Origin of the sequence: Romboutsia sp. MSSM.1001216sp_RTP31141st1_G3_RTP31141_220114, assembly GCF_039031195.1 — a bacterium.
Taxonomy (GTDB): domain Bacteria; phylum Bacillota; class Clostridia; order Peptostreptococcales; family Peptostreptococcaceae; genus Romboutsia_C; species Romboutsia_C hominis.
On sequence record NZ_JBCIUO010000003.1, the window covers coordinates 57,672 to 173,014 of the forward strand.

A 115,343-nucleotide genomic window follows, 5' to 3' on the forward strand; every position below is an offset into this window, starting at 1 on the left:
TTTTTTACAAAGATATACAGTCATATTATATTTCCTTAAGTGCTCTATCAAAGTCATTTATTAAGTCATCTATATTTTCTATTCCAACAGATACTCTAATCATCTCTAAACTAACTCCACACTTTATCTTATCTTCATCAGACAACTGGCTATGAGTAGTACTAGCAGGATGAAGTACTGATGTTTTATTAAATCCAAGATGTATTGCCAAATCTACTAATTTTAAAGATTTTATAAAAGTCTTAGCTTCATTTATTCCACCTTTTATACCAAATGTTAATATTCCACTTCCACCTTTTAAGTAAGTTTTTACTTTCTTATAATCTTCTCTACTTTCTAAGTATGGATAGTTTACCCAGCTTACTTTTTCATGATTTTCTAAATACTTTGCTAATACTAAAGTATTTTTACTATGTTTTTTCATTCTAAGATGAAGTGTTTCCACTCCTAGATTACTTAAAAATGCATTAAAAGGGCTCATTGTGCTACCTAAATCTCTAAGCAGTGATGCTCTTAACTTTGTTATATAAGCACTTTCCCTAAGTTCCTCAACATATTTAATATCATGACAACTAACACCTCCATCACTTAATAATGGATATTTCCCATTATCCCAATTAAAATTACCACAATCAACAACTATTCCTCCAAGTGCCACTGCATGACCATCTATATATTTTGATGTAGAATGTATAACTATATTTGCACCAAAATTTATAGGATTACATAAATACGGGCTTGCTACTGTATTGTCAACTATAAAAGGAATATCCCCCTTTTTAGCTATTTCACTTAATTTCTTAAAATCTAATATATCTAGTCCTGGATTTCCTATAGTTTCTCCATATATAGCTTTAGTATTTTCATCTACTAAGGATAGTATATATTCTTTATCATCATTATTGGATACAAATTTTGTTTCTATTCCAAAACTTCTAAGAGTTATATTAAATAAATTATAAGTTCCACCATATAGTGATGATACTGATATTATATTGTCTCCACTTTTGCATATATTTAAAATAGCTAAAAGCACCGCCGATTGTCCTGAACTAACTGCAACTGCTCCGACGCCACCTTCAAGATATGCTATTTTTTCTTCAAAATTTGCTACTGTTGGATTGCTTATTCTACTATACATATGGCCATCTGCTTTTAAATCAAATATATCTGCCACTAAGTCTGGATCTTCATATTTGAAGGTTGTACTTTGAACCAAAGGATACACCATAGGCTCCCCAACATTTGGTTTATATCCCCCTCTTACACATAAAGTTTACTTGTTATAATTTTTCATAAAAAAAGCCCCCTTTTATCTAGGAAGCCTTTTATTAACGCAACAAATCAATATGCCTTTTATCTCTCAGGAAAACTCCTGCAGGATTTAGCACAATTCTAACTAAGTTAGCTGTTGCCAGGCTTCATAGGGCCAGTCCCTCCACCATTCTTAATAAAAGACTTTCTATTTATTTTTATTATTTAATAAGTATTATATATTATAATTATCGAAATTATAATTTAATAAATTAATTTATATATATTTATATATATTTATATGTATATGTTCATAAAATATTTTATACTATAACTTACCATTTTTGCTTAATTATTGATTATTCCAAATTACTATATTCTATAAAATTTTGTCTAGTTTTGAGCTTTTACTACATATTTATTTCTAACCTCTTTAGGTAGAATATTCCATACATAAACTGCTAAAGAGAAATCTAACATACTATGTATTATAGTTCCAACTCCTATTAATCCTATAACAGATACTAAAAAACCTTGATTATAAAATCCTTCCGAAAGGTTTGATGAAAAATAAAAAGGTATAATTACTAAAACTTCTCCAATAGCATGAATTAATCCTATAACAAATGAATATCCTAAAGAACTTTTTATACTCTTTATAAGATCCCTATTTTTGTTTAAGTAAATACACCCAATACTAACAAATAATAAATGACTTAGTGCTCTAATTACAATTGGTAATGGGAAACCACCAAATAAAAAACCTATTGTAGTTCCAAGTGTTACAAATAGAGCAGTCTTTGATGATATAAACATAGCTATAAATATTGGTATATGACTAGCTAATGTAAAAGATGCCGGTTCTAATATTATTTTAATTGGTGAAAACATTGGTATAATAATTCCCATTGCACATAAAAGTGCTGATAATACAATATTTTTAGTTCTCATATCTCTCCTCCAAATATATTTTTTAATTTAGTATATTTAATTCATATTACATGTGTCTTTACATATATATTTACAGTTTAGTGACTAAATTTATAATTGTCAAATACTTTTTTATGTTTATTCATTTAAGCTTGCTTACATATATAAAATTAATTTATTCATATTTATAATTTTTTAATATTGATAATATCAACTAATATGCTATAATTTACATAAATTTTCAATGAGTGGTGATATTATGAATGAATATATTGGAATAATCATAAGAAATCAAAATGATAAGTTTTTACTTTGTGATGGAAGCTTTTATATAAAAACTAGATTAGATTCTAATAGGGATATTGAGGATATAATAAAAACTGAAATATATAACGTATTAGAAAAAGACATATTTAAGATAAGAAAAATTTTTGAAGAAAAAATCATTCATAGATATGAAGAAATAACACTTTACTTAGTTGATGTTGGAGTTTATACCAATGACTACGATTTTATATCAATAGACAAGATATTAAGTGAAATTATAAATTTTGATGATAAAAACTATTTTAATGAATATATATTAAAACCTGAAGAATACTCTAATATACTCTCAACTACATTTACTTTGCTTATGCTTGTTATCACAGTTAATATATTTCATTTACCACAATTTATACACAATATTTCTTCATATACTCTAAGTGGATTTTCACTTATTTTTATATATGCAATATTTAATAGATACTTAAAATCAAATTTAATAACATACTTATCTTACTTTAAATTTAATGTTAAAATTGCTAACTATATAACATCACTTTTACTAGTTATATATTGTATAATAACTTTATTTTAAATACTAGCTATATATATATGAATCTATAATCAAATTTTTAAGTAAAATATAGCACAAAAGCTACTTTAATTTTATATAATCTAAGGATTTTCTATTCTTTTACTACCAATTCATTCTTTACTTTATAAAGATTAAGCAGTATAATAATGCCAAATACATCAATTTATAATTTTTTATAAAATAAATATATAATAATAATTTTATAACCAATATAGACTTAACTAATAAAATTTATAGGTTACTTATCTTATTTCTTAAGCCATACAAATAAATTCATTTCAAAACACTTTACAAAAGACAACTTTAGGAGGATGACTTATGTGTTTAAAATTAAGAAAAATAGCAATAGTAGGTACGGGACTAGTTGGGTCTAGCTGTGGATTTGCACTAGTTAATCAATGTGTATGTGATGAACTTTTAATGATTGATATAAATGAAGAAAAAGCTAAAGGCGAAGCTTGGGATTTAACTCACGGAGTAGAATTTATGTCTCAAAGAACTAAAATAAGACAAGCAACATTTGCAGATTGTAGTGATGCTGATATTGTTATATTTACTGCAGGACCAGCACCTAAACAAGGTCAATCTAGACTTGATACTTTAGAAGTTAGTGCTTCTATATGTAACTCAGTAATTAAGGAAATAATGAAATCAGGATTTGATGGTTTCTTTGTAGTTGCTTCAAATCCAGTTGATATAATTTCATATCATATATGGAAGTTATCTGGACTTCCTAAAAACAGAATAATAGGAACAGGAACTACCATAGATTCATCAAGATTAAAAAACTTCTTATCTAAATATTTAGATGACGTAGACACAAGATCTATACATGCATATTCTATGGGTGAACATGGAGATTCTCAGATGGTTCCTTGGTCAAATGTTAGCATTGCAGGTAAACCTCTTCTAACCCTAATTGAAGAAAATGAAAAACTAAAAAAAGAAATAGATTTAGATTATTTAGTAGAAAAAACTGCTAAAGCTGGTTGGGAAGTATATAATAGAAAAGGTACTACTTACTATGGTATAGCTTCAGCAGTTGTTGGAATCATAAAATCAATATTTAGTAATGAAAGAAGAATTTTACCAGTTTCAGCTTTACTTGAAGGTGAATATGGAGAGACAGATGTGTATACAGGAGTCCCAACTATAATAGGTATAAATGGAGCTGAAAAAGTTATAGAAATTGATATGACTGAAGAAGAGAAGACTAAGTTTAAACATTCAAATAATATACTAAAACAATATTTAAAAAGCATTGGATATTAATTTATATATCTTAATAAAAAGTAAGGAGGAACGAATCGTTCCTCCTTACTTTTTATTAAAATTATATAGTTTTGTCTTATTTATAAAATACAATTTAGACTAATATAAATACCCTTTTTCAGTTAAAGAGGTTATAACTTGCTTATAAGTTTTTTCATCTTTGCACTTTATCGTATGAAGATGTACACCATCTGTTAAATGAGATAGAGGACTTGTTTCTTTTGAATTTAACTTTTCTATAAATTCTTTTACATCTCTTCTACATTCTAAGTGTAAATTGCCAATAATTTGACCATATATACTATGTTCTACTATTACATCTTCAACTATACCACCTTCATCAACTATAGTATTTAATTCATCTTCTATATCTTCTTTATCATGCTTGCAAGCTATAGTTTTTATTATATAATTGTCTTCTTTATTATCATTTAATATATATCCTCTTGGAGTAGATATAATATGGATGCCACTAGCTCTAAGAAGAGCAACATCTCCTACTATAACTTGTCTACTTACATTAAGTTCACTTGATAGTTTTGATCCACTCACAGCTTTATTTTTATTTTTTAGTAGATTTAATATCTTATCTCTTCTATCTGAACCTGTCATTTTAATACCTCTTTTCATATACATGTTATTTTTATTATATCTTAATAAAGGTTGCTTATCTATATGAAAATAGTATAAAATATCTATATTAAACTTGCATTTAGCCCATAATTATAAATATATATTTTCCTATTTAATATATAAATTTGATAATATTAATTACAACCACTGCATCCATGACAACCTTCACCTTTAGGCATATTATCGACATATATTATAAATCCGTTAGGTGTTTCCATAATTGTTACATCTTTATATTTTTCATAATCTAACCTATCCATGACAAAATGTAGATTATCTATAAAATACTCAACGTCAGATTCTTTTTTTTTATCTAATGCTAGATTAAATATTGCTCCACTGCATCCAAATCCTGCAAAATATATTCTTATTGTGCTCGGTTTATCTTTATTTTTTTCTATTATACTTTTTAATAAATCTATTGCAGATTTTGGTAAATTTACCTTCATATGTAGTCCCTCCATCTATTTATATATACTTATACTTATTCAATAAATAGATAATTGATGTTATTTAAAACTAAAAATTGATTGGTAATAATGAATTAATAACTAAGACTAAATATAAAAGTATAATAATGATATTTAACCATTTATATATGAACAATATAGCTATAAATTCTCGAATCAGAGCGCTTGGGAGAAAATAAAAAGCTGTAGGAGCTCCTACCCCATTTGCCTTTAATCCAGCCTTACGAGCAAATATTGATGCACGGAATACATGATAATTATTAGTTACAAAAATACATTTATAATTACCTGATTTATCCATAATTGCCTTAGAAAACTTCATGTTCTCATACGTTGTTGTGGATTTATCCTCAGCAATAATATCTTCATTATTTATACCTTGTGATATTAAGTATTTTTTCATAGCATATGCTTCTGAAACTAACTCATCTGGACCTTGACCTCCAGATACAATTATCTTAGGTAAATTCCCTCTGTCTTTTTGATCTTTATATATCAATTCCTTTATCTAATCTACTTTTTAAAAGAGGTGGTACTCTATCTCCAATCAATCCAGAACCAAGAACTATTATATAATTTATATTGTTTCTTACTGGTATCACTTGGTATATATATGAATAAATTAAATAGCTTATAAACATAAATCCTAAATATACTGACATTACGATTATTGATATAATAACCATATAAGTAAACATATTTAATTTATTACCATGATATATCAACACGTAACTAAGAAATATCATAATAAATATATATACCTATAATTAGCGAAAGAAGATTTGCTAACTTTTTCCCCTCTTTTTTTATCATACTTCTTCCATTTTTAATAAATAAAAATGCACATATTACTACTAATATAGGTATTAACCCATAGACTATTAAAAGTATTAAAGTGTTAGCAATATTACTTTTATCTGATAAAGTTGCTAATGTATAAAAAGTTATTCCTAAAAATCCAATTATTAATATAAGCCCTGTTAGAAAACTTCTTTTTTCTACTAGAAATAAAATTGTACCTGATAAAATTATGATTATACTGGTAAACAATAAGGTATTCATATTCATCCTTTCTTAATAAAGATAATTTTTTATCTTTTTCTAAATCTTACTATTTATTTAGAAAAAAGATAAAATATATCATTTTCATTATTATTTGAGAATAATTTATTCTCTTTTATCTGTAATATAGCTTTATCTGATTTTGAATTTTCTTTAAATTCATATCCTTTAACTGTAACTATTTTATTTTCACTGTCTTTTTCTAATTTGTTATACAAATTATCACTTATAATAATTTGACTTTTGAATAGACCTGTAATTAATATTTTTTTATCTACTACGCTTACTACTTTTAAATTGTTGTTTTCTACTTTATAATTAGTTAATTCTTTTAACTCATTCATATACTTAAAGTTTTTTATACCATCATATCTTGGTATTATTGCGGCCTCTTTATCATTTACCCTTACCTTCTCTAAATCTAATTTATTAGCTAATTTATTATATTCAGACTCTTTAATAACCATATTATTATTATCATCAACTTTAAGCATCTCAAAGTTTATTTCTTCAAATTTACACTTATTACTATTTAAGCTTTTCTCTATTGTATCAATTTGATCTTTTTCTCTTTTATTCCCTTCTATTGATATATAAGTTAATGGATAAGTTAAATCATCGTCTATAAAATTATCATATACAAATTTCCCTCCTATTAAAATTACTGCAGCTGAAAGTAATCCTACTATCGTTCTTTTACTAAGTTTCATAAATAATTCTCCTTTTATTTTTATATATGATTATATTATTATAAAACTTAAAATCTACATATTGATTTATCTTTCATAAAGATTACAAATTTGTAAGGTAAGATTATTAATAATATTTTAGCTAATTCAATATATTAGTAATAAAAAATTTACTTCGCCTAAGCGACGTGTCAGTGAAACACTTTGTGTCGCCCACAATTTTTGAAGTATCATAATTTTCTTAAGTTTAAAAAGAGGCTTTTATATAAAAGCCTCTCTCATTTTTATTAATTTTTTATGTTCCACAATAAGTTCTATAAGAGCAGTTCGATGGTTTAGGTAACTTTGAATACTCTTCTTGCTCTTTTGAATGCTCATATGGTTTTGAAATAGCATTGATAAGATTTATCATAAATTCAAAGTTGCCTTTATCAGCAGCTTCTAAAGCTTCTTCTACTCTATAATTTCTTGGAATTACTGCTGGATTAGATTTCTTCATTAATTTAAGTATTTCCTCTTCTGAACTAGACTGTCTCTTGAGTCTTTCCTTCCAAATATTATACCAATTTTTAAATTCTTCACTACTAAACATACCTTTTTTGCTATTTTTATTAAATGTTAGCTCTATAAAAGTATTAGTATAATCTTCATTATATTTTTCCATCATATTAAGTAAATCTTCAATTATAGATTTATCTTGTTCCTCTTTATTAAATATTCCAAGCTTTGATCTCATTATTGATAGCCAATTTATATAATATAAATTTGAAAATTCAGAAACAGCATCTTGAGCTATTTTTATAGCTTCTTTTTGATCTTCATGTAATAATGGTAATAATGCTTCTGCAAGTCTACATAAATTCCACTCGGCCATAATTGGTTGATTTTTATATGCATAACGACCCTGAGTATCTATAGAACTAAATACAGTATTAGGGTTATATGTGTCCATAAATGCACAAGGACCATAGTCAATAGTTTCTCCACTAATAGTCATATTATCAGTGTTCATAACACCATGTATAAATCCAACGCTTTGCCATTTACTAACTAAGCTTGCATGTACTTTTATAACTTCCTTTAGTAAATTAATGTATTTATCTTCATCATCAGCTATATGTGGAAAGTGTCTTTTTAATGAATAATCTGCTAAAGCCTTAATATCACTTGTACTTCCAAAATTTGCTGCATACTCAAATGTTCCAAATCTAATATGACTAGATGCAATACGAGTAAGTATTGCTCCTTGTTTTATATCTTCTCGAATTACAGATTCACCAGTTTTAATTACTGCCAAGCTGCGGGTAGTTGGAATACCTAAACCATACATAGCTTCACTTATTATATATTCACGAAGCATAGGGCCAAGTACTGCCATCCCATCTCCTCGGCGAGAGTATGGTGTTTTACCAGAGCCTTTAAGTTGAATATCATATCTTTCACCACTTGGTGTTATTTGTTCACCGATTAATAATGCTCTTCCATCTCCCAGCATTGTAAAATACCCAAATTGATGTCCTGCATAAGCCTGTGCAATAAAAGCGCCTTCTTCTATTTTTTTGTTACCTGCAAGTATTGATACTCCTTCATCACTTTTAAGAGCATCGCTATTAAGCCCCAAAGATTTTGATAATGGATAGTTTAGGATAACTAATTTTGGTGAACTTACTTTATTTAAATCAACTTTACTAAAAAATATTTTAGGCAAAGTCATATAGCTATTATCTAAGTTCCATCCTACTTTTATAGTTTCTTTATTATTAGTCATTTTTTCTCCTATCTATATAATATTTTAGTTTTTAATTTATATTATATTAAATTTTATATACTCTATTATTTATATATTATTTTCACTCTTTGTTTTTTTATTTATTATTTATAAATTAACCTTATATCTATGTGTTCAGATCTATAATATTTGCTTCTTGTATATACTTATCTATTATCTCTTTTGCTATATTAAAATAACTTATACATTTATCAATTATAGCTGCATCGCTACTAACTACTCTATCTAACTTATCTAGTATTATATCTGCATTGTTAACTAATACAACATCAGTATTAAATTTCCAATTTTTTGTATGATCTAATATTTTATATTTTAGATTACCAGAATTAGAAACTGGAGAATCTAAATAAAATATAACTTCGCTAGGATCATATTCATTAAAAAACATTCCAATTAAATTTAATGCTTCTTCTGTTTTATCTATGATTTTATAAGTTCCTCTAAGCCCTGCTAAATCCCTAATATTTTCATCAGTTCCTATGATTAATGTTCCTTTAGATAATGCGACTTCTAGTGTTATTATCAAGTTGAATCCATCTATATATATAGTTCCTTCACTTACCTTATCTATTGGAAGTTTTTTAGATTCTCTTATCATTTTCTTTTTATAAGAACATACAGATCTTTTTATAGCATCCCTTTGTCTTATTGAGAATTGATATTTATTTGAAACAAAATTTACTACCGGTTCTATTTTATAATCTCTATTTATCAACCATTCTACTTCTTCTTTAGCTTTTTTTAGTTTCATCAATTCTTTATCAGAAAACCATCTTTTATCATTTTCATCAAATCCACGCCTAGATATTTTAGCCATATTATATTTTACCCCTTATTATATAAAATTCGTTTCGTTCATGTCGCCAATGTCTTTGTACGTTGATCAAAATATTATTTATTACTTTTTATTTAATATATCTAAGTAATCAAATAAAGTAAATTTATCTTCACTAACAAAGCTACCTAGTCTATCCTTAGCCAAAGATATATACCAATCCTTATCAAGCTTATCTGGTATATCTTTATTTATAATATTACTATTATCTATAAATACTCTATCAGGAGTATAACTTATCTTCTCTAGCTTATTATCTGACTTCATTTTCATAACAGCAAAATCTAAATTCGACTTACTGGCAAATACCCTAAGGACTTTTAATTTTATCTCTTCGCTACCATATACAGCATGACTATATTTGCCAGTTATCTTAACACATTTTTGAAAATCTATAAGCTTATTAGAGTTATTTATAGTAGTTTCTATATCTACATCATTAATTAACTTTTCTTTCAAAGCTTTATTAACTATAGGTAAATCATTATCTATTAAACTTAATTTCTTTACATAAGTACCTTTACTTTTAATATTACCATCCTCTTTTATATAAATATAATTATTAACATCTTTTTGTATAATATTCTTTATAAAATCATGTTCTAAATCCATCCTAGTTCTTTTGCACCATTTGCTACAAATATCTAAGTATTTATCTACATCTTCCTTAGAACTAAACTTAAACATAACTCCATCAGTATTGCCTTGTATAAATTCTGCACTGCTTCCAAACTCCAATTCTACCTTTTCTATAAGGTCTAATAGTAAAAGTTGTCCATTTACGCATATAGATATTCCTTGTCTAGGGTCATAAAGTTCATTATTAATATCCATACAGGCACCATAAGTGCTATTTAATACTAGTTTAAGAGATTTTTCTATAGGATTATTTTCTTTTTTAAATTTAATTCTAGTATCCCTTATTTCTTTGTACTTAGAAGGTTTTTTTACATTTCTACTAAGTAAATCATATTCTATCATTATAGAAGGATAAAAAGAGCTTACATCTGAGTTTACTATAAAGTCTTCCCCTTCATATTTTTTTCTAGCAGAGTGAAGTCCTCCCCAACCAAAATCAGTTTCAATTCCATATACATTAGTTCTTAGATATTTTTTTAAATCTCTATTATTATAATTTTCATACCAATCTTTTATATGATTATATTTACTAAGCTTTAAAGTATTGACTATATCAAATTCATTAGTATCATTCCTATCGTAATTAGGCTTTTTTGCACCTAGTATATATGCACTTAGTTGAGCTTCTGTTTTATTAAACATATCTTTATCTAAATTAAAGTATTCTATAAGCCCTAACTGTGCTTCATATTTATAATAAATCTGTTCAAATACTTTATAAGTCATTCTTACATCATGTAAACAATAAGATGTTAACTCATCTATTTCTTTTTTTGTTGGATATCTATCTAAATCAAAAGATACACTACTTTCTCTTATATCTTCTCCCATAAATAATTCAAGCTCTTTTAAACTTCTATAACTGTCACTTATCTCAAATATATATAAAGGTATCTTGTGTAAGTTTCTATCTATTTTCCATCCTGACACTTTTCGTTCAACAAGCTTATACGATACATCACAAGGATCTATGCCTGCTATTATTGACTTTAATATCCACTGATCGTATCCTCTTATATTATATCCTACCCATACTGATTCTTTATTTTTGTTAAATACTCTTAAAAGTTCTTCTCTATTATTTATTATAATATGTTCTTTTTGCGTTTTATAATCTTTCATACAGCACATCCAAAACCCTGCTTTAGATAGTACTTCAAAGTCTATTATTATACGTCTTCTTTCTTTTGCCATTAGCTCACGCCCTAAATTATATTTTGTTATATATTATACCCAATTTTTATATACCTCTAAATGTTTACTATAAGTTTATCCTCATCTTATTTTTAAGCGTGAATAAATGCTTGTTCAAATAGTAATTAACCTTTTCTTATTTTACGATAAAAAAAACTAATTTATAACCTTTATATAATCTGTGTATACTTCTCCTTTTAAACCATTTGGTCTTACTATCTTTATTAAATAGTAATCATCATCTAATTCTTCATATTCTTTAACAAAATAATTTCCTATTAATTCATTAAATTCATTGTATTTTAAATTTTTCTTTTTAAGGTATTTTTCTAGTATTTCTAATTCTTCTTTCATTTTTCACCTCTAGTATTTACCCCTATGTATCAATTTAATATTCCTTAAAACAAATTATATATCTTATCATTATATTTTATATCCTTTATTTATCTCCAGAACTTATCACAACAATTCTTAACGTCTTCACTTTTTCTAACTCTAATATTATCTCTCCAATCAGATGAAAATAAACTTTGATACCTTCTTTGCTAATACCTATTGTCTAAGAGAAGTATTACTCCTTTATCTCTATTAGTTCTTATACATCTTCTAGCTCCTTGAAGTACCTTAGTCATATAATCCATAATTCTTTGCTTGCTCTAAATATAGTGGATTTGTATTTTCATCTATTCTACCTTCTACTATTATGTCTAAACCTTCATATATAAAAGCATGCTTTATAGGTACTTCTGGTGTATAGTTTTCGCCATATAATTTTTTAACCCTTTTGTTCCCTCTAATTCCTTCTATTGCTTTTTCTCAACCTAACTATCTATTATCTATACTTCCTCGCCTCATTATAAATCCAACTAAGTTTCTTAGTGATATCTTTATATTATTCATATTAGTTTTCTTTTTATTAAAAAAATACCCTACATTATAGACTTATTATCTATAACATAGAGTATTTATATTAACTATTTTTTTTCATGTATTCTATAGCCTTTAATGTACCCATCTTAGAATGGTCAAATGTAAGTCCACCTTGGAAATATACATTATATGGAGGCTTTATAGGAGCATCTGCACTTAATTCTATAGAAGAACCTTGTATAAATGCACCTGCTGCCATTATAACATCGCTATCATATCCTGGCATTGCCCAAGGTACTGGCTTAACATATGAATCAACTGGTGCCGCTGCTTGTATTCCTTGACAGAATGCTATAACCTCATCAGCATTTTTAAGTCTAACTATTTGTATTATATCACTTCTTGGATCATCATACTTTGGAAGAACTTCATATCCTAACTTTTCAAACATTCTAGCACAGTATATTGCACCCATAACAGCTTGGCTAACTACATATGGAGCCATAAAGAATCCTTGAAGTACAGTTCTACTAGTACCAAATGTTAATCCACATTCTTTACCTATACCAGGAGAAGTTAATCTATATGATATAAGTTCTACTAAGTCTTTTCTTCCTACTATATATCCACCTGTTAGAGCAAGTCCACCACCTGGATTTTTTATAAGTGATCCTGCCATTATATCAGCACCTACATCTGTTGGCTCTTTAGTTTCTATAAATTCCCCATAACAGTTATCAACCATAACTATTACTTCAGGCTTTACACTTCTTACAGTATCTATTATCTCTTTTATATCTTCTATTGTTAAAGATTTTCTCCAAGAATATCCTTTAGACCTTTGTATCATTACAAGTTTAGTTTTATCATTTACCTTTTCTTTAATTCCTTCTAAGTCAACATTTCCATCTTCTAAGAAATCTACTTGGTTATAAGTTACTCCAAACTCTTTTAAAGAACCTTTTTCTTCTCTTATACCTATTACACCTTCTAATGTATCATATGGTTTCCCAGTAACTGATAATATCTCATCACCTGGTCTAACTATACCTTGTAAGCAAAGAGTTAGTGCATGAGTTCCATTAACTATTATAGGTCTAACTATTGCATCTTCTGCATTAAATACACTTGCATATATTTCTTCTATTTTTTCACGTCCAATATCATTGTATCCATACCCAGTTGTCCAGTTAAAGTGATTATCACTTAAGTTGGCTTCCTGCATTGCTTTTAATACTTTATATTGATTATATTCTCTTATTTTTTTTATTTCTTCAAATCTTGGTTCTATCTCTTTTATAACTTCTTCAGATAAGTTGAATGTTTCATCATCTAATCCGTAGAAACTTTGTAATAATTCTTTTGTTTCCTTTAGCATATTTTCCACCTGTCTTATTTATTTTAACAATCAAATTTTATCATATTGAATTTTTTAATGCAAATTAAAAAGTAAATTCACTAATATCTTCAAAAATATTTTACATTTATAATTAAATAAAAAAGGCTAACACATGTTAGCCTTTTATCTATCTAAGTTTATTTTTGCATATTTGGATTTTGTAAATTAATAGGTCTTGCAGGTATTATAGTTGATACCGCATGCTTATATATCATATTTTGTTGCTTGTTCTCGCCTTCTAATAATATTATATAACTATCAAACCCCTTAACTAAACCTTTTACTTGAACTCCATTCATTAAAAATATAGTTACAGGTGTTTTATCTTTTCTAGCATTATTTAAAAACATATCCTGTAAATTTAATACGGCATTTTTCATTTGTATATATCCTCCCGAGATCTTAATTAAATTTTAAAGATTAATATATTTTAATTTATTTTATACTATTCCTCTATACTCTATTTTATACAAGTTGTAATCTTTTTTCAATATAGTTATTTACTTCTTTTTCCAATTCTTTTTTATCACTATATTCATCTAGATTAAACCATTTCGCATCTTTATACCTTCTAAACCATGTTAATTGACGTTTTGCATATCTTCTAGAATCTCTTTTTATAATTTCTACTGCTTCGTCAAGAGTGTACTCTCCATCTAAATACTTTATTATCTCTTTGTAACCAATTCCTTGCATAGATATCATATCCTTAGTATATCCCCTAGATAAAAGATTTTTAACCTCATCTATAAGTCCACAATCCATCATTATATCTACTCTTTTGTTTATTCTTTCATATAAATGTTCTCTTTCTCTATTTAAAACTATTATTATCGGTTCATATTTTTCATTAAATCTTAAGTCATTAGAAAAATCATTCATTTTTTCTCCGCTAAGACATACTTCTAATGCTCTTATAACTCTTTTTGTATTATTTTTGTGTATTCTATCCGCCGCATCACTATCTAGTTCTTTTAGTTTTTGATGCATATAATCTATTCCATTTTCTTTTAATTCTTGCTGTAATTTATCTCTTAATTCGTTGTTTGCATCAGATTTTGCAAAATCCATATTGTATATTAATGAGTTTAGATATAATCCCGTACCACCAGTTACTAAAACATTTTTACCTTCTTGATGTATTTTTTCTATATATTTGTTTGCTCGACTTTGAAATTCCGACACCGAAAAAGCATAGTTAGGTTTTACTTCATCTATCAAATAATGAGTTACACCGTTCATTTCCTCTTTAGTTACCTTCGCACTTCCTATATCCATATACTCATATATTTGCATAGAATCTGCTGAAATAATATCAGCATCTAAGGACTTTGCTAAATTTATTGATAATTCTGTTTTACCAACAGCTGTTGGTCCTGTAAGTATTATAAGTGGAATCTTTTTCATAATTACCTTCCTATCTACATAATTCTTTTGAACATTTTTTCTATTTCTTTTTTAGAAATCTCTACTAATACTGGTCTACCATGAGGACAAGTAAAAGGATTTTCACAAGCTTCCATCTGACTAAATAAGCTATTTATTTCTACATTTTTTATCTTATCATTAGCTTTTATAGCTGATCTACAAGCCATTGATGCAAACTTTTCTCCTTTTAGTTCATAGTTATTATTTATATCTTCTATATTGTCTATTATTTGTAGTATAAATTTCTCACTTTCAGGGACTCCAAATACAGTTGGTACACATCTTATCATTATATGATTATTACCAAAGATTTCAATTTCAAACCCAAATTTCATAAATAATTCCAAGTTTTTCTCTACCTGAAGCATATCTACATTTGATAACTCTAATATTATTGGATCTAGTAACATTTGCATACTTATATCACTTTTATAAAACTTGTCCATATACCTTTCGTATAAGACCTTTTCATGTGCTGCATGTTGATCTAGCAAATACATAGAATTTCCTTTGGACATTACTATATAAGTATCAAATATAGTTCCTAATACTTTGTATTCACTTAAAGAGAATTTACTTTTTTCCTCTTTAAAAAATCCTTCTTGAATACTTTCACTATCACTTGTTATAGATAAATCATTTATATTAGTAGTGTTTAATATATTGTTTTCTAAACTTTTTTGTAAGCTATCATTTTTATCTTCATCTAACTTACTTATTTCCTCTATAGAAAATGTTTTGTCTAAATTTATCTTTCCTTCTATTAAAAATTCATTATTTGAATCCTTAGTTAATTTAATATCGTCATCTATATAGATTTTAGGTGTATTTTCTTTTATAACATCCTCTTTAGTACTTTCTTCGTTGTATAAAATATTTTTGTTTTCATGTGAAACATTTATATTTTTGTCGTTTGATGTTTTACTTTTTAATACATCATCTAATCCTAAAAAATTATCTATAGGTTTTTGACTGTCTAATTCTACTACCTCTATCTTATCCATAGCTATATCATCTAAATTAACTTTGCCTTCTTTTTTATTTAGTATACTACTTTTATTATCTACTGCATTAATTTTATCTAAATTATTTATACTATCGCTAGCTTCATATTTTCCTATTAAATGATTGTTAAGTAATGTTCTTCTTATTAAATCTCTAAGTTCTATATATACTTCTTTTTCATTTTCAAACTTTACCTCAAGTTTTGTTGGATGTATATTAACATCTATACTACCTGGATTAATTTTTATATCTAAAAAGCATACAGCATGTTTATTTATAGGTATTATACCTTTATAAGCTTCATTTATAGCATCTAATATAATTTTACTTTTAACAAATCTATTGTTTATATATATATGCTGAAGGTTTTTATTTGAACGATACACATTATTATCTCCAACATAACCTTTTATTTCAAAGTTATCACTTTTATATTTAAGCTTAACTAAATTTTCACATACATCTTTTCCATATATACTTCTTATGGCGCTAATTAATCTATTATCTCCAGGTGTATTTAACATAGGTTTGTTGTTATTTATATATTTAAATTGAATATTAGGATTTCCTATAGCTAATTTGTTTATTAAATCACTTATATTTATAGTTTCAGCATGATTTGATTTTAAGAACTTTTGTCTAGCTGGAGTATTAAAGAATATATCTTTTATTATGATAGTAGTTCCATTAGAACATCCTACTGGTTCCTTAGATATAATCTTTCCACCCTCAACTATAACCTTGGTTCCTATTGATTCTTCCTTAGTTTTTGTTATCATTTCAAGCTTACTTACCGCACTTATAGATGCTAGTGCCTCTCCTCTAAAACCTAGGGAATATAAGTCATATAAATCATCAATTTTCTCAATTTTGCTTGTTGCATGTCTTAAAAATGACTTATCAACTTCACTAGAGGCTATACCACAACCATTATCAGTTATTCTTATTAACTTTTTACCACCGTCAATAATCTCAACTATTACTTTAGTACTTCCTGCATCTATACTATTTTCAACTAATTCCTTAACAACAGAAGATGGTCTTTCAACCACTTCTCCTGCTGCTATTTTATTTATAGTTAAATCGTCTAAGATGTTAATTCTATTCATATTTATTCCTCCCTTATCAAACCTTTAGTTTAGTAAGGTAATTATTTAAGTGAATCCTTAGCTTTTCTTTGGAGCATATATATAGTATTCATAGCATCTAGTGGAGTCATATTTAATATGTCTATATTTGCTATTTCATCTAGTAAAGATGTTTGCCCCAGATTATCAAATGATACCTGAGATATTGCAACTTCTTTTACCCTGTTATTACTATTTATTTTTCTATTTAATTCTTCATTTTCCTTATCTAGATTATTATAACTATTTTGTAAAGATATATGGTCTCTATCTAACTCTTCATATTTATACTTTAATATATTATATTCGTCTTCTAATTTATTTACCTCAGTTCTTAATGATTCAAGTTCTAACTCTTTTGAAGAATCTATATTAACCTCTGCTTTACTTAAAGCATCCTCTAATTCTTGAGATATTGCAGCTTCTTTTATCATGTTACTACTATTTATTTTTCTATTTAATTCTTCGTTTTCTTTATCTAGATTATTATAACTATTTTGTAAAGATATATAGTCCCTATTTAGCTCTTCATATTTATACTTTAATATATTGTATTCGTCTTCTAATCTACCTATATCAATACTATCACTTAAAACTAAATTCTTTTCATTGTTTATAGTTACACTTTCATACATATGATTTTTTTCTAAATCACTAAGTATTTCTTTAGCTCTAGCTATAACTAAATCTGGTAACTTTGCAAGTTCAGCAACATATATCCCATAACTCTTATCAGCGCCTTGTGGTACTATTTTTCTTAAAAATATTATATTGTCATTATCTTCTTTAACAGCTATAGAATAATTCTTGACATCACTAAACTCATTTTCTAAATCTGTTAATTCATGATAATGTGTTGCAAATAGTGTTTTACATTTTATATTATTTTGAATGTATTCAACTATTGACCAAGCTAAACTTATACCGTCATAAGTACTTGTTCCTCTTCCTATTTCATCAAGTATAACTAAACTTTTTTCTGTAGCATTTTTAAGTATATGAGATACTTCACTCATTTCTACCATAAATGTAGATTGCCCTTGACTTAAATCATCACTAGCACCAACTCTAGTAAATATTCTATCCATTATAGGAATTTCAGCAAACTCTGCTGGTACAAATGAACCAATATGTGCCATTAAAGCTATTATTGCAGTTTGTCTCATATATGTAGACTTACCTGCCATATTTGGCCCTGTTATTATATTTATTATATTTTCACCAGTATTTAAATAAGTATCATTTGGTACGAAGTTTTCTTCTCCTACTAAGTTTTCAACTACAGGGTGACGACCATTTTTTATATCTAGTTTATTGTTGTCACTTATAGTTGGCTTAACGTAGTTGTTAATATATGCCACAGTAGCAAGTGACACAAATACGTCTATATTTGCTATTGTTTTAGCAGTTTTTTGTATTCTATCTATATTTTCATATATGTTATTTCTTATATTTACAAATATCTCATACTCTAAAGACTTTATCTTTTCTTCAGCATTTAATATCTTATCTTCTATTTCTTTAAGTTCTGGAGTTATAAATCTTTCTGCATTACTTAAAGTTTGCTTTCTTATATAGCTCTCATCTATATTAGCAGTAGCTAAGCTAGCTTTAGTTATTTCTATAAAATATCCAAATACCTTGTTAAATCCAATTTTAAGTGATTTAACACCAAGCTTTTCTTTTTCTCTATTTTCAATTTCTTTTATTAAAAATGCTCCATTTTTAGATATATCACGAAGCTCTTTTAATTCATCATTAAACTCAGATTTTATTATGTTTCCTTCTTTTAAATTTATACCTGGGTCTTCTTTTATAGCTTCTTCTATAAGATTATATATATCATCTAATATATCCATATTAGCTATATATTTTTTAAGTATACTTGCACTAGAATCATTTATAGTTTCTCTAAGCTTTGGAAGATTTTCTATAGAATTTTTAAGGTGTATTAGTTCCTTTGGAGTAACTCTTTCAAAGGCAATTTTCCCACATATTCTTTCTATATCGTATACAGTTTTAAGTATTTCATTTAAATCTTCTCTTAACATAAAATCTTCTTTGATTTCTTCTATGACATCAAGTCTTCTCTTTATACGCTCTTTATTAACTAATGGTTCTTCTACATATTTTCTAAGAAGTCTCCCTCCCATAGCAGTAGATGTTTTGTCTAATACATGTAAAAGTGAACCTTTTTTCTTATTTCCTCTTATAGTTTGAGTAAGTTCTAAGTTTACTCTTGTAAACATGTCTAATACCATATATTCACTACTATTATATATGTTTATATTATTAATATTTGATGTTACTTGCTTTTGAGTGTTGTATATATAGTTAAGTAATATTGATAAAGAAGACTTTATAAGTCCATTATCATCAAAGTTTAATCTTTGAAGGTATGCCTCTGTGAAGTATTCTTTAAGTATTTCAGCATCTAGGTAGTTATTATCAAAGTTTTCATTTATATATATATTACTAACTGTTGCTATGTTTTTTAGTTTCTCTATAAAATCTAAATCATTTAATATAATTTCAGTTGGGTGAACTTTTGCTATTTCTTCTATAACTTTCTCTTCTTTTAAGAAAGTGGCATTTACTTCACCTGTACTTATATCAACATAAGTAAGACCTATATTATCATTGTTTTTATATAAACTCATTAAGTAGTTATTTTTCTTATTTTCAAGTAAGCTTCCATCAAGTACTGTCCCTGGCGTTACTACTCTTATAACATCTCTTTTAACTATTCCCTTAACGCTAGCTGGGTCTTCTAATTGCTCACCTATAGCTACTTTATATCCATTTTCTACTAACTTTGATATATATGCATTTGCAGAATGGAAAGGTACCCCACACATTGGTGCTCTTTCTTCTAATCCGCAAGATTTTCCTGTTAGTGCAATTTCAAGTGTTTTTGAAGCAACTATTGCATCTTCAAAGAACATTTCATAAAAATCTCCTAATCTAAAAAACAATATACAATCAGGATATCTATCTTTAACTTCAAAATATTGTTTCATCATAGGAGTTAGTTTATTTCTGTCTATATTCATATTTGCCTCCTTATGTTTTATGCTAATGTTTATTTTAAGACTTCGTAAGTTTAAATATTTAATCTTTAACTTTAATCTAATTATTTATTATACCATAACTGAAAATTGTTATTAAGTTAATAATAAAAAAGAACTAGCAAAATTTATGTCAGTTCTTTTTTATTAAATCTATTTTAACTCTACAGTTATTGCTTTATCATAAAAAAGATTAGTCAAATTGACTAATCTTTTAAAGCCCTAATATTATTCCGGCTACTGCTCCTATTAAAATAAATATAGCCGGGTGTTTTTTAGATTTTCTAGATAATATAAATATACCTATAGCTAATATTAAAGCTTTGTAGTCAAATATATATAATATATTTTTACTTTCAACAAAATTACTTACAGTTATTATAGATAACTTTAATATTTCAAATAAAGCTACTGCTATAAGTCCAGTTACTGCGGGTCTTAATCCATAAAATATAGATGTAACTATAGTATTTTCTTTAAATTTATTTAAAAAGTTAGCTATTATAATTATTATTATAAATGATGGAAGTACAAGTCCTGTTGTTGCAACTAAAGAACCTATAATACCTTTAGCATTATATCCAGCAAATGTTGCCATATTTATTCCCATAGGCCCTGGTGTTGATTGGCTAACTGCCACCATGTCAGCTAACATTGATTTATCAAACCAATTATATTTACTTGCTATATCACTTAAAAACGGGAGTGTTGCAAGTCCACCACCTACTGCAAATAGTCCAGTTTTAAAAAATTCAAAGAATAACTGTATATATGTAATCATTTTTTATCTCTCCTATATTTAAAGGCTATACCAAATACTGCCGCCCCTACTACTATATAAATAGGAGAAACATAGAAAAATGCACCTAGTATAACGGTTGATAAAAATATTATAGTTCCTATATTATCTTTAACTGAGTTTTTATACAGCTTACAAACTGCATTAAATATCAAAACACTTACTGCTACCCTTATGCCACCTAATGCATGCTGTACAATTTTATAATTAGAAAAATTCTTAAGAGTTGATGCTATTAATATAATTATAACTAGTGATGGGAATACCATTCCTATTGTAGCAAAAGCTGCTCCTAATATACCTTTTGTTTTATATCCTACAAATGTTGCAACATTTATTGCTATTACACCTGGTGTAGCTTGCCCTACTGCGTAGTAATCTAATAGTTCTTCATTTGTAACCCAATTTTTATTATCTACTATTTCTTTTTCTAACATAGGAAGCATTGCATAACCACCTCCAAATGTTAATCCACCGATCCTTGCAAAAGTTTTAAATAAATCAAGTAACTCTTTCATATCGTCTCCTTATTATTTCTACCATATATGTATATATTACTATTTTGTATTGTAAAAATCTATATCTTAAATTTTTAATACAAAATAGTAATATAAATCATAAAAAAACAACCCTGTTTTTTAGGGTTGTTTTTTTAATTATTTTGAATGTATAACTCTTTTAGCTATATTAGTTGAATGATCTGCTATTCTTTCTAAATTACTTAATAAATCTAAGTAAACTATACCAGAGTCTATTTTGCATAGATTTTTATTTAATCTTTCCATGTGACTTGATCTAAATGATTTCTCCATACAATCAACTTCTTCTTCTAAGCCTAGTACCTCTTTTGCTAGTTCTTTATTATCTTCTTTCATAGCTTGAAGAGATAATGTATATACTTTTGTAACTTTTTCATAAATATATGCTATTTCATCTTTTGCTTCTTTTGATAAATTAGCATTTGAATTTATAAGATCTTGTGCTAGTTCAGCCATATTTTCAGAATGATCACTAACTCTTTCTATATCATTTACTGTATTAAATAAAAAGTCAACTTGCTCTATTAATTTATCATCTAAAGATTTCTTAGATAATTTCACTAAATAATCTATAAGCTTCTTTTGTAATTGATTTACTATGTCTTCTTTATCAAAAGTTTTTTGAATATCTTCTTGTGAATTTTCTCTAATAGCTTTTATTGAACACTCTAATGTTTCATTGGCTTTTCTTCCCATTCTTAAGGTTTCTTTTACAACATTTCCTAATGCTATTGATGGAGTTTCTAGCATTCGCTCATCTAAAAACTTAGTTGCTCTTTCATCATATTCTTCATCACCATTATCAGGTATAAGCTTCATCACTATCTTAACTATGTACTTAGAAAATGGTAATAATATTATTACATTTATTATATTAAATAAAGTATGAGAGTTTGCTATTTGTCTTGATATATCTGTTGGATCTAAATGTGTAACTATCATACTTATTGGTTTGTTAAGTACTATCATAAATAATATTGTTCCTATTACATTAAATGTTAAGTGCATAACTGCAGCTCTTTTTGCATTTTTATTAGTTCCTATACTTGATATTAAAGATGTTGTACAACTTCCTATATTATCTCCGTATAATATTGGTAATGCTCCAGAAAGTGGCATTAATCCTTGTGATGCTAACGCTATTAATATTCCCATTGATGCACTTGAACTTTGTAAACAAGTTGTCATAGCAAAACCAGCAAGTAAAGCTATTACTGGATGACTTGCAAGACCTTGCAGCATATTTCTAAATGCTTCAATTTTAGATAAAGGTGCCACAGCCTCTTTCATAAATTCCATACCTATAAATAATATAGCAAAACCTATTAATATTTCTGATATATTTTTTAGATTTGGCTTTGATTTAGATCCTATCATATATAATATAATTCCTACCCCAAGGGCTAATGATGATATTATACTTGCATCAAATGATACTAACTGAGCTGTTACTGTAGTACCTATATTTGCACCCATTATAACACCTATTGCTTGGTATAAACTCATTATACCTGCATTTACAAAACCAACTACCATTACAGTAGTAGCTCCACTACTTTGTATAATTCCTGTAACAACGGCACCAACTAAAACACCCATTACTACATTACTAGTTAAAAGTTCGATAGCTTTTTCAAGCTTAGGTCCAGTAGATTTTTGAAGACCTTCTCCCATTAAGTTCATTCCATATAAGAAAAGTCCTAAACCTCCAATAAGGTTTATGAATATGCTCACTGTCTATTCCTCCTCAGAAAATTATGGTTATTTTTCTTACTTTTTTGTCACCTCTTTATCTTATCAGAATTTTCGACATGTTTTGTTAATTTTATGTTAAATTTTTTACATTTCTTTAACTTTTTAAATATTTTTTATATTTAAATAATCATAAAAAGATATAGTTAAAAACTATATCTTTTTACTTGTACAAAATATAATTATACTAATGATATATCTAATATACCATAGTTATTATCTACGACATTCTCATTTTGTATGTACTTTATTTTATTTTTAAATATAGGTCCATCAACTACAAAAGTATGATACTCTCCATTTTCTCCACAAGGATCACTTCCTAAATCCTTTATTCTTTTAACTACATCTTTATTTAAAGTTTGTCCTAATAAATCAATTGGTAAATATTTTAAGTTAACTATTTTTATAACAGTTTCAAATCCTTCGTTTATAAATTCATAAACTAAAGCTTCTCTGTCTTCTTGCCAAAGTGGAAGTTCGCACTTTATATTAGCTTCACTGCATCTATCTTCACACCATTTTCTGTGATCTACTATATCTATATCCCCAAATACACAAATTTTAGCTCCCATATCCTTGGCTTTTAAAAGTGTTTTTGTAAATTCTTTTTCATAATTATTCATGTCACATTCTACTATTAATAATGGTATATCTAAAGACTTACTTACTTTATATAATAAATCTTTTTTTATACTATGTGTAAATGAACTATCTTTGCCTTTTTTAAAGGTTACAAGTAAACCCACGGGCTCATAACCTCTTTTTATCATTCTATATAATGCTAGAGTACTATCTTTTCCCCCGCTAAATGACATTACAAATTTCTCTCCCATACACGTTCTCCTTTTATCTGATTTTTTATGACACTATATATTAATTATATAAAAAGTCATTTTATGTATCAACTCAAAAGTAAATTTACAAAAATAAAGCCTACAATATATGTAGACTTTATTTTTATTTACTAATATCCTTACCTTTAAATGTTTTGTATGAGTGCATAAATTCTCTTGTGTTAAATATGTACTTTCCTCCTATTTGAGTGTAATAATTATTAGCAGAATCATATATTTCTTTAACTTTTTGTGTAAGGTTTTTATTGTAATATCTAAGTTCTTTGAATTCTTTTTTTAATTTATCTGCTGTCATCCATACTTTATTGGAAGTTATATCTGCTAGTCTTATATTTTCAAATTTTAAAGAGTTTTGTTGTGAATATACATAAAGTTCGGCTAGTATTTCTTGAAGATTTTCATTGGTAAGATCTGCCTTTAACTTTTTATAAATTATAGCTCCCATAGAATCAATGCCTTTTTCTTCTAATCTTTCTTGATTTATAAGGGCATTTAATGGTTGCCTTTTTATATATACATAAGATTTCTCTTCTAGTATATATTCACCTCTTACATACTTTGCAGGTCTATATATAACAAGTATTGGAGCATATTGTCCACCTATTTCATGTTCATTTAAATCTATTATCTCATCTCTACTTTTTACCTTATATTCATTAGATATAGTCCCATATCTAGATCTATCTCTAAGGGAATACATATGAGAATCCTCTATATGTTTAATTATTTCATTTATGTATAACTTGTCTACTACACCCATATCGTGTGAATTATTTACATAATTACTTGCTAATTCATCTTTGATAGAATTTATATCATCTACACTTATAGAAAAACATGCACAAAGCTTTTTTAATTTATCTTCTATATTACTTAAATCTATGTCAGTATAAGCAAGTACATCTTCTAATTTTTCTTCACTTTTTAATTTTATAATATCATTTAATATCTGTGTATCGTTTTTAGCACTATTTTTATCAAATAGATATCTATTTATATCAGATTTTAAGTTATTTATACTTGACTGTATTTTTATATAATCACCTAATAGATGTGTATTATTATTTATTATATCTTTTGGTATGCTTATGTATCTTTCATCTTCTTTTACATATATATTTATGTCATTTCTTGTGATGTCTTCTAACATTTTAATCTCCTTACTAATTATAGTTTAAAGTCATATATAATTATAACATGAATTTTATCTTATAGTTAGTTTTTAAATTTAAAAATTAACTAGCTTATATAAGCATATATTTTTAGTTGATGTTTCTATTATTTTACTAATTAGCTATTATTTAAATTGTATTTTGCTATAATTTTTTATAATTCATATTATAATAGTATTATGACATTAACAAGGAGGACTTTATGATTTACAATTTTAAAGAAAAATTTAAAAACTATAAAGCATATATAAACGGACATGAAAATATGAAAAAAGCATCTGTGTTAATTCCAATAGTAAAAAAAGATAATAAGCACTATATCTTATTTGAAGTTAGATCTAAAAATTTAAAAACACAACCTAATGAAATATGTTTCCCTGGTGGTAAAATAGAGCTTGGGGAATTACCTATAGATACGGCTATAAGGGAGACATGTGAAGAGCTTGGAACAACTTATAATAATATTGATATTATTTGTGAATTAGATTTACTAGTTACTCCATCAAACTTAATAATACATCCATTTTTAGGATATATAAATGATATAGATAATTTTAGTATAAATACTTCTGAGGTAGATCACATATTCTTAGTTCCTATATCATATTTACTAGAAAGTGTACCAAATATTTATAATAGCGATGTTAAAACTATACCAAGTTCAGATTTTCCATTTGATAAAATTCCTAATAAAGAAAATTATAAATTTGATACAGGTAATTATTCTGTTTTATTTTATTCTTATAAAAATTATACAATTTGGGGTATAACAGCAAAAATACTAGAAAACTTTTTATCTATAATATCTAATTAGAAGTGTTAATTACTTCCTTAATAATTAAAAATTTTGTTAATTCTTATATACATCTAGTTAATATTCTATATTTTAAATAAAAAGGTATCTCTTGAAATTACACAAGAGATACCTTTTTTATTTATTTTATTTTTCCTACTAATGAGAAGTTAGTAGCACTAGTTATATCAACCATTACTAACTTTCCTATTAAATCTTCATCCTCTTTAGCTTCAAAGTTTACTAACTTATTTTGTCTTGTTCTTCCTGTAAACTTATTATCATCAGTTTTACTTTTTCCTTCAACTAAAACTTCAACAGTTTTACCTACATAACTTTTATTTATTTGAGCAACTATTTCATTAACTTTGTCTAGTACTCTATTAAATCTTTCGTGTTTTACATCTTCTGGTATTTGATCTTCCATCTTAGCTGCTGGAGTTCCTTCTCTCTTTGAATATATAAATGTAAATGCTGAGTCATATCTTACTTTTTCAACTACATCTATAGTATCTAATACATCTTCTTCTGTTTCACCTGGGAATCCTATCATTAAATCAGTAGAAAATGCTATATCTGGTATTTCTTTTTTAGCTTTTTCTATAATTTCTAAATAATATTCCTTAGTATAGTGTCTATTCATCTTTTTAAGTAAAGTTGAACTTCCACATTGAACTGGTAAGTGTAAAAATTCACATACTTTGTCACAATCTCTTATAGCATATATAACTTCATCGGATATATCTTTAGGATGAGAAGTCATAAATCTGATTCTTTCTATTCCCTCTATTTCATTTACCATTCTAAGCAACTTATCAAAGCTTATTGGTTCTTCTAGTGTTTTTCCATATGAATCAACATTTTGCCCAAGTAATGTAACCTCTTTTGTCCCATTAGCTACCAATTCTTTTATTTCAGATATTATATCTTCAGGCTTTCTACTTCTTTCTCTACCTCTAGTGTATGGTACTATACAGTAAGTACAGAAGTTATTGCAACCATACATTATATTTACAAAAGCTTTAAGTTCAAATTTTCTATTGCTTCTTAAACCTTCTACAACTTCACCATCAACATCCCATACATCAACTAACATAGTATTTTCATCCATTGACTTAACTAATAATTCAGGGAATTTGTATAGATTATGTGTTCCAAATACTAAATCAACATGTCTATATTTTGACTTTAATTCTTTAACAACATGAGGTTGTTGCATCATACATCCACAAACTGCTATTTTTAAATTAGGATTTTTTCTTTTTTGACCTTTTAACTGACCTAAATTACCATATACCTTTAATTCTGCATTTTCTCTAACCGCACAAGTATTGTATATTATTAAATCACATTCTCCAGCAGTCAATCCTTTTTCATACCCCATAGCTTCAAGCATAGCACATAGTTTTTCAGAATCATGTTCATTCATTTGACATCCAAATGTTTGTATCAAATATCTAGGTTTTGCTTGATGTATTGCATAATATCTAGTGTTTTGTTCTTTTATTGCATCTATAAACTTATCTTGTTCTTTTATTTTTTCTATAGGAACTTCTATCTGTTTTCTTTTGCTCATCTATTTCATCTCCTCAGTAATTTTAAATAAACTACACATTTATATTAATATTTATTTATTTTCAAACAAATTTACTAAACCATATTATATCAAATTTATAAATTATTTTAAAGATATTAAATTTAAGTTTTATGTATCATAATTTATAAATAAGGGTAAAATAACTTATCATATAATGTGAAAGGAAAATAATTATGGTGTTAGTATTGGTAAGAAGTATTTTACTTTATATGGTTGTTTTAATATCTTTGAGAATTATGGGAAAAGGCGAAATAGCAGAAATGAATACATTTGATTTAGTAATAACTCTTTTAATAGCAGAAGTTGCTGCATTGCCTATGGAAAACAATAATATACCTTTAATTAATGGTATAGCTTCTGTTACAGGCCTTACGCTTATTCAAATAGTTGTTTCTTATATAACTTTAAAAAATAGAAAAGTTAGAACTTTTTTATGCGGGGCTCCATCTATTTTAATAAATAAAGGCAAAATAGATTATAAGGAATTAGAAAAACAAAGAGTTACAATAGATGAACTTCTTGAACAACTTAGAATTGAAGGGTATTTTAAGGTTTGTGATGTTCAATATGCAATACTTGAAACAGATGGCAATTTAAGTATATTACCTTCACCATCATACAAAGATATCCCTACAAAATGCTTTGAACATCTTCCTATGTCTCTTATAATAGATGGTTATATTATAGATAAAAATCTTAGAATTGTTGGAAAAGATAAAAAATGGCTATATGAAATATTAAGTAAAAAAAATATAAAAAATAAAAAAGATATCCTATTATTAAGTATTGATGAAAATGATAAGGTATTTATACAAACAAGATAAATCGATAGATATGAGGTGAAATTTATTGAAGGCTTTAATATGTTCACTTATTTGGACAGTTTTATTTTTATTATTTAGTTTTTATTCTCTTGATAAATTTGATGATTTTGCTAAATTATACACTGAAAAAGCTGAATCAATAGAACTTCATATAAAGGATGGTGATTGGGATAGTGCTAAAAAAGCTTTAGATGAATATGAAACAAGCTTTAATGAAAGTAAGGATTCTTGGTATAAAGTATTTAATCATGAGTATTTTGGAGAAGTATCTTTATATTTAGATATTCTTCAAGGTTCTATTTATGCTAAAGATAAAGGTATGTCACTTGAGCAGATACAAAGAATAAAAAATGCATTACATAATATAATAGAAAATGAACAGTTTGACTTAAATCATATATTCTAATAGATGGGATTTCTCCCATCTATTTTATTATTAATATGTAACTTTATATAAGCAAAGTCCTTTAGCTGGTGCCGTATCAGATGATTTAGATCTGTCTTTATTTTCTAGCATTATTTTTATGTCTTGTGGAGTTTTTCTTTTAGACCCAACATCTATTAATGCTCCTGCTATTATCCTTACCATATTATATAAAAATCCATTACCTTGAACATATATATCAATCATATTATTGTTTTCATTTATTACTATTGAATGTATTTCTCTAACATTTGATTTTTTCTTAGATTTAGAAGAAGCAAAACTAGTAAAATCATGCTCCCCAACTAAATATTCACTTGCCTCTCTCATTAAATCTATATTTAGTTTTTTTTCTATATGAGTAGTATATCTTCTAGTAAATGGATCATGATATTTATTATTATCTATTTTATATAAATAAGTTTTTGACTTAACATTATATCTACTATGAAATCTTTCTTCAACTTCTTCTAGTTCAGTTATAACTATATCTTCCGGTAGATAATTATATAGATAATCTTGCATTTTTTTTAAACTTAACTTAGAATTTGTCTTAAAATTAGCAACCTGTCCTCTTGCATGAACTCCCATATCAGTTCTTCCAGATCCTATTATTTCTATATGTTCGTTAGTCATTTTACTAAGAACATCTTCTATCTTTCCTTGTATTGTCATATCATTATCTTTTAATCTTTGAAACCCCTTATATCTTGAGCCATCATATTTTATTGTCATTTTTATATTTCTCATTTTGTTCCTCTTTTCATTAATTTATAATCCTTAATTATATAAAAATAGGATATACTTTATCTAAGTATATCCTATTTTTATGATATTTAATACTATTTAATAATCTATAGATTCTAAAAGTTTATTTTTTACAACTATCGTCATAGTTGTTCCAACACCTTTTTCACTATCTAGATTCATATATCCACCATGAAGTTTTACAATTTCATTACTTATTGCAAGCCCTAAACCACTACCTGCTTTGTTATAATCTTCTTGGAAGAATTTATCTAGTACTTTATCTAAATTTTCTGTTTCTATACCACAACCATTATCAGTAACTTTTATTGTTGTATACTCCTCATTTTGAGATACTATAAGCTTTACAAATCCATTGTTATCTGTAAACTTGATAGAATTTTGTATTAAATTTATTAAAACTTGTCTTAGTCTATCTTTATCTCCTTGTATAGGTTCAAAATAATCTCCTATAAATTCTACAGATAAATCTATATTTTTTTCACTAGATTTAACTTTCAACTGATTAACAACACCTACTGATAATTTTCTTATATCTACTAAATCTATTTTTAATTTTATTCTATCAGATGCAAGGCGAGAAAAATCAAGTAATTCTGTAACTAACTTTATAAGTCTTTCTGTTTCATCTTGTATAATACCTAAGCCTAGGTCTAACTCTTCTTTGCCTATACCTTCATAAGAAAGTGTCTCACTCCATCCTTTTATAGATGTAAGAGGAGTTCTAAGTTCATGAGATATAGATGATATAAATTCTTCTTTTAACTTTTCACTTTTGTCTATTTCCTCTGCCATATGTATGAAAGTTTCTGCTAAATCACCTATTTCATCATCTGATATATTAACATTTTTAAGTTTTATACTGTAGTTTCCATGTGCTAGTTCATTTGCAAATTGTTTTAATTCTCTAAGAGGCTGTATAAGAGTTTCTGCAAATCTAAGACTTAAAGATATTGCTATTAGCAATATGCAAATTCCTGCTAATACTAATCCAAGTATTACTCTAAATATAGTTGAATCTATCTCTTCTAAAGAAATAGTATATCTTACTACACCTTCTATTATATTGTTAGTCTTAAGAGGAACAGATATACTCATAACATGCTCCCCCGTTTCAGGAATTTTATATACATATGGAGTCAAATTATTCTCATCTTTTAAAGCTCTACTTATATCTTCTCCATTTACATCTACGTTAGTTTTAAATCCATATTGATCTATAATCATCTTTGAGTTTTTATCTATAATTGAAATAGCAAATTTTGAATCACTACTTGAGTGCTCTTTTTGTAATATAGCATTTATTTTGTTTTCTTTTTGTAGTATAGCATTTACTTTATTTTCAAAGCTATCAGCTTCATTTACTATGTTATTATTATATTGTCTATTTATATTATTTGCTTCACTTTTTAAAATTTGACTTACATAATCATAATAGTAGTTTTGTACATAAAACATAAAAAGACCTTCAAATAATATAACAGTTATAATTATTATAGTAAAATAATTTTTTATTATCTTCTTTCTTAAGCCTTCAAAATGTAACAATATCATTCTTCCTTTCTAAAACAGTATCCATAACCCCAAACTGTTTGTATATATTTAGGCTTAGATGGGTCTTCTTCTATTTTATTTCTTATTCTTCTTATGTTTACATCTACAATTTTAAAATCATATAAATAATTAGTTCCCCACACTTCATTAAGTATTTGATCTCTACTTAATGATTGATTTGAATTTTTCATTAAGTATTTAACTATTGAAAATTCAGTAGGTGTAAGTTCTATTTCTTCATTATCTTTGAATAATTTCCTTTTATCTAAATTTAATACAAATGAATCTGATACTATCTCATTTCCCTTTGATAAATTTTCGTCTTTTTTAACTCTTCTTAAAAGCGCTGATACTCTTACTAATAGTTCTTTTATACTAAAAGGCTTCACCATGTAATCATCTGCACCTGATATAAACCCTTCGATTTTATCATCTTCCTGTGCTTTAGCTGTAAGCATTATTACACCTACCTGATCAAAGTTTTGTCTAATAAACTTACATACTTCTATACCACTTATATCTGGAAGCATAACATCTAAAAGAGCTAGCTTTATATCTGGTTCTTTGCTTATTTTTTCTAATGCTTCCTGTCCTGTTCCTGCTTCTATTATTTCATATCCTTCCCTTTTTAGGTTTATACTAACAAAACTTCTTATTCCTATTTCATCTTCTAATATTAATATTTTTTCCTTCATATTAAACCTCCCAATAATTAATATATAAGTGAGAAATACTCTTTCAATGCCTCTTCATTTATTTTTAATTTTTTTAATTGTTCTAAGTTGTTTATATATAATGTGAAAGTATAATCGTTATTTTCACCAAGTGTTATTGACGATTGATTGACATTCTTTTTATTTTCATCAATTATATTTTTATTAACAACAGCTATTGTAAATAATTCTTTAGGTTTTGTTTCTAGTATATCATAATAATAGAATTTAAATAATACATCACTACTTTGCTCTTGATAATCTTGTTCTATACAGAACTTGTTTACTAGTTCATTAGGTATTAAAAGGCTAAATTTATATTGATAATTATAATATATCTGAATTGTAAATAATAATGATGAATCTTCTAGATTTTCTTTTCCATTCCATCTATACCAGCTTATAGTTGCTGAGGTTTTTGAAGTATATATATTTCCACTTCCATTTACTATAGGTATATCTATAACCTTATCATTGTTTATATCCTCTACTGGTATGTAGTATGGCTTCATTATACTTTTATCGTCATCTTTAAATGCTTTTTTTAATTTACCATCTTTTAAGTACAATATCTGTGTTATATAGTTATCATTTTTAAGTATAGGCATATCAAGTACTATGCCTTTATGTTCAATTGTTTTACCCTTTTTATTTTCAGTTGATATAGTGCCTAATGTTATATATGAATTATTCAGACTTTTTATATTATCAAACTCAACATAGTTAACAAGCTTAAGGCCTTTATCAAAGTTAGCTAAACTTGCATATGCTTTATTAGTCTTTGGATTAAAATGTAGCATTAATATATCTAACTTATCATCTCCATCAATATATCCAATTTTTACTTTCATATCTAAAAGATTTTTACTATCTTCTAACCATGTAGGATCTAATGTGTATACTTTTTTTACTTCATCATCAATAAAATTATATATATACATATTAGTTTTTCCCTCTGATTTTATAAGAAGTACTATTTCTTTTTTTCCATCATTATTTAAATCATAAAAATTAGCATATTGTATTTCTTCACCTTCTTGAAGTGAATAAGCTTTTTCTTTATTTGTATATGTACCATCAGGATTCTTAGTTAATACAATAAATCCCACTTCATCTTTTTTATCATCTTGGCTTTCTTTCTTTTGAAATACTACTAATTCCTTTTCTCCATCATTGTCTAAATCTACCTCATTTATTTTTGCTGCTTCTTTTGAATTATTTGGCTGTAACAAAGATGTTTGTTTTGTTAGTAATTTTTTTATACCTTTATATAAATCTGATTCATTTTGATTATATAAAGGCTTATCTTTAATAAGCTCTTCAGGAGATTCTGAAGTTATACTACATCCAGTTGTTAAAAATACAATTAAGCTAGCCCCAATTAATAACTTAAAAAATTTCATCTAAAACCTCCTATCCTTTGTATGTTTTAAAATATTGTTTAAACTTTTCTATTCTTTCCTTTTCATTATTTATAGTCTCTAAACTTAAATTTCCTCTTCCTAATCTATCACAAAAAGATAATAATGCTATCTCTTTATATTTTACATCATTTATCATATTTTGTGGATTAAAAAAAGGAAGATTTTTATCATAAAATAATGGTTGCATGTGATATCTTATCATTTTAGATACACTTTCATTAAATTTTTTGTCATTACTTACCATATCTAAAAAAACTTTACCAATTTTTTCACCTTCTATATCATGATTATAGGATGTTATTTTGCCCCTTCTAATTTTTGTCGTTGTAAGTTTTCCTAGATCATGAAGTAAAGCTGACCACATAAATACTCTTTCATTTTCTGAAAGTTTTTTTACTTCACTAGCTTTATCAACTACTAATAGTATATGATTTAATACATTTCCTTCTGGATGATATTTTAGATTTTGTTCTACCTTCTCTAGATTTTTTATCATTTCAAATGGCTCTTTATCAAATTCTCCATTTTCAATTAACCTTCTTATATCTTTAGAAGGTTTATTACTTTTAAGTAATATTTCATCTACCTCATTAAATATCTCTTTACTAGTCATATTTTTTCTCCTTATTTTTTTAATAAAAAATTCACTTCGCCTAAGCAACGTGTTGGCGAACATATTTATAATACCTTAATATATAAAAAAAGCTTAGAATAACTAAGCTTTTTTATTTTATCACTATTTATTTTTTTTTATTTATATATGATTTTAACAGCTTTATTTTTTTGGAAACTTTTCTTCTGACCAAACTATATTTTCAAATTTATTGCTGCTTTCTTCACTTTCCACTACATTATCTTCATTAGATGACTCTTCTTGTATAGTTCTAAATCCTACTGAATCATCTGCTTCAATTTCATAATATCCGTCAGAATTAATTTCATTACTAAGTTGATTTTCATCTACATATATATTACTTTCATCACTTAAAGGTTTTACTTTTTTTCCTTTTTGATTTGAAGACTTTTTACTTTTGACTTTTTTATGGCTAACTTCTTCTTTTGGTTTTATCTTATTATTTTTAGAAGGTTTCTTAGTTGCTGACTTATTACTTTTTTGATTTTTACTCTTTTTGCTAGGATTATTGCTAGTTTTGCTCTTTTCTTCTACTTGTTTACTATTTTTTTCCTCTACCTGTGCTAAATCTTTTTCTTCTTGATGTTTCTTAGAGTTTTTTGGTTTAGATTTTTTACTTCCTAGGCCTAAATTTACCTTTAACTTATTTGATTTTTTTGACTTAACATCTTTTTCTAACTCATCATTATTTTTTCTTTCTTCAGTAAGGAAATCATTAAGTATGACTTCATTTAAATCCTCTTCATATTTAGGTGCCTTAATTGTTTTTTCTTTAGGTGATTTTTTTCGATTTTTACTATTAACTCTAAACATAAATACACCCCCTAAAATACTCTTTATATTATATATAGTATATTAGAGGGTTAAATATTACTATTTTCTAGGTGGTTTTGGACCTATATATTGATATAAGTTTGTTTTTAACATTCCATTGTATAACTTTCTCTTTTTATCAGCTTGTTTTCCAAACTCTTTTTCAAATTCATCATAAGAAGTTATTAAATAATATGACCAATTTCTAAGTCTAAAGAAGGCATTTCCTAAATTTCTATATAGCATTTGGACACTTTCTTTGTCTTCAAGTCTTTCTCCATAAGGTGGATTTGTTATTATAAACCCATACTCTTCATCACTTTTAAATTTAGTTGCATCTAAAACATTAAATTCTATATATTGATCAACTCCAGCTATTTCTGCATTTTCTTTAGCTATTTCTATAGTTTCTTCATCTATATCATATCCATATATTTTAAAATCTACATCTTCATTTATTTTCTCATAGGCATCTTTTCTAACATCCCACCATATTTTTTTATCTATAGTTCTCCACTTTTCAGATATAAACTCACGATTCATACCTGGTGCCATATTTATAGCTTTCATAGCTGCTTCTATAAGCATAGTCCCCGAACCACACATAGGATCAACCAATATTCTACCTGGTTTCCAAGGTGTTAAATCAACTATACCAGCAGCTAAAGTTTCTCTTATAGGTGCTTTGTTAGCTCTTTCTCTGTATCCTCTTTTATGAAGAGCATCTCCTGTTGTATCTATGTAAAGAGTTACTATATCTTTATGTATAAATACATATATAGGATATTTTTCTTTACATTCTTTTAGTAGTCCTCTTTCCATATACTTAGCTTTTAAACTATCTACTATGGCTTTTTTTACTATTGATTGTATATGTGTAGTACTATATAACTTTGACTTTATAGATGATGCTTTTGATACTGGAAATTCAGCTTCATAAGGAATGTATCTTGACCAATCTATTCTCTTAGTATTTTCAAATAATTCGTCAAAAGTTTTAGCTTCAAATTCAGCAATTTTAAGGTGTACTCTTTCTGCACATCTTAACCACATATTAGCTTTAGCGATACCATCTTCTCCAGTTTTATAAGTTACTCTACCATCTTCTGTTTTTACTATTTCAAAACCTAGTTCTTTTATTTCTCTTGCTAGCATTTTTTCCATACCAAAAAAGCATGGTGATACTAATGTATAACTTTTCATACGTCCTCCTTAGTTGCTTATATCTTTATTCATACTACCCATTTCATATCCATTCATATCTAGGGTAACATACTCAAATCCAAATTCTTTAAATTTATTACTAGTGTTTTTAAGTACTTCTTTAATAAAAAACTTATCTATCTCATCAAATCCAACTTCAATTCTAGCAATATTTTCATGTACTCTTACTCTAAACTGATTAAATCCTAAATCTGCTAAATATTGCTCGCTCATTTCTATTTTTGTAAGAAGTTCTTTAGTAATTCTTGTATTGTATGGGACTCTAGTTGCAAGACATGCAAAAGCCGGCTTATTATATGTTTTTAGCCCCATTTCTTTCGATAATACTCTTATATCTTTTTTAGTCAAATTGCACTCTTTTAATGGACTTATAATATTTAATTCCTCTAGTGCTTTTAGCCCTGGCCTATAATCACCTAAATCATCTATATTTGTTCCATCTAGTACATACTCTATATTATTATCTTTTGCTATCTTTTTAATAGTATTAAACACATATTTTTTACAATGATAGCATCTATCTTTTTTATTTTCGATAAACTCATCTAATTCTAAATTATCTATATCTATAACTAGGTGCTTAACACCAAATTCATTTGCGTACTTTTTTGCTTCGTTTATTTCCTTTTTACTATGCATCATAGCATTTAAAGTTATAGCCACTACTTTTTTATCTAATACATCTTTAGCTACTTTAAGTAAAAAATTACTATCTACTCCTCCAGAATAAGCTATAGCCACATTGTCTAATTTAGCTAATTTATTTTTTAATTTTTCTAGCTTATCATTTAATTCCACAAATACACCTCTCCCTTATTTAATAAATTAATTATATATAATGTTATAATATAAAGCAAACTTTAATTTCTCTTTACTTTAAAATTGAGTTTTTTATATATTTATTGTAATATTAAAATAGTAAATGGGGAGGGATGACTATTATGAATTATTATGACATCTTACAAAATTTTCTTAGATGTAATAAAAACATAAAGTTAAAATTTAAAGAGGATAAAAAAACATTAGATATATGTAACTATAATAACACTATACTTTCTTTAGAGTTACAAAATAGCGACATCAAACTTAATGCTAAAGTAATTTACGAAAGTATTATTAATTTAGATAATTTAACTATATATATTCCTAAAATATATATAAAAGAAAACTAGAATATAATTAATTTATCCCAGAGTAATATTTCTCTGGGATTTTATTAATTAATCTATTACTTATTCCTTCTTGTATATAACTATAAAAGCATCATTAAATCCTTTTTCTTTTAACTCTTCTATTCTTTTTTCAGCATTCAATCTATTATTATATGAGCCACATACTACCCTATATAAAGTATCCCTATTATCTATAGGTGTTATAGGTTTATTAACATCATTGTCAACTGGAGTATACGTTATATTTAAATATCTACATATGCCTCTTGCTATCCCATCTGCTAATGCCTCTTGCTTTTGAGTAAGAATTTTGTAATCTTCCTGATTATCTATAAAAGCAAGCTCTATAAGACATGCTCTCATATTAGTATTTCTTATTACATAAAAATTAGCAGTCTTTACTCCTCTATTTTTAGTATATGCTTTGGTTTTTAGCAATTCTTCATGTATATAATTTGCTAAATCCTTAGTTGATGATGTATGAGAGTACGTCTCTATACCGTTAGCTGTGCCATTAAATGAATTACAATGAATAGATACAAAACAGTCTGCACCCCAACTATTTGCATCACTAACTCTATCTTCTAAAGATATTGTTTTATCTTCAGACCTACTTAACCTTACTTCTATTCCTTGTTTCTTTAATAATTTTTCTACCTTTTTAGATACTTCTATATTTATATTTTTTTCATATAGATTATTAATACCAATAGCTCCACTATCATTTCCACCATGACCTGGATCTATATATACCTTTTTTACCATAATTAATTCTCCTTTTATAGTACTTAAGCTATAGTAAATAGCCCTATACATTATATGATTTAGGTATATAATTTGACATTATTTTTAATACAAAAAGCCGTGTTATAAATTATACAACACAGCTTTTGTTTTATAGTAATTTTTCTTTCCATTCCTCTTCTTTAAAACCTACCACAACATGTTTTCCATCAAATGCTATAGGCCTTTTTATAAGCATTCCATCGCTAGATAGTATATCTAGTAATTTATCATCATTCTCAGTTTTAACTACATCTTTAAGCCCTAGCTCTCTATATTTTACACCACTAGTATTAAAGAATTTTTTTAATTCATATCCACTTAGTTCATACATTTTTTTTAATTCTTCTTTAGTTGGAGGATTTTTAACTATTTCAATATCCTCAAATTCTAAGTTATTTTCCTTAAGCCAAGCCTTGGCTTTTCTTACAGTCGATCATTTTGAATATCCATATAATTTTATCATTTGTCTCACCCTTTTAGTTAACATTTTATTTTATATTTACCCAACAGCTATACTTTTAATCAAACTTATTCCATGGAACTACTTCTACTTCCCCAAACCATCTTTCATTTAGTCTATTAGAAAATTCTCCTTTATATCCTATAAAAGATAATACTATTAGTTCTAAATACTTTGTCCCTATTTGTATTATATTCCACATATCCTCAACACTAAGATTTGCTCTATTATCTCTTCTGCTTGGATGCACTATTTTATTTCTAAAGTATATTACTAGATCTACCCCATCATCAAATCTTGTTTTAGTCCAATCATCAAATAGATCTAATTCTTCCATTCCATATGGGATTTTACATATATCTAGTACCATTTTTATATTTTTAGCTGCACTATTTAAGTCAAATTCATCATCATTAAGTATTTGTTCTTGCTCTACAAGTATCATATAAGATAGTGCTTCTAATGCAATTTGAATTGATATTATATTATTTTCTATTGTTATCTCACCTAATGATTCTATATACCAATCTATTACATTTTTTATAACTTGTCCACAATATCCATCTTCTAGTTTTTTGCACATTAAAGACATATACTTTTCTATATTATGGTGATTTGATATAGTATCTGTCCAAGTTGGTACAAACTTAAATGGAGTTACTATGTTTTCTCTCCATAACCTATAGACATTGTTATTTCCTTGATACCCTTTAGCTAAGCATATTCCAATATGCCTTCCACACATAAAGCTAAGTGCTATTGATATCCTATCTAAAAAATCTATTATATTATTAGTTTTAAATTGTTTTTTATCTTTTCTTTGAACTCTCCCTATATGAGTTATTATACTACCAGATTTAGATTTTAGTTTTTCATTTAATTCTTTTCTATAATCATACCTTTTATCTATTGTAACTACAAAGTCATTAATTTCAAATTGAATTCTACCTGCGAACAACTTATCCACGTGTTTTATAAGTGTTCCCGGAAATTTATCTAAGTTTATTATATGAAAATCTATATAATCTACATATGCATTTTTTGACTTTATATAGCTATCATTTGTATATCCTTCTATATTAAAATCATTTATCGAATTTATACTTATCGAAATTGGCTTATATCCATAAATTTCAAGTATTGCATTATCATAATCTAAATCTAAGTCTATATCTTCATCATATGCAGAAAGTATTTGTGCTTTAAAGTTTATAGATACTGGAGGAGTCATTTTATAATACACTATTCCGCTACATTTATATTTTTTATCTAAATAAATACAAAATCTACCTTGATATATGATTATATCTTCATCTATTTTGTATCTTAAGTATTCTGAAGATATAGCACTATTTATTTCTTTCATAATGTTTTCCTCCTTCCATGCAGTACTTCTTGATTATATCATAAATAATAAACTTTAGCTAAGATTTAAATTAATCGTTGTTATATCAATGTATATAACTATCTATTATACTAATTATCTTTTTCATTTTAACTTAAATTGATTTTCTATAATATTATAGCATTTTCAATCTCTTCTTTTAAACACATATTTGAATTATTTCCTTACATAAAGATTCCCCTTAAAGTAGTGTTATCTAATAACTTTAAATTTTATCTATTTTAAGGGGCTTAATTCATACTTTAAAAATTATTTTTTAATGCTGTTGATAACATTAATTTTATTCTATTTATTTGATTTATTTCACTTGCTGATGAATCATAATCAATAGCTATTATATTTGCATCTTTATACATTTCTTTTATTTTCTTTATTTGACCTTTTCCTGTTATATGATTTGGAAGGCACCCAAAAGGTTGCATGCATATAATATTTTTAATATCATCTTCTAATAACTCTAACATTTCTCCTGTCAATAACCAACCTTCTCCTGTTTGATTTCCTAATGATATTACATTTTCAGTATACTTAGATATAGTTCTTATATTTTTTGGAGGAATAAACCTTTTGCTTTTCATTAATTCTTTATTATAAGTGCTTTGATAAATATTCATTGCATTTATAAATAGATTTCCTAATTCTTTATTTATCCATTTTCCATCTAAATGTTTAAATTTATATTCTGCATTTAAGCAACAACTAAGAAAGAAGTTAGATAACTCAGGTACTACCGCTTCTCCTCCTTCAGCTTCTATAATATCAACTAAATAATTGTTTGCAAGAGGATGAAATTTTACTAATATTTCTCCTACTAACCCAACCTTAGGCTTTTTTATATCTATTAACTCTAAATTATCAAAATCATGTATTATACTTTTTATATTTTTCTTAAACTCTAATATACTAGCTTTTTTTAATGATTCTTTGCATATACAAACCCATTTATCATACAATTTATTGGCACTGTTTGTATACTTTTCGTAAGGTCTTGTTCTATATAAAACTTTCATCAATAAATCTCCATATATACAAGACATTAATAATCTATTAGCCATACTAAGTGTAATATGTTTTGATAATCCATTTTTCTCTATTCCATTTACACTTAAAGATATTACAGGTATATCTTTGTAACCAGAATCATAAAGGGCTTTTCTTAAAAATCCTATATAATTAGTAGCTCTACATCCTCCACCAGTTTGTGTTATAGCTACAGAAGTGCTATTTAAATCATACTTACTAGTTTTTAAAGCTTCTATAATTTGACCTATAACTATTATTGCAGGATAACATGCATCATTGCTTACATATTTCAACCCCTCATCTATTATTTCTCTTTTTATATTTTCTAAAATAACCAAATTATACCCACTTAAATTTACTGTTTCTTTAAAAAATTGAAAATGTATAGGTGACATTTGAGGTACTAATATAGTATGTTTTTTATTTATTCTACCTTTTTTATATTCGATATGATCATTTTCTATATATTTATTATTTTTTCTTTCTTCTATTGCAGCTTTTAATGACCTTATCCTTATCTTAGCTGCACCTAGATTATTTCCCTCATCAATTTTTATAACTGTATGAATTTTAGATTTCTCATTTAAGATTTCTTTGACTTGATCTATTGTAATAGCATCTATACCACATCCAAATGAATTTAGTTGAACAAGTTCTCAATTAGAACTTTCTTTTACAAAACTTGCTGCTTTATACATTCTATGGTGATATACCCACTGATCAACTACTCTAAGTGATTTATTTATTTTAGATAAGTGACATATAGAATCTTCACTTAATACATTTATTCCTAAAGAGTTTATAAGTTCTGGTATTCCATGATTTATCTCCGGATCTATATGGTATGGCCTTCCACATAAAACTATACCTTTTTCATTTTTATCATAAATCTCTTTTAAGGCTTTTTCTCCCTCAATTTCTATATCTTTTCTGTATCTCTCTTGTTCTATATATGCCTTATCTAGAGACTTTTCTACCTCAGTCTTAGATATATTAAAGTACTTAAATAGTTCTTCATATAAGTTTTTAATAAGTTTCTCACGATTATTTAGACTTATAAAAGGATTAATATAATTTATATTTTTTATTTCATCTATATTATTTTTTATAACTTCTGAGTAAGATATAACTATTGGGCAATTATAGTTGTTGTCACATCGTTCATCTTCTTTTTTTTCATTAACTACACAAGGATAAAAAATATATTTTATATCTTTTTCTATTAAATCTTTTATGTGCCCATGTACCATCTTAGCTGGGTAGCAAATTGTGTCTGATGTTATAGATGATATTCCTTTTTCATATAAATCTTTTGATGAACGTTTAGATAAAACTACTCTAAATCCCATATTTGTAAAAAAAGTATGCCAAAATGGATAGTTTTCATATATATTTAATACTCTTGGAATACCTATTTCACCTCTAAATGCTTTAGATTTTTCTAATGGCTTGTAGTTAAATATTCGATTATATTTATATTTATAAAGATTTATCTTATTTTCTTTTATTTTATTATCATTATATAAAGCTTCTCCCCTCTCGCATCTATTTCCTGATATGAATAATTCATCATAAAATTTATTTATTGTTAATAAACAATTATTTGAGCATCCACCACATCTTGAAGTTTTTGAACTAACTTCTATGTTTTTTACTTTGTCTAAATTAAGTAAGGTGCTTTTATTGCTACCATTATGCATATCCATTGATATTAAAGCACATCCAAAAGCCCCCATTAACCCAGCTATAGATGGTCTTATTACCTCTTTGTTTATTATCTTTTCAAAACTTCTAAGTACTGAGTCATTATTAAATGTACCTCCTTGGACAACTATATTACTCCCTAAATTATCAAAATTATTTTCTTTAATAACCTTATATAATGCGTTTTTTATTATGGAATAGGAAAGACCAGCTGATATGTCTGCTATGCTAGCACCTTCTTTTTGTGCTTGCTTTACCTTTGAATTCATAAATACAGTACATCTTGAACCTAAATCTACTGGTAATTTAGATAATGTTCCTATTTTTGCGAATTCTTTTATGTCTATAGACAATGATTCTGAAAAATTTTCTAAAAATGAACCACATCCAGATGAGCATGCTTCATTTAATATTATATTATCAATTACACTATCTTTAATTTTTAAACACTTCATATCTTGCCCACCTATATCTAATATGAAGTCAACTTTATCATTAAAATACTTTGCTCCTTTATAATGTGCTATAGTTTCTATTTCCCCAAAATCTATACCTAATGCCTTCTTTATAAGACCTTCACCATAACCTGTTACTGTTGAGTAACATATATTAGCTTTTTTAGGTAATTTGCTATATATATCAATTAAAACTGCTTTGACTGTATCTAAAGGTCTTCCATTATTACTACTATAGTGACTATATAATATATTTTTTTCTTCATCTATTAAAACTACTTTTGTTGTAGTTGACCCTGCGTCTATACCTAAATAACAATTCCCTACTACTTTTTCTATATCTTTATATCCTATATCTTTTTTGTTATGCCTTTTTAAAAATATTTCATATTCATTTTTATCTTTAAATAGTGGCTCTAATTTACTTATTTTATTTATACCTTCTTTATCCAAATTCTTAATTTTATCTATCAATGATTCAAGGTTAACTTTGCTACCTTTTTTTGATATTAAACTAGCTCCCATACATACATAAAGTTGGGCATCCTTAGGAAATATTATATCTTCTTCATCTAAATTTAACACCCTTTTAAAAGCATATCTTAGTTCTGATAAAAAATATAATGGTCCTCCTAAAAAAGCAACCTTACCTTTTATCTCTCTCCCACAAGCTAATGCACTAACAGTTTGTATAGCAACTGCATTAAATATACTCATTGCAATGTTTTCTTTTTTAGCTCCATCATTTAAAAGAGGTTGTATATCTGTTTTTGCAAATACACCACATCTTGATGCTATCTTGTAAATCGTATCATAATTTTTTGCAAGTTCATTTAATCCATTAGAGTCGGTCTGTAAAAGATATGCCATTTGGTCTATAAATGCACCTGTTCCTCCTGCACATATACCATTCATCCTTTGATCTATTCCATCTGTTAAATAAGTTACCTTTGCATCTTCTCCTCCCAATTCAATAACCACATCAGTTTCTGGATAAAAATACTTTATAGCTTCTGTAGATGCTATTACTTCCTGTATAAAATCTATTTTTAGTCTCTTAGCCATATCGATTCCACATGACCCTGTTATTGCTACAGTTATTTCTCTACCTTCTAGTATACTTTGTACGTCTAATAATGTATCTAAAACTGTATTTTTTATACTTGACAAATGTCTTTTATAATTTTTATATACAATATTATTATCATCATCAAATACCACAACTTTGACTGTAGTTGAGCCAATATCTATACCTAATGAAAATAATCTATTCATGTTAAATCCCCCATATTTTCTGTTTATCTATTATTAAGTTTTATGCTTTTTTAGATATTTATATGTAGCCAAAATTTATAAGTTTTTTAAGTTGATATTTATATATATACATAAAAAATTCGCTTCGCTCATGTCTCCAACGACTTCGTTCGTTGCTTAAAAATTATTTTTGAGCTACTGTATATGCGAATACCTTTACTTTTTCTAAATATGTTACTATAACTTTAATTCATAGATTATCCACAACTTTCAAGTAAATATATTACATTAATAAATAAAAAAGCACACTTATTTAGTGTGCTAATAATTTAATACTCTTATAGCTATATTTGAGCAATGATCTGAAATTCTTTCTAAGTTTGATACTAAATCTAGATATAATATCCCAGAATCTATCTCACATGTATTATTGTTTAATCTGTATATATGATTTGCTCTTATTGATTTTTCTATATTGTCTACTTCTTCTTCTGTTTTAATTATTCTTTCAGCTATTTTTTTGTCTTTTTTATTTATAAGAATTAAAGCATCTTCATAATTTTTTTTGACTTTTTCAAACATTTCTTCAATTTCTTTTTGACCATCATTGGATATGCTTACATCTTTATCAATTGCTATTTCAGCAAGTTCAGCTATATTTTCAGAATGATCTCCTATTCTTTCCAAATCATTTATAGTGTTAAATAAATTATCTACCTCTTCTACTGAGTTACCAGTTAAAGATGTCTTAGACAATTTTAATAAATAGTTTAATATATTTCTTTGATAATCATTTATATCTTTTTCAATTTTAAATGTTTCTTCTACATCTTTTTTAGATTTATTTAAAAATGCACTCATAGATGAATTTAAGCATATATTTGTTACTTTAGCCATTTTATTAGTTTCTTTTAATGTATTTGCAAATGCTATTGATGGTGTTTCTAACATTCGCTCATCTAAATAAGTTTTAACTTCCTTTTCTTCTTCAGTTTGAGGAACTATCTTCATAGCTAATTTTACAATATACTTAGAAAATGGTAAAAGTATTATAACTGTTACTATATTAAATAATGTATGTGCATTTGCTATTTGTCTTGCTACATCTGTTGGATTAATTCTTGTTACTACTGCAACTATTGGCTTGTTTAATATTAATAAAAACATTAGTGTACCCAAAATATTAAATAATAAATGCATAATTGCTGCTCTTTTTGCATTTTTGTTAGCACCTATACTAGACAATAATGATGTAACACAAGTACCTATATTATCTCCATAAAGTATAGGAAGTGCAGATTGAAGTGGTATAATTCCTTGTGATGCTAATGCTATAAGCATCCCCATTGATGCACTTGAACTTTGAACTACTCCTGTTATTATAAGACCTAACAGTACACCAAGTAGTGGTCTATGACCAAAATTAACAAGTGCATCTGTGAATCCTTTATATTCAGCAAGAGGGCTGACAGCATCTTTCATAAACTCCATACCCGTAAATAATATACCAAATCCAAGCAATATCTCTGCTATATTTTTAGTTTTACTTTTTGATGAAAATAGATAAAGTGCTATACCTATACCTAAAGTTATAGGAGCAAGCCCCTCTAAATTAAAACTTACTAATTGAGCAGTTATAGTTGTACCTATATTTGCTCCCATTATAACTCCTATAGCTTGAGATAACGTCATTATACCTGCATTTACAAAACCAACTACCATAACAGTAGTAGCACTAGAGCTTTGTATTATCGCAGTTACTCCTGCTCCAACTAATACTCCAAGTAAAACATTACTTGTTAAAAGCTCTACTATTTTCTTTAGTTTTTCCCCAGCTGCTTTTTGAAGTCCATTACCCATTAATGTCATACCATATAAAAAAAGTCCTAGTCCTCCTATAAGACTTATTAGTATCTCCAAATTAATTCCTCCTTTGGTTAAACATCATTCTATATATATTTTTCTCATTTTTCCATTTAATAATTCACTCTAATTTCTAAAGCTACATTTTATTGATTAGAATAGTAATTATATTTTTAGGTTAAATTATTATTGTTCAATAAATTATTTAAGGAGGACTATATGACTAAAAAGAAAGCTTGTAAAGCCCCTCAACAAAGTAAAAATGTTGCAAGTTCAAGTCTAGAAATAGCTGAAGAATTTAATATATCACCAAGATTAAGACCTAGCAAAACTGGTTCTGTTAGTCAAAATACATCTAGACCTATAAAGCCTAGAAAGAAGTAATCTAAAATATAAAATTTTTATAGCGTAAGATTACTAATCAATATAATTTTAAATATCCTAATACAAATAAAAATAGACTTGGATATCATCTAAGTCTATTTTCTATAAATTTTATGAAATTAGCATAAATATAAAATGAGAAGATACACCTGCAATAATTCCACCTATCGTATGTGAAATTATTGCTTTACTAGTTAGTCCTCTTGCATTTAATGCATCCATCATACCTACATGAGTGCTTAAGTATCCACTCCAACACATTCCCATGGCCGTAAATACGGCTATATCATTAGGAGTTATAACATTATCTTTGATAAACTGTGGTACTAAACTCATAGCTGCACCAACTGCACCTAATGATGTTATAGGAAATGCTATAGCTTGTGCTGATGTAAATCCAAATAGTGGTTCTAATATAAAGTTTAGCTTCTTTCCTATTACAGGTAAAAGAGCTATACCTTCATATGCTGCCCCTGTATATACTTCTTTACCGGTATTTGGATCTATACTTGGGCCAAATGTAAGTAACATTACTAATGTACATACTATTAAAACACCTGGTATTATAGCTAATCCTAATTCTACACCTGATTTTCCACCTTCAAGTATTGCATCTAGGACTCTTTGGAATATACTTCCATCTCTTATTTCTCTATACTCTTCTATCTTAGAATTTTCTATTTCTAAACTAGTATTATCTATCTCATCTTTATAGTATTTTTTTGTAAAGTGCAACATTATTCTAACACTAATTATACTACCTATTATGGCACCTATATTTCCTACTAACGCCGGAAGTACATATTTTTCACCCTGAGATATCATAAATGTTGTAACTATAAGACCCATTCCAAAAGATGTACCCAAATTACAAAGTGCTGGTACTTGGTACTTTTTAAAATACCTAGTAAAAGATTTATCCTTGCTAAATGATATGATTGCTGGATTATCAGATAAATAAGTAGTTACAGCTCCTGCTATACTAGCTCCTGGAAGTCCATATAAAGGCTTCATAAAAATAGCAAATATTTTATTAAGTAGTGATATTACTCCAAATTCTGATAATAATGCACTTAGTGCCCCTGCTAAAACAGCCATTGCCATTATTAAAAATACAGTATTTAATAATAAATCGTGAGCAGTGTTCATTATGACTTTAAACATTATACCTGCTCCCATGATACTTGCTACATAGGTAAATCCGCCTAATAAGATAGCTAAAAATACAAATGTCTCTAGATTTACCGACCTGACTTTCCTTTTAGTTGTAGTATTTTGCATACAAATCATCCCCTATGTAATTATTATCTGTGTCTTTTAAACTTAAAATTATAAATTTAAAGAATATTTTTTATTATTCTATAATATATTAAATTTATTTTTATGTAAATATTTATTTTTTCTTTGCGATAATTTGCATTTATATTTATTAATAAAAAAGTACTACCATATGGTAGTACTTTAAACATTTACATTTATATATTAATTTCTACTTATTATCTATTATAGTTTTTGTTGTATCTAAATCTTTAGCTAAGCATTTTTGACTATTTATTCTTTCACTTACTAATAAGTAGTTGCTTATTCCTTTTAATGTTTTTGCTAATTTGTTTATCATTGCCATTTTTAACTCCCCCTTTATGTTTTCTACTTAGGATATTGTATACAATATACTGTATCAAGTCAATACTTTTATTAAAAGTTTATTTTTTATCAAATTTTTTATGCCAAACTTAATCAATTTAACTTATATATACAATATTATTTTATATTTTTGACTTTTAGTTTATAATAAAGGTTATAATATAAAAGTTAATTTTCATAAAATGAGGAGGTACGTCATGTCTTGTCCAAACTGCAAGTGCAATAAATCAAAAATAAGTAATGATGAATATGAAGAATTAAAAGAATATTTCAAAGATGAGATACAAGATTATAAAATTGTTGATTATATAAAAGATAATGGTAATCATAGTTCTTATGTTGAGGTAGAACTTGAAGACTATATCGTTGAAATTGAGGATATAGATACTGATAATTTAAATTTAGATAAAGTAATAGATGCTTTAATAAGAAATAGTGTTAAATAATTAAAAGTAGACTAATTTTAGTCTACTTTTAATTATTTTTCTCTGAATCTATTTTCATTTTTAATATTTCTAATTGACTTTTATATGCTACTAATTGTATTTCTATTTTTTCTTTTTTAAGCTGTATATTCTTTTTAGTTTTTTCACTTTTTGCATTTCTTATTTCATCTTCCATTTTAGTACTCATAGCTTCAAGTACATATACAGTCTTTTGTAATTTTTCATATACAGCCCTAGGATTATTATTTTGCTCACTTTTTCTCTCTAATATAAACATTATCTTAAAGTACATAAATGCAACAAAAATATTTATTACATTATCTAGTAACTCTTGTGTCATACTATCACTAATTATTGCTACTAAAATAAAAGATGCTATATTAAATAAAAATAGTGTAGTTAACTTATTTTTATTTTTGCCATAGTTATAATCTTCTTTATATCTAGCTAGTCTATATGGAATAGCTATTGTGACTATTGGTGATAAAAACAGTATATTTCCTTCTAATATAGCGTATATAACACTTAGTGCGGTTAAAAGCATTATGGCTTTATTAGTTATATCTACTTTTTTCATATATTTCTCCTTTTTGGATATTAAAAATACCTCCTTGCACAAAGTATAAAATACTCTGTGCTTAGAGGGTATTAATTTATTTACCATACATAGTTTTTAATTGAGCTTGTATGTCTTTATTTTCTAAGTATTCATCTAGCGTAGTTTTTCTATCCATAACACCACCTGGAGTTATTTCTATTATTCTATTTGCTAGAGTTTGTATCATTTCGTGGTCATGAGAATTAAATATTAATACTCCTGGGAACTTTTCTAAACCTTTGTTTACAGAAGTTATACTTTCAAGGTCTAAGTGGTTAGTTGGGTCATCTAAAACTAATACGTTAGCGTTACTTAACATAAGTTTTGATAACATACATCTAACTTTTTCTCCTCCTGATAAAACTTGAGCTTGCTTTAGAGCTTCTTCTCCACTAAATAACATTCTACCTAAGAATCCTCTTATAAAACTTTCACTCTTTTCTTCAGAATATTGTCTTAACCAATCAACTAATGAGTATTCTACACCATCAAAGTATTGATTGTGATTTTTAGGTAAGTAACTTTGAGAAGTTGTAACTCCCCACTTAAATGTTCCACTATCAGCAGTATCTTCACCCATTATTATATTGAATAATGTAGTTATAGCTATTTCGTCACCCATAAATGCTACTTTATCATCTTTATCAAGTCTAAATGATACATTATCAAGTACTTTAACACCATCTACAGTTTTAGTTAATCCTTCAACTTCTAAAACCTCATTTCCTATTTCTCTCTCAGGTGTAAATCCTACATATGGATATCTTCTTCTTGATGGTTGTATTTCTTCAACTTGTATTTTTTCTAATTGTTTTTTTCTAGATGTTGCTTGCTTTGCTTTAGAAGCATTTGAACTGAATCTTGCGATGAACTCTTTAAGTTGAGCTATTTTTTCTTCAGCCTTTTTATTTTGATCCTTAGCAAGTTGTAATGCTAATTGGCTTGACTCATACCAGAAATCGTAGTTACCAACATACATTTGTATCTTACCAAAATCAACGTCAACTATATTTGTACATATTTGATTTAAGAAGTGTCTATCATGTGATACAACTATAACGATAGAATCTTCAAGTCCCATTATAAACTCATTTAACCAGTTTATAGATTGGAAGTCTAAGTGGTTTGTAGGTTCGTCCATTATTAGTATCTCAGGCTTACCAAATAATGCTTGGGCAAGTAATACTTTAACCTTTTCTCCACCTGTTAATTCTTTCATTTGCTTATAATGTACCTCTTTAGGTATACCAAGACCCATTAAAAGTCTCTCTGCATTAGTCTCTGCATCCCATCCATCAAGTTCGGCAAATTCACCTTCAAGTTCAGCAGCTTTTATACCATCTTCTTCAGTGAAATCAGGCTTCATGTATAATGCATCTTTTTCTTTCATTATAGAGTATAGTCTTTCGTGTCCCATTATAACTACATCTAAAACTGTATCTTCTTCATATTTGAAGTGGTCCTGTCTAAGTACTGACATTCTTTCTTTTTCAGTTATTGAAACACTTCCTGTGTTTGGCTCTATATCACCAGCTAATATTTTAAGGAAAGTTGATTTTCCTGCACCATTAGCTCCTATTATCCCGTAACAATTTCCTTTAGTGAATTTTAAGTTAACATCTTTGAATAACTCTTTATCACCAAATCTAAGTCCAACATTTGTAACTTGTAACATTAATGTGTATTCCTTTCTTTCTTTAATTTTCGTAAATTACATAACATTTTTATAATATAATAAATATTTAATTTAGTCAACTGATGAGTACTACACCTTAGCAAAATTACAGGCTGGATATGTGCAAATATCGCAATTCATACAAAGTCCACCATGCCCATACATTGCTATATCTTTTTTAGTTAATTTTTCATCTACTAGTACTCTTGGTAAAATAACATCAAATACTGTTGTTTTATTATACATTGCACATCCTGGTATCCCCATTATAGGTATATCACCTTTATATGCTAATAAAAACATTGCCCCAGGAAGTATTGGTGAACCATAGGTTATTATACTTGCTCCACTTTCTTTTATAGCAGTAGGTGTTACATCATCTGGATCTACACTCATACCACCTGTGCAACATATAAGTTCTGCACCTTGATTTATAAAATCTTCTATAGCATTTTTTATCATAATAGTATCATCTTTACATATAGCTTGACCTATAACTTCACACCCAAACTTTTCAACCTTTTCTTTTATAACAGGTCCAAATTTATCTACTATTCTTTTATAAAATACTTCATTTCCAGTTGTAACTATACCAACCTTCTTAGGTTTAAACTCTACTACATTTACTATTTTTTTATTACCTACTATATTTTTTGCTTCGGTTAGCTTATTTTTATCTATTAGTAAAGGAATCACTCTTGTTCCTGCTACTTTAGTTCCTTTATTTACTATAAAATTATTATGTAGGGTAGATAACATTATATCATCTATCATATTAAGTTCTAATAATGTATCTACGTCTATTTTTAAAAGTCCATATTTATTTGATATAAAATCTATTTTACCTTCTTTTATATCACTAAAATCTAAATTTTCTCCTGCTGTTAAATCTTTTAAAAATATAGCGCCATCATTTTCATGAACCATATCTTCATTTTTTTCCCAAACATATAGATGATCTTTACCTAATGATAGTAAAACTTCTATATCTTCTTTTTTTACTATATGACCTTTTTTAAAAGCAACTCCTTTAAATTCACCTGGAATTATCTTTGTTATATCATGACAAAGTATATGTCCTATAGCATCTACTGTTTTAATCTTTTTCATATATTCCCCCTAATTGTATATAGTCTTTTTTTGTGTCAATATCAAATAACATATACTCACTGACATCTACATATTTTATTTTACATGAATTAGTTATAACTTTTTTACCTTTTTCATCTTCTTTTAAACTTAATAATTCCTCTCTTTTATACTCTGGAAATATTACAGGATTTCCTTTTCTATCTTTATATCTTGGAATTATTATAAAATCTTTATTTTCATTAAATTCTTCTATCATTTTATTTATATATTTGCTATCAATTAAAGGTTGATCTCCTACAAAAAACATATATCCAAAGGATTGCTTGCTATTATTTATACCTAATCTTATAGATTCACTTTGACCTATATAATTTTTTTTATTTTCTATATATTTATAGTTGTATTTTTTTGAAATATCCTTTATTTCATCATATGAACTAACAACTATAACTTCTTTAAATTCAACTTTTGATATTTCATCAAATACATATTCTATTATAGTTTTATCTTTGTATTTTAGTAAGAGCTTATTTTCTCCCATTCTTTTTGATAGCCCTGATGCCATTATAATCGCTGTTATCATTTTTTATATCCTTATTAATTTATTAAAAAGTTTATTTTTATACAAATATAAAACACTAATTATTTATGATATTAAAATAAATCTTATATTCTATACACAATAAAATAAATCATTTAATATACTTCCATATATTATTTTTATATTATGTTCATGTTTATTAATACTGTTAATAAGATTTTTTGCTATATCTAAATGCTTTTTTGTTTCTACTTTATTGATTAATAATATTTTTTCACAATTGATATTTTTAAACATACCATTTTTATTTATTACTATATCAACCATATTTTCTATAGTTACTTTATTTTTAGTGTTTGTTAATTTTTCAAATTCTTTAAGTCTATGTATATTTTTATCGTTTATACACATATCATAAGAAGTTATATCTAATACCCCTATAACTTTCGTGGTTTTAGGATATACTACCGGCTCGTTTATATTCCATCCTTTAAGCTTTTTTCTCTTAGAACCATCACCTTCTATTAAAAGAACATCAAAATCACCTTTGATCTTATCTAAATCATAAAAATCTAGCCCTATTATCTTATTATCTAAATTTATATATGATCCAACAATAACGACTCTTTCTTTTTCACATTTTTTATATTTTGCACTATCTAATATGTACATATTGTCATATAATTCTTTTGGCGGTACATATATTTTTGTTGTTGTGCTTATAAGTATTTTTTTGCTATTAATGCTAGATGCCAACTTATTTATAAGTGAGGTTTTTCCTCCAGCTCCTATTACTGTTATAATCTCTTGTTCTCTTAAGTTTAATGCTTCTTTTAAATTCATATCTACCCTAACTTTATATATTTATAAACTTTTATTTAATATTTTTTTAATGTAAAATAAAGAATCCATAGAATAATTATAACATTATTCTATGGATTTATACAGATTAATTACATACTAATCCTATTTTTATTTTATCTTTTGTTTGTTCTTTTACATACAATGAGAAAATGCTATCACAAGAATTTTCGCTTTTTTCTTTTATAATAGTTAATATATCATTTACAACAAATATCATTTCATCTTCTTTGCAATAATTAGATCCCATTTCAATAAATATTATTTGCTTTTTATTTAAAAGTTCATTATGTGATCCACTTACATTTTCTAGTAAATTTCTTACCATGTCTTCTTTAGATATGTCTTTACCAAACTCTTTATAAGAATATTTTATTCCACCATCTGTACATAAAGTTTCTTTTAAATCTGTTAAGTCTAAGTTTATCATGCATTGATATGATATAGATTCAACTAACATATTTACTAAATTTATAAATTTATCCATTGAAGCTTCATCTACTTTAAATTCTCTATTTATATTTACTTCGTCTTTATTTTCTTTATTAGAAGAATCTATTCCTATACTTAATATTCTTCTTTCATCTGCCATATATCCTATTGCATTGACTATCTGTAATGCCTTTTTATCTTCACTATTATAAGTTAAAAATAATAAGTCTACTCCATCTAATAATTCTCTAACATAATCCTTATCTACATCTTGATTTATAGATATTTCTTCTATATCCATATTATTTTCTAATTTAAATTTAATAGAATTTAATGTATTTATTCCATCATTTCCTATACCTATTATTTTAGCTTTTTCTAATTTTTCTTCTATATTCATAATATCTCCTTAATCAGATTACTTTAATAGTTTAAGATATTTATTTTCTAATATCTTAAATAATGGAACACCAATTATAGTTATTACTACAAATTGTCCAAAACCTACTTGTAGCATTGAAAGTATAAGAGGCACACCAAATAATTTATTTAGCATAATACCTATTATTATAGCATTTACTATTGTTGGCCATAATGATGCGATTAGTACATAACCTTTTTTTCCTTTCATTGTTTTACCTGTTAGGTAAACTAAGTATACACTTATAAATGTTGCCAAAGTTCCAAATATAATATCAGGAACACCATAAGGACCTATTACATTAGCTAAAAAACATCCTATTGTCAAAGCTAATATGTATTCCTTACTTATAAGTGGTAGTAGTGTCATAACCTCAGCTATTCTAAATTGTATTGTTCCATAACTTATAAAACCAAAAGCTAAAGTAACTGCTGCATAAACACCTGCTACTACTCCAGTTTTAACTATCTTTTTAGTGTTGTTTCTCATCTTTTTTCTCCTAAGTGCTTATTATTTATAGCCTAATCTACTTGGAAAAAATAAAAACCGTAGAAATTCTACAGTTTTAATGGCAGTTAATTAAATGCCTATTTTAACCGTAGTTTTTTTTATAGACAGGAGGCTTTCGAACTGTCTTTTTAAGGTTACTTACGATATTATATAATAGATATTTTTTTATTTCAAATATTTTAATATTACTTTAATATATTTTTAGCTTCAATCATTCTTTGAAGTGCTGTTATTATAACTATAAACGAAAATATATTAACTACTATACCTAAATAACTTTCAAAAATCATCATAAGAGATAACATTATAAATCCTTCACTTCTTTCAGCTACTCCTGCTTGATAATAAAATGATTTTATTCCGCTTTTTTCACTAACTGCACCAACTGTTAAAAATATTACCATTGATATTAATATACAAGCTAATAATACAATAATATTTAATCTTATCTCTTCAAATTTTAGTGCACTTACAAATATTATACCTATTTCTACTATCCTATCAAACGTAACATCTAACACTGTTCCAAAACTAGATGATGAGTCTGTTTTTCTAGCTATACTTCCATCTACTGCATCTAAGTATCCAGATATCCAAAGTAGCATTACAGCTAGTATATTTTTATCTAAATATAATAATACTGCTGATAATACCCCCAGTATAAGAGCTAGTGTAGTTACAGTGTTTGCGCTAATTTTTCTTTTTATAAATATATTTGCTCCAAATTCTATAAATGGATTTACATATTTTCTAGCATGTGTGTCTAACATATTATTTCCCTTCTATTTAATGTTTTTCTTCTAATTTATCTTTTAGAAATTTATTTTTCAAAAGTATTGATACAGTAAATAATAATACTAAAAGAGCTATTGAAATATAAAAGCTAGTACTTTTTATATTTAAAGAAGTAGCCCCTATATTTGTAAATACTGCTATACCAGGAATAGTTCCAAATAGTGTAGCTAGTATAAAATCCTTATATTTTACATTTGTAATACCTGCTCCATAGCTTATTACATCAAATGGAAATAGTGGTATTAACCTTAATAGAAATATTATATAAAATCCATTTTTTTCTATTAATCTTTCTATTTTTTCTAACTTATCGCTTGACTTTCTTTTAATTATTTCTTTTCCTAAATACCTAGCTATAAAAAATGCTATACTTGCACCTATTAAAGCTCCTATTGTTGTATATATATACCCCTTACTAAATCCAAATATTAGACCTGCTGATATTGCAAGTACTGAATCTGGAAAAAATGTTAGAGGTACTAATGAAAACATCACTATATATATAAGTGGAGCTAATACACCAAATGTTTTTACATATTCTTTTATTGTATATATATCAACATTATTACCTATATATCTATTTGTAATTACTACAAAAGCTAATATCCCTATTATGACTAGTATTTTTTTTAACTTATTATTCATATTTTCTCCTATTATTTAGTTTATATCTATTTATCCATGAATTTATACTAGATTTATTATATTGTGTAAACTTATCTTTGTTTAAATATTCTTCATTAAAAATTAAGTCTAATATATGAATTGAATTTTTCCCTCCATTTATCATAAACTTAACACATGTTTCACAGTAACATATAGTATAATCACTTTTTGTTTGAGAACATCTTTTTTTAAGTTGTTTTTTCTTATTTTCATTGTCTGTAAATATAGCTCCACAACACATAGAACTACTTCTATTTTTTTCAAATTCAGTGTATTTAATTCCTAAGCTTTTAAGTATATCTCTAGCACTTGTATATATAGATTCAACACCTCTTATTGCGCAGGAATCATGTATTGCAAATTCTATATTTAGATCACTATAATATCCAATTAACCTATTACCTAATCCAAATTCTCTTATGACATCTAATAAAAAATATACTTCTATATTTTTACTATTTTCACTTAAACTTTTATAACAATTAGGACATGACGTTATAACCTTTTTAACATTGTTAGTATTTAGAGTTTCATCTAAATTTTTATAGTATTTTTCAAATGATTTATAATCTTTTATCATTATACTTGGTTTATAACAACAAGAAAAAGTTATTCCTATATTTTTTATATGACCTCTTAAATAATTATATATATTTAGTATAATCTTTTCATCATACCCACTCAAACTACACCCTGGCATAAATAATACATCAGCATCTTCATCTATAAAAGTTTTTCTAAATAATTTATTATTGCTGCTAATTTGATGTATTTTATATGGTAGTTTACTCATTTTATCACCTTCCTTAAACTTATTTTAAAATAATTTTTTATATAATTTACAAAACAATATGGATTGGCTTAGCCAATCCACATTATTTTTCTTTTAAAGATTTATTTAAATTACTATTTTTTTCATTGTAAATCTTTTTAAGCATATATACAAGTATACTTAATGCAAATAATATCATAAGGCCTGTTACTACAAATTTTAAGGAACCTGTTAACATATCTCCAACATAAGAATATATTATAGTTGCAGGAAGCTGTCCTATGCCTGTTGCTATAAAAAATGAACTAAACTTCATTGAAGTAAGACCTGCTGCGTAGCTAACAAGGTCAAAAGATATAAATGGTAGTAATCTAGCTATTAATATTGTATGTTTTCCGTACTTGTCAAAGAAGTTATCTATGTTATCTAATGCATATTTGCTTGTAAGCTTTATAACTACATCTCTACCTAAAAACCTTGCTATATAAAAGCATAATGCTGCTCCTACCATTGAACTAGTCCATGAAAGCATTGCTCCTTTTACCCACCCAAATAAAGCCGCATTAGCAAAAGTTATTAAAAATGCTGGAAGTGGTGCTGCCACTGATTGAAGTATCATAAGTAAAAAAGATATTATAGGTGCTAATATACCAAAAGATAATATATATTCTTTTATAGCATCTATGTTTAGCATACTTAAATAAAATATCATCTGATTTATACCTTTATTTATCTGCGGTATAAATAAATATATACCTATTACTAATAACGATACACCTATTTTTACTGATATATTTTTTAATTTATTATCTATTTTTATCACCTACTATGTCCTATTTATATATTTTTTATGACATTATGACCATTTATAATATAATTCATAATAATATTTAAATTTTTAAAGTCATTCTTAAATATTTTAGCATAAACAGTGCAAAATTCTTATAAATATATATATTGTAATTTTATATACCAATAACTACATATATTGATTTTTTCTATACATAATTTATATTTTACAAAAATTTATTTATATATAAATTTTGTGTAACAATTTTTATCAAGATGCATATCATAAATATTAATATGTATAATTGGAGGTTTTATGCCTAGAAATAAAGGTCTTAATAACTGTAATTTACTAGTCAATAATTGTAATTCATTTTCTAATCAAAATCTTATACTAGTTACTATATTGGCAGCAATCATAGGTCAAGAAATAGAAAACGATGAAGAATTAGCACTTCTTGGTACATTTTTTATAGTTTTAGGAGAACAGTTATCTTTAGTCTCTGAAAGTAGAATAGTATGTAGAGAAGTCAATAAAGAATTAGAAAATTTAAATGATGAAGCAGAAGTTGATGAAATTAATGAAGTATTTTTAAGAAATACCTCAAGAAAAAAAGTAAAAAAAATTAAGAAAAAATACATAAAAAAATATAGTGACAAAAAATAAAAAGGCTATAATTTATGCATTATAGCCTTTTTATTTAACATTACTCTCTATAGTAATTTTTTTCTCTTGCTGTTTTTTGATCATTATTTAAATTACTATTTTTAGTTCTAGTTTTGCTGCTATAGATAGCTTCATTTTCTGATGCCATCTTAGCATTTACTTCAGTTTCATTAGCTCCATTTATACCTAATTCATGTGCTATTTCTATTTTTTCATTTTCATAATCTTGCATTCTTCTAGTGCTATGTTTTTTTTGGTTAGTCATGTTGCCACATCCTTTGTTTTTATTTCTATATATATTATTTCACTTCTATAATTTAAAATTCTTATAAAACATTACCAATTTATATATCTATCTACCATGTATATCTTTAAGCTTTTCTTTATCAACCCTTACTTCACTATCACCATATGCACACTTGCTAAATATCTTTTCTGCTTCTTCTAAGCTTAACCCTTTTATTTCCATATTCTTAGGGTCAGATTCTCCTATGTTATCTTTATCTAATCCATAGAGATAACATACTGCTTGTGGTAAAAAGCCTAGAAGCCTTGCTCCTATGCAATCTGCTGCTAGTGGATCTGTTGATGCTATAATAAGTCCTGGTGTATCTACTGCCATTCCATTATGAGGTCCTGTACCTACCATAGCTTTATCACAGCTTATTATACTTAAGTCTATAGGTATTTCATTTGCCATAGCTCTTATGAATCCATGCAAGTCCTTATGAATCCCTGTATTTTTTTTTGGATACCCATGGATTTCTGCTGGCGGCCATCCCATTGCTATATTTTTTATCGCACTTGTTATTGTTGCTTCTTCATGATGCTTTAACTGAGTAAATGATATTATTACATCTGCTTTATTTACTATTTCATTTATAGGAGTTGATTTTATTATGTCATGCTTTAGCTTTAAATCTATATATGGACCATAATTCATATCAACAAATTCTATTTTTTCTTCTTCTATTATTTTGTCATACCCTACATTTTTCATAACCTCTGTAGTCTTTTTACTTCCAGATCCTGTTGCTATATATATTTTGCTAGGTTCTTTTTCTTTTATATACTGTATAAGTGTTTTTAAAGTTTTAGGACCTACAATTCCTGCATCTTTTGGTTTGCTATCTTTTACCCAGTTAGGATTTATAACTACTACGTCTCCTTTTTTTATAATTTTATCTATTGGCAATAAATCTAAAGCTTTTTCTAATGATTTAGATTCTGTCATTGCCTTAGTTATTGAAACTATAGGTTCTTTAACCCTTCTCTCTCTTATCATAAAATCACCTCGTCTTTAGTATTTTTTTAAAATTTTAAATTTTATGTAACTAGCTATTATCATCAATATTTATATATCTATTATTTTCATATATTTAAATAAAATACTAGCAACTACTAAAGGATTCTAATTTCATATATAAAAATAGTCTAAGTTTGTATAAAACTTAGACTATTTTTACCCATTTACTTTCAAGAAGGGATATTTCATTTTTATTTTCATCAACTATTTGATGTATTGCTATTATATAATCGTCTTCATATTCTATCTGACTTTCTACCACTACTTCATTATTATATTTAAGCTGCTTTTCATAAGCTACTAAAAGTTCACTTATTCTATAGTTTTTAAGTACTTCAAAAGGCATTGAATCTATTATCCACATTATATAATGAGAATTACCTACATGTATATTTATATCTATATCAGAGTATCTTATATCAAAATTCTTAGATATATCTATTCTAGATGGTCTTCTCATTTTTAACTTATTTATCTTAACACTTCTATCCTCTTTTACTTCATATCTCTCATAATAGCTACTTGGTATACTGCAAGGCTTAGCTTTTTTTATATCTATATAAAATGCTAAAGTGTCTCCACTTAATATTAATTCTTCTTTTTCATTATATATTTTAAAGTTTCTAAGTGCATAAAACTTTCTAAATGCTTTTACATATGTTACAATTTTAAGCTTTTCTTTATAATTAGCTTTACCATGTACTTTTATATCATAATTAAATATAACCCAAGTATAATCACTTTCTTTAAAATCAGTAAATGATGCTCCTAAGCTAATATCCTGGCTAAATGCTGCATCTGACATAAAATCCATATATGACGAAAAATTACATTCGCCTCTTATATTCGTATCTCTATACGTTACTTCATATATTTTTTCAAATACTTTAGACATAATTAAAACTCCTAATACTTGTAATTATTCCTCTACTTTATTGATTATACTTCAAATTATATTCGAAATCAAATTAATATTATTTTACATAATTAAACTCAAAAACTATATATTTTACTTAGTTGCCAATTTAGTATATAATTCTATTATAGAGTAATTATTTAATATTCTATTACCAAGTTATAATATATTTATTATAATATTGTTCATATAAAAAAGGAGAGATATATATATGGCTGTAAAAATAGTTACCGATAGTACTTCTTATATACCTAATGAGTATATACAAAAATATGACATATCTATCGTCTCATTAAATGTAGTTATGGATAATAACAGTATACGTGAGCTAGATGTAGATAACAAAGTCTTTTATGATGATATGGAAAAATGTGAGGAAATCCCTAAATCATCTCAACCATTTCCCGAAGAAATGTTAGATACATTTGAGAAAATAGTAAAAAATGGAGATTCTATTGTAGGAATATTCTTATCTTCTAAACTAAGCGGAACTTTTTCAAATGCTAACTTAATAAAGAATATGACAATTGAAAATTATCCAGATGCCGATATTACAATAATCAACTCTAAGACTACTTGTATGCAAATGGGATTTGCAGCTATTGAAGGTGCTAAAGCATCTTTAGAAGGAAAATCAAAAGACGAAATAGTTGATATAGTAAATCATACACTTGATAAAAGCAATTTCTTATTTACACCAGAAACACTGGAGTATTTAAAAAAAGGCGGTAGAATAGGTTCAGCTGCTGCCCTTTTAGGTACTTTACTTCAAATAAAACCAATTCTTACTGTTAGAGATGGTATAACTGGAGTATATACTAAAGTTAGAACTAGAAAAAAAGCAATTAATACTATTGCTAATACCGTGTTTGAAGATATCGAAAAAAACGGACTTGGAGATGTTATAGTCCATCATATAAACTGTGAGGAAGATGGATTAGAGCTTGCTAAAGCTTTAGAAGCTAAGTTAAATATTCCTGTTAAAATACAATCTATAGGGCCTATTGTAGGTGTTCATGTTGGACCTGGAAGTATAGGTATTGCTTACTTTACAAAATAATATAATTTTAGGCACTTATTATTTAATAATAGCATTTTATAAATTACATATTTTTCATTTTTATTTAAGTAAATAACTTTTAAATATTATAAAAGGTATGAAATACAAGTTGTATTTCATACCTTTTTATAATATTTATTCATATTTACAATTATTTATTCATAGCCATAAATATTTTTTCTGGAGTCATTGGTAAATCATTTATTCTAACACCTACACCATTGTATATAGCATCTTGTATAGCCGGTGCTGGAGTATTTACAACAACCTCTCCAACAGACTTAGCTCCAAATGGACCTGTTGGTTCATGAGTTTCTACAAAATCAACTATTATATTACCTACATCGCATCTAGCTGGTATTTTATATTGCATAAATGTATTAGTATCCATTTTACCTTTATCCGTATATCTTATTTCTTCAAATAATCCAAGTCCTATACCTTGTACTATTCCACCTTCAACTTGAACTTTAGCAAGATTTTTATTTATAACAGTTCCACAGTCTACTACTGCTACATAATCTATTACATCAACTTTACCGGTTTCTTTATCTATTTCAGTTTCTACAAATCCTGCTATAAATGGAGGAGGTGAAACAGGGCTACCATGAGATGCACATCCCACTAATTGATTTTTTTCAGGCCCTACGGTACAGTCAACAGCTATATCAAATACTAATATAGACTTATTTTCTGTAAATACTTTTTCGCCATCAAACTCTACATCTTCTTTATCTACACCAAGTCTAGTTGCTCCTAAACTCATTATTTTATTTCTAAGTTCATTAGCAGCTTTTACTACTGCCATACCTGTTACATATGTTGTAGATGATGCATATGAACCTGGATCATATGGAACTACATCTGTATCTGCTGCTATTACAGTTATTTTATCCATGGTAGTTTCAAGTATTTCACAAGCCATTTGAGAAAGTATAGTGTCACTTCCCGTACCCATATCCGTTGAGCCTACTAGTAATGTATAATTTCCGTCATCGTTTAATCTTATTTCAGCACTTGCTGTATCTATCCCTGCAATTCCAGAACCTTGCATAGTAAGTGCCATACCAACACTTCTAACTTTTCCATTTCCTAAGTCTTTAGATGGGTATTTTTCATTCCATTTTATAAGATTTTTCCCTTTTTCTATACACTCTTTTAGATCTACTGAATTTAAAGTCTTATCATATGCAAATGAAATTTCTCCTTCATTTACTATATTTTTAAGCCTAAGTTCAGTTGGGTCCATATTTATCTCTTTTGCTAATTTATTTATAGTAGACTCTACTGCAAAACATCCTTGAGTAGCACCATATCCTCTAAATGCTCCTGCTGGCATTTTATTAGTATATACTACATGCCCTTTAAATCTAGATGCTTCTAATTTATTGTACATTGGCATAGTTTTTTCACCTACTAATCCAAATGTAGTCGATGCATGTTCTCCATAAGCACCAGTATCAGATAATGCATCTATATCTATAACTTTTATTATTCCATCTTTAGTGGCACCTATTTTAACATTTAATTTCATAGCATGTCTACTAGTTGAACAATTTTGAGTTTCTTTTCTGTCATAAAGTATTTTGGCTGGTTTTCCAGTTTTAAGTGTAACTATTGCACTAAATATTTCAACACAAGCAGTTTGCTTACCTCCAAAACCACCACCTATTCTTGGTTTTATAACTCTTATCTTACTAGATGGTATGTTTAAAGCTCTCGATAGATGTCGCCTAACATGAAATGGTATTTGTGTAGAACTTACTACTACCAATCTTCCCATATGATCTAGGTAATTATAAGATCTATAAGTTTCCATCATAGAATGAAGTTGTGATTGAGTATAATATGTTTCTTCTATAACTACGTCACATTCATTTAAAGTTTTTTCTACATCTCCTTTAGTATAATTATGAGTTGATACTATATTTTTCTCTCTAATCATACCTATATCAAAGTTGCAATGTCTCTCTTCATCATGAACTAATATATTAGTTTCAGTTGCCTTTTCAAAATCAAGTACTGGTTCTAGTACTTCATATTCTACTTTTATCATATTCATAGCTTTAACTGCTGTTTTTTCATCCTTAGCAGCAACTATTGCAACTTCATCTCCTACATATCTAACAGTATCTTCAAGTATTAATCTATCATATGGCGATGGCTCTGGGTAAGATTGACCTGCTAGTGTAAACCTAGTATCTGGTACATCTTTATATGTAAGTACACATTCCACTCCATCTACTAATAAAGCTCTTTTAGTGTCTATATTTTTTATTTTCGCATATGCATACGGGCTTCTTAGTATTTTTACAACTAAAGCATCTTTTGATGCTAAATCGTCTGTATATACTGGTTTTCCTGTAGCTATTGCCATTCCGTCTATTTTACCTATACTTTTACCTATTATCTTCATTTAATTTACCCCCAGATAAGTTTTAACTGCTCTTAGCTGTCCCATATACCCTGTACATCTACATAGATTTCCAGTTAAGTAGTGTATTATATCCTCTTCTGTAGGATTGTTTAATTCTTCTTTCATTGCTATTACTGTCATTATAAATCCTGGTGAACAAAATCCACATTGTTCAGAACCTTCACTAACTAATATCTTAGCAAAGTCACTAGCTTCCTTTTCTAATCCTTCTATTGTTGTTATCTCTTTATTTATAGCTCTAACTGTTAAAGTTGCACAAGATAGTACTGGCTTTTTATCTATCCATATAGAACATAAGCCACAGCATCCTGTATCACAGCCTCTTTTTACACTTAAGTTCCCTAATTTTCTTAAAGTGTCTACTAAATACTCTTCACATTCTATGTCAACTTTTCTTTTTTTACCATTTACTTTAAGTTCTACTAACATTATATAACCTCCATTATAGCTCTTTTTATAAGTACCCTAGCCATAGCATATCTATATTCTTTAGATGCTTTCATATTAGTTCCAAAAGATAATTCATCAACTGCTATTTGTACAGCCTTATCTATATTTTCGTCAGTTATATTATTGTTCGATAAAAACTCACTTGCATTTTTTGCTTCTTTTGCAACTTGAGGTCTAGCTCCTATACATATTTTAAATGTATTATCTAATTTTGATACTGCTACATTTACTATTGGATAGTCACTTTTAGCATTTCTTAAAGATTTATATGATGCTTTTTTATTATTCTTTTTTATGTATATCTTAGTTAATAAATCTTTTTCATAACCTTTATCTAAAAATTTATCTAAAGTCATTCTTCCTTTACTAAAAGTCTCTACCTCAGTATCTAAACAAAGTAGAGCTATTATTAAATCAGAAAATCCATACTTAGAAAATACTGTAGCACCTACAGTTACAACACTTCTAAATTGAACTCCTATTATATCTCTTACACTGTGGTTTAAAATATCACCAAAGTTATTTTTTATTATATCACTAGTTTCTAATTCTCTAAATGTTGTCATAGCACCTATTTCAACATAATCTTCATCTTCTTTTATATAATCTAAATTTAAATTAGATAACTCTATTCCTGTGCCTATTCTTTTTTTACCCATCCTTAAAAAAGCACTTCCACCTATTATCTGATTATTTTTTCTTTTCATTAATATGGCATATGCTTCTTCTATTGTTGTCGGTTGAACAATGTCTGTAAGTGTAAACATATTTCCTCCCCAATTTGTATTAGTTTTGATTAATTATACCATATTTTAGCCATTCTAGACAATAAAATTCGTTATATATACTAACGTTTATTTTACATTTAAAAAGTAAGTTCGATTTTATTTAACTTAAAATATATTTACTATTTTTAATAAAAAAAGTCATTCTAAATATTTTTTAGAATGACCTTTAAATTTAAATATTAAGCAAAAGCTTCATTTCCTATAGCTAATTCTTTTATAGCTTCTATAACTCCATTTTCATCATTGGTTTTTGTTACAAACCTTGCTTTTTCTTTTATTTTATCCTCTGCGTTTCCCATTGCAAAACTATAGTAAGCCGATTCCATCATCTCTAAATCATTCATATGATCTCCAAATACCATAGTTTCTTCATATGATATATTAAATTTTTTTTGTATTACTTTTATAGCTTGCTTTTTATTTCCATTAGATTCACATATATCTAGACTATTAGGCCCAGACATAGATATACTTAAATCTTTCTTATAATCTTTAATATTTGTTAACACGTCTTTTATTATATTTTCATCTGCAAAAACACTAACCTTCATTATACTATCATTTATCTTGGTTATATCTTCTACAACCTCAACATCTGTATTCCATGCTTTACAAGCTATCTTAACCTTCAAACTTTCACTATATGTTTTTTCTTTTCCACAAAATATAGTATTATGATTAGCATATTTTCTTATAATGTTTGATATACTTTTTAATTTTTTCTTATCTATATAATTTTCATATAAAACTTCGCCCTTATAGACAACTAAATTTCCATTGTTAGGTGCAAGTATTATATTATCTATTATTTCTTTCTTAAATATATTAGTTAAAGACTGTATTTCCCTACCACTTACTGCTGCAAATAGTATGTTATTAGAATTAAGTTGTTCTAAAACTTCATAAAATTCTTTATCAACACATTTATTTGAGTCAAGTAGTGTCCCATCCATATCTGAACCGATTAATTTTATCATACCCTTTACTCCTTGCCATATATTTTGTAAATTTATTGTATATCACTTATACAACATTATATAATAATTATAAACTTTTAGAAAGGATTGTGCTTTATGAAAATAGTTTCATCAAAAAAAGATCTAGATATAGCCCTTAACGATAGCGAAAATAAAATTGTAGTTAGTAATTTTAAAATTGTAAATTCTTTAAAGTTGCTTAACAATATTAATATAACGCATGCACAACGAAACAGATGCAAATATACCCTAGAAAATAATATAGATGATTCGGCATTCTTAGGATTTATAGGTTTTGCACCAATAATATCTGAAATAGGAAACGTTTCATTCTTAAATTCTATGGGTATAATTTCTAGTGTAGGTTTACATCAAATACTTATAATATTAAGTCATTATACTATAAAATATGACGATAAAAACAATAATATTATATTAACTAAGATATAATAATTCATAATAAATTAATTTTAGGAGGGCTTATGATTATAAATATAACCGATTTAGCAAAAAATGCGTTAGATAATTTATTTATAGAGTATAATGTTGATTTAAAAAATATAAGACTTTATTTAAAAGAAATTGCATGACATGGACCTATATTTGACTTGGCTCTGGATGAGGCAAAAGAAAATGATAATATATTTAAAGTAGATGGGTATAATGTAATAATTGATAAGGATTTATCTACTAAATTTAGCGTTGTTAACATCTATTATAATTCATTTGAATATTATGGTAATTTTAAAATAACAACTGATTTTATATGGAAAGATGAATACCATTACTGCGATTGGTCTAAAAAATGGTAAAAAATACCCTAGCTTACTAGGGTATTTTTTATATTAGTCTTATGTCTTTATAAAATTTCTTGTTTATAAAAAGTTTAGTTAATATTTAATTTTGTTGTAATTTAAAATCCTTATTACCTAAGACTCTTATTCAAACAAGCTTAAATAGTCTTCATATCCTTCTTCTTTCATTTTCTCTTTAGGTATAAAGTTTAAGGATGCTGAATTTATGCAGTATCTAAGACCACCTTTTTCTTTAGGGCCATCATCAAATACATGACCTAAGTGAGAATTGGCCTTGCTACTTCTAACTTCTGTTCTGAACATACCATGAGAAAAATCACTTTTTTCCATTATAGAATTTTTATTTACTGGCTTTGTAAAACTTGGCCATCCACATCCTGAATCAAATTTATCTTTTGATGAAAATAAAACTTCACCACTTACTATATCTACATATATACCTTCTTCTTTATTATCAAAATACTTATTTTTAAATGCAGGTTCAGTCTTATCATTTTGTGTTACTTCAAATTGAATTGGAGTTAGTTTCTTTTTTAGTTCTTCTCTATTAAAATTATTTTTATCCCAATTTTCCTTTATAAACTTATATCTACCTGATCCTACATAATACATATAGTAATGATTTGGATTTTTCTTATAATAATCTTGATGATAGTCTTCCGCTTCGTAAAATTTAGTAGCTTCTCTTATCTCTGTAACTATTTCAGAATCAAATACCTTACTATTTTCTAGTTTTTTCTTTGATCTAGTAGCAATCTCTTTTTGCTCTTTATCATGATAAAATATTACAGTTTTATATTTTTCTCCTCTATCATTAAATTGACCATAACTATCTGTTGGGTCTATTTGTTTCCAATATATATCTAAAAGTTCATCATAACTTATTACTTCATCATCATAAGTAACTTCTATAGCCTCTATGTGGCCTGTTTTATCACTACAAACTTCTTCATATGTAGGATTTTTCGTGTGTCCTCCAGTATATCCTGATACAACTTTAAGTACTCCATCATATTTATCAAAAGGTTTTACCATACACCAAAAACATCCACCTGCAAAAGTTGCCTTTTTTATCAAACTTATCACTCCTTATAAAATATATACGTTATTTATTCCCTTTTTCTACATTAGATAATCTCCTTTTTATATAGTCTTTTTCTAAAGATATTTTATAATCTTCATATATATTAGCACTATTATTATTTAATATATTTTTTATTTAGATTTATAAATCTTATGTAGTAGTATACAGAAAGTGTCGTTATGACCAATCCTAAAATCAAGTACATATGTATTGTTGATGTAGTCATATCTATATTTTTATTTATCTTAGATTCTTGTGGTAACTTTAAAACTATAGACATTGAGTTATTTATAATATGTAAAAAAATTGGAATTAAGATATTTTCATATTTTATATATAATATACAAAGCACCCCTCCAAACAAACTTGCAAGTATAGATTTATCTATGCTATGACCTATTCCGAATAAAATAGATGATATTAATATACCAATTTTATAATTATATTTTTTAGATATACTGATAAATAATACTTTCCTAAATATTATTTCTTCTAATATTGGTCCTATTATTGCTACACTTACTATCATTATAATAATATTTCCTGTATATATTGGATCACCTGATGATGTTAATAAGCTATTTTCATATGGTTTATAAGTTAACATAGCTATAGATATTAATAGCAATGTAACTCCTAAGCTTAACATAATGGAGTTTATATATCGTCCTATTATTTCTTTTATGTCTAATTTTTCTTTGAAATCTATGTAAGATTTTTTTATATCATCTATTGATATCCCTAAATATAATAATAAAATTATTATAGATATTACCTGAGTACAAATAATAAATACCTTATTTCTATCATCATATATAGATAGATTCATAAGAATACCTATATACTTATAATTAAAGGTTAGTACTATTAAAAATGATATTACTTGTATTAATATAAAATCTATTATTTTTATATCACTCTTTCTCCTCATAAAATGTCTCCTAGTTCATATATGATTTTTACATTTTAATACTTCCCTTTATATTATATCATTAGATATCAATTTTAAATTAATATTATTTATCATTAACTTAAAATAAAATATTACTATTGTTTATATACAAGCTACTTACCTAAATTTAAATGTATAACTTTATTTTAAATAAAAAAGAGCTTATATATTAATCTATATAAACCCTTTTTATTTATTTATTTATCAAGTTCTAAATATGCTTCTAATCCTTCTTTTAAAATTTTAGATGCCTTAGCTAAATCTTCTTTATTTAATATATATGCAAGTCTTATCTCATCTTTTCCAAGACCTTCTGTTGCATAAAATCCTTCAGCAGGACAAGGCATAACTGTTTCTCCATCTATATCAAAATCTTTCAATAACCATTTTACAAAATCATCAGCACTTTTAACTGGTAATTTAGCAACTATATAAAATGCACCAGTTGGTTTTTTACATATAACTCCAGGTACTTTTACAAGTTCATTATATAATACGTCTCTTCTTTCCTTATATTCTTTATTCACATCTTGTAGATAAGATTTATCAGTTTTATAAAGTTCTACAGCTCCTATTTGCTCTAAAGTAGGTACTGATAGCCTAGCTTGACATAATTTTAATATTTGTGCCATAAATTCTTTATTTTTAGATGCTAGTGATCCTATTCTAGCTCCACAAGCACTATATCTTTTAGATACACTGTCAACTATTATAACTCTATCTTCTACTTCTTTAACACTTCCTAAACTAGTATATTCTCCATCATATACAAACTCTCTATAAACTTCGTCTGCTATTATCCATAAATCATGTTCTTTAGCTATATCACTAATCATTTTTATTTCTTCCTTAGAGTAAACTACTCCTGTTGGATTGCCTGGGTTTGAGAATAATATAGCACGAGTTTTTGAGTCTATCTTTTCTACTATTTCTTCCTTTTTAGGTAAGTGGAAACCATTTTCTGCAAGTGTAGTTATTGGCTTGATCTCAACACCTACTGAATTTGCAAAACTATTGTAGTTTGAGTAAAATGGTTCTGGTATTAATATATTGTCTCCTTCATTACATAAAGCTATCATGCAGAAAAATAATGCTTCACTACCACCATTTAATATAAGTATATCTTCCTTTTCAAAATCTATATTATATTCATTATAGTATCTTTTTATAGCTTCTCTAAGTTCGTCTAACCCTTCTGATAAAGCATACTCTAATACATCTTCTTTGTTGCTTGAAATAGCTTCAAAGAAACTTTTAGGTGTTATTATATCGGGTTGACCTATATTAAGATGATAAACCTTTTTTCCTTTTTTCTTGGCTTCTGCTGAATAAGTTAATAATTCCATTATAGTAGAAGCTGGTACTGATTTTATTCTTGAAGAAATATTCATAACGTTTGCCTCCTAATGATTCATTGTCAGTTATTTTATTTTTGATATCTAATTAACGTTTCATCTATATTCTAACATAAATATAATTTTTTTTTAATGTTTTTACATATTTACCCAAAAGTAATTATTTTCAATATATTAAGTAAATTTACTTAATATATTGAATTTTATTGTCTATATGTATATATTTATAAATGTAAGTGTAGTATTTAACTTAATAATTTTATATTAGTACTAGGAGGAATATTTATGACAAATTTAGTTAGCCCTAATTGGTTAAAAGAAAATATGGATAATAAAGACTTAGTTATAGTAGATTGTAGGTTTGACTTAATGGACAAAGAATACGGTAAAAAAAGCTACAATGAGAGCCATATAAAAAATGCAGTAAGAGTTGATATAGAAAATCAGCTATCTAGTGAGGTTAAAATCCATGGTGGTAGACATCCTCTTCCTAGTGTAGATGACCTAGTAAATACCTTTAAAAGTATAGGGATAGATAATAATTCTATAGTTGTAGCATATGATGAGGGTGATTTAGCAGGGCCTTCTAGATTATGGTGGATATTAAAGTATCTAGGTCATGATAAAGTTTATGTTTTAAACGGAGGTATAAATGAATTTAAAAGCATTGGTGGAGAAATTACTAATGAAATACCAAAAACTAAAATAGGTAACTTTAAAGCTACTGTAAACAATAATATGAGAGTTGATATGAATTATGTAAAAGAGAGATTATATAATAAGGATATTGCTATCATAGATTCCAGAGAATATAAAAGATACTTAGGTGAATTTGAGCCAGTAGATAAAAAAGCTGGACATATACCTAGTGCCAAGAACTATTTTTGGATGGATGTATTAAATAAGGACAATGAGTTTATAAACTTAAAATGTTTAGATGATTTAAAAAGACACTTTGAAAAGTTAAATGATTATAAGGAAATTATAGTTTATTGTGGTTCTGGTATAACAGCTTGTCCTAATAGTTTAGCTCTTAGTGAAGTTGGTATATGCCATAAAGTATATCCTGGAAGTTTTAGTGACTGGATAAGTTATGATGAAAATGAAGTTAGTACTTTAAGCGAATAAATTAAAAAGCATGTTAGGTAATATCAACTAACATGCTTTTTAATTTAAATTATTATTTCTTATCGTTATCCACAACAACTTTATTTTTTCCTGTATTTTTAGCTTTATACATATTTTCATCTGATTTTTTTAAGGTATTTTCATAATGTATATTTGAAAAAGCCACTCCTATACTTACAGTTGTTTTTATATCCTTGCTCCAACTTATACCTTCTACTGAAGACCTAATCATTTCAGCTAAAAGTAATACTTCTTCTTTTATTTTATAACAGGATATTATTACAAATTCTTCTCCACCATACCTACATAAATAAGTGTGTTCTTGCAATAATTTTTTTATGGTATTAGTTATAACTTTTAAAACTTCATCTCCAAATTGATGCCCATAAGTATCATTTATATATTTAAAATTATCTATATCTATCATTACTATAGAGAATTTTATATTTTTATCCAATAATTCCTCATATTTACTATCAAAATAAGCTCTATTGTGTGTATTTGTCAGTTTATCTTGTAATGTTAAATGTTTCATACTTATTAATCTATTTTTATTATACATATGTATTACGACAAATATAATACTTCCAAATAGTATTATTATAAATAGAAACTTTATCATATTATTTTCCTTCTCTAACTTGTACTCTTTACTAGCTTGCTCTATTATATAATATGAATAATCTTTATATCTATTGTCTTCAGATTCTTTTATTACCTCAAGTAACTTATCTGTATATAAATTTGCTTCATTATATTTTTTTTGTTCTTCTAATAATTTTATTAATCTTGTTAAGGCATACCTTATGTCCTGTTCTCTATTTTTTTCATATTCATCTTCTTTAAGTACTTCTTTATATGTATATACTGCCTTATCAATATCTCCAATAGCCTCATAATATTTACCCGTAGCAAGTTGATATATAGTTTTTCTATTTCCTACCATTAACTTTTCATTATTTAACAGTTCTTTAGATTTATCTAAATATATCTTTGCTTGTTTTGAATTATTTTCTGATAAATAGATTGAAGATTTTATAGTATATATCAATATATTTAAATCGTAATATTCATTTACATCTATATAATTACTATATTTTTCTACCTCTTCTACGTATTTTTTTGCATTACTATACTCATTGTTTTTTAAATATATTTCAGCTATGTTTAAATTTCCATACACTTGTATAAATTTATTTTTATATTCATCATTAATTTTAACGGCAAGTCCATCTTTTATACTCTTTATTCCGGTACTTTCACCTTCTATCTCCGAAAACAATACACCTAGATCTACTAAGCATTTAGCTTCATTAAATTTGTCATCCCTTTTTTTAGATAATATTAGTGTGTTTAATATATACCTAGATGCTTTTGCATAGTTTTGTTCTAGTAAATACGCACTTTGAAGTTTACTGGATACTATAAATTTAGAATTTATTGATAAGTACTTACTTTGTTCCATTGTAGTTAGTATGTTTATAACTTCTTTTAATCCTCTTTCTGTATTTCTAATATAATCAGTCATTTGAATTATATATTCACATACTATGTTGTAATCTTTAGGCTTTATTTTTGAAAATTCATTTTTAAAGATATCTATTGCTTTATTATATTGTTTATCATATGTATTTTTTTTTATTTTACTTTCTATTTGCATAATCTCATTTTTTATATTTTGTTTATGTGCCCCATATGATAATGATATACATGTAGCAATAGCTATGATTATATATATTATTTTTCTTATTTTTACTCCCCCCAAAATATATCCTTTCTTTTTTGTATAGATATTCCTAAACTTCTTACAGTTTATATTTTATCATATTTTTAAATTTTGTCATGTTTTACATTTTTATTTAATTATTCTTTATATATCAAACTATCTTCATAGTTACTTTTATAATAAAAAACTCCCTATTTCTAGGGAGTTATTGTTATAACCTGTTACTTTTTATATCTTTTTGTATCTTCTTTAAAGCTTTTTTAGAGCCTCTTTTTATATCTTTCTCTAATTTTCTTTCCTTGTAACTTACAAATAAAGAGTTTAAATCATAGTCTCTAGGGTATAAATCAATAGCTTTTAGATTTAAGCTAATTCTTTTTATATTTACATCTATTATCTCTTCATTATACAATACCTTGACGTTGTTAAACTTATCTACACCTTCATATACTATAGCAAATTCATCTTCATCTAGTAATTTTACTCTATCTCCCATTTCATAATTAGGTATATCTTTTAATACTTCTAATGCTTCTTCTGTTTTATTAATTTTATTTCTATCTACTAAGTCAAGGTTGTAATTTTTACTTTCTATATATCTTTTAGCTCTACTTAGTACTTTATCTCTTATACCCATTTTCTTTGATATAAATAAAGCATTACTATCCTCTGATTTACCTATAGTAAGTTTATATAATGGTTCTAATGTATCTTTATCAAACATCATTCCTGCATTTTCAAACTCTGGATGCATTGTTGCAAAATGTTTAATCTCTGCATAATGAGTTGATGCTACAATTATAGATCCCATTTTATATAGCTCTTCAAGTATTGATATTGCAAGACCCGCACCTTCATTAGGCTCAGTTCCTGACCCAATTTCATCAAATAATACTAATGTTGACTTATTTGACGCATTTATAATGTTTGCTATATTTTGTATGTGAGATGAAAATGTACTTAAAGAATTCTCTATGCTTTGATTATCTCCTATATCAACAAATATCTTCTCAAATACGCTTATTTCAGTATTTTTATCTGCACATATATCAAATCCACATTGAGTCATAAGAGTTAAAATTCCAACTGTTTTTAAAGCTACAGTTTTCCCTCCTGCATTAGGTCCTGTTATAACTAAGCTTCTATAATCCTTACCTATTACAAAATTAAGAGGAACCACATCACCTTTAAGTAGTGGATGTTTTCCATTTATTATATTTATATATCCATAGTTATTTAGTTTAGGTGTTATTCCTTTTATAGAATCGCTATATTTAGCTTTTGCAAATACCATATCATATTCTGCAATTATCTCTATATTTATTTTTATATTTTGTATTTTTTCATAAATAAGGTCTGTTAAATAAGAAAGTACCTTGTATTCTTCTATAGATTCTTCTGATTTTAAAGTTATAAGCTCTATACTAAATTTTGAGACACTATTAGGTTCTACAAAAACTGTATTTCCTTTTGATGATGTATCTAATACTACACCATCTACCTCATTTTTATATGATGCTTTAATAGGTATTACATACCTTTCATCTCTTTTACTTATTATAAATTCTTGTATATATTTTTCGTTTCCTGATGCTGTTAAAAACTTGTTTAATCTTTCTCTTATTTTTCCTTCAGCAACTTCAATATTTCTTCTAATTTTTTTTAATTCTTTACTAGCATTAGAATCTACTTTATTTCCTTTTATACAATACTTAATTTCTTCCTCTATACTTTTACACTCTGTTATATTAAGTGCATAAGAACTTAATGTAGGGGAATAAAATTCTTTATCTATCATAAAAGATTTTATCTTTTTACATCCTCTTAAAAAATCTTCAATACGTATAAGTTCTGTAGGCTCTAGTATCATTCCTTTTTCTACTTTTTCTATAATCGGCATTATATTAAAAAGTCCTTCTAAAGGTATATGATTGCTATTTTCTATTATTTTTCTAGCTTCATTATTTTCATTTAACCTTCTTTTAACTACTTTATAGCTACTACTTGGCATTAATTTATCTATAAGTTCTTTTCCAAGTGAGCTTACGCAATATATTTTAACTAACTCTTTAACTTCGTTTAATTGTAATTTTTCATATGTTTGTGTGTTCATTTTTATCTCCTTTATTTATCAGCTTTTATTCTTAAAAGGCTTCTTGATAAATAAGGACTTTTATTATTGCTCCTTATTTATCAAGAAGCTCACACACACTCTCAAAATATTTATTTTTTTTCAAAAAAATCCTCTCCTTCCTTAATACATTTTATTATCTCATATAAATAGGGTACTTTCAATTTATCATAATCATTTATAATATTTTTATATTAAAACATTATTTAATTAAATCAAATACTATTTTATTAATAAAAAAGTACTGGAAATTTTTAATTCCCAGTACTTTTGTTTAAAATATTTATGCAACCTCATAAAATTCTTCTACAGAACTATCTTCTTTTTTATTTATAATTATATATTCTATACTTAAAACTATATTAAAAATCATCATAACTATAAATCCATATAAAAATGGGTTTAAATTATTGCCTATACCAATAGGTGATGATTTCATATATGCATAGTTAGCATTTATTGTTCTATCAACAAAAAATATTACTATATGATATAAATTTGTTGTAATAAGTATTTTCTTAAAATCATCTTTACTCATACCTATTTTCTTTACAAATAGTAAATAAACAGATCCCCAAAGTAATAGTATATGACCTATAAAATATGAGAATTGAGTTATATGAGGGAATAAAAAAGGATCTAGCCCTAAAAATATTAACGCTGATATTGAACCAAACATTCCCCAATAAGATCCCATTTTGCAAATGAAATCTTTCTTAAAAATCAATCCTATTGCCAACATAAGTATTGCTATCCTACAATGAAATAATGGTAGACCTTCTCTGATAAAATTATAGTTTCCAACAAAGTACCAAAGATATAATGTTAATTGTTGAACTAATAATATACTACCAGTAAAAACTTCAAATAATCTACTTTCCTTTTTTGATTTTATAATAAGTAAACTACCAAAAAAAGCTGTCAATAATAATATTATGTGTATAATTCCAAAGTTAACAAAATTATTTTGTTCTGTAGATGTCCTAAAAAAATAATAAAATTTACCCATGTATGTCTCCTTAATTTGATTGTATACCTTCAATATTATAAATTGCTATAAGCTTTTTTGCAAATATTAAATTAATCCAATTATTTTTAGGAGACTTTTAATTATATTTTGATTAATATAATTTAATATATATGTTTTTCATTTCTTCTTCACTTATCTTTACATAATTGTTTTGTAATAGTCTTTGTTGTGTATTTATAACACTTTGAGCAAATATACTTATTTCTTCTTCCTTCATTCCAAATTCTCTAAGTGGTTTTTTAGTTAATAAATTATTCAATAATTTTTCTATTTCAAAATAAACATTTTTTTCATCATCTAATCCTAAGGTTTGAGCTAATACCTTATTTACTTCTTTTATCTTTCCATTTGGATTTTTTTCATTATAAAGCTTAAATACTTCTGTAAACATATGGTAGTTAGCCTCTCCATGAGGAACATGATAAACTCCACCTAATGGGTAACTCATAGCATGAACTGCTCCCACTCCAGTATTACCAAATGCTATTCCTGCATAGTTACTAGCCAATAAAAATTCTTTTAATAAATTTTTTCTATACTCTTTTCCATTTTCAACAATTTCTTTGTATCCTTTAATGATTATCTCAATTGCTTTTATAGCAAATAACTCTGTAAATGAATTTGATTTTGGTGAAACAAAAGATTCTATAGCATGTATTAATGCATCTACTGAACTCGACATAAATACATTAAAAGGCAAGTTCTTCATTAATTCTGGTATTAAAACTGCATAATCTGGAATTAATTCATCACATGCTAAACCTAGCTTAGTGTTTTTAGATTTTATTTCTGCTATAGATATATTTGTAACTTCACTTCCAGTTCCACAAGTTGTTGGTATTATTATAAGTTCTTTTTCTTTTACAAGTTCTACTTTTCTTTCAAATAAGTCTACACAATCATCAACATCTTTAAATATTAGCAATTTAGCTATATCTATAACAGTTCCACCACCTATAGCTATAACTCTTTTATAATCTAAATCTTTTATATCTTTTATTATGCCATTTATCATTTCATCATTTGGTTCTCCATTTCCATATTCATTTTGTAAAACCAAATTACAATCTAAGTTTAAATCCTTTATAAATCCATTATATATAGAACTACGAGTTAATATTAAATCATTCTTTTCTAATTTGAATTCATCTACAAACTCTTTAAAATTTTCGAAAGAATGAATTTCTGTTAATAGTTTTAATTGTTTCATATAATTTTCTCCTTATGTATTATTAATCTAACCATTTTTAATTTCCATCATATATTACTCCTATTTAAAACTTTTCCCTAATTTTATCTTTAATTATATATATAATTAAAGATAAAATCCATAATATAATTTAAATATTTATGTATAGAGATTATAATTCATTTTACTATTTTTTAATTATTATAGTTTTTTTACACTAAAAAACCTCCTAAAGCATAAATAATTTTAAATTCTCTATCTTTAAGAAGTTGTATATTGTCTACTCATTTATAAGTTTACCAAACTCTTTCTCTTCATGAATCTTATTTTGTTCTTTTACTTACTTTATAGGATTAAGAAGAAGTCCATATCTTACAAATATACAAACAAGGATTAATATCCAAACTACATTAAATCTAGAACTATCAACTACGGCTTTAAATAGTGTTGAATCAAAAGCAAACCCTAGTACAAATAATAAGCTATTATATATCATCATAGATTTGTGTTTTATATTTATTATCTCTTGTATACCAAGTATTACTTAGCAATAATATAATACATTTTAAAATAACTACTTTGCATCCTATGGTATAATATTAGATATCTAATTTTTATTAGGAGGTAATATGAAAAAATTTAAACACTATTTTATAGTATCACTTATATTAATTTTTCTATCGGCTGTGATGTTTTTTGTACATTATTTAGTTTTTGGCCAAGCTGTAAATACCGCCTATTATTCTCTTATGAATCTATGTTTTATACCTATAAACAGTTTAGTTGTAACTATAATACTTGAAAAATTAATAGATTATAGAGCTAAGAAGGAAAGGCTAGATAAAATAAATATGTTAGTTGGAATATTCTTCACAGAGGTGGGCTTTAAGCTAATGCGTTTAATAATAAATGGTGATGTAGAGGCTAAAAACTACATAATCTGTTTTGATGATTTAGTAAAAGTTAAAAATAGTATAATAAATCATGATTATAAAGTCGATATGCGATATATTGATTTAGATGCTATTGAAGATATATTAGTAACTAATAGTAATCTATTTATAAACTTAATTGGTAATGAAAGTGTACATCAACATGAAGTATTTACTGATTTATTAATGTCTGTTGTACATTTAAGAGATGAAATTGCTTTTTATAAAAACGGTAATCAAAACCAAATAGATATTCATCATTTAGAAAATGATATTTTAAGGGTTTATAAAAACACTGCTGCTCAATGGATTTATTATCTTGAATATTTAAATAAATCTTATCCATTTTTATATAATAATGCTATAATGATTAACCCATTTAAATTTGATTAAAATAAAAAAGAGTGTACAATTCTTTGCTTTTTTCAATTCTATGATATTAATTTTAAACCTAAACCTTTTTGTATTAGTAGAAGTTCGTACTATTTAGAATATTTAATTTACAAATATTTACAAATTTCTGTGTTATAATACAAAAAAGGACTTTTATATTATAACTATGGATCCATATATATAAAGCCCAAACAATATAAGTATAGTTTTTTTATTAAGTAGCAGTAATTATTTTATAATAATTTAATAAAAGAATCATACTATAAGAGGATGGTGTACTTTATGAAAAAACTTGAAGCTCTTCTTATTATAGAAGGTATATTACTTGGAATAATTGGTGTATTATTTTTTACTAATCCAATACAATCATACTTTAATTTCACAACTATTGCTGGGATAATGTTAATTGTATCAGGTATATTTACATTAATTAGAGCATTTAAGTCAACAGACAAATCTCACTATATTTTTAGTGGTATTATAAACGTATTATTTGGTCTTATATTATGGTTATTCCCTATATCTACTACAAGTTCATTAATATTTGTATATGGTATATGGGCACTTGTAAGAGGACTTTACCTATTTATAATATCATTTAAAAGAAAAACTTTTGGGTTTAATGCAAATACTTTATACAATATATGTCTTGTAATATTAGGTTTATTAATATTTATAAATCCTATACAGATATTACTTTATACTCCATTTATAATAGGAATTTATTTTATAATATCTGCTATATTTGAGATATACTTAGGTTTTAAATTATAGTAATTACTAAAAGCTAGTCAATTGACTAGCTTTTTTTTGTATAAAAATATTATTATGTATGAGTTTTAATTAAAATGATAAACTAAATATATATATATAGGAGGGATGCTTGTGGATAAACTACTATGCTCTTTTAAATCTGTTATAAATTGTGATAATTTTTCTACTTGTAGTAACTGCATGTTTAATAAACATTTTGTGCATCATTCTAACATGTCAGTTTTTAATATAGATGCTCTATCATTTGATAAAAGTCTAGTTAATGATACTAATTCTTTAGCTAACTTTTTGGGTAAATTTATATCTGCATTAGATGAAAATTATAATGGTATGGAAATTTCTGAAATTCACTTTAAAAAAGATAATAGAGAAAGAAATCATTATGAACTAAAAGTAGTAAGTTATCCTTTAAACTCTAAAAGATACATAAATAAATCTTAAAAGAGTGTAAAATTTATATAAACTTTAAGACACTAAGTTATTTAATTATTTTCGCCTTCTTAATGAACCATTTTTATAAGTAAAAATCCGATTCAAAGTGTATTATATTTTAAAACTTTAAATTGAACTATTTTAGATATTCAAATTACAAATATATAAAAAGGACAGTTTAATTTTTAAAATTATTCTGTCCTTTTTATATATTTACAAATAAGATTACATATAAAATATTTAATTAAAATAAACTATACACATATTAATTTACATTAATAATTATGTCATTAGTTCAATAAATTATTTTGTGTTGAATTGTACTTTTTTATAAGTTCAACACCTAATATTGCCGATATTATTATAAAAATAGCAAGATTTATTGGGAAAAATAACACAAGTAAAAATATTGCTACAATATAATTTTCCATTATCGCACTTAAAAAAGTAGTAGCAACTACGCATGCTGAGAATACTGGGTCTACTCCAAATATAATCGAGATAGCAAACCCCATAGTAATTCCAGAAAACATTATAGGGAAAAGATGCCCTCCAATCCATCCTGTTGAAATACATAACTCTGTTGCTAAAAGCTTGAAAAAGCATATTATAAGAAGCCATGCTAATCCTAGACTTTTCCAATTTAATATTATATCTTTTAACTCATGTTCTCCAGAGAAAAATATATAAGGTATTGTTATACCTTATATTGCTAATAATCCCCCTCCTAAAACTGCTTTTATTACTTTATAATCATCTAAAGGTTTTAGTATCTTATTTAATACACTTCCCATTTTTTTATAATACAATGTTAAAAGAAATCCTACTATTAAAAGAGGTATAAAAAATAATAGTTCCCTTTTGCCTATATTAGCCTTTGAAAATCTTGTTATAAATGATGCTCGATTATCAAGTTTTGATAATAAATCAAATACATAAAAACCTCAGGATATAGTTAATACATATACTATTGTCTTAGCTTTTTTTATTTTATCTTTATTACTTATTAAACTATAAAAACCATATAATGGAGCAGCAAATATGATACCTATAGTTGATTATATACTTGATTCAATTAAAATTTCATTTAGATCATTTTCAATTTCTTTTCTTTTAAATCCATATTTAAGTAAATCACCGGATAAAGTAACTAATCCTCCTACAATTCCACTTAATGCTGCCTCTGGCCCAAGACTCGCTCCAAACCAAAGAATAATCAATGCTGATATTATTGACTTATGCAACGATTTATACTCAACTCTTTTGGTTTCTTTAAACTCCTTTAAAACAATTGGCATTGTTTTTGGATATTTCCCAAAATATTTTTGACATAATCCTACCATAATGCCACCTAAAATACATACAAATAAAACTAAGTAGTTATTATTAATCTTAAATATAAAGTCATACCATATCAAGTCTATTCCACTAAATATTAAAGTTAAAAATAACCATGTGATAGCTCCAACAGACGCTCCTATTAAGATGCTATAACTTCCAGCAACACATAAACTTAAAAATCTTTTCATTTGTTTTTCTTCCTTTGTTGTAAATTTTAAGACATATAATAAGAATACACTTTGTTATATATCTTACTTCTTATTTTTATATTTTATACAATCTAACTATTTTTATCTAACCCCTAAATCTTCTTATATGTTAACCGATATACTATTTTTTATTTATATTCCAAGATTTATACTCATTGTAAGTATATAATATATATTCATTAAAAAACCTACGTCAATTTTTCAGACGTAGGGTCATTTTACTTAATATATTTATGTAAAACTCTTATATTATCCTCCATATTAGCTTCTATACACCACATTCCTTTATAAGTAGTACTCTTAAAGCTACCCTCATAAGGAATCATATTCTGACTTACTTTGAAGTTTATATTTTCATTAATAATACTTTTAAGCTTTTTAATATCATTTATAGGTATATTAGTACTAACTTTTCCTATAATTGCCATAGCCATTTCAAATTGCTCATCCTTTTCTTTTTCTTCATACTTTTTTAAAAGCCCTTTTAACACATTTCTTTGTCTTTCAGTTCTTTCATAATCTCCATTACCTTTTTTTCTTATTCGAGAATAGGCTACAGCTTGACGACCATTTAAAGTCTTAATTCCACTTCCTTTTATGTAATCAGCTTTTTTATCTAGTTCTTCTATTTTATTTAATTCTACTAGATTTTTATTTATCTCTTCAACTTCATAATCTTTTAAATCTATATCAACTCCACCTATAATATCTATAACCTTAGCTAGGCTATAAAAATCCACAGCCAAGTATTTATCTATATCTAAATCAAAGTTTGTATTTATAGTATCAAGTGCAAGTTCTGCACCTCCATAGGCATAAGCGTGATTTAATTTGTCTTTTTTATGACCTTTTATATCTACTAAAGTATCTCTTAAAAGTGATACTAAATTAATTTCTTTGGTTTTTAAATCAATACTTGCTATCATAATAGAATCAGAACGAGCTGGTTCATTATCTTTTCTTCTATCTAATCCAAATAATGCTATATTTATATTTTTATTACTTTTAATATCTTCTTCTATATTTTGTGGATTTATAGTTATTTTTTTATTATTTTGTGATTTATTTATTATCCCTACTAATAGTAATATTGGTATTATGATTATTAATAATGCTAATAATATACTTCTTTTCTTAAAGATTTTCAATTTTTCACATCCTTTAAATTTTCACTTGATTATTCACTTTCTTCATTCATTTTATAGTTATAATATTTTTTTATTGATAATTAACTATGCCTATAGCTCTTACCTGTGAACCATCTGCATTATCATATTTTAAAGGTGCAGCTATAAATAGAAATTTTTCTGGTAAACTTTCTAAATTAGTTAAATTCTCTATTATTACTTTACTTTTTTCAAATAATATAGTATGTATTTCAAAATCATTTGACTCATAAGTATCCACTGATAGCATATCTATTCCTATACCTTTTATAGATGTATTTCCTAAATAAATTGCACACTCTTTAGTTAGTGTGGGATAGCTTTTATAATATAAATCTTTATTAAAATATTTACTCCATCCTGATTTAAATATTATAAAATCACTTTCTAATATATCCTTTTCAAAATTTTTAATATAATCTAGTTCTATTTTTTTCATATTACTTACATCTATAAGCAAAGCATTTCCTAGGAAATTATCGATTTCCATCTCATCTAAACTTTTTCCTTTGCTATTCATATGCTTAGGTGCATCTATATGAGTTCCATTATGAGAATACATACTTATTAAAGTTTCTTCATATCCATCATTCTCTATATTTGCTACTTTTTTTATATTTGGACATATTCCTTTCGAATATACTAACATGTCATCATGTAATTTTTGAGTTAAATCATATACTTTCATATCTATTCACTCCTAATTTTATATTTTCCTCAATATAATTAATATGATTATAGCACATACATTTACCATAAAGTACATGTTTTATTTTTGTATATTTTTTTACATAATAATTTAATTTTTAGCACAAACACTTCTTTTATTTCATATATAAGATTAAAGGGGTTTACTCTTACTAAATTTAAAAGGTTGGTGTTTTGATTATGATTTGTAAAAAATTTAATAACTGTAATAATAGATGCAATAATAGATGTAATAATAGATGCAATTGTAATTGCATGAATAATAATTGCAATCATCATTGGATAAATCCAAATTATTCTTGTGGATGTAATAATGGAGAAAGTTCTAGACCAAGGATCTGCCAAAATGAGGTAAGAAGAACTAATAACTTAATTGATAAAATAGATAATAAAAATGAAGATGCTATAAATAACTTAGAAAATGCTTTAGATAATTTTGATAATGTTAATTTATTAGCATTAAGAGATGATGTAGCTAATGCAAAATGTCAGCTTGATAAGTTAACTAATTGCTTAATGGATATAGTAGATAATTTAGGAGATGTTGTAGACGAGTTTAATGATGAAGCTATACCTAATCAAGCTCAAGGTATAAGAAATGTTTTAAAAGCTTTAGATAATCAAGATGATATAGCAGATTTAATAGAGGATTTAGAAGATGCGTTTGATGATACAGTAGACTGCTTTAGAGAAAATTGTATAAGAAATTCAGATGACGAAAATCATCATCATAATCATGATTGTCACTGTAAATGTGAATGTAAAAAGTGCAGAAATTAATATAAAAAATCTAGCCCTAAATTAGGCTAGATTTTTTATTTGTACTTTAAATATTTTTTATAATCTTTAAACTTCAATTTAAACTTTGGTATACCTACATAATATGGTGATATTTCATAAAGTGGGAAATATATAACTATGCCATCTTCATCTATATAAAAACTTTGATCTTCACTTATACCTTTAAATCCATAATCATCTTTAAAATATTTTTCAGGCTCTTTCATAATTTCTTCTCTTATAAAATCATTTATAAGCTTTTTATAATTTACACCTTCTCTAAATAAATCCTTAAGTTTTAACATTTCACCTGTTAATAAATCATAATTGTAGCTTTCTAAATAAGTCATTCCATGTGCTCCACCACTAAATTTATACTTAGTCATAGGTATACTTATTATCCTATTTCTATTATAAGTTGCTTCGTAGTTAATATATACTTCGTATTTATACTTTACACATTCCTTGCATTCTTTACTTATCTTAGTATCATACAGCTTCTTATATTCCTTAGCTTCTAATTTTGTGTTATTTTTAAAATCTAATACATCTTTATATATCTTATTATTTATTTCATTTATTACATATAAGTCAAATTTCTCTTGGCAAATATATTCTTTTTTAAGCTTTATAATAGGATAATTTATATCATATATGAAAAATTCACTATCCCTGCTTATATTAACTTTAGATATATACAAACAATTTTCCATTTACTCACCTCTTTAAACTAATATCTATATACTTATATATATGACTTTATATATTTGTATAATATTAATTAACTTTAAATTGGTGTTAAAATTCTATATTAAATCATGAGAATATTCTTTTATCGGTGCTTTTATTAGTAATAATATAGCACCAGTTATAAATATTGTTGCTATTAATGCTTTTACTAATATATTTTGACAAGCATATATTATATGACCTAAATTTGACCAGTAAGTCTCTATATACTTTTCTACAAAACCATACTTACCTTTAAAAAATTCTATTAATAGATAAATTATAGATAAAACTGGCATTCCTGCAAATAATAATAGAATAGTTACTTTTTTAAGCCTATAAACTAATGCTCCTATAAAAAGACCTAGAGCACTAAAAATAAAATTGTTTATAAATATATTTATAATCATATCTAGTATATATAATAATGTATCATCCCTAGTTGTATATATTAATGATGTAGCCCAACTACCTCCTGTTGTTTCTTCTTGAATTTTATTTAATACCTCACTTATTTCCCAAAAGATAGATCTACTAATTATTACTGCATCATATCCAGTAAATCCATTTAGTATTGTGCTTTCTAAAAACTCTACACCAACACCAATTATAGTAAATACAAAACACATACATATGATATATAAAATCATACTTTTTAAATAACTTTTCCTGTCACCTTTTATGCTTATCGCAATACTAAAGTCCTTTTGTGAAATACAAATTGAACATATAAACATCATAAGTCCTAATATATAATAGGTTTCACTTCTAAATATTAGAAAATTATCTTCTATTGTATAATTTTTAGTGTATATAGCACCTATTAAATTCATTCCATCTATTCCAATAATTAATAGTAAAAGAATAAACATGTATATATATGTATTTTTATTTAACATCTTTAAGTATGGTTTTAATTCTTTCATTATTTTATCTCCTCTTTAGAAATACTTATAAACATATCCTGAAGGCTCATTGCCTCTATATCTAAACTTAACTCTTTAATTTTGTTTAATTCCTCTTTACTTAACTTTTCATAATATGCATAAGTTTCATTATTTCTAAAGGTTTTAATAGGCTTTTTATTTTTAACTATGTCTAACTTATTTAGATCTTCTTTGTTTCCACTAATATATACTGAGTTCTCCTTTAAATTTTCTATACTATCATTAAAAACTACTTTTTTATTATTTATTATTACTACCTCTTCCAATAGATTTTCAACTTCATCTATTAAATGTGTTGCTATTATTATAGTTTTAGGGTAATTTATATAATTATCTAGTAATAAATCATAAAACTCTACTCTATTTAATGCATCAAGGCCTATAGTTGGTTCATCAAATATTACTATATCGGCATTAGAACATATTCCGATTATATTAAATACTAATGTTTTTAATCCTCTTGACAGATTTTTGTACCTCTTTTTTGTATCTATATTAAATTTTTTACAAAGCTTATGTTGAAGTTTTTTATCGTAGTTTTTGTAAAAATAAAAATATATATCAAATATGTCTTTTATCTTGGCATCTTCATTTAAATATTCTTTTTCTCTAACTATACATATATTTTCTAATATACTTGGATTTTTTCTTGCCTCTACCCCCTTTATATATATTTTACCCTCTTTTGATAATAGTTGATTAGTTATTATATTTAAAAGTGTAGTTTTCCCTGCCCCATTTTTACCTAAAAGACCATATATTTTATTTTCATGAAAATCTATATTTATATCGTCTAATATTTTTTGATTTTTGAAACTATAACTTAAATTCTCTACTTTAACCCCTATATTCATTTACTCCACCTCTTTGTAACATTTAATCATATCTATTAATTCTTGTTTTTCTATTTGAAGTTTTTTAGCTTCTATCAATAATTCCCTTATAAAGATATTCTTAAAGTTTTCTTTTCTAAAATTTCTTATAATTTCTTTAGCACCCTCATTTACAAACATACCAATTCCTCGTTTTTTATAAACTACATCTTTATCTACCAACGTATTTATCCCCTTTAATACTGTTGCTGGGTTGATTTTATAAAGCTTTGATATTTCAGTAGTTGATGGTATTTGTTCATGTTCTTTTATTTCATCTATTAGTATTTCATCTTCTATAGCTTTTGCTATTTGAATAAATATTGGTTCTTCTTCATTTAGTGTAAGCTTCATGCAACCTCCTTACCTAAATGGTTAGTTAATATAGTAACTAACCTATTTTTTAAAAATGGTAATACATTTTATACTAAATAGCAAGTTAATTTTATTATTTGATAATTATTTTTAAAATATATTTAAATGTTAATGACAATGGGTAATAATAATTACTATAATTAAAATATAGGAGGATGTTATGAGTTTTAAAAGAATAAACAGCTTATGCACTACAAATAATGAGAGAAGTTTTGTTATAGTTTATAACTTTAATGCAAAAGATACTTTAATGATTAAAAACATATTAAAATTATTAGGAATAAAAGATGTTTGCACTTTAAATAAAGATAATGCAAACTCTAAAATAGATGACATAATAAAAGGTAATATAGATGACACTTGTGTCCAAGGTATAAATCAAAGGGCTGTTATATTTAATAATATAGCACATACTAAGATAAGTGGATTTTCTGATAACTTAAGAAAATTTAAAATAAATAGACCTTTAATGGCTGTAGTTACAGAGGACAATATTTCCTGGTCATTAAATACTTTAATAGACAATTTAATTAATGAAAGAAATGCAATAAATAGTGGTAATACTTTAAATCACTAATTTATATTTGCATTTTTTCCTAAATATTATCAATATTTAGATGTTTTGTTGACTATTTTGTGCTATGATTTAAGTAAGTAAACTAACTTCGATTCTAAAACAAAATATAAACCTTTGTCGTTTATTTAAGTTATATATAAAAGTTAATTTATATATTATCTAAAAAAATAAGTAGGAGATATCTCCTACTTATACTAATAAAAATATTTAAGTTGTTTAATTCTACTTGGGTGTCTTAACTTTCTTATTGCCTTAGCTTCGATTTGTCTAATTCTTTCTCTAGTTACACCAAAAACTTTACCTATTTCTTCTAAGGTTTTTGGTATATCATCATCAAGACCAAATCTCATTCTAAGTACCCTTTGTTCTTGTTCAGTAAGACCTGTTAATAGTTCTTCTATCTTTTCTCTTAGGTTATTTTTTTCAACCTCATGCATAACTACATCACCAAAATTAGCATCCGATGGTATAAATTCAACTAAACTACTATCTTCATCTTCTTTTATAGGTGTATCTAGTGATACTACATTCTTATCCCTTTTCAATATATCTATTACTTTTTCTACTTCTAACTCACATATTTCTGCCAATTCTTCAATTTTGGGATCTCTTTGTAATATGTTTGCAAGTTCTTGCTTTTTCCTTTTTACAAAATTTATTCTTTGATGAAGATGTACCGGTATTCTAATAGTATTTTCACAATCATCTATGTATCTTGTTATACTTTGCTTAATCCACCAAGTAGCATAAGTACTAAATTTATATCCCTTTGTATAGTCATATTTTTCAACAGCTTTAATTAAACCAATATTTCCGGCTTGAATTAGGTCTAACATATCTACATTTTCTTTTCTATATTTTTTTGCTATACTAACAACTAATCTGTAATTTGCATTAATAAATTTTTCCTTCGCTTCTAATGAAGAGTTAGTTATTTCCTTAGCAAGTTCTACTTCTTCACCTGCAGATAGCATTTTGTACTCCTCTATTTCCTTTAAGTACATTTTCATTGCATTTGATCCACCTGATGAGTCTGAATAAATATAATTTTCGTAAGTGTTTTCAGTTTTAGCCCCCATAATCTAACCCCTTTTGCATATAGTTCAGTAATTAATATATTAAATTACCTTTACTTAATTTTATAATATGATTACTAATATTAAAAAATTCCTTTTAAGATACTTTTATAGCACATAAAAAATTATAATTCTTTAAAGAATTTAATATACAATTTTTATCTATGTACTTTAAAAGAGTTCTCCTTTAATTATATTTGATAAAAGACATGTTTATATCTTTTAGTCAATATATTTATTATTCTACTATTCTCTCTTACTTACCAAATTTCCTTCTTTTTTTTATATTTTTTTAATTTTTTTGAATATATCACATAAATCCTTAGGCTATTTAAAATATATATAAATATATATAATTTTAAATTAGATAAAGCTTTAGTTCTTATTCAAAGCAAAGTTGAATAATTATTATAAAATTTATTCCAAAAAGAAAAAAAAGACTGCTTTATAGCAATCTTTTTTCCCGAACGACTTTGATAAGTCCCCTATTAATAAATCCTTAGCGTTTGCCCCAACACTTGCGGTTTTATAGTTATTTTTCAACTATTTAATAATACCACCATTAAAAAATCTAGTCAAGCAAATATAAATTCTACTTACTTAAAGAGTTTTATTTAATAAGTTTTTAGTTTTATTAGTTTAATATATTTGTAATAAAAAATCCTCTTAAGTAAGAGGATTTTTTGTACTTATATATGTATGTTTATTAGTGTTTACAACCACAATCATCTCCACAGCCACATTCATGACCTTCTTCGTGAGAACAACCGCATCCTTCGTGATTATGAGCCTCTTCATGCTTTTTAGCTATTTCTTCCATTTCAAAGAATTCTTTAACCATTTGTTCATATGTTGGAAGTGAAGCTTCTGTATCATACTCTTCTCCAGTCCAATCAGCATACATCATAGAATCTCCATTAGTTAATACTAATCTTCCTGCCATAGTCATATTGTCAACATCTTCTAAGAAATCTATTTGCTTTTGAACTACTTCACCTTCTAGTTCTATATCTTCATCCATACAAGTTACTATCATAACTGGTGCATAGTAATCTTCCTCATCTTTAACGTTAACTACTATATCTAATGTTCCTTCTGCTCCTTCTTCAAATTCAGCTAAAGGTACATCTGTATCTATCATATCATGTGGAACTAATAAATCTTCCATTAAATATTTTATAACTCTTTCTTTTACTAATTGTTTTGACATGTTAATATCTCCTTTCTTATTAAAGCTTTTATAGTAAATCTTTACCTTTTTATAGTATACCACATTTGTTTATTTTTCAATCTTTAATAGCTAAAATTTCACTTACATTATAAATTTATAATGCCTTTCCTTCAAGATTTTATCTATATTTCGACATTTTTAGATAACCATTTACATATCTTTACAGTATATTTTTTGTTATTTTGTATGTTATTATTATTCACGAGGGGATCTCCCCTAATCCAAAGGTTACAAATCAGTAACATTTTAAAAATATTCAATTAAAGAGGTGTATTATTTTATGAAATTAAATAAAAAGATAAAAACTTTATTAGCTTTAGGTGTAATAAGTGTTACAACCGCATCTTCAATGATACCAGTAAATGCTTTATCTAAAGATACTATTAAATCTAATTGTGAGAAAAAATCTATATATGTATGTATAAATGGAGTTGACTTTAAACTTCCACTAGACGTGCTATGTCCTATAAAAGCAAATGTACCTAAATTTTCATTTGATTTAAAAAATAACTCTGTAACAGCTTTAAATCCTGATAAAAATTCTGAAGCATGTAAAAAACCTTCTACTTCTAATAATAGTACTAATGTAGATAATAAACCTTCTACTCCTAACAATAACACTAATGTAGATAATAAACCTTCTACTCCTAATAATAATACTAATGTAGATAATAAACCTTCTACTCCTAACAATAACACTAATGTAGATAGTAAACCTTCTACTCCTAATAATAATACTAATGTAGATAGTAAACCTTCTACTCCTAGCAATAACACTAATGTAGATAATAAACCTTCTACTCCTGACAACTCAACTGCTCAAAGTGGTAATTTCTCATCTTATCAAAGAGAAATTGTAAATATAGTAAATGCTGAAAGAAGTAAAAGAGGTTTAGCTCCACTTACACTTGATAGCTCATTATCAAATGTTGCTACTAAAAAATCACAAGATATGATAAATAGAGGATATTTTGATCATAATTCACCAACTTACGGTTCTCCATTTGATATGATGAAGCAATTTGGTATAAACTACAAAGCTGCTGGAGAAAACATCGCTATGGGACAAAAAGATCCACAAGATGTTATGAATTCATGGATGAACTCAGATGGCCACAGAAAAAATATACTAAGTCCTAACTTTACTCATATAGGTGTTGGTATTGCCAAAGCTAGTAATGGACAACTTTACTGGACACAAATGTTTATCGGAAAATAATAAATCAAATAAAAAAGTAGTCATAAAAAATGACTATCTTTTTATTTTGCTTAATTTTTATGCTAAATTTTTATCAAACAGAAATCATACTATTTATTAAGATTTTATTACAATCTTGTAATCCACTTTATACTAAAAATAGTTTATAGTATACTATATTGGAAATGTATTATGGTTAACTTTAAAAGTTGAAAGGAATGAAATTTATGAATAAAGGATTTAAGAATTTTAAGAAAAAGGCTATAGGTTTGTCTCTTGCACTTTGCTTAACAATAGCAAACTTAGGAGTAGCATTTGCTGATGGTTCACGTGTTGTTACACTAGGTGCTAACTTAAACCCTTCTCAAAGAGAACAAATGTTAAAATACTTTGGTGTTAATGAAAATCAGGCAGTTATAATAGAAGTTAACAACAAAGAAGAAAGAGAATACTTACAAGGAGTTGCAACTGAAGAACAATTAGGTAAAGTTACTATGTCTTGTTCTTATGTTGAGCCAACTAAAAAAGGAAATGGAATAAATGTTAAAACTGCAAACTTAACTTGGGTAACTAGTGCAATGATAGCTACTACTTTATCTACTGCAGGAATAGAAAATGCTAACGTAATAGCAGCAGCTCCATTCCCTGTATCTGGTACTGGTGCATTAACAGGTGTTATGAAGGCATTTGAGGATGCTACAGGTAAGTCACTTTCAGAAGAGAAAAAGGAATTAGCTACAGAAGAGTTAGTTACAACTGGTGATTTAGGTGATTCAATAGGTCAGGATAAAGCTACTGGTGTTATAAATGATATAAAAACAGAAATCATAAAAAATAACACTAAGGATACAGTTCAAATTGCTGATACTATAAACAATATAACTAATAACTATAATGTTAATCTATCTGATGAGCAATTTAAACAAATAGAATCTTTAATGTCAAAGATAGCTAGCCAAGACTACAATTACAATGACATGAAAGATACTTTAGAAAATGTATCTAATGTTGTTGAAAATAACTTAAAAGATCTTGGTGAAAGTATACAAAACTCTGGAATACTTGATACTATAAAAGGATGGTTTGAAGGTATTGGAGATTGGTTTGGTAATTTATTCAGTAAAGAGCAAAATAAGGATCTAGGTATACTTGAAAATACTAATGACCAAATGTTAGGTGAAAATGCTACTATAAATGCTACAGATGATAAAGCTGTTAATTTACCATCTAGTGAAGAAGTTGAAGGATTCTTTGCTAAAGTATGGAACTGGCTTACAGGATTATTTACATCTGATGAAAAAGCTCCAACTAAAGAATCAACGCCAAATAATACAACAACTACAAATGATGGCAGTTCAAATGTAGAAAATACTACTAATGAAGGTAAAGATATACCAGTATCAAATGAAGAAAATAATAATTCACAAGATACTACAAATAGTGAGAATAACTCTACTGAAATGCCATCACAAAATACAAACCAAAATGATAGTTCAAACGCAGAGATACCCCCTGCACAGTAAAATTAATTAAAAAATGTCTATAAATTAAAAGGTATCAGATTAGAATCTGATACCTTTTTTGTATTATAATTTATTCTTCTATTCACTATATCTTACTCTATCTATTAATGACTCTTTGTTAAATAACTTATTTATAAATTTTCCTATAAATGAACTAAAACATTGCTATTACAGGAATTTATAAACTACATAGTACACCCCACTATTTTTCATAACTTTATATACTATATATCCAATAACAATCCCTACACTAAATGATAAAATTAGAGTAATAAATGTGTAAAATGACCCTTCTAACTTTAGCATTTTAAGTAATTATTTATCACTCATGCCTATAGCTTAAAGTATACCTATTTCTCTTTTTCTAGATATAATACTAGTTATAATAGTATTTATAATATTTGCTAAACTTATAGCTCCTATAACACTTAACTTCTTATTATAATTATTTATTTAACTTAGTCAACAATTTAGACAATTTTATGACTTTTCAGATTTTTCGCATTTCATTTATTTAGTATATTAATTAATTAAATAAGATATTATATTAATAAAACCATTTATAAACTTTAATATTTTTAGTATATACATACTTTTTATTTATATTTTAAGCAGTTTATATGTATTATATTGTCTTTTTAAAGCAATTTTATTATAATTATCTTAAATAAGAAAGCCTTTTTTAAAATTTTATATTTTATAAATGAAAACTTTCTAAAAGTGCATGTACAAAGATTTTATCTAATCTAAACTTTAAAATGATTATAATTTCTAATGTGCTATAAAAAAGAGATAAATGTCATATAATTAAATTAAGGAGATACTATCATGGAACCGATTAATATTAAGAGACAAGAACTAGAAAACATCTATGGAAAAATCAGTCCATTTGAATTTAAAAACAAACTTTTAGAATTAGCAACTAATCCTTCTAAGAAAAGTACACGTACATTACTTGATGCGGGAAGAGGTAATCCTAACTGGATAGCACATGCTCCTCGTAACGCATTTTTCACTTTTGGGCATTTTGCTATTGAAGAAAGTAAACACACTTGGAATAATGGACCTTTATCTGGTATGCCAAGAAAAAAAGATATATCTAAAAGATTTTTTACATATCTAGATAATAACCCTAATCTTCCAGAAGTAGATTTTCTACGTAAAATGGTTGAGTTTTGCGTATACGAATTAGGATTTAATTCTGATGATTTTTTACATGAAATAACTGATGCAATAATTGGGGATAACTACCCATTTCCAGATAGAATGCTTATTCATATAGAAAAAATAGTTAAGGCTTATTTAACTAAAGAGCTTAAATACGATACTTTAAAAGGTGGAGATTTTGACATTTTTGCTGTTGAGGGTGCTACTGCTGCAATGTGTTATGTATTTGACTCATTAATAGCTAATAATCTACTTTTAAAAGGAGATAAAATAGCTATAATGACACCAGTATTTACTCCATATTTAGAAATACCTCATCTACCAAGATATGAATTTGATGTTGTATATATAAATGCAGATGAGAAAACGCCTGATGGAAAACATACATGGCAATGCACTGATAAAGAACTTGAAAAGCTTTGTGATAAAGATATAAAAGCTCTATTTGTTGTAAATCCTAGTAATCCACCATCAATGGCTATATCTCCTGAAAGTACTAGTAAAATAGTAAATATAGTTAAAAATTATAATCCTGATTTAATGATTATATCTGATGATGTTTATGGAACTTTTGTCCATGGATTTAAGTCTTTAATGTCGGAATTACCATACAATACAATAGGTGCTTATTCATATTCTAAATATTTTGGTGTAACAGGTTGGAGATTAGGTACTTTAGCACTGCATCACAACAATGTATTTGATAAACTTATAAATGAACTTCCATACTCTATAAGAAAAAGAACTAATAAAAGATATGCTGATATGAATACTAATCCAGAAAAAGTGCCATTTATAGATAGATTAGTCGCAGATAGTAGACAAGTTGCACTAAACCATACTGCTGGTCTTTCTACTCCGCAACAAGTTCAAATGGCATTTTTATCATTAGTATCTCTTATGGATAATGACGATTCATACAAAAACCTTACAATAGACATATGTAGAACTCGTAAAAAGTTATTATTTGATAGTCTTGGTATGGATTTAGAATTTGATAAAAATGATGCATCATACTATACTCAATTTGATGTATTAGATTTAGCTAAAGACTACTATGGAGAAGATTTTTCTTATTACTTAGAGATTAATTACAATCCTGTGGATATATTATTTGATTTAGCAGAGGAATCATCAATAGTTTTACTAGGTGGAGGTGGATTTGCTGGACCTAAGTGGTCTATAAGAATATCACTTGCTAATCTATTTGATGATGCCTATTCTGAAATAGGTCACTCTCTTAAAAAAGTACTAGATAACTACTTTAATGAATATAAAAAAGCCTAAAAACAAAAAGAGTAATCTTAATTTATTAAGATTACTCTTTTTATATAATTATTTATACTTCAAATACTTTATTCCATATTAACCTAACTAAAATTACTAAGCCTATTAAATAAGTTATTTTTAAAAATATGCTACTACTAAGTAAGAAATGGCCTAATGCTATTACACCAACAAACACCATGGATTTTATCATAGTTCCTATGTTTGATGCTGTATTAGTATTTTGATATTCACAAGTAAATGGCATATGCTTTTCATTTAATTTAAAAGTAATCATTGATGATAATACAGTAGCTACAAATCCTATTGCTAAATCTACTATAACTTTTGGTGATAATATTATTATAAATCCTATACTCATTAATATAAATAAAGGAAGTACTAAAAGATATATACTAGCTTTAAAAGCTGCTGTATATATATTTTTCTTATTATTTATCGGAAGTATATCATATATCCAACTAGCTTCATATTCTTTAGAAAATTTCAGAGTTGTTAATATACTTTGGCTCATAAGCACAAAAAAGTACATTAATAGATATGATGGCTCAGATCTAAGTTCTGTTAAAAAATTATTATCACTCCTAAAGCTACTAATCATCATTAAAAATGGCATAAATGCCCCCATAACTAATGATGGATATACTTTTGTTTTAAACTCTCTATCTTTTTTAAGAACATCATATACAAAGTTAAAGAATGCTCTTTCTTCTTTATCTTTACATATTAGTTTGCTAACTTTTATACTTAATTTTTCTTTAAATTTTTTATTGACATAAGTATTATCATTTAATTTTTGAAGGTTATATTCAAATCTTGGTATTAGCTTTACATATACGAATATAGATACTATAGGAACTACAATAGCTAATCCACTCATGATTATAATTAAATTATTTACATCTATATTATATAAAAGATTAAAGCTTGAACCAAACCACATAGGAGGAAGTAGTAAATTCCAAAACTTTGGTTCATATACAAATTGTAAATCTACAAAGGTAAATGCTCTTGCCACAACTTGATATCCTAGTATAAATACCAATATAAATAAAGCTTGAAAAGCATTTAAGGCATCCTTTAGCCTTTCTCCGCTAAATAACTTTAATATGACAAAATACATTATGGCAGTAACTATAATCATAAATACATTTATTAAAAATATATTTAGTATAAATAATAATATAAACTTAATACCATATCTAATACTACAAAGTATAGCTGCTATACTTATTGATAAGCTAAGTAATGTCATATATATGAATATATGTGTAAATTTAGCTGCATTTAGAGTTTTTACATCTACGCCTTTAGTTTCTAATATATCTTTATCATTTATATCAAGTATTACACTTGAAAAATCTGATACAAATACACTTAAGATCATAACCATAAAAAAACTAAAATATAAACTCATTTTTACAATAGGGTTAATATCTAGTGTTATAATAGGTGCTGATGCTAACCCAACAATTGCATATATTATTAAGCTTATATAAAAGTTATTTTTATCTTTACCTTCTTCATTGCTACTTATATTGCGTTGCCCACGTCTACCATCCATTATAAGTTTATGCTTAACTATAAGTCGCATTAAACTATAATTTACACCAGCTTTAGTATATAAATATTTAAATATATCTAGTATTTTTAAAATAAAAGAGTCTTTCATGCTACACCTCTTTTAATACTTTTATAAATTCATCAGACAAATTTGAATGTTCCTCAAATCCTGTTAGCTGGTTAAATATCTCTTCTAAAGAACCTTCAAAATTAGTATTTTTTATTTGTTCAAAGTTACCATCTGCTACAATATTTCCTTTATCTAGAAGTATTATTCTATCGCTTATTTTTTCAACAACTTCCATTATGTGAGATGAGTAAAATATAGTCTTTCCTTCTTGCTTTAATTTGTGTAGTATTTCTTTTATTAAAAGTACACTATTAGCATCAAGTCCACTTAATGGTTCATCTAAAAATAATATGTCTGGATTGTGAAGCATTGAACTTATTATAACTACCTTTTGCTTCATTCCTTTTGAAAATGATGATAGTCTAGACTCATAAGCATGTTCTATTTTAAGTATTTCCATAAGCCTTCTAGCTTTTTTATCACTCTTTTCATAACTTAGCCCATACACTTGGCCAATAAAAGTTAAGTATTCTCTAGCTGTTAAACTTTCATAGACTTTGGCTACTTCAGGAACATAACCTATTTTATTTTTATATTTATTATTAATATCTTCTATATCATTCCCAAATATATATACGCTACCGCTATATCCCTTAACTAATCCCAGTAGTATTTTTATAGTAGTACTTTTACCTGCTCCATTTGATCCTATATACCCTATAATATTTCCCCTATCTATATTTAGATTGATCCCCTTTAAAACTTCTTTTTGACCGTAATTCATCCTTAGGTCTTTTATTTCTATAACATTCATATTCTACCTCCCTGAATACGTTTTACATCTAATTATAACATAGGTATATCTATCTAACAAACTAAGTTAAACTCACGATTTTAAAAATATTTAATCTCTTAGTAAACAAAAATACTACCTAATTAGGTAGTATTTTTTATAATTTATGCTACATCTTCTATCTCACTATCAACTTTATTCTTAAGTACTATGTTAGCTACTATATGTATAGTCATTCCAACTGCTATAGCGATAACTAAGTCAAATACTATAGTTAATATAAATGTAGCTAAAAGAACTACTACATCTTTTTTAGGTAAGCTCATCATTTCTTTCATTTCTTTCCACTCACCCATATTATAAGATACTATTATTAATATCGCAGATAAAACTGTCATAGGTATCATTTTTGCAAGTGGCATTAAAACTACCATTATTAAAAGAAGAGTTATTGCATGTACCATACCTGATATAGGACTTTTCCCACCATTTTTTACATTCGCTGCTGTTCTTGCTATTGCTCCAGTTGCTGGTATCCCACCAAATAGTGCTGATGCTATGTTTCCAAGTCCTTGTGCTACAAGCTCCATATTAGAATCATGTTTGTCATTTATCATATTATCTGATACTACACAAGAAAGAAGTGATTCTATCCCAGCTAATACTGCTATAGTTATAGCTGGTTGTATTAAGGATACTATTTTATCTATACTAAAACTTGGCACACTTGGCATTGGTATGCTTGCTGATATGTTAGTATATACACTTCCTATAGTGTCTACATTTAAGCTAAAAACATTTACAACTACTGTTGAAAGTATTAATGCTATTATAGATGCTGGTACAGTTTTATTTATTTTTGGCCAGTATATCATAATTAATATACATGCTATACCCACTATGAAAGTCATCATATCAAATGTATTTATATTATGTATGTAGCTTTCTATTTTTCCTATAGCTTCTGCTGGAACATCATTTATTTTAAGACCTAGTAAATCTTTGATTTGAGTTATAAGTAAAGTTACTGCTATACCACTAGTAAATCCTACTGTAACAGTATGAGGAACATATTCTATAAGATTTCCAAATTTTAAAAGACCCATTATTACAAGAAGTATACCTGCCATAATAGTTGCTGTTATAAGACCATCCATACCGTACATTTTCACAATACCATAGACTATTACAACAAAGGCTCCTGTTGGCCCTCCAATTTGAACTTTACTTCCTCCAAGGAAAGATATGATAAATCCTGCAAATATTGCAGTAATAAGACCTTTTTCTGGTGATACACCTGAAGATATAGCAAGAGCTATTGATAATGGTAATGCTATAATTGCTACTATAAATCCTGCTACTATATCTTTTCTCACTTGCTCACCACTTAATTCATTTTGCTTAAACATTGTAAATAACTTTGGCGACATATTCTGTTTTTCCCTCCAATAAATTTCATCCTTATACATAATACTCCTACTTTACAATAAAGTCAAAAAAATTTCTTATATTTATTTTAAAAATTTTATACATCCCTATTTATTAGTTTTCAAATTATGTTTTTATAATTTTTAGTGGTATAATATGCTTATGATAATTTTGTGGAGGTGTCTATTTTGACTAAAATATTTAGACGATTATTTATATTCTTATTCATATTTTTCATATCATCTATAATGATACAGAATATAACTATTTTTATAATTCCAATAATTTGTGTTAATCTATTTGCTATATATTATTCTATAAAAGTGCCTATTAATAGAAATCATTCTAAAAAACAAGTTACTCATATAATAAATGTTGACTGTAAAGAAATTACAGATTATTCTTTTTTAGCACTTTTACTTATATTTTATATACTACCTGCATTAAATGATTTTAGATTTAGTACATTATATAACTTTTTTAATGTTTCTTTTAAGCAACAATTTATATTTTTAAGTTTGTTAACTTTTATATTAATATCTTTACTACTTTTATTTGTGTCTATACTTGAACATAATAATACTAAAAATAAAGTATTTGATGAAGGCATAATATTTAATGATGGAGTTTTACATTCTTGGGATGAACTTACTGGTTATAAGTTTGGTTATTTAGTGGCTGGTTCTAAATATGTAGATCTTACACTATACTATGGTAGTATATCTAAGACTCTTAGAATAAATAAAAAAGACCTTCACATATATGAAGATTTAATGAATAAAAAATATTTTAAAATTGCTTAAATTAATGTGTTTTTATATAAAAAAGGGTACATTTATAGATTAAAATTTAAATCTATGAATCTACCCTTTTTTATTATTTTTAATAAATTAAGTTATATTTAAAATTTTACTGATATACTCCTAAATTAATATTTATTTAATCATTATCATGTTTTTCATGTCTAAATTTAACTTCAGCTTTTCACTAAATCATAATTTCTAAGATCGTCTTGTATTTTCCCTCATAATATCCCCTTTATTAATTTATTATCTATATAATTGTACCATAAACTCACATTTATTTAACAGAGACGAATTTATTGTCTTTTATATAAAATCTCCACAAATAATCTTTAGCTTCTTTAGCATAGTCTATGTTAACTCTTTTACTGTGTATTATTTCAAAATCATTACTGCTATATATTTTCTTATTGCCTTCATAATAAAAATCACTTATAAAAAGTTCTTCACCTAGTATACTTTTATTATTTAAATCTCTTCCTATATTAAGTGCCATACAAAGCTTTCCTGGTCCATTAGCTATATTTTTTTTCTGATATGAATTTAAGTCTTTATAATGTTTTTTATATCTATTAAAAGATATCTCATCTATTTCTTTAATAGGTTCTACTGCTCTTATAAGTACACATTCTGGTATATTTTCCTTGTTTGCAGATATATTTAAACAATTGTACATACCATATATTAAGTATACATATATATGACCGCCTTCTAAATAAAGAGGTGCTGTTCTATTGCTTTTTTTATCATTATATACATGTGATGCTTTATCATCTTTTCCCATGTAGCTTTCAGTTTCTACGATTTTTGTTACTATGGTTTCATTGTTGTATTTTCTTATTAAATATTTACCTAATATACCTTTAGCCACTTCTATACCATCTTTATTAAAAAAATCTTTATTCAAATATTATACCTCCTTGTTTTTTATATATTTTAATGTCATATGATTAGTATGTATCAAATTGAATAAATTTAATATCTATATTAGATACATTTAATTTTACTATAAAAAAAGAGTACTATTCTATTTAGACTAAGTACTCTTTTTTATTATTCTTTTTATAATTCATCATTTAACTTATATCCTATACCTATTTCAGTTATTATATATTCTGGATTTGCTGGTTCTTTTTCAATTTTTCTTCTTATCGTTGCCATAAATACTCTTAATGATTTTATTTCACCTCCAAGCGTACTTCCCCATATTTCTTTTGCAATAAACTTGTGTGTAAGAACTTTACCATGATATCTTACAAGTAAAGATAATATATCATATTCAATAGGAGTTAGATGTATTTCTTCATTTTTAATTGTTACCTTCCTTTTGTCAAAATCTATATATAAATCTTTATAATCAAAATTATTTTTAATTATAGCCTTAGGCTTATTTTTTTGCGAATGTCTAATAGCTACTCTAATCCTAGCTAATAGTTCAGCTACAGAAAATGGCTTTGTTATATAATCATCTGCTCCCATATCAAAAGCTTCTACTTTTTCTCTATCTTGTTCTCTTGCTGATACTACTATTATAGGTACATCACTCAAATTTCTTATATTTTTTATGACCTCTATACCATCTATATCTTCAAGACCTAAATCTAGTAATATGACATCTGGAGAGTAAGACATACAAAGAGATATACCTTCTTTACCAGTTGTTGCTTCTTTAACCATATAGTCTTGTGTTGTTAGTGATGCATTTATAAATTTTCTTATTGTACTGTCATCTTCTATAATTAATATAAGATATTTACTCATTTTATTTCCCCTCTGTCTAGTCTTCTTTTGGAAGTATGAATTTAAATGTTGCTCCTTTGTCTTTATTATTTTTTACACTTATATCACCTTTATGGGCATTTATTATAGACTTACATATGGAAAGACCTAGCCCAACTCCTTTTCTAGAATCGCTGTATTTTATTTCACCAGTAAAAAATCTATCAAAAATATTATCTATAACATTTTCACAAACACCCGGTCCATTGTCTTTTACCTCAAAAGCAATATATTCTCCCTCCTCATAAACCTTTATATTTATTTCACACTCCTCTTTAGAATATTTTATAGCATTATCTATTAAATTTATTAATACTTGTTCTATAAGTTTAGCATCCATAGGAACAAACAGTATTTCATTTGGTATATCTATCTTAAGTTTTATATATTGTATCCTCTTTTTTATATGGGATAAAGCCTCTGATATAACTTCTTCTATCATTTCTGGATTTTTCTTAACTTCAAGCTTTCCTTCATCTATCCTTGTCATACTAAGTAGGTTTTCAACTAACCTTATTAACCATTGAGTATCTTCAAATACTCCATGTAACAACTCATCTATTATACTTTCATTTATTGCATCTTTATTTTTTATGATAGTACTAACTGCACCACTTATTCCTGCAAGTGGTGTTCTTAAATCGTGGGATATTGCTCTTAATAGGCTACTTCTTAATCTTTCACTTTCAATTTCAAGGCTAGCTTCTTTTTGCACTTCTGCTAATATCTCTCTGTCTATAGATATAGCCATTTGTGCTATTACCGCTTCTATTAGGCATATATCCTCATTATCTATCTTTTTACCTAAAGAAGAAATACCTATAACACCTAAAGTCTCATTCATACCAATTATAGGCATATAAAAACCTCTAGATCCTGGTAATGTAGCTGTACCATTTCCGGCAATAGTACTATTGTTAAATACCCATTTAGCTACTGCCTTTTCAGACTCTGATATAAAAATCTCTTCATTTTCTTTATTTTTTATATTCTTATATAATTTTAATTCTTTTTGCTTCTTATCCTTTATATAACATACTACATTTTTATCAAGACCTACCGAAAGTAATTCTAATCCTTTTTTTATAATTTCTTCTTTATTCGATAATCTCAAGAAGCTTCTATTTATTTCATATAACATATGAGTATTTTGTTCTCTTTTTGAATATATTTCAACTTGCTGTTGTATTATTGATGTAAGTGTTGATGTTATTATACCTACTATACAAAATACAACTAGTGTTATTATATGATTTGGATCATCAATATCTAAAGTATAAAAAGGTTCTGTAAATAAGTAATTTAAAAGGATTACATTTATAACTGAGCTTATTATTCCCGCTGTATATCCTTTTGTAACAACAGATACTAAAGCAACACCTAGTATATAAATTAAATATATATTTTCTTGTATAAATCCCATATATTTTAATACAGAAGATATTACCGTAACTACTATTGTTATGCATAATAATTTTATTATATCAAGACTACTTACTTTAATCTTTGATATTAAACTACTTTCATTTTTAGTTATATATCTATTACTGCTTCTTCCTTTATAAGGTATTACATGTATATCTATGTAGTCAGCTTCATCTATTAATTTATCTACTATATCTTTTTTAACAAATTTAGAAAATATACTATGAGTTCTATGATTTCTACCTATTATAATTTTGGTTACATTTCTCATTTTTGCAAATCTTAAAATATCTTCCACCATATTATCGCCATGTAAAAGCACAATCTCAGCACCTAGTTTTTTTGCAAGTTCTAGGTTATTTTCTAACTGTTTTTTTGCTTCTTTTGACATTTCTTTCTGGCTTGGATTTTTTATATGTATAGCTATTAATTTTGATAACGATGCTTGTGATATTCTAGATGCAGTTCTAAGTATTTTTTGAGATGATGGCGATGGTGAAACACATGCAAGTATTGTTTCTGAGGTTGGGATTACTATTTCTTTTCCTTTTGATAGTCTAGTTATTTCAACCTCTTTATTTACCTTTTGTGCTGTTTTTCTAAGTGCCAATTCTCTTAGTGCTATTAAATTATCTTTAGTAAAAAAATTTTCTTGTGCTCTTATTGCTTGTTCTTTTTTGTATATTTTACCTTGATTAAATCTCTCTAACAACACATCCGGTTCTACATCTATTAACTCAAGTTGTGATGATAAATCTATTATTTTATCTGGGATAGTTTCTTTTACACATACATTGGTAACAATTTCAATTATATCATTTAAACTTTCTAAATGCTGTACATTTACTGTAGTATATACATCAATTCCTGCCATTAGAAGTTCCTCTATATCTTGCCATCTTTTAGCATGCCTGCATCCTTTAGCATTTGTATGTGCCAACTCATCTACTAATATTATTTCTGGGTTTCTTTTAAGAGCTAAATCTAAATTAAATTCCTTTAAAACTATATTTTTATACTTTACTTCTTTTATGTCTAAAACCTCTAGTCCATCTATTAAAGCTAGAGTTTCTTTTCTTGAATGTTGTTCTACATATCCTACTACTACATCTACTCCATTTTCTTTTAGAGTATGTGCAGATTCAAGCATGGAGTAGGTTTTACCTACTCCTGCTGCATACCCAAAGAATATTTTCAATTTACCTCTTTTTGACTTTTCTTCTTCACTATTTAATTTTGATAATAAACTTTCTGGATCTGGTCTATTCATATTTCCCCCATTAACTATTTGATTTTTTCTAAATCTAAGTTAAGATTTAATACATTAACTTTATCTTCTCCAAATATACCCATAAATTTCTTTTCTGTATTGTTATCTATTAATTCTAATAATTTTTCTTTCGAAACTTTACTATATTTTGCTACACGATCTACTTGATATATTGCTCCTTTTAATGATATATGTGGGTCTAATCCACTTCCTGATGCTGTAACTAAATCAACAGGTATTTTCTTATCACTATTTTCTTCATACTTTTTATATAATTTTACTCTTTCATCTATTACTTTTTCAAAATCTTCTCCTGTTGGGGACATATTACTTCCAGCAGAACTTAATCCATTATATGGATAGTCTGAAGTTGCTGATGGTCTTGACCAAAAGTAATCTGGGCTAGTAAAGTTTTGTCCTAATATTTCTGAACCTATGCTTTTACCATCTTCTTTTATTATACTACCATTTGCCTTGTACGGTACAAATATTTGTGCAAAAGCTGTTACTGTAACTGGATACAAAATTCCTGTTATTACTGTCATTATTATAAATATTAAAGATGCTTTTTTTATATATTCCATATTAAACTCTCCTTATTTAACTATATAAACATAATCATGCTTATAAGCATATCTATTAATTTTATAAATATAAATGGTGTGATAATGCCTCCGACACCATATATCATTAAGTTTTTTGATAATAACTTACTAGCAGGAAGCTCTATGTATTTAACTCCCTTTAAAGCAAGAGGAACTAACGCTATAATTACAAGTGCATTGTATATAACAGCACTCATTATTGCACTTTCTGGGCTAGATAGATTCATTATATTCAATTTATCAAGTTGAGGATATATACCTATAAATAGTGGTGGTATTATAGCAAAATATTTTGCTATGTCATTTGCTATACTAAAAGTTGTGAGAGCTCCTCTAGTCATTAATAACTGTTTACCTATTTTTATAATCTCTATTAACTTTGTTGGACTTGAGTCTAAGTCTACCATATTACCAGCCTCTTTAGCAGCTTGGGTTCCTGTATTCATTGCAACTGCAACATCTGCTTGTGCAAGTGCTGGGGCATCATTACTTCCATCTCCTGTCATTGCTACTAAATGCCCTTTTCTTTGATATTCATGTATTAAATCAAGCTTAGCTTTAGGAGTTGCTTCTGCTAAAAAATCATCTACTCCAGCTTCTGCTGCAATAGCTGCTGCTGTTAATGGATTATCACCCGTTATCATAATAGTCTTTATTCCCATTTTTCTTAAATCGTTAAATTTTTCAGATACACCTTTTTTTAGTATATCTTTTAGATATATTACGCCTAATACTTTTTCATTTTTACAAACTACTAAAGGAGTTCCTCCCTTTTTAGATATTGACTCTACTATCTCATCACATTCCTTTGGATAATTACCTCCCATATTTTCTACGAATTCTTTAATAGCACTTGCTGCCCCTTTTCTTATCTTGTCTTGACCTATATTAGTACCACTCATTCTAGTTTTTGCAGAAAATGGAACAAATTCAGGATTTTTAACATCTAAGTATTTTCCATTTATTGCCTTATCCTTTTTTGCAAGTATTACTATACTTCTTCCTTCTGGAGTTTCATCTAGTGTAGAACTTAATTCAGTATAATAAACAAACTCCTCCATATCTACATTTTTAAGAGGTATAAATTCACTTGCCTGTCTATTTCCATAAGTTATAGTACCTGTTTTATCTAGAAGTAAAATGTCTACATCACCTGCTGCCTCTATAGCTCTTCCTGATGTTGCTAATACATTTTTATTATTTAATCTACTCATTCCTGCAATACCGATTGAGGAAAGTAGTGCTCCTATTGTAGTAGGTGCTAGACAAACTAATAAGGCTACTAAAGATGTTATAGAAACTACACTTCCTACTCCATTTTGATTTACAGCAAATCTACTAAATGGATATAGTGTAATTGTAACTACTAAAAATATTGCTGTTAACGCTATTAGTAAAGTTTGAAGAGCTATTTCATTTGGAGTTTTTTTTCTTTGTGCCCCTTCAACCATAGCAATCATTTTATCTAAGAAACTTTCACCTGCATTTGATGTAACTTTTACTATTAAGTAGTCTGATACCACCGTTGTTCCACCGGTTACTGCGCATCTATCTCCACCAGATTCCCTTATAACTGGTGCACTCTCACCTGTTATAGCACTTTCATCAACAGATGCCACTCCTTCTATAACATCTCCATCTGCTGGTATCTGGTTATTTGCTTCTACTAAAACTATATCTCCTTTTTTTAGTAAATTAGATGGAATCATTTCAAATTCACTATCTATGTTACACTCTTTGAGCTTTTTAGCTAAAACGTCCTTTTTAGCAGCTCTTAAGCTACTTGCTTGTGCTTTTCCTCTACCTTCTGCTATTGCTTCTGCAAAATTTGCAAATAACACTGTTGACCATAAAAATATACTAATTGTTATAGTAAATGGTGTATTGTCATTTGTTATGTTAAAAATAGATAAAACACTTATAATACTAGTTATTATGGAACCTACATAAACTATAAACATTACCGGATTTTTTAGTTGATTCTTGAAATCTAATTTTTTTATAGAATCTTTAATAGCCCCTTTTAAAATATCTTTATTTATGAAAGTCTTATTTAAATCACCCATAATCTTATCTCCTTATATTAAAATATCATGCTCAAGTGTTCTGCTATTGGTCCAAGTGCTAAAGATGGTAAGAAACTTAATGCACCTATCATAAGTACTACTCCTACCAATAAAAATACGAATAATGTGTTGTTAGTGGCTAATGTACCTGAACTTTGTGGAACTATTTTTTTGCTAGCTAAAGACTCTGCTATATTTATTATTAATATTATAGGTATAAAGCGAGCAAGTAACATTACTATACCTGTTAATAAATTTACGAATACATTATTTGCACCAAATCCTGCGAATGCACTACCATTATTGTTTCCTGTAGAGCTTAATGCATATAATATTTCTGAAAATCCATGAGCTCCACTATTATTTAATAAATCACTTGCATTTGGTAACATACAAACCATAGCAGTTCCAACTAAAACCAAGACTGGAGTAGTTATTATTAAAATAGATGCCATCTTCATTTCAAAAGGTTCTATTTTCTTTCCTAGATACTCAGGAGTTCTACCTACCATAAGACCTGATATAAATACTGTTAATATTACAAACGCTAACATGCCATATAGTCCACAACCAACTCCTCCAAATACTACTTCACCTAGCTGCATAAGTAGTGTTAAAATCATTCCTCCTATTGGTGTGAAAGAATCATGCATAGAGTTTACAGAACCATTAGATGCTGATGTTGTTGTTACCCCCCATATAGCAGAATTCGTAACTCCGAATCTAACCTCTTTTCCTTCCATATTTCCTCCAGACTGATTATCATCTATCTCACTGTATATATACGGATTATTTACTAATTCTGGAGTTGACTTGTATTCATAATACATAGTTGTTGCCATAGCTATTACAAATATTACTATCATTGCAGATAAAAGTGTGGTTCCTTGTTTTTTATCTTTTACCATGTCACCAAATGTAAAGCATAATGCTGCTGGTATTAATATAATTGATACTACTTGAGCTATATTTGATAATAATGTTGGGTTTTCAAGTGGATGTGCTGAATTCGTTCCAAAGAATCCTCCTCCATTTGTTCCTAATTGTTTTATTGCTATTTGGCTTGCTGCAGGACCTCCTGGAATAATCTGAGTATCTACTGTACTTTTATCATCTAAAACTATTTCTTCTACTAAGCTTACTTCTTGATAAGGTTTAAAGTTTTGCACTACTCCTTGAGTTGTTAAGAATATTGCAAGTACCATAGATAAAGGTATCAGCACATATAAAGTCGATTTTATTAAATCTACCCAGAAGTTTCCTAGTTTAGAACATTTAGTTCTCTTAAATCCTCTTATTAAAACAATAAGTACACTTATCCCAACTGCTGCTGATACAAAGTTTTGAACTGTTAGACCTAACATTTGAGACATATAGCTTAATGTAGTCTCTCCACTATATGCTTGCCAATTTGTATTAGTTATAAAGCTTGCTGCTGTATTAAAAGCTAAATCCCAATTTACATTACTTAATTTTTCAGGATTTAGTGGTAATATATACTGAATCATTTGTAAAAACATAACAAATAATAAACTAATGACACTAAATGCCATTAAACTTAAAATATATTCTTTACCTGACATTTCTTCATTTTCATTTATTTTAAGAACTTTATATATCCATTTTTCTATAGGTTTTATTACTTTACTTAGAAATACTCTTTTACCTTTAAATACCTTAGATATATAAATTCCCAAAGGTTTTGCTAGCAATAAAACTATTGCTATAAAAAATATTACTTGAATTACAATGCTACTCATTTTTTCTCCTCCTAATTTTTGTATATGATTATTCTATTATTTTTTATATAAAATGAATGTTAATATAATTCTATATACATTAAGATTGTATAAAGATTAAATAAAAAAGTACCTAGATTAATCTAGGTACTTTTTGCTATTTTTTATCATTATATATTTTACTACTATCAGAAACATTTTTTAAAGTTGACGTCCACTCATTATTAGTAGCGTCTTTTTTATTTCTATTAGCTTTATTAGTTACACATTCATTAGAACCTGACCATTGGTTATTTCCTTCACATTTTTTGTTATTATTCATAATGTCACTCCTTAAAAGTAATATCGTTTATATTTTTTCTTATTTGTATATTTTAATACTAGTGCTTTTTAGGGTGCTTTGGTATTTTATATATTTTTTCTTTCCTAAGTTCCATTATAAAAGATAGCATCATAAGTACTAATATTATACTAAATGGAAGTGCCGTAACTATTGACATTGTTTGAAGTCCTTGAAGTCCTCCACTAAGAAGTAGTGCTACTGCAACTAATGCCTGAAGTATTCCCCAGACTAATTTTACCTTATTAGTTGGTTCCATAGAACCTTTAGCACTAAACATACCTAATACAAAAGTTGCTGAATCTGCCGATGATACGAAAAAAGTAAGTATAAGTATCGTTGCTATTATGCTTATAATATATCCAAATGGCAAACTCTCTAACATTACAAATAAAGTTGAACTCATATCTGCTTTTAATGCTTCAAGTAGTGCTAGATTGGTATTTATCTCTAAGCTTAATGCAGTTCCTCCAAATACAGCAAACCATATACAACTAAATAAAGATGGTACTAATAATACTCCTATTATAAATTCTCTTATGGTTCTTCCTTTAGATACCCTTGCTATAAATACACCAACAAAAGGTGACCAAGCTATCCACCATGCCCAGTAAAATAATGTCCAATTGGCTATCCAATTTGATTCTTCAAATGGTGTTAATCTCAAACTCATAGATATAATATTTTGAAGATAATTTCCTAAATTATTAGTAAATACCTCAAGTATATTTGCTGTTGGTCCTAGTATAAATACAAATATTAAAAGTAATACAGCTATACCTACATTTATATTACTAAGTATTTTAATTCCTTTTTCAAGTCCAGTTGTTGAAGATATTAAAAATAATATAGTAGATATTATTATTATTATTATCTGATTAAATATATTTATATTTATTCCAAATAAATTGTTAAGTCCTCCGTTTATTTGCATGGCTCCAAGACCTAAAGATGTAGCAACTCCAAATGCCGTTGCTATTATTGCAAGAATATCTATAAACTTAGATTGTGGAGAATTCAAATCACCTCCTATAATTGGAGATAGAGTCTGACTTATAAGTAACTTTTTGTCCTTTCTAAATCTAAAATAAGCTATAGTAAGTCCTACTAAAGAGTATATAGCCCATGCATGAAGTCCCCAATGAAAAAATGAAAAAGTTATAGCAGCATTAGCAGCTTCAGGTGTAAGTTTTGGTATTCCTGATAAAGGATAAATATAATGATCTAAAGGTTCTGCTACTCCCCAAAACACAAGACCTATACCCATTCCTGCGCTAAATAGCATTCCAAACCAAGTTATATTGCTAAATTCAGGTCTATCATCCTCATGCCCAAGTCTTAGTCTACCGTATTTACTAAAAGCTAATGCAATCATAAATACTAATACTAAAAATGTAATTATAAGAAACATCCATCCAAATTTATCTGTTGTAAAAGCTAACGCAAGTGTAGCTGTACTTGCTAAAGAATTTGGAGATATAAGTCCCCACAATACAAATAACCCAATTATTGCTACGGATATATAAAAAACCATATGAAAAACTCCTTATCAAATGTATTTCTGATTTAGTTTCTCTTAAATCTATATTTTGTATACTGATTTTTATAAAAAAGAGTACTTCTAAGAAGTACTCTTTTACTCTATCCGAAAAATTAATTATATAAATTTATATGTATTAATAAAAACATCTATAAAGATTTATAGATGTTTTTATTAAAATTACTTTTTAACATTATCATTTTTATTAATATTGTTATTGTTATTATTATTGTTGTTATTATTATTGTTGTTATTATTATTGTTGTTATTATTATTGTTGTTATTATTAGTATTGTTATATTTACTAGTATCTATTCCTAATGATCTATTCATATCTTCTAATAATTTTTCAAATTGGTTTTTTTCACCTTTATCTGTTTTTGTTGCTTCATCTACAACTCTCATAAAGTCTTCTTTTGACTTACTTAAATCTTCTTTTGATATTTTATCTAAATTTTTTAATTTTGTATCTATATTAGCTATAGTTTTTTCGCCTTCTCTTATAAGATCTTTATTCATTTTATCTAATTCTTTATCATCTGTTTTTACATCATTTTTTAAATTATTTACAAAAGCTTGAGTTTTATCTCTTGCATCTTTATATGCTTCTTTTACATTAGATAAATATTTTTCATTTCCTGGGTACTCATTTGTTTCATAGTACTTAGATACACTTTGTGGAGATAAGTAAACTTTATAATTATTTAAATCATTCATATAATCTCCATAAAATCTTGAGTACTGAGTTACATAATCATTATCTCTTACAGAAGTATTATCTCCTGTTGGAGTCTCTACTTTTGTACCTTTTGTATTTTCGTTTGTATTTTTTCCATTGTTATTACATGCTACTACTCCAAGTGATAACATTAATGAAAGTCCTATTGTCATAAGTTTTTTTAGTTTCATATTTTACCTCCAATTTTTCTTTATGTAATTATTTACTCTACTATTATTTACTAAATCTTAAATATTATTATAAAAAATTTAACATTTTAAATTTCTTATTTTACCATAATTGCCATAAAAATTAATCTATATTTCTGTATTATTTTTATAATTTTTGAACAAACTTTTAGTAAGAATATTGTAATAAAATTTGCATTTAATTTAAGTTATATAACGATAATAAAATGTTTATACCTAATACTAAACGTGATATTTTCAATACTAAAAATTATTAATTAATAAAATTTATCATTGAAATTGATTATCATTTATTCTATAATATAATTAATTGATAATAATTTTCATTAGGAGTTGATAGTTTTGAACTGTTATTCATGTAAAACTAATATAAATTCATCATATATAAAATGGTTATTAGAAATACTAGGTCCTGTACTTATGGGTTCTAAGCCTTGTGAAATACTTAGTATACCTAGTTTTGATAAAAATAAAGATAATAAAATAAACGATATAAAAAATCACTTTAAATTATGTAAAAAAATTAATTATATAATAATAGATAAAAAAGAAAAGGGACTTAAACTATTATTTATAAATAAAGACTCCTTATCTACTCAATTAAATAATAAAAAAATCCATAACTTTTTAAAATATTTAGGTTATCCATCTAATTTAGATACAGATTTATACCTTAATCACTTGATAAACAAATTAGAGGGAGATGATTTCCCAGATGAAATAGGTATATTTTTAGGATATCCACTTAAAGATGTAGTAGGATTTATGGGTTATGGTAGTTATAAGTTTCATAACACTAAATATTGGAGAGTATATGGTGATCCTAAACCTTCAGAAGACTTGTACTCTAAATTTCTAAGCCATAGAGAAAAGTTAAGAGATATGTTAAAGTCTCAAAGTGTAAAATATATACTTTCATCTCTTTAAAATAGTTAACCAGAAATACATAAATATACAACAAAAAAAGAGCTATCTTTATATAAAGATAGCTCTTTTTTTATATTTCATCTGCTATATCCCAACATTTGCCCACGCATAAACCCATCTACTATTTCTTTAATAAATTTTAACATGGAATCTCCCCCTATATCTCCTCGTTATTTATTTTATAATTATATTTATTTGCTAAAATTTCTTTTTATTAGTTACACTTACTATACCCACATTGCAAACATACCCCGCATCCACCTGATGGTATTATAGATTCACTTTTACACTCTGGACATATAAATTTTTCATTTTCTATTGTATCTGCATATAAATTTTCTTTTTTATCATCTTTTGGCTTTTCATTAACCAATATCCCACTTCTCTTACAACCATCTCTGTATATAGTTATCCCTTTCAAATTATTTTTCCAAGCACTCATATAAATATTGTACACATCATCTACAGTAGCTTCATGAAATAGATTTATTGTAGATGATATAGATGCATCTATATGTTTTTGCCATGCGTTTTGCATTCTTATTCTATCCTCTGGATTTAACTTCATAGCGGTTACAAATATGTTTGGTAAATCTTTTTCATTTACTATATTATATTCATCCATATACTCTTTTACTATAGGAGTATATACCTTGTAATATACATCCTCATCATGCAAGCTTTCTGTTTTTCTTATGTATGATAAGTTAAATATTGGCTCTATACCACCACTTATACCAAGCATAGTTGATATAGAGCCTGTAGGTGGTATTGTCAATAATTGAGAGTTTCTAAGCCCATATTTCCTAATTAAATTCTTAACATCATCATCAACATTTTCTTTGAAGAAATTAGAACTAAAAACTGCTTCTTCATCATATTTTTCATAACTTCCATAATCCCTTGAAAGAATTGCTGATTGCTTTAAGGCCTCATTTAACATAATCTTTGATAACCTTTCACATAAGTTTATAGAATTTTCACTTCCATATACTAAATTTAACTTTATAAGCATATCCGCTATTCCCATAACACCTAAACCTATTTGTCTATAATTTTTTACACTCTCTTTTTGTATATCTAGAGGATGAAGATTAAGACCTTCTTCTAACACTTCATTTAATCCTACAACACAATCACGTACAGTTGACTTAAATTTATTAAAATCAAAAACTGCTTTTTTTGTAAATGGCTCAACTACAAACTCAGCTAAATTTATAGAACCTAGTAAACAGCTTCCTCCAGCTGGTAATGGCTCTTCTGCACAGGGATTTACACCTTCATATCTAAAATTTTTATCTTCACTTAGTAAGTGATTTTTATTAATATTATCCCAAAATAAGATACCTGGCTCTGCATAATCCCAATTATTTTGTATGAGTTTCATAAATAAACTATATGCATCTACTTCTTTATTTATAACTTCATCAGTTTCCTTTACTAAAAATTTACAAATAAACTTTTCTTTATTTTCTACAGCTCTCATAAACTCATCATTTATTCTAACTGATATATTTGCTTTAGTAATTTTTTCTAAATTTGTTTTTATATCTATAAACTCTTCTATATCAGGATGATTAACATCCATTGATATCATAAGAGCTCCTCTTCTTCCCCTTTGGCCTATAAGACCTGTTGTCATAGAGTAAAGATCCATAAATGATACAGCCCCTGTAGTAGTCTTTGCTGCATTATATACCCTTGATCCTCTTGGTCTTAAATTTGATATATCAATTCCTACTCCTCCTCCATAACTAAATGTTCTAGCTAAATATTTTGCAGTATCGAATATAGACTCTATATTGTCTTTTGGTCTAGATAATACATAACAATTAGAGTAGGTTACTTTTATACCATACTTATTAAGACCTCTATTTGCAAGTATTCTTCCTGCAAATAAAAACTTCTTTTCTCTTATAAGCTTTTCTATTTTTTTATTTCCTCCAGATACTCTTACTAGCCACTCATCAAAGCTTTCATTATTATATTGATATTTGTTTGACCATATAGACTTTTGAAGCTCTTCCATTTTCCACTTAGAATATCTTATATTTGCTCTTTTTTCTCTATATAATATGTACTTTTTAGCTACATCTTTTCTATTTGATTCCATAAGATATAACTCTACCATATCTTGTATTTCTTCTACGTTTATAGGTTTATTTGTATTAATTAAACT

The 115,343-nt window shown here is 26.4% G+C and carries 107 protein-coding genes, 3 pseudogenes and 1 riboswitch (2 of these 111 cut by a window edge); of the genes and pseudogenes, 23 read left to right on the forward strand and 87 right to left on the reverse strand.

Going from position 1 to position 115,343, the window contains the following annotated elements:
- From ABCP60_RS07160 to ABCP60_RS07170, 3 genes and pseudogenes are all read right to left on the reverse strand, one after another.
- Positions 1–24 carry the 5' end (the start) of a homoserine O-succinyltransferase gene (locus tag ABCP60_RS07160; protein ID WP_195238154.1) on the reverse strand. The gene continues 867 nt to the left of window position 1, outside the view, so only the first 24 of its 891 coding nucleotides appear in the window; it begins with the start codon at positions 22–24; its stop codon lies beyond the left edge, outside the window.
- A gap of 1 nt (position 25) precedes the next feature.
- Positions 26–1,264: pseudogene (locus ABCP60_RS07165) on the reverse strand (O-acetylhomoserine aminocarboxypropyltransferase/cysteine synthase family protein); the annotation flags it as partial.
- Between the two features lie 89 nt (positions 1,265–1,353).
- A riboswitch (SAM riboswitch) is annotated at positions 1,354–1,457 on the reverse strand.
- Between the two features lie 190 nt (positions 1,458–1,647).
- Positions 1,648–2,205 carry a hypothetical protein gene (locus ABCP60_RS07170; RefSeq protein WP_195928612.1) on the reverse strand — a complete coding sequence of 186 codons (558 nt, stop codon included), beginning with the start codon at positions 2,203–2,205 and terminating at the stop codon, positions 1,648–1,650.
- A 238-nt stretch (positions 2,206–2,443) separates the two neighbouring features.
- On the opposite strand from ABCP60_RS07170, the gene ABCP60_RS07175 reads away from it, so the two are divergent.
- Both ABCP60_RS07175 and ABCP60_RS07180 read left to right on the forward strand, forming a co-directional pair.
- The gene (locus ABCP60_RS07175; protein ID WP_195928613.1) at positions 2,444–3,043 is read left to right on the forward strand and encodes a hypothetical protein; all 600 of its coding nucleotides are present in this window, start codon (positions 2,444–2,446) and stop codon (positions 3,041–3,043) included.
- A 318-nt stretch (positions 3,044–3,361) separates the two neighbouring features.
- On the forward strand, positions 3,362–4,315 hold the full coding sequence (locus ABCP60_RS07180) for an L-lactate dehydrogenase (RefSeq protein WP_195928614.1): 954 nt from the start codon (positions 3,362–3,364) through the stop codon (positions 4,313–4,315).
- Positions 4,316–4,414: 99 nt separating this feature from the next.
- Here the strand turns inward: ABCP60_RS07180 and ABCP60_RS07185 are convergent, their stop codons facing one another.
- The 20 genes from ABCP60_RS07185 to ABCP60_RS07280 form a co-directional block, all read right to left on the reverse strand.
- Complete coding sequence (locus ABCP60_RS07185; protein ID WP_092925459.1) at positions 4,415–4,927, reverse strand: transcription repressor NadR; 513 nt, start codon at positions 4,925–4,927, stop codon at positions 4,415–4,417.
- Between the two features lie 155 nt (positions 4,928–5,082).
- Positions 5,083–5,397, reverse strand: coding sequence for a Fe-S cluster assembly protein HesB (locus tag ABCP60_RS07190; protein ID WP_343101533.1), 315 nt, complete (start codon positions 5,395–5,397; stop codon positions 5,083–5,085).
- Positions 5,398–5,467: 70 nt separating this feature from the next.
- Positions 5,468–5,917: a YdcF family protein gene (locus ABCP60_RS07195; RefSeq protein WP_176698673.1), complete on the reverse strand. Its 450-nt coding sequence runs from the start codon at positions 5,915–5,917 to the stop codon at positions 5,468–5,470.
- Positions 5,907–6,116, reverse strand: a complete 210-nt coding sequence (locus tag ABCP60_RS07200; protein WP_141664385.1) for a hypothetical protein — start codon at positions 6,114–6,116, stop codon at positions 5,907–5,909. Before ABCP60_RS07200 ends, ABCP60_RS07195 begins: the two co-directional genes overlap by 11 nt.
- 34 nt (positions 6,117–6,150) lie before the next feature.
- On the reverse strand, positions 6,151–6,480 hold the full coding sequence (locus ABCP60_RS07205) for a hypothetical protein (protein WP_092925451.1): 330 nt from the start codon (positions 6,478–6,480) through the stop codon (positions 6,151–6,153).
- A 53-nt stretch (positions 6,481–6,533) separates the two neighbouring features.
- Complete coding sequence (locus ABCP60_RS07210) at positions 6,534–7,190, reverse strand: hypothetical protein (RefSeq protein ID WP_166505553.1); 657 nt, start codon at positions 7,188–7,190, stop codon at positions 6,534–6,536.
- Positions 7,191–7,464: 274 nt separating this feature from the next.
- Positions 7,465–8,937 carry a YdiU family protein gene (locus tag ABCP60_RS07215; protein ID WP_343101534.1) on the reverse strand — a complete coding sequence of 491 codons (1,473 nt, stop codon included), beginning with the start codon at positions 8,935–8,937 and terminating at the stop codon, positions 7,465–7,467.
- 127 nt (positions 8,938–9,064) lie between these two features.
- Positions 9,065–9,778: a DUF434 domain-containing protein gene (locus tag ABCP60_RS07220; RefSeq protein WP_166505555.1), complete on the reverse strand. Its 714-nt coding sequence runs from the start codon at positions 9,776–9,778 to the stop codon at positions 9,065–9,067.
- 81 nt (positions 9,779–9,859) lie between these two features.
- Positions 9,860–11,629, reverse strand: coding sequence for a hypothetical protein (locus tag ABCP60_RS07225; protein ID WP_343101535.1), 1,770 nt, complete (start codon positions 11,627–11,629; stop codon positions 9,860–9,862).
- Positions 11,630–11,785: 156 nt separating this feature from the next.
- Positions 11,786–11,983: a hypothetical protein gene (locus tag ABCP60_RS07230; protein ID WP_092925443.1), complete on the reverse strand. Its 198-nt coding sequence runs from the start codon at positions 11,981–11,983 to the stop codon at positions 11,786–11,788.
- A 616-nt stretch (positions 11,984–12,599) separates the two neighbouring features.
- Complete coding sequence (locus ABCP60_RS07235) at positions 12,600–13,877, reverse strand: methionine gamma-lyase family protein (RefSeq protein ID WP_092925439.1); 1,278 nt, start codon at positions 13,875–13,877, stop codon at positions 12,600–12,602.
- A gap of 158 nt (positions 13,878–14,035) precedes the next feature.
- The gene (gene hfq / locus ABCP60_RS07240) at positions 14,036–14,278 is read right to left on the reverse strand and encodes an RNA chaperone Hfq (protein WP_092925437.1); all 243 of its coding nucleotides are present in this window, start codon (positions 14,276–14,278) and stop codon (positions 14,036–14,038) included.
- Between the two features lie 85 nt (positions 14,279–14,363).
- Positions 14,364–15,305: a tRNA (adenosine(37)-N6)-dimethylallyltransferase MiaA gene (miaA, locus tag ABCP60_RS07245; RefSeq protein ID WP_343101536.1), complete on the reverse strand. Its 942-nt coding sequence runs from the start codon at positions 15,303–15,305 to the stop codon at positions 14,364–14,366.
- 14 nt (positions 15,306–15,319) lie between these two features.
- Positions 15,320–17,440, reverse strand: a complete 2,121-nt coding sequence (mutL, locus tag ABCP60_RS07250) for a DNA mismatch repair endonuclease MutL (RefSeq protein WP_166505557.1) — start codon at positions 17,438–17,440, stop codon at positions 15,320–15,322.
- A gap of 41 nt (positions 17,441–17,481) precedes the next feature.
- Complete coding sequence (mutS, locus tag ABCP60_RS07255) at positions 17,482–20,511, reverse strand: DNA mismatch repair protein MutS (RefSeq protein WP_166505558.1); 3,030 nt, start codon at positions 20,509–20,511, stop codon at positions 17,482–17,484.
- Positions 20,512–20,740: 229 nt separating this feature from the next.
- Entirely contained in the window at positions 20,741–21,307 is a 567-nt protein-coding gene (locus tag ABCP60_RS07260) for a chromate transporter (protein ID WP_207733573.1), read from the reverse strand.
- Positions 21,304–21,843 (reverse strand): chromate transporter, encoded by a 540-nt coding sequence (locus ABCP60_RS07265; protein ID WP_343101537.1) that lies wholly within the window; start codon positions 21,841–21,843, stop codon positions 21,304–21,306. The genes ABCP60_RS07260 and ABCP60_RS07265 overlap by 4 nt, the downstream gene beginning before the upstream one ends.
- 138 nt (positions 21,844–21,981) lie before the next feature.
- Complete coding sequence (locus ABCP60_RS07270; protein ID WP_092925426.1) at positions 21,982–23,598, reverse strand: Na/Pi cotransporter family protein; 1,617 nt, start codon at positions 23,596–23,598, stop codon at positions 21,982–21,984.
- Positions 23,599–23,798: 200 nt separating this feature from the next.
- Positions 23,799–24,452 carry a diphthine--ammonia ligase gene (locus ABCP60_RS07275; RefSeq protein WP_092925424.1) on the reverse strand — a complete coding sequence of 218 codons (654 nt, stop codon included), beginning with the start codon at positions 24,450–24,452 and terminating at the stop codon, positions 23,799–23,801.
- A 124-nt stretch (positions 24,453–24,576) separates the two neighbouring features.
- Positions 24,577–25,623, reverse strand: coding sequence for a hypothetical protein (locus ABCP60_RS07280; protein WP_092925422.1), 1,047 nt, complete (start codon positions 25,621–25,623; stop codon positions 24,577–24,579).
- Between the two features lie 224 nt (positions 25,624–25,847).
- Here ABCP60_RS07280 and ABCP60_RS07285 point away from each other — a divergent pair, with 224 nt between their 5' ends.
- Positions 25,848–26,459, forward strand: a complete 612-nt coding sequence (locus ABCP60_RS07285; protein WP_166505561.1) for a CoA pyrophosphatase — start codon at positions 25,848–25,850, stop codon at positions 26,457–26,459.
- Positions 26,460–26,580: 121 nt separating this feature from the next.
- On the opposite strand, the gene miaB is transcribed toward ABCP60_RS07285, so the two are convergent.
- The gene (gene miaB / locus ABCP60_RS07290) at positions 26,581–28,014 is read right to left on the reverse strand and encodes a tRNA (N6-isopentenyl adenosine(37)-C2)-methylthiotransferase MiaB (protein WP_092925418.1); all 1,434 of its coding nucleotides are present in this window, start codon (positions 28,012–28,014) and stop codon (positions 26,581–26,583) included.
- 194 nt (positions 28,015–28,208) lie between these two features.
- Between miaB and ABCP60_RS07295 the strand changes: the two genes are divergently transcribed.
- A complete protein-coding gene (locus tag ABCP60_RS07295; protein ID WP_343101538.1) occupies positions 28,209–28,859 on the forward strand; it encodes a DUF421 domain-containing protein in 651 nt (216 codons plus the stop codon).
- A gap of 25 nt (positions 28,860–28,884) precedes the next feature.
- Positions 28,885–29,265: a DUF4363 family protein gene (locus tag ABCP60_RS07300; protein WP_166505562.1), complete on the forward strand. Its 381-nt coding sequence runs from the start codon at positions 28,885–28,887 to the stop codon at positions 29,263–29,265.
- A 30-nt stretch (positions 29,266–29,295) separates the two neighbouring features.
- On the opposite strand, the gene truA is transcribed toward ABCP60_RS07300, so the two are convergent.
- From truA to larE, 8 genes are all read right to left on the reverse strand, one after another.
- A complete protein-coding gene (gene truA, locus ABCP60_RS07305) occupies positions 29,296–30,033 on the reverse strand; it encodes a tRNA pseudouridine(38-40) synthase TruA (protein ID WP_166505563.1) in 738 nt (245 codons plus the stop codon).
- A 96-nt stretch (positions 30,034–30,129) separates the two neighbouring features.
- On the reverse strand, positions 30,130–31,599 hold the full coding sequence (locus ABCP60_RS07310) for an ATP-binding protein (RefSeq protein ID WP_092925410.1): 1,470 nt from the start codon (positions 31,597–31,599) through the stop codon (positions 30,130–30,132).
- Positions 31,600–31,601: 2 nt separating this feature from the next.
- Entirely contained in the window at positions 31,602–32,300 is a 699-nt protein-coding gene (walR, locus tag ABCP60_RS07315; RefSeq protein WP_092925408.1) for a cell wall metabolism DNA-binding response regulator WalR, read from the reverse strand.
- Positions 32,301–32,317: 17 nt separating this feature from the next.
- Positions 32,318–33,721, reverse strand: a complete 1,404-nt coding sequence (locus ABCP60_RS07320; protein WP_343101539.1) for a VCBS repeat-containing protein — start codon at positions 33,719–33,721, stop codon at positions 32,318–32,320.
- 10 nt (positions 33,722–33,731) lie between these two features.
- Positions 33,732–34,355 carry an HD domain-containing protein gene (locus ABCP60_RS07325; RefSeq protein WP_092925404.1) on the reverse strand — a complete coding sequence of 208 codons (624 nt, stop codon included), beginning with the start codon at positions 34,353–34,355 and terminating at the stop codon, positions 33,732–33,734.
- Positions 34,356–34,517: 162 nt separating this feature from the next.
- Positions 34,518–35,189 (reverse strand): hypothetical protein, encoded by a 672-nt coding sequence (locus tag ABCP60_RS07330; RefSeq protein ID WP_343101540.1) that lies wholly within the window; start codon positions 35,187–35,189, stop codon positions 34,518–34,520.
- Between the two features lie 60 nt (positions 35,190–35,249).
- Positions 35,250–36,392, reverse strand: coding sequence for a class I SAM-dependent RNA methyltransferase (locus ABCP60_RS07335; protein ID WP_343101541.1), 1,143 nt, complete (start codon positions 36,390–36,392; stop codon positions 35,250–35,252).
- Between the two features lie 9 nt (positions 36,393–36,401).
- Complete coding sequence (gene larE / locus ABCP60_RS07340) at positions 36,402–37,211, reverse strand: ATP-dependent sacrificial sulfur transferase LarE (protein WP_092925398.1); 810 nt, start codon at positions 37,209–37,211, stop codon at positions 36,402–36,404.
- A gap of 143 nt (positions 37,212–37,354) precedes the next feature.
- Between larE and ABCP60_RS07345 the strand changes: the two genes are divergently transcribed.
- On the forward strand, positions 37,355–37,585 hold the full coding sequence (locus tag ABCP60_RS07345; protein ID WP_141664384.1) for a hypothetical protein: 231 nt from the start codon (positions 37,355–37,357) through the stop codon (positions 37,583–37,585).
- Positions 37,586–37,645: 60 nt separating this feature from the next.
- Here the strand turns inward: ABCP60_RS07345 and ABCP60_RS07350 are convergent, their stop codons facing one another.
- The 5 genes and pseudogenes from ABCP60_RS07350 to ABCP60_RS07370 all read right to left on the reverse strand — a co-directional run bounded on the left by ABCP60_RS07350 (position 37,646) and on the right by ABCP60_RS07370 (position 46,592).
- Entirely contained in the window at positions 37,646–38,350 is a 705-nt protein-coding gene (locus ABCP60_RS07350; protein ID WP_166505569.1) for an N-acetylmuramoyl-L-alanine amidase, read from the reverse strand.
- Between the two features lie 130 nt (positions 38,351–38,480).
- Positions 38,481–38,792: pseudogene (locus ABCP60_RS07355) on the reverse strand (Spx/MgsR family RNA polymerase-binding regulatory protein); the annotation flags it as partial.
- A 97-nt stretch (positions 38,793–38,889) separates the two neighbouring features.
- Positions 38,890–40,197 carry a hypothetical protein gene (locus ABCP60_RS07360; RefSeq protein WP_092925391.1) on the reverse strand — a complete coding sequence of 436 codons (1,308 nt, stop codon included), beginning with the start codon at positions 40,195–40,197 and terminating at the stop codon, positions 38,890–38,892.
- A gap of 281 nt (positions 40,198–40,478) precedes the next feature.
- Positions 40,479–44,693: pseudogene (locus ABCP60_RS07365) on the reverse strand (acyl-CoA dehydratase activase-related protein).
- A gap of 300 nt (positions 44,694–44,993) precedes the next feature.
- Positions 44,994–46,592 (reverse strand): Na/Pi cotransporter family protein, encoded by a 1,599-nt coding sequence (locus tag ABCP60_RS07370; RefSeq protein WP_166505571.1) that lies wholly within the window; start codon positions 46,590–46,592, stop codon positions 44,994–44,996.
- 162 nt (positions 46,593–46,754) lie between these two features.
- Between ABCP60_RS07370 and ABCP60_RS07375 the strand changes: the two genes are divergently transcribed.
- Positions 46,755–46,919 (forward strand): hypothetical protein, encoded by a 165-nt coding sequence (locus tag ABCP60_RS07375; RefSeq protein ID WP_166505572.1) that lies wholly within the window; start codon positions 46,755–46,757, stop codon positions 46,917–46,919.
- 111 nt (positions 46,920–47,030) lie between these two features.
- Here the strand turns inward: ABCP60_RS07375 and ABCP60_RS07380 are convergent, their stop codons facing one another.
- Both ABCP60_RS07380 and ABCP60_RS07385 read right to left on the reverse strand, forming a co-directional pair.
- The gene (locus tag ABCP60_RS07380) at positions 47,031–48,200 is read right to left on the reverse strand and encodes a hypothetical protein (protein ID WP_166505573.1); all 1,170 of its coding nucleotides are present in this window, start codon (positions 48,198–48,200) and stop codon (positions 47,031–47,033) included.
- A 208-nt stretch (positions 48,201–48,408) separates the two neighbouring features.
- Positions 48,409–48,543, reverse strand: a complete 135-nt coding sequence (locus tag ABCP60_RS07385; RefSeq protein ID WP_271893476.1) for a hypothetical protein — start codon at positions 48,541–48,543, stop codon at positions 48,409–48,411.
- 217 nt (positions 48,544–48,760) lie between these two features.
- On the opposite strand from ABCP60_RS07385, the gene ABCP60_RS07390 reads away from it, so the two are divergent.
- Positions 48,761–49,009 carry a hypothetical protein gene (locus ABCP60_RS07390; protein WP_092925384.1) on the forward strand — a complete coding sequence of 83 codons (249 nt, stop codon included), beginning with the start codon at positions 48,761–48,763 and terminating at the stop codon, positions 49,007–49,009.
- Between the two features lie 28 nt (positions 49,010–49,037).
- Here the strand turns inward: ABCP60_RS07390 and ABCP60_RS07395 are convergent, their stop codons facing one another.
- From ABCP60_RS07395 to ABCP60_RS07445, 11 genes are all read right to left on the reverse strand, one after another.
- The gene (locus ABCP60_RS07395) at positions 49,038–49,586 is read right to left on the reverse strand and encodes a hypothetical protein (RefSeq protein WP_092925382.1); all 549 of its coding nucleotides are present in this window, start codon (positions 49,584–49,586) and stop codon (positions 49,038–49,040) included.
- A 76-nt stretch (positions 49,587–49,662) separates the two neighbouring features.
- Positions 49,663–51,282, reverse strand: a complete 1,620-nt coding sequence (locus ABCP60_RS07400) for an ATP-binding cassette domain-containing protein (protein ID WP_166505574.1) — start codon at positions 51,280–51,282, stop codon at positions 49,663–49,665.
- A gap of 90 nt (positions 51,283–51,372) precedes the next feature.
- On the reverse strand, positions 51,373–52,392 hold the full coding sequence (locus ABCP60_RS07405; protein ID WP_092925378.1) for a molybdopterin-binding protein: 1,020 nt from the start codon (positions 52,390–52,392) through the stop codon (positions 51,373–51,375).
- On the reverse strand, positions 52,379–52,957 hold the full coding sequence (gene mocA / locus ABCP60_RS07410) for a molybdenum cofactor cytidylyltransferase (RefSeq protein ID WP_092925376.1): 579 nt from the start codon (positions 52,955–52,957) through the stop codon (positions 52,379–52,381). The genes ABCP60_RS07405 and mocA overlap by 14 nt, the downstream gene beginning before the upstream one ends.
- A 90-nt stretch (positions 52,958–53,047) precedes the next feature.
- Complete coding sequence (yqeC, locus tag ABCP60_RS07415; protein ID WP_092925374.1) at positions 53,048–53,758, reverse strand: selenium cofactor biosynthesis protein YqeC; 711 nt, start codon at positions 53,756–53,758, stop codon at positions 53,048–53,050.
- Between the two features lie 106 nt (positions 53,759–53,864).
- Complete coding sequence (locus tag ABCP60_RS07420; RefSeq protein WP_207733574.1) at positions 53,865–54,608, reverse strand: cell division protein; 744 nt, start codon at positions 54,606–54,608, stop codon at positions 53,865–53,867.
- Positions 54,609–54,626: 18 nt separating this feature from the next.
- A complete protein-coding gene (locus ABCP60_RS07425) occupies positions 54,627–55,118 on the reverse strand; it encodes a QueT transporter family protein (protein WP_092925372.1) in 492 nt (163 codons plus the stop codon).
- A 206-nt stretch (positions 55,119–55,324) separates the two neighbouring features.
- Positions 55,325–55,909, reverse strand: coding sequence for a CDP-alcohol phosphatidyltransferase family protein (locus ABCP60_RS07430; RefSeq protein ID WP_092925370.1), 585 nt, complete (start codon positions 55,907–55,909; stop codon positions 55,325–55,327).
- 16 nt (positions 55,910–55,925) lie between these two features.
- Complete coding sequence (locus tag ABCP60_RS07435) at positions 55,926–56,579, reverse strand: TVP38/TMEM64 family protein (protein WP_343101542.1); 654 nt, start codon at positions 56,577–56,579, stop codon at positions 55,926–55,928.
- Positions 56,572–57,393 carry a (Fe-S)-binding protein gene (locus ABCP60_RS07440; protein WP_343101543.1) on the reverse strand — a complete coding sequence of 274 codons (822 nt, stop codon included), beginning with the start codon at positions 57,391–57,393 and terminating at the stop codon, positions 56,572–56,574. The genes ABCP60_RS07435 and ABCP60_RS07440 overlap by 8 nt, the downstream gene beginning before the upstream one ends.
- 82 nt (positions 57,394–57,475) lie before the next feature.
- Positions 57,476–58,195, reverse strand: coding sequence for a TVP38/TMEM64 family protein (locus ABCP60_RS07445; protein ID WP_330383729.1), 720 nt, complete (start codon positions 58,193–58,195; stop codon positions 57,476–57,478).
- A 282-nt stretch (positions 58,196–58,477) separates the two neighbouring features.
- Here ABCP60_RS07445 and ABCP60_RS07450 point away from each other — a divergent pair, with 282 nt between their 5' ends.
- Entirely contained in the window at positions 58,478–58,828 is a 351-nt protein-coding gene (locus ABCP60_RS07450) for a hypothetical protein (RefSeq protein WP_092925366.1), read from the forward strand.
- A 40-nt stretch (positions 58,829–58,868) separates the two neighbouring features.
- Here the strand turns inward: ABCP60_RS07450 and ABCP60_RS07455 are convergent, their stop codons facing one another.
- The 3 genes from ABCP60_RS07455 to ABCP60_RS07465 form a co-directional block, all read right to left on the reverse strand.
- The gene (locus ABCP60_RS07455) at positions 58,869–59,093 is read right to left on the reverse strand and encodes a hypothetical protein (protein ID WP_092925364.1); all 225 of its coding nucleotides are present in this window, start codon (positions 59,091–59,093) and stop codon (positions 58,869–58,871) included.
- An 87-nt stretch (positions 59,094–59,180) separates the two neighbouring features.
- Positions 59,181–60,113: a DUF362 domain-containing protein gene (locus tag ABCP60_RS07460; protein ID WP_092925362.1), complete on the reverse strand. Its 933-nt coding sequence runs from the start codon at positions 60,111–60,113 to the stop codon at positions 59,181–59,183.
- Positions 60,114–60,279: 166 nt separating this feature from the next.
- A complete protein-coding gene (locus tag ABCP60_RS07465) occupies positions 60,280–61,029 on the reverse strand; it encodes an acyl-ACP thioesterase domain-containing protein (RefSeq protein ID WP_092925360.1) in 750 nt (249 codons plus the stop codon).
- Between the two features lie 232 nt (positions 61,030–61,261).
- Between ABCP60_RS07465 and ABCP60_RS07470 the strand changes: the two genes are divergently transcribed.
- On the forward strand, positions 61,262–62,110 hold the full coding sequence (locus tag ABCP60_RS07470) for a DegV family protein (RefSeq protein WP_343101544.1): 849 nt from the start codon (positions 61,262–61,264) through the stop codon (positions 62,108–62,110).
- A 151-nt stretch (positions 62,111–62,261) separates the two neighbouring features.
- Here the strand turns inward: ABCP60_RS07470 and ABCP60_RS07475 are convergent, their stop codons facing one another.
- From ABCP60_RS07475 to ABCP60_RS07490, 4 genes are all read right to left on the reverse strand, one after another.
- Positions 62,262–64,526, reverse strand: a complete 2,265-nt coding sequence (locus tag ABCP60_RS07475) for a molybdopterin cofactor-binding domain-containing protein (protein ID WP_195238190.1) — start codon at positions 64,524–64,526, stop codon at positions 62,262–62,264.
- Positions 64,527–64,976, reverse strand: coding sequence for a 2Fe-2S iron-sulfur cluster-binding protein (locus ABCP60_RS07480; RefSeq protein ID WP_092925355.1), 450 nt, complete (start codon positions 64,974–64,976; stop codon positions 64,527–64,529). It lies immediately after the preceding gene.
- A complete protein-coding gene (locus ABCP60_RS07485; RefSeq protein ID WP_343101545.1) occupies positions 64,976–65,764 on the reverse strand; it encodes an FAD binding domain-containing protein in 789 nt (262 codons plus the stop codon). Before ABCP60_RS07485 ends, ABCP60_RS07480 begins: the two co-directional genes overlap by 1 nt.
- Positions 65,765–65,964: 200 nt before the next feature.
- A complete protein-coding gene (locus tag ABCP60_RS07490) occupies positions 65,965–66,762 on the reverse strand; it encodes an HAD family hydrolase (RefSeq protein WP_092925350.1) in 798 nt (265 codons plus the stop codon).
- 96 nt (positions 66,763–66,858) lie between these two features.
- Between ABCP60_RS07490 and ABCP60_RS07495 the strand changes: the two genes are divergently transcribed.
- Positions 66,859–67,212, forward strand: coding sequence for a hypothetical protein (locus tag ABCP60_RS07495; protein ID WP_166505583.1), 354 nt, complete (start codon positions 66,859–66,861; stop codon positions 67,210–67,212).
- A 158-nt stretch (positions 67,213–67,370) separates the two neighbouring features.
- Positions 67,371–67,574 (forward strand): hypothetical protein, encoded by a 204-nt coding sequence (locus ABCP60_RS07500; RefSeq protein WP_092925346.1) that lies wholly within the window; start codon positions 67,371–67,373, stop codon positions 67,572–67,574.
- 126 nt (positions 67,575–67,700) lie between these two features.
- Here the strand turns inward: ABCP60_RS07500 and msrA are convergent, their stop codons facing one another.
- From msrA to ABCP60_RS07515, 3 genes are all read right to left on the reverse strand, one after another.
- The gene (gene msrA / locus ABCP60_RS07505; RefSeq protein ID WP_166505584.1) at positions 67,701–68,654 is read right to left on the reverse strand and encodes a peptide-methionine (S)-S-oxide reductase MsrA; all 954 of its coding nucleotides are present in this window, start codon (positions 68,652–68,654) and stop codon (positions 67,701–67,703) included.
- Between the two features lie 122 nt (positions 68,655–68,776).
- The gene (locus ABCP60_RS07510) at positions 68,777–69,592 is read right to left on the reverse strand and encodes a CPBP family intramembrane glutamic endopeptidase (protein ID WP_092925344.1); all 816 of its coding nucleotides are present in this window, start codon (positions 69,590–69,592) and stop codon (positions 68,777–68,779) included.
- Between the two features lie 218 nt (positions 69,593–69,810).
- A complete protein-coding gene (locus tag ABCP60_RS07515) occupies positions 69,811–71,004 on the reverse strand; it encodes a pyridoxal phosphate-dependent aminotransferase (protein WP_092925342.1) in 1,194 nt (397 codons plus the stop codon).
- Between the two features lie 249 nt (positions 71,005–71,253).
- On the opposite strand from ABCP60_RS07515, the gene ABCP60_RS07520 reads away from it, so the two are divergent.
- The gene (locus tag ABCP60_RS07520) at positions 71,254–72,096 is read left to right on the forward strand and encodes a sulfurtransferase (RefSeq protein WP_166505585.1); all 843 of its coding nucleotides are present in this window, start codon (positions 71,254–71,256) and stop codon (positions 72,094–72,096) included.
- A gap of 52 nt (positions 72,097–72,148) precedes the next feature.
- Here the strand turns inward: ABCP60_RS07520 and ABCP60_RS07525 are convergent, their stop codons facing one another.
- The 4 genes from ABCP60_RS07525 to ABCP60_RS07540 all read right to left on the reverse strand — a co-directional run bounded on the left by ABCP60_RS07525 (position 72,149) and on the right by ABCP60_RS07540 (position 78,193).
- A complete protein-coding gene (locus ABCP60_RS07525) occupies positions 72,149–73,861 on the reverse strand; it encodes a GGDEF domain-containing protein (protein WP_195581577.1) in 1,713 nt (570 codons plus the stop codon).
- 172 nt (positions 73,862–74,033) lie between these two features.
- On the reverse strand, positions 74,034–75,935 hold the full coding sequence (locus ABCP60_RS07530; RefSeq protein WP_343101546.1) for an endonuclease MutS2: 1,902 nt from the start codon (positions 75,933–75,935) through the stop codon (positions 74,034–74,036).
- A 301-nt stretch (positions 75,936–76,236) separates the two neighbouring features.
- On the reverse strand, positions 76,237–76,962 hold the full coding sequence (locus ABCP60_RS07535) for a TIGR02206 family membrane protein (protein ID WP_343101547.1): 726 nt from the start codon (positions 76,960–76,962) through the stop codon (positions 76,237–76,239).
- A 112-nt stretch (positions 76,963–77,074) separates the two neighbouring features.
- Entirely contained in the window at positions 77,075–78,193 is a 1,119-nt protein-coding gene (locus ABCP60_RS07540; RefSeq protein WP_092925332.1) for a 4-hydroxybutyrate dehydrogenase, read from the reverse strand.
- 608 nt (positions 78,194–78,801) lie between these two features.
- On the opposite strand from ABCP60_RS07540, the gene ABCP60_RS07545 reads away from it, so the two are divergent.
- From ABCP60_RS07545 to ABCP60_RS07555, 3 genes are all read left to right on the forward strand, one after another.
- Positions 78,802–79,497 carry a hypothetical protein gene (locus ABCP60_RS07545; protein ID WP_092925330.1) on the forward strand — a complete coding sequence of 232 codons (696 nt, stop codon included), beginning with the start codon at positions 78,802–78,804 and terminating at the stop codon, positions 79,495–79,497.
- Between the two features lie 282 nt (positions 79,498–79,779).
- Entirely contained in the window at positions 79,780–80,271 is a 492-nt protein-coding gene (locus ABCP60_RS07550) for a DUF308 domain-containing protein (RefSeq protein WP_092925328.1), read from the forward strand.
- 111 nt (positions 80,272–80,382) lie between these two features.
- A complete protein-coding gene (locus tag ABCP60_RS07555; RefSeq protein ID WP_092925326.1) occupies positions 80,383–80,712 on the forward strand; it encodes a hypothetical protein in 330 nt (109 codons plus the stop codon).
- A 281-nt stretch (positions 80,713–80,993) separates the two neighbouring features.
- On the opposite strand, the gene ABCP60_RS07560 is transcribed toward ABCP60_RS07555, so the two are convergent.
- The 4 genes from ABCP60_RS07560 to ABCP60_RS07575 form a co-directional block, all read right to left on the reverse strand.
- Positions 80,994–81,404, reverse strand: a complete 411-nt coding sequence (locus ABCP60_RS07560) for a chloride channel protein (RefSeq protein WP_343101574.1) — start codon at positions 81,402–81,404, stop codon at positions 80,994–80,996.
- 357 nt (positions 81,405–81,761) lie between these two features.
- The gene (locus tag ABCP60_RS07565; protein WP_343101548.1) at positions 81,762–82,232 is read right to left on the reverse strand and encodes a hypothetical protein; all 471 of its coding nucleotides are present in this window, start codon (positions 82,230–82,232) and stop codon (positions 81,762–81,764) included.
- 239 nt (positions 82,233–82,471) lie between these two features.
- Positions 82,472–83,401 carry an LCP family protein gene (locus ABCP60_RS07570; RefSeq protein ID WP_092925322.1) on the reverse strand — a complete coding sequence of 310 codons (930 nt, stop codon included), beginning with the start codon at positions 83,399–83,401 and terminating at the stop codon, positions 82,472–82,474.
- A gap of 70 nt (positions 83,402–83,471) precedes the next feature.
- A complete protein-coding gene (locus ABCP60_RS07575; protein ID WP_343101549.1) occupies positions 83,472–84,107 on the reverse strand; it encodes a cyclase family protein in 636 nt (211 codons plus the stop codon).
- Between the two features lie 200 nt (positions 84,108–84,307).
- Between ABCP60_RS07575 and ABCP60_RS07580 the strand changes: the two genes are divergently transcribed.
- A complete protein-coding gene (locus tag ABCP60_RS07580) occupies positions 84,308–84,907 on the forward strand; it encodes a hypothetical protein (RefSeq protein ID WP_272105165.1) in 600 nt (199 codons plus the stop codon).
- Between the two features lie 35 nt (positions 84,908–84,942).
- Here ABCP60_RS07580 and ABCP60_RS07585 read toward each other — a convergent pair whose 3' ends face one another.
- From ABCP60_RS07585 to ABCP60_RS07600, 4 genes are all read right to left on the reverse strand, one after another.
- Positions 84,943–85,620, reverse strand: a complete 678-nt coding sequence (locus ABCP60_RS07585; RefSeq protein WP_343101550.1) for a DUF3298 and DUF4163 domain-containing protein — start codon at positions 85,618–85,620, stop codon at positions 84,943–84,945.
- 93 nt (positions 85,621–85,713) lie between these two features.
- Entirely contained in the window at positions 85,714–86,562 is an 849-nt protein-coding gene (locus ABCP60_RS07590) for a hypothetical protein (RefSeq protein ID WP_343101551.1), read from the reverse strand.
- On the reverse strand, positions 86,562–87,437 hold the full coding sequence (locus ABCP60_RS07595) for an ABC transporter ATP-binding protein (RefSeq protein ID WP_092925312.1): 876 nt from the start codon (positions 87,435–87,437) through the stop codon (positions 86,562–86,564). Before ABCP60_RS07595 ends, ABCP60_RS07590 begins: the two co-directional genes overlap by 1 nt.
- On the reverse strand, positions 87,438–87,809 hold the full coding sequence (locus ABCP60_RS07600; RefSeq protein WP_092925310.1) for a GntR family transcriptional regulator: 372 nt from the start codon (positions 87,807–87,809) through the stop codon (positions 87,438–87,440).
- 181 nt (positions 87,810–87,990) lie between these two features.
- On the opposite strand from ABCP60_RS07600, the gene ABCP60_RS07605 reads away from it, so the two are divergent.
- Complete coding sequence (locus ABCP60_RS07605) at positions 87,991–88,407, forward strand: DUF3783 domain-containing protein (RefSeq protein ID WP_092925308.1); 417 nt, start codon at positions 87,991–87,993, stop codon at positions 88,405–88,407.
- 194 nt (positions 88,408–88,601) lie between these two features.
- Here the strand turns inward: ABCP60_RS07605 and ABCP60_RS07610 are convergent, their stop codons facing one another.
- Both ABCP60_RS07610 and ABCP60_RS07615 read right to left on the reverse strand, forming a co-directional pair.
- Positions 88,602–89,486, reverse strand: a complete 885-nt coding sequence (locus ABCP60_RS07610; RefSeq protein WP_092925306.1) for a sigma-70 family RNA polymerase sigma factor — start codon at positions 89,484–89,486, stop codon at positions 88,602–88,604.
- Positions 89,487–90,189: 703 nt separating this feature from the next.
- Complete coding sequence (locus tag ABCP60_RS07615) at positions 90,190–90,693, reverse strand: type I restriction enzyme HsdR N-terminal domain-containing protein (RefSeq protein ID WP_092925304.1); 504 nt, start codon at positions 90,691–90,693, stop codon at positions 90,190–90,192.
- Positions 90,694–90,994: 301 nt separating this feature from the next.
- Between ABCP60_RS07615 and ABCP60_RS07620 the strand changes: the two genes are divergently transcribed.
- The 3 genes from ABCP60_RS07620 to aspD all read left to right on the forward strand — a co-directional run bounded on the left by ABCP60_RS07620 (position 90,995) and on the right by aspD (position 95,889).
- Positions 90,995–91,933 carry a CAP domain-containing protein gene (locus ABCP60_RS07620; RefSeq protein WP_343101552.1) on the forward strand — a complete coding sequence of 313 codons (939 nt, stop codon included), beginning with the start codon at positions 90,995–90,997 and terminating at the stop codon, positions 91,931–91,933.
- A 206-nt stretch (positions 91,934–92,139) separates the two neighbouring features.
- Positions 92,140–93,435, forward strand: coding sequence for a DUF1002 domain-containing protein (locus ABCP60_RS07625; protein WP_195581583.1), 1,296 nt, complete (start codon positions 92,140–92,142; stop codon positions 93,433–93,435).
- Positions 93,436–94,263: 828 nt separating this feature from the next.
- Positions 94,264–95,889, forward strand: a complete 1,626-nt coding sequence (aspD, locus tag ABCP60_RS07630; protein WP_195238206.1) for an aspartate 4-decarboxylase — start codon at positions 94,264–94,266, stop codon at positions 95,887–95,889.
- A gap of 52 nt (positions 95,890–95,941) precedes the next feature.
- Here aspD and ABCP60_RS07635 read toward each other — a convergent pair whose 3' ends face one another.
- The 3 genes from ABCP60_RS07635 to ABCP60_RS07645 form a co-directional block, all read right to left on the reverse strand.
- Entirely contained in the window at positions 95,942–97,561 is a 1,620-nt protein-coding gene (locus ABCP60_RS07635) for a hypothetical protein (protein ID WP_195581584.1), read from the reverse strand.
- A 1-nt stretch (position 97,562) separates the two neighbouring features.
- A complete protein-coding gene (locus tag ABCP60_RS07640; protein WP_092925294.1) occupies positions 97,563–98,336 on the reverse strand; it encodes an ABC transporter ATP-binding protein in 774 nt (257 codons plus the stop codon).
- Positions 98,337–98,479: 143 nt separating this feature from the next.
- On the reverse strand, positions 98,480–99,745 hold the full coding sequence (locus tag ABCP60_RS07645) for a SulP family inorganic anion transporter (protein ID WP_330383727.1): 1,266 nt from the start codon (positions 99,743–99,745) through the stop codon (positions 98,480–98,482).
- Positions 99,746–99,931: 186 nt separating this feature from the next.
- Here ABCP60_RS07645 and ABCP60_RS07650 point away from each other — a divergent pair, with 186 nt between their 5' ends.
- The gene (locus tag ABCP60_RS07650) at positions 99,932–100,546 is read left to right on the forward strand and encodes a hypothetical protein (RefSeq protein ID WP_092925292.1); all 615 of its coding nucleotides are present in this window, start codon (positions 99,932–99,934) and stop codon (positions 100,544–100,546) included.
- 277 nt (positions 100,547–100,823) lie between these two features.
- Here the strand turns inward: ABCP60_RS07650 and ABCP60_RS07655 are convergent, their stop codons facing one another.
- From ABCP60_RS07655 to ABCP60_RS07695, 9 genes are all read right to left on the reverse strand, one after another.
- Positions 100,824–101,453, reverse strand: coding sequence for a DNA-3-methyladenine glycosylase (locus ABCP60_RS07655; protein ID WP_343101553.1), 630 nt, complete (start codon positions 101,451–101,453; stop codon positions 100,824–100,826).
- A gap of 155 nt (positions 101,454–101,608) precedes the next feature.
- Complete coding sequence (locus ABCP60_RS07660) at positions 101,609–102,307, reverse strand: response regulator transcription factor (RefSeq protein ID WP_343101554.1); 699 nt, start codon at positions 102,305–102,307, stop codon at positions 101,609–101,611.
- A gap of 16 nt (positions 102,308–102,323) precedes the next feature.
- Positions 102,324–105,020: a sensor histidine kinase KdpD gene (locus ABCP60_RS07665; protein ID WP_195928642.1), complete on the reverse strand. Its 2,697-nt coding sequence runs from the start codon at positions 105,018–105,020 to the stop codon at positions 102,324–102,326.
- A gap of 14 nt (positions 105,021–105,034) precedes the next feature.
- The gene (gene kdpC, locus ABCP60_RS07670) at positions 105,035–105,604 is read right to left on the reverse strand and encodes a potassium-transporting ATPase subunit KdpC (RefSeq protein WP_092925276.1); all 570 of its coding nucleotides are present in this window, start codon (positions 105,602–105,604) and stop codon (positions 105,035–105,037) included.
- 20 nt (positions 105,605–105,624) lie between these two features.
- Complete coding sequence (gene kdpB / locus ABCP60_RS07675; RefSeq protein ID WP_092925274.1) at positions 105,625–107,691, reverse strand: potassium-transporting ATPase subunit KdpB; 2,067 nt, start codon at positions 107,689–107,691, stop codon at positions 105,625–105,627.
- A 17-nt stretch (positions 107,692–107,708) separates the two neighbouring features.
- A complete protein-coding gene (kdpA, locus tag ABCP60_RS07680) occupies positions 107,709–109,451 on the reverse strand; it encodes a potassium-transporting ATPase subunit KdpA (RefSeq protein WP_343101555.1) in 1,743 nt (580 codons plus the stop codon).
- A gap of 136 nt (positions 109,452–109,587) precedes the next feature.
- Complete coding sequence (locus ABCP60_RS07685; RefSeq protein ID WP_166505610.1) at positions 109,588–109,752, reverse strand: hypothetical protein; 165 nt, start codon at positions 109,750–109,752, stop codon at positions 109,588–109,590.
- 58 nt (positions 109,753–109,810) lie between these two features.
- Positions 109,811–111,304 carry a BCCT family transporter gene (locus ABCP60_RS07690; protein ID WP_166505611.1) on the reverse strand — a complete coding sequence of 498 codons (1,494 nt, stop codon included), beginning with the start codon at positions 111,302–111,304 and terminating at the stop codon, positions 109,811–109,813.
- Positions 111,305–111,490: 186 nt separating this feature from the next.
- Positions 111,491–112,219, reverse strand: a complete 729-nt coding sequence (locus tag ABCP60_RS07695; protein WP_343101556.1) for a hypothetical protein — start codon at positions 112,217–112,219, stop codon at positions 111,491–111,493.
- Between the two features lie 360 nt (positions 112,220–112,579).
- Here ABCP60_RS07695 and ABCP60_RS07700 point away from each other — a divergent pair, with 360 nt between their 5' ends.
- Entirely contained in the window at positions 112,580–113,164 is a 585-nt protein-coding gene (locus tag ABCP60_RS07700) for a DUF3793 family protein (protein ID WP_240275750.1), read from the forward strand.
- Between the two features lie 214 nt (positions 113,165–113,378).
- On the opposite strand, the gene ABCP60_RS07705 is transcribed toward ABCP60_RS07700, so the two are convergent.
- Positions 113,379–115,343, reverse strand: the 3' portion of a protein-coding gene (locus ABCP60_RS07705; protein WP_195238228.1) for an adenosylcobalamin-dependent ribonucleoside-diphosphate reductase. 144 nt of this gene lie beyond the right edge of the window; the window shows 1,965 of its 2,109 coding nt (coding positions 145–2,109); the start codon falls outside the window, past its right edge — the gene reads right to left on this strand; it ends in the stop codon at positions 113,379–113,381.

Coding starts and splice junctions, on each gene's coding strand:
- ABCP60_RS07610 (WP_092925306.1), bottom strand. CDS start 89,486: ATGGGGGCTAAAACTGAAAACACTTACGAAAATTATATTTATTCAGAC.
- ABCP60_RS07545 (WP_092925330.1), top strand. CDS start 78,802: ATGAAAAAATTTAAACACTATTTTATAGTATCACTTATATTAATTTTT.
- ABCP60_RS07455 (WP_092925364.1), bottom strand. CDS start 59,093: ATGACTAACCAAAAAAAACATAGCACTAGAAGAATGCAAGATTATGAA.
- ABCP60_RS07480 (WP_092925355.1), bottom strand. CDS start 64,976: ATGTTAGTAGAACTTAAAGTAAATGGTAAAAAAAGAAAAGTTGACATA.
- ABCP60_RS07190 (WP_343101533.1), bottom strand. CDS start 5,397: ATGAAGGTAAATTTACCAAAATCTGCAATAGATTTATTAAAAAGTATA.
- kdpC (WP_092925276.1), bottom strand. CDS start 105,604: ATGGAATATATAAAAAAAGCATCTTTAATATTTATAATAATGACAGTA.
- ABCP60_RS07600 (WP_092925310.1), bottom strand. CDS start 87,809: ATGAAGCTTACACTAAATGAAGAAGAACCAATATTTATTCAAATAGCA.
- ABCP60_RS07470 (WP_343101544.1), top strand. CDS start 61,262: ATGGCTGTAAAAATAGTTACCGATAGTACTTCTTATATACCTAATGAG.
- ABCP60_RS07520 (WP_166505585.1), top strand. CDS start 71,254: ATGACAAATTTAGTTAGCCCTAATTGGTTAAAAGAAAATATGGATAAT.
- ABCP60_RS07265 (WP_343101537.1), bottom strand. CDS start 21,843: ATGAAAGAGTTACTTGATTTATTTAAAACTTTTGCAAGGATCGGTGGA.
- ABCP60_RS07595 (WP_092925312.1), bottom strand. CDS start 87,437: ATGAATATAGGGGTTAAAGTAGAGAATTTAAGTTATAGTTTCAAAAAT.
- ABCP60_RS07435 (WP_343101542.1), bottom strand. CDS start 56,579: ATGAATAATAAGTTAAAAAAAATACTAGTCATAATAGGGATATTAGCT.
- ABCP60_RS07285 (WP_166505561.1), top strand. CDS start 25,848: ATGATTTACAATTTTAAAGAAAAATTTAAAAACTATAAAGCATATATA.
- ABCP60_RS07215 (WP_343101534.1), bottom strand. CDS start 8,937: ATGACTAATAATAAAGAAACTATAAAAGTAGGATGGAACTTAGATAAT.
- ABCP60_RS07420 (WP_207733574.1), bottom strand. CDS start 54,608: ATGAATATAGAAGAAAAATTAGAAAAAGCTAAAATAATAGGTATAGGA.
- ABCP60_RS07220 (WP_166505555.1), bottom strand. CDS start 9,778: ATGGCTAAAATATCTAGGCGTGGATTTGATGAAAATGATAAAAGATGG.
- ABCP60_RS07230 (WP_092925443.1), bottom strand. CDS start 11,983: ATGAAAGAAGAATTAGAAATACTAGAAAAATACCTTAAAAAGAAAAAT.
- ABCP60_RS07345 (WP_141664384.1), top strand. CDS start 37,355: ATGAATTATTATGACATCTTACAAAATTTTCTTAGATGTAATAAAAAC.
- ABCP60_RS07295 (WP_343101538.1), top strand. CDS start 28,209: ATGGTGTTAGTATTGGTAAGAAGTATTTTACTTTATATGGTTGTTTTA.
- ABCP60_RS07465 (WP_092925360.1), bottom strand. CDS start 61,029: ATGTCTAAAGTATTTGAAAAAATATATGAAGTAACGTATAGAGATACG.
- ABCP60_RS07260 (WP_207733573.1), bottom strand. CDS start 21,307: ATGATTACATATATACAGTTATTCTTTGAATTTTTTAAAACTGGACTA.
- ABCP60_RS07685 (WP_166505610.1), bottom strand. CDS start 109,752: ATGAATAATAACAAAAAATGTGAAGGAAATAACCAATGGTCAGGTTCT.
- ABCP60_RS07330 (WP_343101540.1), bottom strand. CDS start 35,189: ATGTTTAGAGTTAATAGTAAAAATCGAAAAAAATCACCTAAAGAAAAA.
- ABCP60_RS07580 (WP_272105165.1), top strand. CDS start 84,308: ATGATTTGTAAAAAATTTAATAACTGTAATAATAGATGCAATAATAGA.
- ABCP60_RS07205 (WP_092925451.1), bottom strand. CDS start 6,480: ATGAATACCTTATTGTTTACCAGTATAATCATAATTTTATCAGGTACA.
- ABCP60_RS07350 (WP_166505569.1), bottom strand. CDS start 38,350: ATGGTAAAAAAGGTATATATAGATCCAGGTCATGGTGGAAATGATAGT.
- ABCP60_RS07170 (WP_195928612.1), bottom strand. CDS start 2,205: ATGAGAACTAAAAATATTGTATTATCAGCACTTTTATGTGCAATGGGA.
- mutS (WP_166505558.1), bottom strand. CDS start 20,511: ATGAATATAGACAGAAATAAACTAACTCCTATGATGAAACAATATTTT.
- ABCP60_RS07360 (WP_092925391.1), bottom strand. CDS start 40,197: ATGAAAGAAATAAATAGTGCTATATCTTCAGAATACTTAAGATACAAA.
- ABCP60_RS07440 (WP_343101543.1), bottom strand. CDS start 57,393: ATGAGTAAACTACCATATAAAATACATCAAATTAGCAGCAATAATAAA.
- ABCP60_RS07185 (WP_092925459.1), bottom strand. CDS start 4,927: ATGACAGGTTCAGATAGAAGAGATAAGATATTAAATCTACTAAAAAAT.
- ABCP60_RS07320 (WP_343101539.1), bottom strand. CDS start 33,721: ATGAAATTTTTTAAGTTATTAATTGGGGCTAGCTTAATTGTATTTTTA.
- ABCP60_RS07515 (WP_092925342.1), bottom strand. CDS start 71,004: ATGAATATTTCTTCAAGAATAAAATCAGTACCAGCTTCTACTATAATG.
- ABCP60_RS07475 (WP_195238190.1), bottom strand. CDS start 64,526: ATGAAGATAATAGGTAAAAGTATAGGTAAAATAGACGGAATGGCAATA.
- ABCP60_RS07660 (WP_343101554.1), bottom strand. CDS start 102,307: ATGAGTAAATATCTTATATTAATTATAGAAGATGACAGTACAATAAGA.
- ABCP60_RS07380 (WP_166505573.1), bottom strand. CDS start 48,200: ATGCAAAATACTACAACTAAAAGGAAAGTCAGGTCGGTAAATCTAGAG.
- ABCP60_RS07665 (WP_195928642.1), bottom strand. CDS start 105,020: ATGAATAGACCAGATCCAGAAAGTTTATTATCAAAATTAAATAGTGAA.
- ABCP60_RS07460 (WP_092925362.1), bottom strand. CDS start 60,113: ATGATAAGAGAGAGAAGGGTTAAAGAACCTATAGTTTCAATAACTAAG.
- ABCP60_RS07405 (WP_092925378.1), bottom strand. CDS start 52,392: ATGAAAAAGATTAAAACAGTAGATGCTATAGGACATATACTTTGTCAT.
- ABCP60_RS07375 (WP_166505572.1), top strand. CDS start 46,755: ATGACTAAAAAGAAAGCTTGTAAAGCCCCTCAACAAAGTAAAAATGTT.
- ABCP60_RS07450 (WP_092925366.1), top strand. CDS start 58,478: ATGCCTAGAAATAAAGGTCTTAATAACTGTAATTTACTAGTCAATAAT.
- ABCP60_RS07535 (WP_343101547.1), bottom strand. CDS start 76,962: ATGGGTAAATTTTATTATTTTTTTAGGACATCTACAGAACAAAATAAT.
- ABCP60_RS07530 (WP_343101546.1), bottom strand. CDS start 75,935: ATGAACACACAAACATATGAAAAATTACAATTAAACGAAGTTAAAGAG.
- truA (WP_166505563.1), bottom strand. CDS start 30,033: ATGAGAAATATAAAAATGACAATAAAATATGATGGCTCAAGATATAAG.
- ABCP60_RS07175 (WP_195928613.1), top strand. CDS start 2,444: ATGAATGAATATATTGGAATAATCATAAGAAATCAAAATGATAAGTTT.
- ABCP60_RS07550 (WP_092925328.1), top strand. CDS start 79,780: ATGAAAAAACTTGAAGCTCTTCTTATTATAGAAGGTATATTACTTGGA.
- ABCP60_RS07225 (WP_343101535.1), bottom strand. CDS start 11,629: ATGGCAAAAGAAAGAAGACGTATAATAATAGACTTTGAAGTACTATCT.
- ABCP60_RS07605 (WP_092925308.1), top strand. CDS start 87,991: ATGAGTTTTAAAAGAATAAACAGCTTATGCACTACAAATAATGAGAGA.
- kdpA (WP_343101555.1), bottom strand. CDS start 109,451: ATGAGTAGCATTGTAATTCAAGTAATATTTTTTATAGCAATAGTTTTA.
- mocA (WP_092925376.1), bottom strand. CDS start 52,957: ATGATAACAGCGATTATAATGGCATCAGGGCTATCAAAAAGAATGGGA.
- ABCP60_RS07325 (WP_092925404.1), bottom strand. CDS start 34,355: ATGACTAGTAAAGAGATATTTAATGAGGTAGATGAAATATTACTTAAA.
- ABCP60_RS07235 (WP_092925439.1), bottom strand. CDS start 13,877: ATGCTAAAGGAAACAAAAGAATTATTACAAAGTTTCTACGGATTAGAT.
- ABCP60_RS07565 (WP_343101548.1), bottom strand. CDS start 82,232: ATGAAAAGATTTTTAAGTTTATGTGTTGCTGGAAGTTATAGCATCTTA.
- ABCP60_RS07390 (WP_092925384.1), top strand. CDS start 48,761: ATGTCTTGTCCAAACTGCAAGTGCAATAAATCAAAAATAAGTAATGAT.
- ABCP60_RS07510 (WP_092925344.1), bottom strand. CDS start 69,592: ATGAGGAGAAAGAGTGATATAAAAATAATAGATTTTATATTAATACAA.
- walR (WP_092925408.1), bottom strand. CDS start 32,300: ATGAAGGAAAAAATATTAATATTAGAAGATGAAATAGGAATAAGAAGT.
- miaA (WP_343101536.1), bottom strand. CDS start 15,305: ATGAAAAAGATTCCACTTATAATACTTACAGGACCAACAGCTGTTGGT.
- mutL (WP_166505557.1), bottom strand. CDS start 17,440: ATGAATAGAATTAACATCTTAGACGATTTAACTATAAATAAAATAGCA.
- ABCP60_RS07400 (WP_166505574.1), bottom strand. CDS start 51,282: ATGTTACAAGTTACAAATGTTGGACTTAGATTTGGTGATAAAGAGTTA.
- ABCP60_RS07575 (WP_343101549.1), bottom strand. CDS start 84,107: ATGAAAGTATATGATTTAACTCAAAAATTACATGATGACATGTTAGTA.
- ABCP60_RS07585 (WP_343101550.1), bottom strand. CDS start 85,620: ATGGAAAATTGTTTGTATATATCTAAAGTTAATATAAGCAGGGATAGT.
- hfq (WP_092925437.1), bottom strand. CDS start 14,278: ATGAAAAATGCCGTATTAAATTTACAGGATATGTTTTTAAATAATGCT.
- ABCP60_RS07395 (WP_092925382.1), bottom strand. CDS start 49,586: ATGAAAAAAGTAGATATAACTAATAAAGCCATAATGCTTTTAACCGCA.
- ABCP60_RS07495 (WP_166505583.1), top strand. CDS start 66,859: ATGAAAATAGTTTCATCAAAAAAAGATCTAGATATAGCCCTTAACGAT.
- ABCP60_RS07695 (WP_343101556.1), bottom strand. CDS start 112,219: ATGAAACTAAAAAAACTTATGACAATAGGACTTTCATTAATGTTATCA.
- kdpB (WP_092925274.1), bottom strand. CDS start 107,691: ATGGGTGATTTAAATAAGACTTTCATAAATAAAGATATTTTAAAAGGG.
- ABCP60_RS07620 (WP_343101552.1), top strand. CDS start 90,995: ATGAAATTAAATAAAAAGATAAAAACTTTATTAGCTTTAGGTGTAATA.
- ABCP60_RS07690 (WP_166505611.1), bottom strand. CDS start 111,304: ATGGTTTTTTATATATCCGTAGCAATAATTGGGTTATTTGTATTGTGG.
- ABCP60_RS07590 (WP_343101551.1), bottom strand. CDS start 86,562: ATGAAAGAATTAAAACCATACTTAAAGATGTTAAATAAAAATACATAT.
- yqeC (WP_092925374.1), bottom strand. CDS start 53,758: ATGAATTTAAAAGAAGCATTAAACTTAAGAGAACAAGAGATTATAACA.
- aspD (WP_195238206.1), top strand. CDS start 94,264: ATGGAACCGATTAATATTAAGAGACAAGAACTAGAAAACATCTATGGA.
- ABCP60_RS07635 (WP_195581584.1), bottom strand. CDS start 97,561: ATGAAAGACTCTTTTATTTTAAAAATACTAGATATATTTAAATATTTA.
- miaB (WP_092925418.1), bottom strand. CDS start 28,014: ATGAGCAAAAGAAAACAGATAGAAGTTCCTATAGAAAAAATAAAAGAA.
- ABCP60_RS07490 (WP_092925350.1), bottom strand. CDS start 66,762: ATGATAAAATTAATCGGTTCAGATATGGATGGGACACTACTTGACTCA.
- ABCP60_RS07615 (WP_092925304.1), bottom strand. CDS start 90,693: ATGTCAAAACAATTAGTAAAAGAAAGAGTTATAAAATATTTAATGGAA.
- ABCP60_RS07200 (WP_141664385.1), bottom strand. CDS start 6,116: ATGTTTACTTATATGGTTATTATATCAATAATCGTAATGTCAGTATAT.
- ABCP60_RS07275 (WP_092925424.1), bottom strand. CDS start 24,452: ATGGGAGAGAAATTTGTAATGTCATTTAGCGGGGGAAAAGATAGTACT.
- ABCP60_RS07425 (WP_092925372.1), bottom strand. CDS start 55,118: ATGAGAAACAACACTAAAAAGATAGTTAAAACTGGAGTAGTAGCAGGT.
- ABCP60_RS07625 (WP_195581583.1), top strand. CDS start 92,140: ATGAATAAAGGATTTAAGAATTTTAAGAAAAAGGCTATAGGTTTGTCT.
- ABCP60_RS07335 (WP_343101541.1), bottom strand. CDS start 36,392: ATGAAAAGTTATACATTAGTATCACCATGCTTTTTTGGTATGGAAAAA.
- ABCP60_RS07210 (WP_166505553.1), bottom strand. CDS start 7,190: ATGAAACTTAGTAAAAGAACGATAGTAGGATTACTTTCAGCTGCAGTA.
- ABCP60_RS07180 (WP_195928614.1), top strand. CDS start 3,362: ATGTGTTTAAAATTAAGAAAAATAGCAATAGTAGGTACGGGACTAGTT.
- ABCP60_RS07540 (WP_092925332.1), bottom strand. CDS start 78,193: ATGAAACAATTAAAACTATTAACAGAAATTCATTCTTTCGAAAATTTT.
- ABCP60_RS07645 (WP_330383727.1), bottom strand. CDS start 99,745: ATGTCGCCAAAGTTATTTACAATGTTTAAGCAAAATGAATTAAGTGGT.
- ABCP60_RS07485 (WP_343101545.1), bottom strand. CDS start 65,764: ATGTTTACACTTACAGACATTGTTCAACCGACAACAATAGAAGAAGCA.
- ABCP60_RS07640 (WP_092925294.1), bottom strand. CDS start 98,336: ATGAATGTTATAGAAATAAAAGACCTAAGGATGAATTACGGTCAAAAA.
- ABCP60_RS07385 (WP_271893476.1), bottom strand. CDS start 48,543: ATGGCAATGATAAACAAATTAGCAAAAACATTAAAAGGAATAAGCAAC.
- ABCP60_RS07430 (WP_092925370.1), bottom strand. CDS start 55,909: ATGTTAGACACACATGCTAGAAAATATGTAAATCCATTTATAGAATTT.
- ABCP60_RS07280 (WP_092925422.1), bottom strand. CDS start 25,623: ATGTTAGAAGACATCACAAGAAATGACATAAATATATATGTAAAAGAA.